We start from the raw sequence: 115,343 nt of genomic DNA, 5'->3' as shown, positions 1-115,343 counted from the left end.
AGCAGCTGTATGATCTCCGATAGCAGCTTCTAACGCTGGGAGATCATGCAAGGGTACGGTCTTGAAACCTGCTGGAAGCGGCAGGAAGCCTTCTTTTACCTTTTGCTGGCCTGTAGCTGTTAGTGTTGCCAGTGTACGTCCATGGAAGGATTGTTCGAATGTGATAACCTCATAACGGTCGACACCTTTAATCTTCTGATGGTAACGGCGGGCCAGCTTAATAGCAGCCTCATTCGCTTCTGCCCCGCTATTGCAGAAAAATACTTGATCAGCGCAGCTATTCTCTGTCAGAAGGTTGGCAACTTTATCTTGTCCCGGAATATGGAACAGATTCGAGACATGCCAGAGCGTATCAATCTGATCCTTCAGCTTAGCGCCGACTTTTTCAGGAGCATGACCTAGACTGGTCACAGCCAATCCACTGGTGAAATCCAGATACTTATTGCCTTTATCATCCCATACCCAGGTACCCTTGCCTTTAACTAAGCTGATATCATATCTGGCGTAAGAAGGGAACACTGCACTCAGCTTGCCTGCTGCAACATCCGGTGTACCTGATCCTACTGTATCGGTCTGCTGTGCCCCTGCTTGCGAATCCAACTCCGCTTGTGTAAGCTTGCTCATTCTAAGTCACTCTCCCATCGGCTGCTCCTGTGAACAGGCTGCGCCTCTAATTTGTATTCATCTATGATTCTACGAACGAATAATACGTGTACCTATCGCTTCACCTTGCAGTACTCGACTAAGCACCCGCGGTTCTTTTCCATCCACAATGATAACCTCTGATACGCTGCCCTGAATGCAATCTATAGCTGCCCGCACTTTAGGGATCATGCCACCGTAGATTTCTCCACTTTCGATCAAGGCTTCAATTTCCTGTACAGTAACGAAGGGAAGCACAATCTTTTCACCTTCCACTGTACTCATGATGCCTGGCACATCTGTGACGACGATCATTTTGGGAGACTCCACATAGGAAGCAACTGCCCCTGCTGCCGTATCTGCGTTAATATTGTAGCGCTGACCTGCTGCATCTACTCCGATAGGTGCAATGACAGGAATATAACCCATCCCAACAATACCAGTTACGATCTCAGCCTTAACTTCCGTTACTTCTCCTACCAAACCTACTTCGGCGCTGTTCGCCACTGGTTTAGCAAGGATCATATTCCCATCGATGCCCGAAAGCCCCAGAGCTAGACCGCCGCTCCCTTGAATTCGCCGGACAATCGCCTTGTTTATACTCCCTGCCAGGGTCATCTCTACAACATCTAGTACTTCCTCGGTGGTTACTCGCAGGCCATTCACAAAGCTGCTTTCAATGCCCAGTTTCGCTAGATTCTCAGAAATGGCTGGCCCTCCACCATGAACAATTACTGGCTGAATGCCCTCCTCCTGCAAATCTCGCAAATCCTCAAAAAAAGAATCAGGTAGAGCCGCAAGTGTACTGCCGCCGCATTTCATTACAAACAATCCACTACCATCTAAAACATCTATAAGTTCAAGCTCGCTATTTAGCGTCATATAATCGGTATCCTTCCCTTATGGGCTTAACACGCCATAAATTAAGTGCGATATGCAGCGTTAATACGCACATAATCGTAAGTTAGGTCACAGCCCCAAGCCGTTGCTTTTCCGCTTCCATCATGCAGATCTACAGTGATCAGCACAGTTTCACTTTTTTGCAAATAGGCCAAAGCCTTTTCCTCGTCAAAAGCAACTGGCTTCGAGTGCAAAAGCACCTCAATATCCCCTAACGAAATGTTCACATGCTCCGGCGATACCGGAACACCCGCGCGTCCAACCGCAGCAATAATCCGCCCCCAGTTCGCATCCGCTCCAAAAATAGCAGATTTCACTAGACTAGAACCAACCACTGTCTTGGCAATCGCTGCCGCCGCCTCATCATGAACAGCACCATTCACTTGAACCTCAATCAGGTGAGTTGCACCTTCGCCATCTCGAGCAATCGCTTTGGCAAGCGTCTGGCACACATAAGTGAATCCAGCAGCAAAAGCGTCCCAATCCGGATGCAGCCGTGTCAGCTTCTCATTACCGGCAAGCCCACTCGCCATCGACACTAACATATCATTGGTGCTAGTATCTCCATCGACTGTAATCATATTAAAAGTAACATTCGTAGCTGAACGTAAAAGACTAAGTAAATCCTCCGCTGCAATATCAGCATCCGTGGTCATAAAGCCAAGCATGGTAGCCATGTTAGGATGGATCATCCCTGAGCCCTTTGCAGCTCCGGCAATTGTAACTTCTACACCGCCAATGAGCACCTTCACGGCGATCTCTTTTTTAACTAAATCAGTGGTAAGTATAGCTTGGCAGAATTCTTCCGCGCCAATAGCTCCTCCGTCCAGCTTCTCTGGTATTGCAGTAATTCCGCTACGTACGCAATCCATCTTCAACAGTTCACCGATAACTCCAGTCGAAGCAACTGCCACATCATTAACGGCCACACCTAAATGCTTAGCCGCAGCAGCGCGCATCTCATAAGCATCTGCTTCACCTTGTTCGCCTGTGCAGGCATTGGCATTCCCGCTGTTCACGATAACCGCCTGCAATACTCCGTTCGAAAGGCTTTCCCGAGTCACTTTCAGCGGAGCCGCCTGAAAAACATTCGTCGTATACACAGCCGCAGCCGTTGCCGGAACTTCACACAGAATCACTCCGAGATCGTTGCGATCTGTTTTTTTCAATCCACAATGCAATCCTCCGGACTTAAAACCCTTAGGTGAAGTGATGCTTCCACCCTCCAAGGTGGTAAATAACTCAATCTCGCTCATATTATTTGTACCGCTGATCCTTATGGATACACAGGTGTGTAGCCGAGGCCAAGGGTTTCCTCCCATCCCATCATCAAATTAAGGTTCTGTATTGCCTGCCCTGCCGCACCTTTTACAACATTATCAATGACGGAGACTATGGTCACCCGCCCTGTACGAGTATCTGTTGCAAATCCGATATCACAATAATTAGAGCCGCTAACTTCTTTTGTCGCCGGAATCACACCTACATCACGCACCCGCACATATGGCCGGCCCGCATAATATTCACGGTATAAATTCACAAAATCCTGCTCCGTATAATTGTCCTTCATCCCTGCATACATCGTACTCATAATTCCCCGGCTCATCGGCACGAGATGTGTGGTGAACGTTACCGTTACCTTTTCTCCAGCAACCTCTGTTAGTGTCTGCTCAATTTCTGGTATATGTTGATGCTTATTGATTTTATAAGCTTTAAAGTTCTCATTAATCTCTGCATAATGCACCATCAGGCTTGTTCCGCGTCCTGCTCCAGTAACTCCTGATTTCGCATCAATAATAATACTGTCGTGTTTAATCCAACCTGCCTGAATTGCAGGAATTAGTCCAAGAAGTGTAGCTGTAGGATAACAGCCTGGATTAGATATAAAATCTACCCCAGCCGCACGCTCTCCAAACACCTCGCAAAGTCCGTATACAGCCTGCTCTAGATATTCATCAGCCGGAGCGGGATGTTTATACCAGTGCTCATACTCTGCACCATCCTTCAATCGGAAATCACCGGACAGATCCACGACCTTAAGTCCAGCTTCCAGCAGCTGCGGTACCAGCTTTGCGCTCACACCCGACGGCGTCGCCGTAAATACCACATCCGCCCGCTCAGCCATCTGAGCCGGGTCAACGCCATCCAGCCTTCGATCAATGATCCCCGTCAAATGCGGAAAACCTTCCTCTATAGCATCCCCTGCACTTGATGAGGAAATTACCGAAGTAATCTCTACCTTAGGATGACTTTGTAGCAGCCGAATCAGCTCTACGCCCCCATAACCCGTTGATCCAACAATCGCCGCTCTCAGCTTGCCTTCCACTGTCATCCCCACTTCCTGCTTATCATGAATTATAATAAATAATATAATGCATACCGTCTTAGAAATATGTATTATTATACGACTCAATTAATATAAATACAACACATAGTGTTAACTTTCTTTATTCCTAAATATAATTGTATTTACAAAAAAAGAGAAGCATAGCTTCTCCTTGAGGAGAAATTACACTTCTCTTTTAAACCCTTCACCCAGTACCTCATGCGCCTCAGTTATAATCACAAAAGCACTAGTATCTACCGATTGAACAATCGCTTTTAATCTGGAAACCTCATTCTGGCCTACTACAACCATCAACACCGTACGCTCATCACCAGTATAACCGCCATGTGCATCCAGCTTCGTCAGACCCCGATCCAGATCATTCAAAATCGCCTCAGATATTTCTTCCGTCTTGTCCGAGATTATGTAAGCCACCTTTGTATAACGGAAGCCTACCTCTATCGCATTAATGGCCTTACCTGTAACAAACAGACCGATCAGTGCATATAGTGCTTGTTCCATACCGAGTATAAAAGCAGCCAGCACAATGACCGTCCCGTCCAGCAGCACTACGGAAATCGAGAAGCTGAGACCGGATATCTTTTGAATAATCTGCGCCAAAATAGTAAGTCCACCTGTCGAGCCCCGTCCGCGGAACACAAGACCTAACCCCACCCCCACACAGATACCGCCATAAATGGAAGCTAAGAGTGGATTGGTGGTAGGTGCAGGCAAATCTTTTGTCAACAAGATAAAGAGCGGCAACACAAAGCTCCCAAGCAGCGAGCGAACTCCGTATTGTTTACCCAAGAAGATTACCCCGAGTACAAACAACGGAATATTAAGCGCCCACTGCGTAAATGCCGGTTCAGCCCCAAACCAAGCTTCAGCCAATACAGACAGACCAGATACACCACCAGAAGCAATATGATTAGGCAGAAAAAAAAGATTAAACCCCAGCGCTGTAACTAGCGATCCGAGCAAAATTAACATCGTATCCACCACATGTCGGAGTGGCCCATTCAGAGGAATCAGTGGGGGTTTATTACGTGAATTGACTTTTTGCATTTCAAAGGCTCTCCTTAAAGTGTCATCTTGCTCTACGAAAGAAGAAACGGCCATCCCATCCTAATCCATGAATGGTATCCGTTTCCCCGAAACTCTCTTTTATTCTGCCTCAATCTTGATCTGGCTACGCAAGTAACCATCAATGAATGCATCAATATCTCCGTCCATCACAGCGCCAACATTCCCCGTTTCCACGGAAGTACGGTGATCCTTAACCATGTTATACGGATGGAATACATAGGAACGGATCTGACTGCCCCAAGCAATATCGGATTGCTCACCGCGAATCTCATCCAAATGCTGCTGTTGCTCTTGCAGTTTGCGCTCATATAGCTTGGAACGCAGCATTTTCATCGCTTGTTCGCGGTTTTTGATCTGTGAACGTTCGTTCTGACAGGTTACCACCACACCCGTAGGTAAGTGAGTAATCCGTACCGCGGAGTCTGTGGTATTAATATGCTGTCCACCGGCGCCACTTGCACGATACGTATCGATCTTAAGATCCTCCGTACGAATCTCAACCTCTACATCATCGGCAATTTCCGGAACGACATCACAGGATACAAAAGAAGTATGTCTTCTGCCCGAAGAGTCAAACGGAGAAATCCGTACTAGCCGATGTACACCTTTTTCAGCTTTCAGATATCCGTAGGCGTTGAAGCCTTTAATAAGTAGTGTGACACTCTTAATTCCCGCTTCATCACCCGGTAAGTAGTCCAGCACCTCAACCTTGAATCCACGTTTTTCAGCCCAACGAGTATACATCCGCAGCAGCATCTGGCCCCAGTCTTGGGATTCCGTACCGCCCGCACCCGGATGGAGCTCAAGAATAGCATTCAGCTTGTCATACGGCTGGTTAAGTAGCAATTGCAGCTCGAATTCATCCACTTTGCTGCCTAAACTGCTGATCGTCTCTCCAATCTCTGCCGCAAGATCTTCATCGCCCTCTTCATCCGCAAGCTCCGCCATCATCGCAGCATCGTCGTATTCTTGTTGTAGCTTCTCGTATTGATCCACGGACGATTTCACGGCATTCATCTCGCCAATCACGCTCTGTGCCTGCTCTGAATTATCCCAGAAGCCGGGAGCAGCCATCTTTTCTTCAAAGTTCGAGATCATCTCTTGCTTAAGATCTAAGTCAAAGAGACCCCCTAAGGTCAGTTAGTTTCTTGCCTATTTCACGCAGATCCTGCTTTACATTTGGTTCTATCATAGGTCACTTCACCTTTCAAAATTGGTTGTTACGGTCTTCGCTATTGGAAAGTAAGTAATGAGTGAATGTTCAGCCATTCCGAGAAGGATTGGACTTCCGATCGCTGTTGTTTCCAGATTCCTTGAATTGATAACCGCATAGCGGTTGGAATCCCGAAACAAAGGCGAACACTCCGTTTCTCCAGTTCCAAACCTTCTCTCCATTCCACATTCACTCAAAGTGCTAAATATCCAAAAAAAGCGACTGGGCCGTAAACGGGGGATACCCCCGGGCCCAGCCGCTCTTTATGGTTAGTATACCCATAGAGATCAGGGTTAAAGACTTACATCTTCAACACCTGAATATGAGCGTTACTAAACGTTTGTCTTATGCGTTTTGACCGTGGCAGTTCTTGTACTTCTTGCCGCTTCCGCAAGGGCAAAGATCATTACGACCAGCCGCAGCCTCAACATGTACCGGACGTTTCTCAGCAGGTTCGCTGTTAGTGGAAATTTTATTTTCCTCTACAACGGATTGACGCTCCTGATTTGTCTCGATGTGAGCCTTCATAATATAAGTAGCTACTTCTTCTTGAATCGTAGCCGTCATAGTATTAAACATTTCGAAACCTTCGAATTGATACTCGCGAAGTGGATCTGTACCACCGTAAGCACGCAGGTGAATCCCTTGACGCAATTGATCCATCGCATCGATATGATCCATCCACTTGCTGTCCACGGAGCGCAGCACAATTACCTTCTCGAATTCACGTACCAATTCTGAACCCAGGCGTTCTTCACGAGCAGCATATTTCTCAAGTACACGTTCGAAGATGTACTCAATGATCTCTTCTGCTTCCTTGCCCCACAGAATATCGCGAGTCAAAGCACCTTCTTCAAGCAGCTTGCTGTTTACGTAATCAGCAACTTCTTGCAGCTCCCAGTTCTCAGGAATATCGTCACTGCAGTGTGCGTGAACAATACGTTCAATAACCGGCTTGATCATTTCAAGCACGATATCTTTAATATTTTCAGACTCCAGAATCTCACGGCGTTGTTTATAAATAATTTCACGCTGTTGATTCATAACGTCATCATATTGCAATACGACTTTACGAATATCAAAGTTATTACCTTCAACACGTTTCTGAGCAGATTCCACAGCACGCGTAATCATGCGGCTCTCAATCGGCTGATCTTCCTCAAACCCAAGGCGATCCATCATACTCAAAACGTTGTCAGCGCCGAAACGCTTCATCAACTCATCACCAAGGGACAAGTAGAATTGTGTAGAACCTGGGTCCCCTTGACGACCCGCACGACCACGCAGCTGGTTATCAATCCGGCGTGATTCATGACGCTCTGTACCAATGATATGCAGACCTCCAAGATCTGTCACGCCTTCGCCCAGAACGATATCTGTACCCCGACCAGCCATGTTGGTAGCAATCGTAACTGTACCTGGCTGACCTGCATGTGTAATGATTTCAGCTTCCGCAGCATGATGTTTCGCGTTAAGCACTTGGTGTCTAACGCCTTTGCGCTTCAGCATTTCAGATACGAGCTCTGAATTCTCAATCGACACTGTACCAACAAGTACAGGTTGGTTCTTTTTATGACGCTCTACAATTTCTGCCACAACAGCGTTGAACTTACCGTTCTCACTCTTGTAGACGACATCTGGCATATCTACGCGCTGATTCGGTTTATTCGTAGGAACTTGAAGAACTTCAAGACCATAAATCTTCTTGAACTCTTCTTCCTCAGTTTTAGCTGTACCTGTCATACCACCCAATTTGCGATACATACGGAAATAGTTCTGGAAAGTAATCGTAGCAAGCGTCATGCTCTCATTCTGTACTTCGATTTCTTCCTTCGCTTCAATCGCTTGGTGCAAACCGTCACTATAACGACGGCCTGACATTAAACGTCCCGTAAATTCATCAACAATAACGACCTCACCCTCGTTAACAACGTAGTCTACGTCACGACGCATAATTACGTTTGCTTTCAGGGCTTGGACGATATGGTGATTCAAGGTTACATGACTGTGATCATACAAGTTCTCAATACCAAAAGCGCGTTCAGCAGTAGCTACACCTTTTTCAGTCAAGGCTACGGACTTCACTTTGATATCAACTGTGTAGTCTTCTTCAGCTTTAAGCTTTTTCACAAAACGGTCTGCTGCAAAGTACAATTCAGTAGACTTCTCAGCTTGTCCGGAAATAATAAGAGGTGTACGTGCTTCATCAATAAGAATGGAGTCCACTTCATCAATAATACAGAAATAAAGAGGGCGCTGAACCATTTGTTCTTTATAAAGCACCATGTTGTCACGCAAATAATCGAAACCAAATTCGTTGTTCGTGCCATACGTAATATCGCAGGCGTAAGCATCTTGTTTATCAGCATGGTCCATACCGCTTAGGTTAACCCCAACCGTCATGCCCAGGAAGTTATAGATTTGTGCCATTTGTGCGCTGTCGCGCTGAGCCAAATAGTCATTGACCGTTACAACGTGTACGCCTTTACCAAGCAAAGCATTCAAGTACACCGGCAATGTTCCTACTAGAGTCTTACCTTCACCAGTCTTCATCTCGGAGATTCGGCCTTCATGCAGAGCCATACCACCAATTAACTGTACATCAAAATGCCGCATGCCAAGCGTCCGTTTGGAAGCTTCACGTACGGTTGCAAACGCCTCAGGAAGAATTTCTTCCAAGGTTTCGCCTTTCTCAATACGGGCGCGGAACTCTTCCGTCTTAGCTTTTAAAGCTTCATCGGATAGTGCTACAAATTCCGGCTCCAATCCATTAATTACATCGACTGTCTTCATGAGACGTTTAACGTCACGATCGTTTGTGTCTCCGAATATTTTCTTTACAAGTCCTAGCATGGTTAACCCCTTTCATGCAACACAGATGGTGGAACCGAGCCCATCCTCACAAAATTGAAAGGGCCATTTATAAATTCGATTCCGCTGCTTCATAAATTGTAACAGTTTGTAAGAGATGCCGCAATACAAGGTGTAACAGCCACATTTTTCATATATACGCACAAGAGCCCTATTCGCTATAAGCGAATAGGGGCTCGGTTTAAATTTCCTAGGTTCTGACTAACTCTCGAGGCCCTTTATACTTAGAGCATAACTGGCATCATCGTATCTTAGCCCTGTTCAATCAGTCCATATTTACCATCATCACGTTTGTAAACTACGCTAACTTCCGAGGTGTCGATATTGGAAAACACAAAGAAATTATGTCCTACCATGTTCATTTGAAGAATCGCTTCTTCCACATCCATCGGCTTCATCGTAAAGCGTTTGTTCCTAACCACTTCTAAATCATCGTAATCTTGTTCTTCTACAGCAACAGCGGCACTAGCTCCATCCACAAACAGCGTCTTGAGTCCCTCTTGACGGAACTTCCGATTCAGCTTCGTTTTGTGTTTGCGAATTTGGCGTTCCAGCTTGTCCACAACGGCGTCTATGGAAGCATACATGTCATCGCTGCGATCTTCCGCACGAAGCGTCACGCCAGCAAGCGGAATGGTTACTTCCACCGTATGAAGGCCGCGAACTACGCCAAGCGTCACAGACCCTTCAGAGGTAGGGGGTGCTTCGAAATACTTCTCAAGTTTGCTGAGCTTCTTATCAACATACTCTCTCAAAGCGTCGGTCACGTCAATTTGTTGACCTCGAATGGTGAATTGCATGGCCACTCCTCCTTTAGTTACACCTTCATTATACCAAATTGTAAGCGCTAAGTAAAAAGCAATTCCTTACAGCCCTTACATTTAGATAACAAATGTTGTCATAGCGTTCACAAATAAAACAAGTCCGGTGAGAGCAACCAATCGCCCTACCGGACCAAAAGTAAACCTGTCGTTATTATAGTACGGATCCCACTCTTATATTCTCCGAATGAAATCACATAAGGTCAGGCTATTTGGTATGAATTTGAATGATTTCTACAGGAGACCATTGAGAACCCGATCCTGCAATAACATATACCTTATAGGCAGTATTTGCTGCTAAACCAGTTAGGGTCTGTGTACGTTTTACACCAGGAGCAAACGTAAGTGTGTCAGTCCATGGAGCAGCCAGTGCAGTACCGCTACCATTTTGGCCTAAAGCAATCTGTGCTGCAGTAGGTGCCTTCTCATTTGCTGGCAATACTACATATCTAACTGGTGTTGTAGTGCCACCTGTCGTACCATATTTAATATATACATCTGCTGTAACTGTACTAACTTGTCCTGGCTCAAAAAGCGAAATCGAGCTAGCAGTAGCTTGAGCAGTAGTCAACCGAACTGTCGTTACAGTAGACAAGTTACCAGCTGCATCCGCAAGCGTGATATATGTTGCATATTCTGTACCAGGATTCAATCCGTAAACAGAGAATGTAACCGTTGTGTTAGCTACAGTCGCAACACTACCATGGATACCACTTGCAGTCCCGTTACTAATTTGTCCTTTTTCCACCTGCAATGCAGTTGGAGCAATTACATCAGCATTATAAGGAGCTACAACATAGTATACTGCACCAGTTACGGAAGGTGTCAGGTATACATCCGCTGTGACTGAACCAACATTACCGTAGGTTGCCCCACTTACTGTTGGCGCTGTGCTACTTCCGCCGCCACCGTTACCACCGCCAGAACCTCCGCCAGTACTACCACCTGGAGCAGCAGTTGGGGTTGGTGTAGCTGTTGGTGTCGGAGTAGCCGTTGGAGTTGGTGTAGGTGTTACACCACCACCTGTGCCACTACCAGGATAATAGATAGCTGAAGTATTGATAATACCTACAGCCTCGGCACGTGTTAACGATCTCTTAGGACCGAAGGTTCCATCTGGATAACCGTTAACAATCTTCTTTTCCACTGCGGCTGCTACAGCACCTTTTGCCCATGCTGCAATTTGTGCATTGTCTTTAAATTTGTTCGAAGTTGTATTGGTGCTCAATTTAAGTAATTTTGCAGTAATTACAGCTGCTTCTTCTCTTGTAAGCGGATTATTAGGACGGAACGTATTATCCTCGTATCCTCCGATATATCCAGCTTCCACGGCTTTAGCCACTTCACTGTAATTCCAGTTTGTGCTCTTCATGTCTTTGAAAGTTACTGTTGCTTTAGTTGTAAACCCTAACAGGCGATTTACCATAGTCACATACTCACCACGCGTAATTGCTTTGTTTGGTTTTACCGTTCCATCTGGGTAGCCTCCAAGGTAACCTCTATCTAGCCATTCCTGCAGCTGACCTTGCGCCCAGTGGCCTTGAATATCCTTAGGTACAGCTGCAGCAGATACGCTGCCGAGAGACCCCAATAACATACTAGTACCTAATATTCCGGTCATAAGACCGCGCCACATCTTCTTCATCCTGCTAATCACCCTCCTAATTGTTTTGATAGCTTAGGCTATATTGAATTTCTTCGTGAATGTAGTAACCTAGGCTAACATAGTGTGTGTCGAGGTAAGATAAACAGCTCAACGTATATCTATTACCCACCTTTTGCAGAGTTCTAACATTTTCCATAAAATGAATTTACAAAATAGGCTATTTTCTTTACTAGGATTGGCTATACTAGACACATATGAACGCACAAAAAAAGGATCTTGGAAGATTCCAAGATCCCTGCTAGCGCTGTCTAAATTGCTAACCATCTACTTATATGTAGTTCGGCTTCGCCGGATGATTATAATTTGATTACGTTAGCTGCTTGTGGTCCACGTGCACCTTCAACGATATCGAATTCTACGGATTGACCTTCATCCAATGTCTTGAAACCATCAGTTTGAATCGCGGAAAAGTGTACGAATACGTCGCCACCGTCTGCAGTCTCGATAAAACCATAACCTTTTTCTGCGTTAAACCATTTTACTTTACCTTCCATTGATTAAACATTCCCTTCGTCATCAGATGAACGTGAGTCTTGCTCACAATTCGACTATACCACCGTAACTTCTTTATTGTCAATTGGAAAAGAAAATGTTTACATTCAATAATTTACCACGTAAAATAAACTATTAAATTTTCCATAAACAAGAAATAGATTCGGTACAATGATCAAAAAAAGGAGCAGACGGTATTTAATACCCGTCTACTCCTATAGTGAAACACTGATAAATTATTTTTTGCGATCCATAAGGAAACTGTCTGGGGTGTAGGCGGCCTCATAGGCGTTGCGTTGTGTTTTGGCCTGTTCTCTCTGTTGAAGCCACTTAGCTGCCTCGCTTTTAAGTTGTTGCATTCTTGCAATTATCATAGGATCGGTCTCCAACAACTCTCGTAACTGATACTGCTGGATTACACCGATCGACTGTTTTTTCACATGCTGTTCGAGTTGATCTATCAAATTTTGACGTTGTTCGACGAAATCAGTTAATTCTTCATATGAACAATTATCTAGTCTAATGATAATATCTTGAGTAATCTTATTTAACTCTAAGATACAATTATCCATGGGTTTTCTCATGTGTTGGTACCAGCTTTGACGCCTCTAACCAAGTTACTCGAAACTCAGTCAAATACTGTAGCGCCTCTTCTGCAGGTACCTTGTCTTTCTTCACATTAGCTTGAATCAACAAATGATTTATATATTCGTATAGATCATTCAAACTTTTAGATATATCATAGGTAGGATCCAGTGTCGACATCAATTCACTAACAATTGTTTGCGCTTTCCCCAGATTAATATTTGTCTTTTGATAGTCAACTGAATCGATTCCTTCCATACCCGCCCTTACAAATCTAATCGCTCCATCAAATAACATAATCAATAACTGTGAAGGGGTCGATGTTTTTACCGATGACTGACGGTATTTTTCATAAGGAGAATTTATCATTTGTGTCACCCTTTTCTCTTACTAGCTAGACATAAAGCTTGATAAGCTACTTGATTGGGAATTGTACTTACTCATTGCAGTTTCCATAGCAGTAAACTGCTTATAATATCTGGTTTCCATATCAGTCAATCTGTCAGCCCACGCATCAATTCGGGAATTATAATCCTTCAGAAGTCTTCCCATAACACTCTCAGTTTTGTATGTGCTATTTATATCCGCAGAGAATTTAGATGTGCCCGCCTTCAATACAATTTTATCCAAAGCTTTATCGGCTAAGGTTGAAAGACTTGTAAATATGCCCGACCCTCCCGAAGGAGTCTGAAACAAGGATGTAACTTTTTCCGGATTATCAGTCAATGCTTGTTTTAATTTTTCTTCATTTATATATAATTTACCGTTCTCAAAGTATTGTCCTGTAGTAATCCCAAATGAACTAAGATCTCCAAGCTTAGAAGTTATTACGGACCGAAAGTCAGAAACTGTAGACTTGAGTATTGCATCATTCTTAAGCAATCCGCTTTTCGCCTTTTCCTCCCATGTTGTGATTTCACTCTCTTTCATCGCTTCCTTTTGCTCTGATGTCAATGGCGCGAAATCACGATACTTGTTCTCATCTGTTTTTTTAGTGAATAAGCTAATAAGTTCATTATATGCTTCCACGAAAGATTTAATGGTTTCAATAGCTTTAGTAGGATCTGTCTGTGTAGCAATTGTTGTAGTACCTGCTGTTCCAGACAAGCCTTGCAAAGTTAATTGAATGCCATTAACCGTGAAATTGTTGGAAGATGGAGTATATTTAACAGGAGTTTCCGTACTTCCTTGCTTACCACTGGAAATATAAACTTCAGCGTTCTCCGCATTTTTCACGGCACCAACATTCATTAGGCTTAAAAAAGAACCGCTCAACTTATTCTTCTCTAATACGTTGTCAGCCCCATATTCTTTTGCCGAAATAGTAAATCGTCCACTCACCTCATCAAAACTTGCCGTCACACCTGCTGAACTACTATTAATTTTACTAATCGCTGAGGATATGGTGTCTTCATCAGTAAAAGTAAGAGTGACCCCTCCATCAACTTTAAATTCTAATGGAGTAGTCGCACCTAGCATATCGCTCAATTTTGTTCTAATCGTTGCTTTTTCGGATGAACTGGTAGTAAGCTGTGTTGTTGACTCTAAAGAAGATTTTGTAGCCAGTTTCGTTACCTGAACACTCATTTCTACTCCATTAGCATCAGCATTTGCCTCTGCCTTTACCGCAAGAGTATTTCCACTCACTACTGCCTTTTGTGCATTCATTTGAGATTGTTTGTTCCAACTACTTAACTTATTGGCTTTGAAATCTACAAGTTTACTGTTAAGCTCACGATAACTGTCCCTCTGCCACTCTAATAGAGTTTTCTGTTGATTAAGCTTATCCAGGGGCTGCCTTTTTGCCGACATCATTTGTTTAACAATGCTATCAATGTCCATTCCTGATGAAAAACCATTAACCCTAAGAACCATTTGTTCACTCCTCCCTATACACGTTGATCGATTAGAATTCCTGCAATTTCCATCATTTTCGCTACTAGATCTAATGTTTTTTCAGGCGGTATTTCACGAATCAATTCACCAGTGTCTTCGTTTAGTACCTTAACCATAATGTCATGTGTCTTCTCGTGTACACTGATTTCTAAAATAGTTTTCGGTCCTTGTAAAGTCTTCACTGCGCGCTCAATATTCCTGATCAACTGCTCCTCTGCAACTGAGACTGAAATGCCTTCACGCTCTTTGCTACTTAAATCCTTGATATCTTTAACTGAAGTCAATTCGTTCACTGACCCGACTTTTGCATTACCAGGTATTGACTCAGACCTGCTCTGTCCACCAGTTGATGGATTAGCAGATACGGAGAACTGTACATTCATGAGCCCGACCTCCAACGACACTTAGTTTATAATATATATATCGGTTGCAGGAAGGGATAATTTAGAAATAGTACAGATAAATACTATAAAAATCATTTCAATTAAAGCAGAGCATTCCACTAAACAGTCATTCAGAACTCCATGGCCATAAGTCTTCACCTGTAATACAAGGCTTACACTTTCATCCACTTAAGATTTGTTTTCCTGTCGATACAACCGCAGTATTGTTATTCAAAATTCGCGTCATTCTTCTATCCAGTTTGAATTAGCTAATCCTCATTCTTTTCTTTAAAAACTCCAGAAAGAAATAAATGAAATCTTCTTCATTAATTGAGATCTCGCACCAATTATTTCCACTATTCTCTTCCAAAAAAAGAAATACATAAATGAATGACTATGATACCTCAGCCGCTTGTATCACTTACTCTTTTTCAGCAAATACCAAATATATTTTATTCTCACCACCAACATCGAACGTATAGATATCATTAATTCCCACTACAGCTTTATATCTTTGCGCCACTTCTAATTGAGAATTAAACCATCTTACATGTCCCTCAGAATAAAAATTAGGGACTGAGAAAAGAACCTTCGTATTTTTTTTAAGCTTTTTTAGAATCTCTAGATCACCATCTAAATGCTCAAGTATTTCAAACAAAACAGCAATATTATAGTCTTCATCAAATATATTAGACGTATAAACATCATCCACACTAAATGAAGATCTATATCTATCATTTCTTATTTTCGCATGTTTTATAGCTTCTTGACTGAAGTCCATACCTCTATAATTCGTCAAATGATTATCTAAAAGTAAATTAGCAAATTGCCCAGGTCCACAGCCTATATCTATGATTTTAGGATTCTCCACATCTCGAATCATTTCAGTAGCTTTCATCCAAATATCAATATAATGTATTTCACTATAGTGTTTAAAATAAGATTGATTCCAGCCTCCAGATTCATAAAGATCATTATAAAAATTTTCATCTCTTTCGGATATGTCAAAACTAAATCTAATTTTTTCTTTTATAGTCTCTGTAAATATGTCACTTAATTTTCGGGTTAATTGCCTTCTCTCAAATCGTTTTATATCCCCATTAATACTCAGATCTGAATATGATCCAGCTTCCCATTCTTTGTACATTCTTATTATATAATCCTGCATACCTTGAACATCTTCAAACTCGTAATTTTCACCTCTAGAAGTTTTATTAATTAATGCTTCAACTAGACTTCCAGATGGGGAAAGCGCTAATATTCGTTTCCCCAATCTTAGGTATTCAAATACCTTCCCTGGATACACTGATTTATTTTTCTCTCCAGGTCCAACTATCAATAACAAAAGATCAGCATTAGACGCATACGATAAACTATCATTATGATTTAAGTATCCAAAAAAATTAACAAGATCATCTATTCCTAATTGTTCTGCTACTTCTCTCCAGTGATCATCATTTTCCGTTAAAGTAAAATAAATCTCTATTTTCTCTCTCGGGAGTATATTATTAACTACTAAATTATAGACTGCTTTTAGAAAGGTCTCCGGAGTTCTAATCATATATAAAATCCCATTATGCATAATCCGAAACTTTTCATTCTTTCCCTGAATATTATTAGGTAATAATTCAAAAAAATCTTCTTCATCATACCCATTAGTTATTGTCTCTATCTTGTTAGTATCAACCCCAAAATTATTAATATAATTTTGAGTTGCTAATGGAGTAGTCGTTAAAATTTTATCGCAACTTTTTAAAATATTTTCTTCCATTTTCATCAAAACCTTAAATAAAATGCTATCTTTATCGAATTCGGCATACGGGTTATTGGTCCATTCATCTCTGAAATCACATACCCATCTTTTCTCATATTTATTCTTCAAAAAATACCCTATTAGATGATCTGAATATGGACCTGAAGTAGAATAAATAAGATCTATTTCATTGAAGTTAACAAAATCATTTATTTGGTCCAGCACTTCTCTAGCAAAAACAATTGCATGATCCGGCAGAAAAGCCAATTCATTTAATTTATCCGAGTTATTTTTTAATAACTCGACATATTCCATCATTATTTCATTATTATTCACCACAACCTGATACATTTGTATTAACTTATTAATATAATGAATATCTAAGTCTTTCTTCTCTCTAATTCTAATAACTTCAATTTCTTGCGGGATCTCTTTTTCTAATGTACTATCCGTAAATGGAAAGTCACCTTCATCCACTGTGAGAACAACTGGTTCCCATCCAAAATCCCTTAGATATTTCACAAACTTCAATGTTCTCTGTACTCCGGATCCCCCGAGAGGTGGAAAAATATACGCTATAATAAGCACTTTTTTTCTCTCGATATAATCATTTACTTGAGTCAATTTCTCAAGTTCAGTAATCTTTAATGACACAATTTCTTTTAGATCACCCAATGCTAAAGTGAGCAACTTTTTATATTGTCTATAAGCACTAATATTTTCTTTTCTCATCTCGTATAAATAAGCCAGATTATATATCAAATCGCTATCATATGGTTTTTCAGTTAAGCCGTCTAAAAAATATTTTTCTGCCTTTTTTAGATCGCCCTCCAGTAAAGCTATAGTCCCTTTTATTGAATATAATTCAAAATCTTTTTCCACAATTTTCTCATATTCTAGTATCATTACTTTAACTTCTTCTAAAAAACCGTTCTCAATCAAATTCTGTATATTATCCTTAAAATCTCTTGAATAATTCTTCAAATTATCTAAACTCAAACTTTCCCCAACCCTTCTCATAATGTCTAATTACTAACCTGAAATAGAAAGCTTGAATTTATTTTTCATGGTTTTTTTTGTTTCACTCATTCCGGTTTTGTCATCCAACTTTTCGTATAAATTATAGATTCTTTCATAGGAACTAAACTCTGGACATATATCTAGTAATTTAGTATAAAACAACTGAGAATCTTCTAAATAATTCAAATCAAAACAAATATCTCCAAGTAAACGTACAACATTAACATTATTCGGACTTTTTCTGAATGATTCTATAAGAATATCTATAGCAAGTTCCTTGAAAGAATAACCTGATAACAATTCCCCTAATTTAAGGGAATTCTCCACTGATCCTTGTAAAAAATATTCCGATAATAATTGAAAATGATCAAACTCTTTCAGAACAATCAAATGTTCTAACATCCTATAAAGTAAACCTTCAATAGGTGTAGTAATTTTCATAGATACCAGTGGATCCTGATTTATAATTGCATTCAATACTTTTGATTCCTTAATACTCAAATTTAATTCATCTCTTACCAGTAATAAAAGCTTCATATCTTTAAAAATCAGTGCCAATAATAAAACATCTTCAACATTTTGCTTCGGTATTTCATCCATTACCATCCAATTAGCTCTTGCTTCTTCATACATCTTATTATATTGTTTTGCCACCGCAATAATATTATCCTGAAGGCTGACATTATAAAGGTCAACATATTTGTATAGTAGTGGATGTCGTAATTTATAAAGTACCTCAAGTATTAGCTTTAAATCATCCTCATCATTTATTGTATATATTTGCTTGAAATTTTCATAAACCTCATCATGAGGAGTGTTTGCTTTTGATACAATTTGAAAGTACTTTTCTAACCCAACACCTAATGTTTTCTTTTCTTTTAACACCTGCGTAATTTGATCGTAGCTTTCTAATAATTGATATGCTCCCTCATGAATTTCAGCCAACTTATATCGAGCCCAATAGCTTCCATTCCCTTCTGTAACAGTTATACCTTGATCTCCAAGCTCTATACATTTTTCGAACGCCTTCATTGCATCTTTTGTATATCCAGCTTCCATAAACAAGCATCCTTGCATATATTTCATATCAGTTTCATTTGGATAAATAGGAATAGCATCTTTTAGAATTATCAAACCCTCTTCATATCTGTGCAAATCTTTTAAACACGAACAAAGGGAAACTATTATCTCTGGTATAATTATCATTTCTTTGCTTAATGAGTATGCCTTTTGCAAATAAGGTATTGCTTTCTCATGTTCTCCTAACCACATATAGGTTTTACCCATATTAAAGAAATTATATCCTGTTGGACTTTCCTTAACTTCCTGTAGCATTAGAGATAAATTACGTCTTTGCTTATCCTTATCTTGTATAACTTCATTCGTGTAACCCGAGTGGTGAATAATTAATTCTCCCGCTGAACCTTTATAATCCCCTTGATTATCCATAACATTTAGATGTTCATGTAAACGATTATGATAGATGAGTTTTTTATAATTGGCAAACAACCGTATAGCCGTATGTTTGAGTATAGTCCCGTACGACATATCATTAATAATCTTTACATAGTAATAATCAAAGTTACTAGAGATATCCTTTTGGAGATCTGCTGCAGGATCCAAGTATTCATCAGCATCTAATATAAGAACATACTGAGAAGATGCATATTTTAACGATTCATTCCTTGCTGCTGCAAAATCATTAACCCAAGTGAAATGATATATTTTATTTGTATATTGCTTCGCAATTTCAAGAGTACTATCAGTCGATCCGGTGTCGATTATAATTATCTCATCAACTTTATTACGTACACTTTCTAAACATCTAGACAAATACTTTTCCTCATTTTTAACGATCATGCATAAAGAAACTGTCTTGATCATATGGTTATCCTCTCATAAATCACTTGTTATTTTACTATATATATCGGAGTTCCATACCCTACTGATTAGCATTAGTAATACAAAAAAAAGAAGCCCTGAGGCTTCCTTTTTTTGTATTACTATTAACGAAGCAATTGAAGCACAGCTTGTGGTTGTTGGTTCGCTTGTGCCAACATTGCTTGTGCAGCTTGAGCAAGAATGTTGTTCTTCGTTTGATTCATCATTTCCTTAGCCATGTCAACATCACGAATACGGGATTCAGCTGCAGACAAGTTTTCAGAAGTAGTTCCCAAGTTATTAATAGTGTGCTCCAAACGGTTTTGATTTGCGCCCAATTTTGCACGTTCAGCAGAAACTTTTGTAATAGCACTATCAAGAATAGCCAATGCTGAGTTAGCACCTGCTTGAGTTCCGATAGCAACGGACTGCAAGCCAAGTCCTGATTTTCCAGCACTCATGTCGCCGATTGACAATTTAATAGCTTGACCTGTATTAGCTCCAATTTGGAATACAGCATTACTTACGCCAGCCCCATTAAGCAATTTCTTAGTATTAAATTCAGTGTCAGTCGAGATACGGGTAATTTCAGTAGTCAACTCAGTTACTTCTTTTTGAAGCTCAGCACGATCTTCATTAGTATTAGTATCATTTGCTGATTGTACAGACAGTTCACGAATACGTTGCAGGATGCTGTGTGTTTCGTTCAAAGCACCTTCAGCTGTTTGAATCAAAGAAATACCATCTTGAGCATTCTTAGTAGCCATATCCAAACCACGGATTTGACCACGCATTTTTTCGGAAATTGCCAAACCTGCAGCATCGTCACCCGCACGGTTGATACGAAGACCAGAAGACAACTTTTCAATAGCTTTGTTAGTGTTCGTAGTGTTAGTACCCAATTGACGGTGTGTGTTCATTGCTGCAATATTGTGATTGATAATCATAATAATATTTCCTCCCTGAAATTAAATTAGTTCCACATCCATGTGGTAAACGCTGATCCATTAAGGTCGGCCGCCCTGCCGGCTCAGCGTCTAATACATATATCGACAGTGTGCACCCAACTGTTTAGAGCAAATCAAATTTTTTTTGAAATTTCTTGGTTAAATTCTCCAAAATAAAATAAAAAACCCGAGTCCGCGATTAAACAGTCCCAGGTTCTGGATTATGTGTATGCTACATGTCAATTATTCATTCTTATTTACACCACGAAGTCGATGGATTAATGCATTCAGATCAGACTGCTGAGGAACGACGGACTCACGGTTAGCCTCTTGGATCGAGAGATATACCTCTTTACGAAAAATATCGACATGCTTTGGTGCAGAAATACCAACCTTTACTGTGTCACCATCCACGCTTAAGATTGTCAGCTCGATCTGATCTTGAATGACAATGGACTCCCCTTTTTTACGGGAAAGTACGAGCATATCATCCACCATCCTTTCCATCGATAACTGGTTGCTCTTGCAGTAGGCTATGCTTCGTATGATAAGGCGCTTTATGTAACACGATTTGTTTACCAGAATGCCCTACAGGATTTAATACAATAGGTGCAAGAAGATTAATCGTAGACTGTTCAACATGCTCTTTTAAAGTAATAATACAGCGGATAACTACATCAGAACTGATCTCTAGCTCTTCCGCCTCATCATCCGGCAGTTCAAATTCATAAGCGGGATAAAAAACAAAAGGATCAACTAACAGAAAGGATAACTCCATATTGCTAATTGACTGTAAATACCAAAAGGGTGACTCCGCCATCGCTATCAAAGCAAAATTTGTTTCTTCGTCAAATCCAGGTAATCCTTTGGGGAAATGATATAACTGCTCTTCATCTACTTCAAGTTTCCCCCAAGACAGCGTTTCTATAATCAAGTTGTTCACTCCTCAAAAGTTTTGCTGTGCAAAACTAACTTCTTATAAAATTCACTAAAATTATATATAGCTAAAAATACAAAACACAAAAGCTATAGAAGCGCTTAATGGCACATCTATAGCTTAAGAAGCTACAATTGGACATTCAATTCAGGTGGAATAAACTGAATAGAAGCATATTGCTGCATATAAATATTTAACTTGCCACGAGTATATTCAATTTCGGGATCATGTCTTTCTACTTGAATATTCACTTTTGCGGCTCGAAAATCAATTTGTGGTGCTCTCGTTTCTATATGAATATCTACATTGTCAAATGATGCCGGTCCGCGAATCTCTGGAAAAGAATTTGGTTCGGTATCTGTTCCATATACTTCTGCAATAGTATTTCCAGGCTTGAAAAATTGAGCCATTCGATTACCTTGCTCGACCTTTTTTGCAATACCCTGAAGATACAAATGTTGAATACCTGAGTATATTCTTTTGTTCATATCGAGCATATTGCCACCATTATAGGCTGCCCAAGCTCGGGACTGATCTATGGTAAGCTCTGGCCTAAAAGATTGGACCGTAAGTTTCCCCGGAGTGGTTGTTATATCGACCTCAGCCTTAGGCTGAGTAATCGAGTATGTGCCTAGATCAGCATCAATACCAATTACTGCAGGAGACTGACGTATTTGCAATATCGGCTGAAGCACAAAAACCACCTCCGTTATCTGATAAAGTCTACGAGAGTTGTGGAAATAATTTTCGCGCCCACAGACAAGGAAGCATTATAAATATTCTCCTGAATCTTTGACTCCATAATCAAACCCTCGTAGTCGGCATCTTCTGTCTTTGCCTGTAAATCAGTCAGGTTTACATTTAAGTCACTCAGACGTTCCTGCATTAGTTCTACACGATTGGTTTTGGCTCCTATCTCAGAACGGGCAGTCAGAATGGATTCCATACGCGTATCAATTACATCAAGTTGACCCGAAATAGCCGTGAGATCGCCAGCCTTTAATCCTGCAGAAAGATTATTAATGATTGCAAACAAATTGTCCGCATCCCCGGTATTCCCGAACACATCATTGCCAGTTGTACTTATTGGCAAACGGACACCTTCACCTACAATGAACTGAATCTGCCCAGTATCCGTAGTAATTGCTTTAGATACATCGTAAGTTCCATCTGCACCCTTAGCAAAATCATATGGTTTGGTGGTGTACTGCTCACCATTAAAGATATATTTACCATTTAGTGTACTGTTAGCGATATCCACAAGCTGCTCTTTTAGTTGCATCACTTCTGCATTGATACTGTCCAGTGCGGATTGCGGATTAGTACCTGTCGAAGCTTGTACAGTCAGTTCACGAATCTTTTGAACGACATCTCCAGCCTGTCCTAGAACTGTATCATTGAAATCAAGCCATGAAAGTGCGCTATCAACATTCTTAGTATATTGTTCATTAGAGGAGAGCTCCGCACGGTAGCGCAGGGAATAGGTAATCCCTACCGGATCATCGGAAGGCTTGTTGATCTTGCGTCCGCTGGAAAGCTGTAATTGTGTATCGTTCATTGTACGTGCATTGCGGTTTAAGTTAAGCAGAAGCTGTGAATTCATCATGTTAGAGGTTACTCTCAACATACGCTATATCTCCTTTTATCTGCCGACTGTGCCGGTGGAATTAATCAATTTGTCGAGCAGTTCATCAAAAGTAGTCATAAAACGTGCTGCCGCACTATAAGCATGCTGGAACACTAGCATATTCGACATTTCTTCATCCAGTGAAACGCCACTGACTGATTGACGCCGGGAGTTAACCTGCTCTACCAGATAATCTGAGTTATCCGTCTGACGTGCAGCCTCTTGGGATTGAATACCAAGTTGGCCAACCATAGAGCCAAAAAGTCCGCCAACAGTGTTGCTCACACTACCATCCGGTGTAGTAAATTTACTATCCTTCAGGTTCGTCAATAGAAGCGCCAAGGTGTTATTTCCTTTAACGACTTGCGTATTTCCATTCGCATCAACAGTTGTACGAAGCGAAGTTGCAAATAGATTTACGTCAGCTGCAATTTCCGGATTCAGTTTGATCGTTCCAGCCTCACCTGATGTTACAAAGAAATCGCGTCCGACGCTTCCATCCATCGCGTAACCTAACTTGTGAAGTCCGTTTAACCCTTTGACAATGGTCTTGGCGTCCTCATACATTGTTGCGCCCTTAGGCATGGCCTGACCAGCGGTCAACGTAACTACGGTACCATCAGCTTGTGTAATCTTGGCGTCATTAGTCAACACTGTGCCCTCAGGAAGATTGGAGCCAGCTGGCACTGTAATTTCAACGTCACCTGTAGCAATAGTACTCGCCAAATCATTGAGCTGTTTCTTGTAATCGGCGACATAGGTATTATTGGAAAAAATCATTCCGTAAGCCTCGCCGCCCTTCAAAGTTCCGGAGGCATAAGCATTATTAAGAAATGCGCCATCTACGGTTGCAGTTACTTCTCCACCCTCTACGAGAGGTTGTCCACCCAAAGAAATGTTATAACCCGCTTCCGTCTCTACAACAGTAATATTAGCAATTTTGGAGAGCTTGTCCGCCATCAGGTCGCGTTGATCACGTAAATCGTTCGCATGATCCCCCATACCCTCAATCTTATAGATCGATTTATTTAGATCTGCGATCGCGGTCAGGTAACCCTGAGCTTCTTTTGCCTTAACATCTATATTAGTGGTTAGATCCCGCTCCAGATTATTCAGTTGCGTGCTCATATAGTTCATAGCATCCGTCAAAGATTGTGCAGTTTGCACTACAATCTTACGGGCTGTTGGATCTTCAGGGTTCTTACTTAGATCCGACCACGATTTCCAGAAGTTATCCAAAACTGTACGAATGCCTGTATCCGATGGCTCATTAACGATAGCTTCCAGCTTAGAGAGCGTATCTGCTTGAAGACTCCAGTTGCCGAAGGCAGCGTTCTCACCACGGTACTGATCATCCAGAAACATTTCTCGAATCCGATCGATAGATGAGAATTCCACCCCTGTACCCATTTGACCTGGAACGGTAGATTTTAACAATCCGTACGCTTCAATAGGTAAAGAGGCTTGCATATTAACACGTTGACGAGTATAACCTTCGGTATTCGCATTAGCGATATTGTGTCCAGTTGTATTAAGAGCTGCGGTCTGAGTAAAAAGGCTGCGTCTCGCCGTCTCTATCGAGTGAAATGTGGATGTCATGCTTCTTACTCCTCCTTATGTTCTGCTCTGGCAGAACACTTCATCAGTACAATTCTAACCTCGTGCATCAAAAATTCCCGACCGATTTACGTTGTTACCTTTGTCGGACGGACGATGATAAGTGATATCCTGATTTGGTCTTCCGACCAACAGATCCAAAGAATAATCTATAAATGTAAGCGACTGCTCTATCAGCTTCTGATTTAGGTCATTGGCTTCTTTCAGGCGATGCAAAGTGCCCGAAAGCTTCTGCTGAATATGCAGCAGTCGTGCCTTGTCTTCAGGGTCAAAGATAAGCCTGGACAGCTCTGTTAGGTTCAGGTTCAGGTTGGAACGAATACCCACACCTTGCAAAACGGTATATGCGGCTAAAATTCGCTCTTCCTCGAGCTGCCCAATTACCTTCATTAGCTTGGATTCACGGTTAAGGATGTCGATTAACGCATCCACCTTGTTATCCATAATTGTCTGTTTCTTCTCAGCGGCCAGATCCAGCATTTGAACATGCACTCCATCTAGCCGCTCCAATAGTTCTATTAATGTCGTCAATGCCATGGATGTTTTCACCTAATTCTCGGAGGATTGCTTAAAGTAAGGGGCGAGTTTCTCTGCTAGCTTAGATGCATCAACTTGATAGGTACCTGCGGAGACCTGCTGCTTTAGATTGTCGATCTTAAGTGCGCGTTCTGGATCATTCTTGCTAGTGTTTTGTGCTTGCAAGAGTTGAATCGCTTCATCAGAGATCGAAACCTCATCCTTGCGTGTGCTTTTCTTCATTTGTTCCTGCCTTTGCGCTTCCGCGCTGCGTTGATACGGATTAATCGCGTTAATTCGTCCGGTCTCGTTAATTTTCATAACTTCCACCTTCCTTCTAATATAAAAAAGCCGATAATCTTTACTAAGTTTATCGGCGTAGACTGAAACATTCTTTATAGCTGCAAACGTTTTTTTGCAGATTTTATAGGTCACGCAGCTTATCTATGGCACGATATGCACCATCAGATGTCTTTTTAGTAGTATCCTCAGCAGAATTTTCCTTGACAGCATTCGTGAGATCTTTCCTGAGCCGGCTACGACAGCTGTCACACATATGGCCATCCCGAATCAGTGTACCACACACTTCGCAAGGGTACATCATATTGGGTGCATTAGCTATAGAAATCCGGCCTTCTCGAATAAAGCGGGTAATCTCTTTAATAGAAATCTCCGTAGCATCGGAGAGCTCCTGAATGTTGGTTCCCTTGTTTTCCCGTAAATAATTCACGCAGATCTCATATTCATGCTCCAGCTCTTTGATACAGGCCGAGCACAACCCCATAAGATTCTTGACAAACAACCGGCCGCACCTTGGACAATTGTCTAGATTCATAACAAGCAGCCGCTCCTCTCCGTACATTCTGTGCAATGCATAATATTCTTATGCTCCTAGATTACATGATTGCAAGGAATTCGTCTATGGGACAGAAGAAACGCTACCAACCGCAACTAATCCTTAATGGAATGGATATAGCTGTTCACAATCATGCATTTTTCGCTTTAGGAACGCGCCCAGGTCAGGCTATAGATTTCTGCAGCATAATCATAGTTTGAGACCATTTGTTTTAGAATTTCGGCGCAAGCACGAATCGTGCTTCCCGTTGTATAGATATCATCAACAATAATAATTCGAATAGGACGGCTTATAGGTGAGTTATCTTTCAGCCAATCCTTAAAAGGTGTGGAGACTGCCGGATTCGCTCCAAAAGCATTCTTCATATCTGCCAGTCTCTCCGCACGTCCTTTAAAGCTCTGCTTACCCGTATGATGCGTACGAATTAGTAGCGGTAGCTGTGGAATCTTCCTATGACGAGATAGGACATCGGCCAATCTTTCCGCTTGATTGAAGCCCCGTTCTAGAAGCCTGGAATCACTGACAGGTACCGGAACTAATAAATCAGCTGACCAAAGGTTGTTTTTTATGTACCTCTTATGTTGAATAAGATGAAAAAACGATGCCTTCTGGGATGAAAGAGCCTCCTGCTGCTTTTCCTCCTTTAAGGTTAAATAAGCTCTATCCAGCATGAGTCCAAGCAAAGGGGCATATTGTTCATTCCCGCGATATTTATATTGACCGAGCCATTCTCTCATCTCGTTTGTGTAGGCTACCGCACTCCGGTTACATACAATGGGTGAGGGCTCAGCGCTGCGAGTGCAGTCTGGACAGCCTACATGGCGCCCACATATCAAGCAACGTGGAGCGCGTATCCAAGGAATGGATTCCGCACAATTCTTACAGATACCAGGCAGCTGTGAGGACTGTGGGCTGTGCTTCCCGCAGGTTAGACATTGAGGCACGGAGGGGGTAAGAAGGAAAGACAGAGATTTTCGTAACCCTGTAAGCTTGGTATTCATATAGCCCCACCTTTACGAATATATCCTTGGCGGCGAGCGATGATATTCATAGTACGAATCTGAGCAATCGCTCCACGCTGGGATCGGCTCCACTGAGGGGAGGCAAATACAACATGCCCATCAGGATCATCTTTAGAACGACCAGCACGGCCTGCCATCTGTACCAAAGAGGCTTCGTCAAAAAGACCACTGTCTGCATCCAAAATAAATACGTCACTGCGTGGCACGGTAACTCCCCGTTCCAGGATCGTAGTAGTTACTAACAATGAGATGATACGGTTGCGAAAAGCAGTCACCTTTTCTGCCCAAAATGAATCCTTGGACGAGGTGCCTTCGATAACCACGCCAGGAAAGCTCCGACGAAGTAGGATCAGCAAACCTTCGATATGAGCTATGCGAGACACAAACAGAAAAATTTGTGCTTTTCTGTCCAGTGACTTTCGAAGATTCTGTATAAGGGATCTTGGCATACTTCCACGCTTCAGACAGGTTAGAACAGAAGGCATACTCAAATGCTGCGGGATAGGCAAGGGATGACCATGGAAGCGGACAGGCACTCTGGCATGTGGAAGTTTGCCTAACCGGACCAAACGTTGCATTTCTTGTGGTGGCGTAGCTGATAAATAAATGAAAGAGCCATCCACTTTACAGGCTTGTTCAGCGGCATAGGCCAACATAGGATCATTGTGGTAAGGAAACGCATCCAACTCGTCAATAATTACGAGATCAAAACCTTGATGGAAGCGCAGGAGCTGATGGGTGGTTGCGAGCGTTAAGCGACCACTCACCCAGCGATCTGCGCTGCCGCCATAAAGTACGGCGATGACCTCCGCCGGAAAAGCCCGGGCGAGCCGCGGCGCGAGCTCAAGTACGACGTCGCGGCGCGGCGTCGCTACCAGCGCCCGCCCTCCGGCGGCGAGCACAGCCTCTAGGAGCGGGAAGATCATCTCCGTCTTCCCCGCTCCCGTTACCGCCCAGAGCAGAAACCGCTCTGGGCATGAAGTGGCGGAGCGCTTGCGCGGCTCCGCCAGAAAACCCAGCGCAGCGCCAGCGGCTCCCGCCTGCGCTGGGCTCAGCCCCCACCGGCCTGCGGCCGCGGCGGGGTCAAGGGCGGCCGTGCACCGCACGGCCGGAAGTGCTGCGCTGCGCAGCAGCAGCGCACAAGCCCGGCTGCGCCCAAGCGCGAGGCAGGCCTCGCAATAGGCGCAGCCCATAAGCCCGCACGCGGCGCATGCCGTGCGGCCGGTGGGGACGCTGCCGCAACGCAGGCAGCGCGAAACCGCGCGGCGAGCGACAGCGCCACGCCGCAATACGTGCGGCAGCTTAGCCGCCGCACGCATCATAACGCCAGCACCCGCAGGGAGCTGGCGGGCCCGCGCCCCATGCGCAGCGGGGGCTGCATTGCCTACGGCGGCTGTAAGCATCAGCCGCCCCTGTAGATGCGCCAGTTGTGCCGCCTGGCGCCAGCATCCCCCTAGCTCTGGCAATTCTTCTGCCAGCAGCGCTTCTACTTCCGGCCCCAATAAAGAGCGCCCAGCCACAGCCCGCAATAATTGTTCTGAATCCGATTCTAGTAATCCAGATTGAAAATCCTCTTTTTCACACCAATCGTATCTTTCATTCTTCTTATTGTCCTGTTCTATTCCGAAACTTGATTCATTAGGCTTCCATATGAATATTCCATCATTCAGCCACTGTGCCTCCCACAGTCCCCCTGTCTCTTTCTCCTCTCTCAACTCAGCCTCAAGCATACTATTAATATATTGCCCCCACTCCTTAATCCCCCAGGTGCCCATTACGCTTCTTTGTTTAAAGTTGTCCCGGAGCTTCACAGCCCAACCTAGCGGCAACACAGAAGAAAGCAGAACCAATCTATTCGCCGCTAAGGAACTCCCATCTTTCTTCTCCGATCTAGCTACAGACCACCACCATCTATCTACCCTAAGATCTAATGAAATTCTAACCCTCCAGCTCCCCTTGCATTCCACAGCATATACAGCGACTTGCATAATAATCCCTCCTACCTTTCGCTTGTACTTAGCAACTCCATATTTGATCCCAAATTCACGACTCCGTCTCCCCAAACGCAAAAAGCACACTCCCCCAGTTCTTGGAGAGTGTGCTTCACCCGTTACTTACATATTTACTTAAGATCTGTTGCGCTTTGATTCGCATCCCCTACTTCCTGCCATCCCCATAAAAGGCAGCGATACAGACTGCCCTGACAGCCGCAAGTCTACTACAATTCCTTCATGCTGTAATTCTTCACTCATCTGAAGAGAGTACAAAGATGTTGCAAGATCGATAGAGCAGCCACTAGCGGCCATTTTGGAAACTATCCCAAGTGTTCCATCACTCGAACCATCATCCATGAACGTTACTCGCAATCGTTTTCCGGTTAGAAGAGCTTGAAATGTCAGTGCCCGAATGTACCATTCCACAACAGATTCATGATTGCGGGTAATAAAAATATAATGAATCCATTTTCCGGACTGCGGTGTTTTACGCACCTTCTGCCGGTTATGCAACATATGAATCATCACTGCAGCGGATACATAAACAACCGCAATCCATATCAACTGGGCTACCATGGAGATGCACCTCCTCTGTATACCAACACTATATGCCGGCATTAAAAGGTCGGTGACTGCCTAGAACACCCATCAGGGAAGCAAGCTGTGTCTACTTAATTTCTTTCCTATATGTAACGTATTACTGTGAAGCTTTTACAAGGTTACCCAGCCATATTTAATCGAATTAATAACGGCTTGAGTCCGATCATCCACTTCCATTTTTTGCAAAATACTGCTAACATGGTTTTTAACTGTTTTTTCACTAATGAATAAATATTCACCGATCATTTTGTTGCTCTTACCTTCAGCCATTAGACGAAGCACTTCTGCTTCACGACGGGTTAGAGGATTGTTGTCGCCAGCAATAAATTTAACACCAGCTTCCTTCACCACTGTATCTGTAGTTACGCCAGTCTCGTTAAGGTAAGTCATACGCCGCAATTGATTGATAAGCTTTCCAGTAACCTTTGGATGGATAAAGGCATGTCCTTCACAGACCGAACGAATGGCATTAATAAGGGATTCGGCCTCCATATCCTTCAATAAATAACCATTGGCGCCCTTACGAAGGGTCTCAAATACATAACTCTCATCATCATGAATGGATAAAATAATTACCTTAACCTCCGGGAACATTTCCCGAAGTTTTTGAGTGGCTTCTACACCATTCTCAACAGGCATATTGATGTCCATTAATACGATGTCCGGTTTAGTACCGTTACAAAACTCTAATACCTGAATACCGTCGCCGCACTCCCCTATGACCTCGATATCCTCCTCCATATTCAAAATGCGTTTCAGCCCTTCACGAAAAAGCTGATGATCATCCGCCAAAAGAACCTTAATGGGCGTTTTACTAGAGTTTAAGTTCTCCATCACACTACTCCTTCCCCTTCTCCACATTCGTCGGAATATGGATCACGATTGTTGTCCCCTGATTCTCGGCTGATACAATTTCCATTCTTCCTTCAAGCAGTTCTACACGTTCCCGCATACCTACTAGCCCGAAGCTTTCCCGATTACCTTGCTGATTTTTTAACTTTTGTACATTAAAGCCTAATCCGTTATCTTTAATCACAATCTTAATTAACTGCGCTTGGTATGTAATCTCCACCAATACGAAGCTTGGGTAGGCATGTTTTGCTGCATTAGACAATGCTTCCTGAACCAGACGGTATACCGCCGCCTCCATCGCTGAAGATAGTCGGTGTTCCTGTCCCCGGGTTTCCAAAGTCGTCCGCAGTTTCGTTTTCTCTTCAAAATCATGCACATATTTCCGCAAAGTCGGAATTAAGCCCAAATCATCGAGAGCCATCGGTCGTAAATTAAAAATAACCTTACGCATTTCTTCCAGGCTGTTACGTACCTGCCCTTTTAAATCTACTACTTCGTCCTGCACCAGCCCAAATTCCTGCTTTACCAGCATTCTTTCTACAATTTCCGTCCTAAGGACTAGATTTGCCAGCATTTGAGCGGGACCATCATGAATTTCCCGGGCAATTCTCTTCCGTTCTTCTTCTTGAGCCAGGATAATTTTGAGTCCGATCATCTGTCTGTTCTTCGCAGATTCGACAATTCTCGTCACTTGGCCTAGTTCTCCCGACAAATATTCGAGCACTACGCTCATTTGCGAACCAATTGACTCTGCACGCTCTACAGAATTTTCGACACTGCGCACTCGCATTTGTAATTCATCACGTCTGCTTCGAAGATAGACCTCTCGCTCACGCGTCATCATGAGTTCGAGCTGAAGCTCCGTAGCCTTCTCATAAGCAATACGGATATCTTTCTCTGAGTAGCGGACAAAGTCCCGGCTGACCTCTGTCAGCCGGATTCTGGAGCGGTGATACTGTAGCTCCAGCTTGTCTACCTTTTTCAATGTTTCATCCGTTTCGTCCATGACCCGCTGCAGTTCCTTGTTGAGTGCAGCAAGTTCATCACGTGCAACCTGCAATATTTCAAAAATCTGATACTTGCTGCTCTCCATCACGTCGATGGTATTTTTAATAACGCGATCAATCGCATCGGCTTGAAATTCCACGGATGCTTGCCCCTTTTCTATCGGATCGTATTAAGGTTTTCCTTATATATTAACATATCACGATTCGATAGTTACGGTCTTCGTTTTCTGTTCCCATTTTACAGTTAATCCTAACTGTTCAGAAACCAGTCTCAGAGGTACTAAAGTCCTACCCTGTAAAATAATAGGTGCTACTTCAGCACTTTGTCGCTTACCATTTAACAGGTATTCCTTTTTATTTACCGTCAGATCCAGTGCCTTAGCTCCGCGCAACACCATGATCTTCTTATTCACCTGATCCCAGGTAGCATTCCCTCCAAAAGCATCCAGCACATAACGGATCGGCACATAAGTACTGCCGTCTTTCACAATTGGAGCTACATCAATAGCCTTCTTATTTCCGTTTACGGTCATTGCTTTGGAGCCGATGCTCATCGAAGCTGTACCCTTTGGTAACCCAGCATCACTGGAAAGTGAAGGCATTGTGAAGGTGATATTATCAAAAGCAACGGTACCTGTCTTCGCCCGTTCATCTTGGCCCTCCTCTACGTTGACTACATAAAGTCTTTTCAGCGTAGCCGGGAATTTAATCCCTGATCCTGACAAGTCGATGTTTATGTTCTTCCAACCGTTCCAATCGATAATCTTCGCAAGATCTACATAGGCTGTAGCTCCACTATTGTCGACAAACTCAGCACGCAGCCAGTTTAAGCTCATATCGCCCATCACATCAACTGACATCGAAGTTGCAAGCGCTGGAACGGCTTTTCCACTTGTGCCGTTAAGTTGAGCATAAGCGTACATTTTACCACTGCCAGCCGTCATATCATAACTGAGTGACAGCACCTTGGAGCCTACTCTTTCAGCCGATCCGTCTACTATTGTGGCAGTCCCCTGCACCGCTGGCACATTGGTAGTAAAGTTGACTGGATAACTTACCTTCTCGAAATCTTCCCATGTTGTAGCTGCTGCTGTCGATAATACAACCGCTGTGCTAAATCCATCATAACGAGCAATAGCGTAACCTGTAGTAACCCCTGCATCCACAGAGTTTACAGTAAGCTTGCCATTTTGCACGACTCCCTTAAAGCCTACAAATTCCCACTTCAGCGCTGAATCTGGAACGCTTATGGTTGCTCCACTCTTCGTAGAGGCCTTTACAGGGACAGATACAGTTGTCCCAGCTGTCAGTGGCGCTGTAGCAGTGCCTACACTCATGCTGGATAGATCATCTCCACCCAAGACTGTAAGGGTTGTAGAAGCGCTTGCTACGCCGCTTTTAGCCGTTAAGGTAACGGTGCCTGGCTTCACTGCCGTTACTTCTCCTGCACTTACAGTTGCACTTCCTCCACTTGATGTCCAAGTAGGATTGCCTGCTGCTACATCTATAGGGTTATAGTAAGTGTCATAACCTTTTAACGAATAAGTAGCCTTTTGTCCAACTAATAATGAAGTGCTTCCGCTAATTTTAATTCCTTTTACTTCACCTTGTGGTGCGTTAGTATAAACACCAAGCGCGTTAACAATGCTGCGCTGCTCTGTGCCATACTCTGTATTAAAGGTTAGTGTGGCTGAGGTTTCACCGAGAGGCCGGTCTACCATCGTTGTAGAGCCGCCTCCGTCTAAGTTAAGCCCCTTCCAGACTCCAATATTGGTCATAAAAGATTGCAGCTCGGTCAATGACATTCCTGAGCTGTTGCCATTTTTCTCAGTAGCTATGATATAAACATAACGTCCATCCTGAGAGTATCCTAAAGCCGTACGTGCACGATAACCGCCAATGCTGCTAGTCGAGCGAGAGAACGTTGCAGCTTTTCCATTATTTACAAGAATCGTATGTCCACCAATCATTGTTTGCAGATTAGCAGGATCTAGCGATTGCTGCGTAGTCTTCGATTTCAGGGAGTACACACTAGTTACCGGTTGTCCAACAGTCAGATGGGCAGTAACATACCGTGCGGCTAAGCCATGGGCCCGCAAAATATAAGCTCCCTTTGGAACCGCTGTAGGAAGCGCAGCATTTTCAGATATTTGAGTAACTACGCCGTTCTCAACGAGCACCTCTGTCGGTGTGGTTGAGCTGTTTTTGGGACGATCGAGTGCGGTCCATACATCCGTATAGATATACATTGCATTAGCATGGCTATAAGTCGAGCTCCCACCTTCAGGACTATAAGCACCTTTATTGATACCGGATATCTCAAACTGTGCGCCGTCAGGTGCGGTTATCATTCCTTCAAAGCTGAACTCATCAATAAGAGGCTTACGATCTTTAGTCACTGCAAAGGCATACATTCCATCCAATTGCGAAGGGGTGGAAACCAAGACTCCACTGGATACTTGTCCACCAATCGGAGCGCCTTCCCCACCTGTATTAAAATAATCTCCGTTTACTGCAGCCACGGCTCCAGTTTCCTTAGCCATCCCGCCAGTACTTTGACGTGTTGTCAGGTTTCCACCTTTACCTGTCATAACATCTAAAGAAACATATGGATTGTTGAGGTCAACGCGAATAACATCCGCCAAGCCAGAAGCGCTTGCTCCTGAACGTGTAGCCGTATATTTGTATTTCATCATAATGGCGCCCGAAGTAATTACTTCTTCTCCCAGCTTGCTTACTTTAAAATTAGATGTGGCTGCGGCAGCAATTGGTGTGGAACTATGACCAAACATAGCTAAGCCTTCACTGCCAATTACCGGCATAATCCACAACACACCTGCTAATGAAGCGGCAACCCATTTTTTAGTAGATGATAATTTTATTCCCCGAACAACTTCTCTACTCTTCTTCTCCATGAAAACTTCATTCATTTCGACGTAACTCTCCCATCTCTTTTTTACTCTTCAAGTCCGTTATCAAAGTCTGGAAACTGGTTCCTATTTTTCTAGTACTCTTTTAATAGACTGAAAATAAGCGAAAAAGTTGCGAAATTGAGAGATTTCAAGCTTTATAGAGTCTCGTAGCACAAACTATTAACATAAAAAAAAGCCCAGCATAATGCCAGGCTTTACCAATTTATTTATTCTACAAATAATCTGTTTGCTTCAGCATCCGATGCAACATCACAGCAGCTTGTGCACGAGTGGCATTACCCTGAGGTTGGAACTCACTTGTGGTCATTCCCAAAATAATCCCCGATTGCACAGCTTTAGCTACGAATTCTGCACTTTGATTCTGAATTTTGGACTTATCCTTGAAGCGAGCCAGCGTTGAAGCAGAAGTGCCGCTTAATGTAATAGGATGTTTGGTATATTCCATTGCCCGAATCATCATGATTGCCATCTGCTCACGAGTGATATTATCATTAGGCCGGAAGGAGCCATCCGTGTTGCCAGTAATAATACCAGCCTTAGCTGCTGCACCAATATAGTCTCCCGTTTGTGTGGAAGGCTGCACATCACGGAAGCGCTGTGCGGTCTCGCGATCGCCTAGCAAACCAAGTCCCCGGCTAAGCATTACTGCAAACTCTGCACGGGTAATCTTTTTTTCTGGACCAAATGTAGTCCCGTAACTGCTATCGATGATAGTCTTTGCACTAAGCTCAGCTACGATTGAATTACTCCAATGTCTACTCATATCTGAAAAGGCCCGGGTTGATATAAAGGTTCCTAACACCTGATTACCCTCCGTACGAGCACGAATAATCGTATAGCTACCTACCGTACTTACTTTTGTTGGCAGATAGGCTGCATCGTAATAGGAAAGATCCAGTCTAGCAGCAGATGTCTGCGCATTGTTCAATGAAGAAGTTGTACGCACAGTGTATTCTCCAGGTACAGATAATGCCTTAGCATTAGAATAATTGCTGCTTACTATCGCAGTCACCCGGACATCCATAAGACTAGTAACGCTTTGCATCCCCATAGTTTTTAGCTTTTGCTCAAATGGGGAGAACGTACCTGCCGGAACCTTTTCTAAGCGGAACACCAGTGAGATATTTTTACTGTCTGCAATCAAGCTAGTCGCTAATCCGTTCATATCGATATCGTCTAGTCCTACGCTATATAAGTGATCGCCATAACGTATCATAAATTTTGTGGTTTTACTGCGATTTACAGCATCAAGCAAAGGCTTTAAAGGAACAGTCACATAGGCCGATTGTTCTGTAGCAGGCACCTCAAAAGCTAATGTATCACTACTTGCCTTATACAGATATTCATAACTGGCCGTCAGGCGATCTGTGTTTAAGGTATATCTTTTTACAGATTGATTGTATAACGAACGGTCATCCACGATTTGTGAAGAGTCACTCTTCAGCAGCGCGTATTCTTTTCCAAACTCACTTGTTGCAAGCGTCCCTAGATAGGATGGACGATTTCCCGTTCCGGTGCTCACGCCGGTTAGGTTCTTAACAGAGAGAGAAGAGAATGAGGACAGTACATTACCGTTCAGATCCTTGATCGTACCTGAACCTGACATATAGGACAAATCGATAGTTTGCCCGGTCTTTACTACTGAGGATGTTGTTATTTTCAAAATATCCCCTGACAAAGTGTAGTTTTGTACACCCATACTGCTTCCATCTGCTCTAACTCCGAACTGATTAGCATAGAGGGAACCAGATGCCTGCATGTTTTTACTGAATGTAACCGTAAGCTCGTCGCCATTGATGGTGGCAGAACTAATCTCAGGTATGCTAGTGCCGCTATTTTCCGAGATGGACACAGGCTGCAGGTTAATATAAGCTGCACGGTTTCCATTTAAATCGCTTATTCCGGTAGTCCCCGGAACATAGGATAACGTAACATTCTGATTCACCGTCAAAGCACTCTGGAGCGTTAGCGTGACCTGTGAGCCACTGACGGATACATTCGTAACATAGTTAGGAGTGCTGCCAACAAGCACAGAGAACTGGCTGTTCATCGGGAGGTTTGTCGTTGACAAGCCTTCATTGTAATTCAGAAGGATTTTATTGCCACCTCCGGTTGCACTTTGGAACACGGGTGGAATTGTATCGTTGCTGTTGCGAATGTAGAAATCTGTGAAATCCGCAATATTTTGTCCAAAAGAATTCTGCAAAGGATAAGAGCCTGCATAATAGGAGACACGAACGGTCTGGCCATTAGAAGCATCGCTATTTAACCCTAAATATACAGTGTTCCCGCTGGAGCTTATGGAGTTGACCCCTAGAGATCCCCCATCTGAAGTCACTAGAAACTGACTATGTGCGTAAGTGGAAACTGCCTTTAAAGAGTCATTGAAATTCAACGCTACAGTTCTACCTGTGATCCGTCCATCTTTGGGTGTAGGCATGGAGGACTCGATAGTGTTAGTAACCTGCTTTGAGCTAAAGGTGCTGGCTGCATTTCCGCTTGGATCTTGAATGGTCCGCAGACCACCTGTATAGCTAACCTTCACGTTCTGTCCAACCGCTACCCCTGTACTGAGTACCACATAGGCGCTGTCTCCCTGGATATAGACACTTTCAATTGTACGATTCTCATCATTCACCGTAGCACCAAAGCTGGAGATCAACAGTGCAATGGAAGAGTTAAGACTCTCATTGTATTTTAAACGAATGGTCCGATTGTTCTCGAGTGATGCAGATGTGAGCTGTGGAGCTGTTTTGTCCTGAGACAAGGTCCGGAAGCTCCATGAATTTTTGCCGCTTAGTCCATCATAGATAACATTAGCATCAATAGCGTCTACAAAAGCCCCTTTAGCAATATCAATATAATAGGTTGAGTCGCTATCTAAAGCTGTTTTAGGCGTAATTACATATTCGTTTGCTGCAGTTGTACTCCGGTTAACAGTAACCGGAACCTGTGCGCCACCACTTTTATAAAGCGCTATACCATTTTCCACGGCACTGTTATAATTCACATTACGATTGAATGTGACAGAAAATGATCTGTTGTTAGCTATGGATTCACTCCGGTCAGCTGGGTTTAGCGCGCTGACATTAAGTCCTGTCAAAGAAGCCGTTGTAAATGTCCAGGTATACGCACCCGAAGCTGGAAATACATTTCCGTCTTGATCATAAAAAGCTCCCTGCGGTATCGTCACCGTATACTGCGTACTGTTTAGCAAGGGTGATGCTGCTGATGCTGGAAGTAATGTTATAGTTCTGCTGCTTCCTCCTGTAACGGCTGGGGAGTTTACATTAAGCCATCTCGTTCTAGCATCGTTAGCTGCACCTGGAGATACTGTTATGGTTCCAGCTGCAGGCATCATAGGACGATCAAATGTAAGCTGTAGGGCTCCAGTGGTAGATACCCCACCTGATCCGTTTACCGGTGCAGGAGTCACTGGAATCTCTGCCACACCTTTAGTAGAGAAGCTCCACACATCACCGCTTGAAATTCCGGAATACGTTCGATTATCAACATCCTTAAAAGCATAAGAATCTATAAGAACATAATAGTTACTTCCGGAGGCCAATGTTTTATCCAATGTTAGTTTAACTGTAGTAGAGTTAGCATCAGTCTGAACGTTGACTCTAGTATCATCATCCTTAATTTTGAACTCTTGTACGGTTGCATTATCTGCAGACGACAAAATTCGAATGGAACCTCCACCTTTTATCAGGTTTTTATTTAAGGTTAGGCTTAGCTCCTTAAGGGCTCCTGCATCCACTCTTGTATTATTAGCAGGTGAAAAGTTGCCTGCCGTAATGGCTGTATTACTCTCAGGCGCAGTGGTAAATGCCCATGAAGTAACACCTGACTCATTACCATCATTATCCTTGAACAACCCCTTAGGGATTGTCACTGTATAAGTCTTGTTTGAAGTAAACTGTTGATTTAGCTTAAGCTCGTAATCTTTTGAACTACCAATTAGACCATAACTACCAATAGGAATCGTTAAAAAAGGTGAGCTATCACCCTGACCCGTGATGGTAATTTCACCTGACTGCGGGTTTACTTGACGATCAAAGCTCAGTCTAAGAGATGATCCGATATTTACATAACTTGCTCCAGGCGCTGGCGAGACTGTTATACCAAACTCTGATGCAGCGTACACTGCTGAATTCCCTATTCCAATAGCAGGATAACCCGAACCAAGTACTAACTCTCCCGCTAGAATAAGTGCCGTCCATATTGAAATTTTTCTTTTCATTCCGTGATAGACTCCTCTCAAGCCATACTATCGTCTTTATGTATATTCTTATATTTCGGCTAAAAGGCTGGCAAAGTTTAGTAGTCTACTTCTCTATGGTTAGATTCACTAGCCTTGCTCGTTTTCGCACGCAAAATAACCCGCAGAGCTGACACCATGGCCAACTTGCGGGTTAACATATTATAAGACCGTATGATGAATTACAACCCTGCTAGATCTCTTAGCAATTCTGCTTTATCTACGCGTTCCCATGGAAGATCAACATCAGTACGTCCGAAATGACCGTAAGCTGCAGTTTGTCTGTAAATCGGTTTACGCAAATCAAGCATAGAAATGATGCCCGCAGGGCGAAGATCAAAGTTGTTGCTGATCAGTTGAACCATTTTCTCTTCACTGATTTTACCTGTTCCGTATGTATCCACATTTATCGAGACAGGAGTAGCTACACCGATGGCATAGGCAAGTTGGATCTCACATTTGTCGGCCAAACCAGCAGCTACAAGATTCTTAGCTACATATCGAGCCGCGTAAGCCGCAGAACGGTCCACTTTAGTTGGATCCTTACCTGAGAATGCTCCGCCGCCATGACGAGCATATCCGCCGTATGTATCGACGATAATCTTACGGCCAGTTAGACCAGCATCCCCTTGAGGACCCCCAATAACAAAACGTCCGGTTGGGTTAATAAAGTATTTGGTTTCTGCATCAAGCAGTTCCGCAGGAACAACAGGCAAAATAACATGTTCTTTAATATCCGCCTGAATTTGTTCAAGAGAAATTTCCTCTGCATGTTGTGTAGATACTACGATAGCGTCTACGCGTACAGGTTTTTCATCTTGATACTCAATCGTAACTTGTGTTTTGCCGTCTGGACGAAGATAGTCCAAGGTTCCATTTTTACGAACTTCAGATAAACGACGTGCAATACGATGTGATAAAGCAATCGGCAGTGGCATCAGTTCAGGTGTCTCGTTCGTAGCAAACCCAAACATGAGTCCTTGATCGCCTGCACCAATATTAGCTGTTTCTTCAGCTACTTGAGCAGGATCCCGGTGTTCTAAAGCAGAGTTAACACCTTGGGCAATATCAGCGGACTGCTCGTTAAGAGAACTCAACACAGCACATGTATTATAGTCGAAACCATACTTTGCACGTGTGTATCCAATTTCTTTGATGGTATTGCGTACGATGGCAGGAATATCAACATACTCTGATTTGGTGCTGATTTCCCCGATCACCAGTACAAGACCTGTTGCTACTGCTACTTCGCAGGCTACACGTGCATTAGGATCATTAACTAAAAATGCATCCAATACTGCGTCGGAAATCTGGTCACAGATTTTATCCGGATGCCCTTCCGTAACGGACTCAGAAGTAAACAAATGACGCCCTTTAATAGACAAGTATAACAACCTCCCATATGGTTAGTCTGACACTGTATAAGGGATTCCTTAATGATAACAGGCCAAATAATAAAACTAAATAATATAAATAATTCAGGTTTGCCTGATTTCTTTTTATGAAGGATTTTCGCAAAATTTAATGCCTGCATTCACTAAACTCTTCAAAAAATGAACCTTTTCCATATGGAAAAGGTCTAAGGCTTTCCTCAAAAGTCATATTATCTTATTTAGGGGGTGGTGTCAATTAAACACAGAGCCCCCCGTGAGAGTATGAATATTGATTTCACGCTATAAAAAAGCAATATCAGATAAGGAATAAGGGTATCCTAACCCCTGATATTATTGAAAAAGAGACTGTTCAGCTTGCTTAATGAGTCTCTTCGTAATTTCTCCTCCAACAGACCCATTATCCCTTGAACTCAGATGCCCAAGGTACTGACTACGGCCAGAACCACTACCTCCGACTGCTCCTAACTCAGAAGCAAACTCCGTGTCTGCCCCGCCTCCATAATGAGCCCCATATAAACCAAATTCAGCTGCAATTTCATATTGCATTTGTTTCAGCATTGTCCGACTTTCAGGTACGACTGTACGATTATTACGTGCCATGTTACAGCACCTCCTGTGAATTTGTAAGATTACAGGAATATTGTGCGTCCATCACTTAATCTTCAATCGCGCCAATGATTTGTAACTTTGGAAAACAGTTTGAAGGTATGATTACGTCTGTTTACGGGCATTATGAATATATATCATTACACATTATTTCAGGGTATATCCACCACGAACCATCACAACAAGACCAAGCGTTTGACCCTCTTGAACAGCTATTCCACGACCATCACGAGGGAAGGACAATAAGTGGTTAGATGGTGCAGCTAGTCCATTTGTAAGATCTTTACCATCTGTTAAATCTGCCACACCATTCGCATCTTGTGAAACGATTACTGCTTTACCCGCGCGAACGATAAATTCAGCGCCTGCAGAAGCAATTAAAGTTTGGCCAGGCTTCACATCAACAATCACAGATTCATTACTGCTATTTTGACCAGGTGTAGCTACTGGCGCTGTGGTTGCACTAGGCGCTGGTGTAGCAGTTGCTACCGGAGTCGTTACTGTACCACCCGAAAGTGCTTTCTGAATTTGCTGATCTACGTAGCTTTTCGTAACTACAGGATCATCGGTTGTGCCAGGCTGAGAACCAACACCTGCACCTTCAGCAGTAATGTTTAACAAAGATCCAGCCCATACACCACCAGCCAGCAATACAGCAGCGGTTGTTACTTTCCATACCGATTTCAAAGAAGTTCCTCCTCATTATTGGGGATAAAAACCTATAAAAAAAGAATAGCCTCCGAAGAGGCTATTCTGTGCTTCGGTAATCGGAGATTACTTAGCGGAGATTTCTGTTTCGCCTTTGATCTTGTTGCCATCAGCATCGAAGATTGCAGCGTCTTTCTTAACTTTAACAATGATTCTGTTAACACCGTTGGCGTTAAGATCAAGTTCTTCTTTAGCACCAGCAGCGGAATCAATGATTTTCTTGGAGAATTTAACAGACCATTTTCCTTTATCAGATCCGTATTTAATCGGAGTGATAGAAAGAATGTTTTCTGCTGTAATTTTGTTGCTAGAATTAACATCAGTGTTGATGTAGAATTCCAGGTTTGCTTTCAAGTCAGCTTCAGTTGTTTTTTCATTCAACTCTTTGGAGAATCCGAGAATCAGTTCAGTAGAACCTCCGCTGGATACTACAGCTGAATCAAATGCAGGGCTAATTCTGCTTGTCAGCTTACCTTTTTGTTGTGCAACCGTACCATCGATTACGTTACCAGCGGTATCAGTAACACCATTCACAGCAAAGACATAGTCTTTAGTTTCTGTGATGCTGGAGCTAGGGATATATACATATGCACGAGCACGGGTTGGGTTAGTAGCAGATGATACTTCTTCGCCTTTTTCGTTCAATGTTTTAATTGTAACGTAAGAAGTGCTTGGAAGACCAGCATTGTTCAATGTGTAGCTGTTTTTATCAAGAATTGTAGATGATTTCAAACCGCTAGCATCAAACAGGTCAACAGTGATCAAAGCATCACCATAAGTGTCATCACCAACAGATTTGCTATCATAGAACTTGATAGGAGCAGCGCCATTAACAACCAACAATTCTGGAGCTTTATCGTCAGTTGAAGTAGATCCGATTGTTACAGGCAATACTGCAGCAGTCAGTTCATTTGCACTGTAGGATTTATCTACGAACAATCCTGCAGGAATACGCAATGTGTAACTTCCAGCAGTTGGTACACTTACACCAGTGATAGTGAAAGTACTTCCGCTACCTTTAACAAGACTAGAATTGTGAAGTACAGTTGTAGCTTCACCAGTAGTATCATTAATCAGTTGCAGGGTGCCTTTACCTTTGTATACAACATTTTCAGAGAATTTCAGAACCAGACCTTTATTAACAGCTGTAGTTGTGTAAGTAACACCAGTTACAGTAGGAGCTACAGTGTCTTTAGTAAAGGTAATTGCTTGGCTAGCAGCTGTTCCCAAAATGTTACCCAGAGTATCTTTTACAGAAGCTCCGAATACTACAGAACCAGTGAAAGTTCCAGTTGAAGGGAAGCTAGTCAATGGGCTTTGAAGGGTGAACTTCTTGCCATTGTCAGTAGTCAACACTTGGAACGTACCTTGGCTTTCACCAACGGAGTTCAACAAGCGAACATTACCAACCAAAGAAGCACGATCAACTGTTTTGTCGAACTCAACTTCAACATACTTGTCACTTACTGGAGTTACGCTCTTGATTACTGGAGCAGCAACGTCAGAAACTACAGTTACAGTAGTTTTGATTGGGTTAGGATTAGCTACATTACCTGCAAAGTCAGTAACGTTAAGCAACGATACATCGTAAGTTTTGCCGCTATCCAATGTTCCTGCGGACAATTTGTACTCAGTGTAAGTATCATTTGTTACAGTTACAGTAGCAACTTGACCATTTACGTAAGCAACAATACCAGTAGTTTTAACTGGTTCGCTGAATTTCACGTATACATCTTTAGTAGTTGCTTTTGCAGTAGAGCTAGCAGAAGCAAGTGTTGGAGCAACTGTATCAGCAACAGTGATCAGTTGTGTGTAAGCTGGGATAGCTTCAGCAGATGTTGTTGTTACAGCATCGTTAAGAACTACAGTGTAGTTACCTTTAAGGAATTTAACTCCTGGCAGGGTAATAACAGCTTCAGTGTTGTCAGCGTTGAAGGTAACATTAGCATTAGCTACTTCGTTAACATCACTACCCACTTTAGTCACTTTTACTACGCCGTCGATAACTTTGCTGGATTCAGCCAGTGTATCAACATCGATTGAACGGTTGAACTTGATAACTACTTGTTTAGCATTTGGAGCTTCTGCGGAAACAACCTTAGGAGCTGCCAAAGTTACTTTAGTAGTGTAGTTATGATCATTGTGTTTGAACTCAATTGTTTTTTCAACGCCTGCTACAAGAGCAGTTGTCAATTCAACAGTTGTAGTAGTTTTGTCAGAGAAAGTAACAACTACTTTAGTTGGGCTCACTGCTTCAGCAGAAACGATTGTAGCTGCTTGACCCAATTGATCAACAGCATATGCTGTTTCAACTACCAAAGAACGGCTAGCGTTAGCTTTGAAGTTAGTGTCTTTAGCAACCAAACCTGCGTCGATTACTGCTTGAGCGTAACCTTTAGCCCATGCGGATGCAGAGTTATCAGTTGTAGTTGGTTGTTCCAATTTCAAAGCGCGGAACAATACAGCCGCAACTTCTTCAACTGTTACTTTACCGTTGTAATCGAAGATACCTTTAACAGTATCTTTACCTTGCATGTAGTTTACTGCAGTAACAGCTTCGATGTAAGGCACAGCCCAGTTCGATGCGTTGTAACCTTTGTCTTTGTAAGACAATTTGTTACTTACTTCAGTAAGGTCGAACAATTTAGTAACGATCTTCGCGAACTCAGCACGAGTAAGATCTTTTTCAAGGTGAGCTTGACCATCTGGGTATCCGTTGAGAATACCTTTCGCTGCCAAAGCATCAAATTTTTGTTGCGGAGTTGTTGCTGCGTCACCAAACGCTACAGAGGCAAACATCGAGAATGCCATTGCTGTAGATAATGCTACGGATAAAATTTTCTTCATAACCTTTTTTTCTCCTCCTTGGACGTTCATAAACTGAGATTTTTCTTTAGTTGAGTAGCTCATGTCACTCATTAGCCGATGCACCCCCTTTCCCGAGTTGAGCAAATTAAGTATAAATAATGTCTGTGACGGGTATCACAGAAACTGGTAAACGATTTTAGGACATGACAATACTAGATTCCTAATTATACCTAAGTATTATACAATGTGCCTCAAGTCACGTAAAGCTAATTTTTCCATTTTGTTAAATTGGCTTTACCAGCGGTTAATTTCAGCCTCTGTGTAAATGACTCTACACCTTAAACGCAGAAGATTTGAAAAAGTTGCGGTTTCTCAAAAAAAATCTTCTTTTTTATATTTTCCGGTGTGATCCCATTAGAAGATACATATGTATGTTCTACTAACTATTGTTAATCATGGGTGCCTACGGAAAACAGTATATCATAGTCGCTTTCTAAACGTCATTATGCAATATTTACTAAGAATCATTAACACTTGTACTATTAATTTAAACATTCCTACAAAAAACAAAAAAAGCGCCGTTGCCGACGCTTGCTTCTATTACATTGTTTCTAACGAATCTTCATAGATAATTGGATCAATTCCTGACGCTTCTCAGGACTCGAGTTCACATTGTCATACATTGCATCAATAGCTGCGCGGTTCTCGCGGTAGCTCTTCTCATGCTTGATTGTAGTATGAGACCATTCGATCAGAGCATTCTCAGTAACAACAAGCTCGTTGTATGAATCGTGGAATCCTGTTGCTTGCACCAGTTCTTCCATGACCTCTTGAGTGATCTCCTGTAGTGCCCGTTTAGCTGCAATTTCCTTCTCCAACACTTTTGCTCTATTCTCAAACATATTCTTGGCTTTCATGTAATCCAACTGTGCTTTTGATAAAATCGGTTTCATCGATGGCTTTCACCTTTCAGAAAATAATATTTTCTACATTATTGTATCGTAAATCGGTGCAGATTACAAAATTTATGTCGCTGGTAATTGTTATCTTTACATCAAAACTCCGACCTACGAATACTTTTCGCAAGCCGGAGCACTTTTTTTATTCTTTAGTTAAAGTTCTTAGGGAAGATGCTTGTACTCTTCTGTAAGAGTGCCACAGTAATCTTACCGGCCTCTGCTCTAGTCAACTTACCCTTCGGGTTAAAGTTATAGACGGGCTTCTTTTGGCCTGTAACGGTCACAGCGCTTCCTTCCATAATCTTAGCTTTAGATATAGCTTCAATTGCAGGACGTGAGTAGAAATCCATGTTACTTGTATCAACAAATGATTTGCTTAAGCTTGCCAGCAGTTTACTGTCATTCAAAGACATCTTGAGTTTCAACGCCCTAGCTATCATTACTGCGGCTTGTTCACGTGTTAAGGCTTGATCAGGCCCAAAGAAGCCATCACTGAGGCCTGTAACAATACCTGCCCTAGCAGCTGTCTCAATGTGTTTGAAATCCCATGTGGCCGCGACGGCTTCTGGCACAATATCAAAGAAGGTTTGTTTATTAGCATCATAGTTCAAAGGAATACTTAATGATTTCACCAACAATGTAGCGAATTCACCACGAGTGGTCAAATCATCGGCTCCGAATGCATCTGCTCGAAGATTAGTCATAAATCCTTTGGAATACAATCCATTCATTATATTTCTGCCCCATGGATGATTCGTAATATCAACAAAACCACGGCGCAGCTTCATAACAGTGTAATAACCAAATTCATCGAATGGAACGGTGATGGTATGTTTTTTCGTATCTACGACCCCGCCTAAGTTCTCCCACTTGCCTGAATCTGTATATCGGAATACTGTAATAGTCGATCCCACTTCATCCACAATGCTGGAGTTGAAAGTAAGCGTCAATTCACCACGTTGGGAAGGTACGATTTTTCTCGTTTGACTATACTGTGTAAAGTATCCAGTCTTTCCACTGGCATCCACGAAATGCGGGGTAACCCCGTTGGTCTCAAGATTAACGCCATCATTTCCTAGACCACCACTAAGCCAATAGATATCCGATACTCTCGAAAAGTTATTAGTAGAAACGGTTGATGTAAAGCGTAGAGCAAGATCCTGTGGAATCACAAGCTGCCCGCCCCCGCCTTCGGTTCTGTCGTCACTACCCGTTACGTTGATAATGTTCCCGTAATCATTCTTACGTTCAACAACGCCATCAGCGGGATCCGCGATACCAAACAACAGTTTTGTATTAGGATAATATTTTGCAGCACCAGAGCTAGTATATCCCTTCATAATCGTACCTTTAGGGAAGTTCAATTCCAAGGTTTTATTAAAGACACTATACTTCGTAGCTACCTTCTCCGCCATATATTGTGTATCAATCTGCACAGCACTGGCATAATACACATTTATGGTATCGCTTATTGTGGAGTTAGCACGAACCACTTGTATCTTAATAGGATTCGATTTGTCTGCTTTTAAACCCACATAATCATAGGTGAAGCGATCTTGATTTGGCAAATCCGTACGTTTAATTGCTTCTTCTTTGCCAATTATTACTTTAGTAGCACCTTCAGCCTCAATATCAAAACGAACAAAGTTTTTGTTAACAACAATTTGCTCACCTACTGTCGCTACAGGTGACAGAAGACGATATGGAGCAACTTCCCGCACTACTTCAAGACGTTGTGTAGTTCTTGCCCCTGTTTTGTTAATAAGCTCTAGGGTATAAACTTGACTTCCTGGGGCATCAAATTTAATGTCACGTAATCTTAAAATAAAGTTTTTAGCACTGCCAATGTAGTCATAATACAAACCATTTGCAGCCACTTCATCAGGATAACGTTTAGGACCAATAGGTCCAGCGGTTTCCGTACCGTCAATTAGCAGCTTATCCTGCCCCGTCGAAGTAAACACCAGAGTAGAGCCCTGATAAAGATTCAGCGTTGTAGCACCACTACCTTGTAGTACCAAGTCGAATTTATCTTTGCTTGTTGTATATTTTTCATCCTTATATACAATCTCAGCTGGCAATGCCAGCATGGCATTACGCTCGACTTCATTAGAAAGGGTTGTAGTTGTAAATGGTAAACGATTATCCCCTAAAGTAGGATGGAATTGTTTTACCCCAGAAATGTTGGTATCAATGATGTAAATTTTAAGTTCTTTTTTGATAATACGTTGGTTACCAGCATTATCTCTTGAGACTCCAGTAAACACGATTTTATTCTCACCGTATACCAGGGGTCCCGTCTGACTGATTGTCACAGTGAAATTAAAAGTTGTTTTATTTACTGTTGAGTTTTTTTCTACTTCAAGCTTAAAAGGGTTGCTAGTTAATGAGTTACTGTCTGTGCCGTTAATTTGCACTTGTGCATTTTCTATATTTTCGAACCCGATATATTCCCCAGAAACATTAAGTTTTCTTTCTACACTGGAATCGAATTCGTAGGTCTGACCATCTTGCAGATTACTTACATATATATAGTTTTTCGATACATATGAAATATCAGCATTATAGAAGGATTCTGATCCTTTATAACGGAATTGCACCTTTTGTTGACCATTAGAGAACCCTGATATTTTATAAATATATTCATTTGTTCCTGTGCCTGCAGTTACATAAACTATGGATAGTGGTTTGTTACTCAATGGCAAATAGTTTGCAGTTATATCTTCTGGGGTTGTTGATCTATTTGTCTTCGCCATTATATAGAAACTATCCGTCTCTAACTGTTGGCCATTCAAAGGCAATTTAGAGATATTGGTAAGATCACCTGAGCCTGTATATCCAGGAAGGTAGTACATTTCTGTTATAACAGTCTCATTTTTCAAAAATTTATATGAATAAAGATGAGAACTGCTGTGGCTGCCATAATCGACAGATAATTTAAAGTCATTTACACCCGCTAAGATTTCTAAATCAGCTGCAGTCTTAAATTTAACCAATTTATACGTTGGAGTAACGCCATCAGGACCAGGAATTGTTAATTCTTCTGTCACAGCACTAATCGTTACAACTTTTTCGGAACTATTACCTTTATTAAGAGTTAGCACAGCATTTGTTGCAAACGGAGCCACGTTATATGGAACTAAGATCTGTCCAGTAAAACCTGCAACATTCAAATCAGCAGTCAACGTAGGCACATTATCATTTAAGATATTATAGTCCGCATTGTCGTGGTTGATGTTCAAAGAAGCGTACGGTTGATCCTTATCAAAGAAATATACGGATCTGTCTATTGTTATTGAATCCGAAGCATTTTGAATAACAATCTTAAGCGTACTTAATCCCGGACTCAAGTTCAGCGCGGGTGTGAAAAATGTTCCGTCTTCCAATAGGGAAGTTTGTAGTGCAGTTCCTCCATTCACGGAGACACTGACTTTAGTGGCATTCGTTACTTTACCTTGAAGAGTAACTGTAGATACTGGTACGACAACTTGTGTTCCTTCATTTAAATTAAGCGCAGAAGGACCACCCAAGATTTTCAATTCTGTTACATAGGGAACTTTATCGTAAAGAACATAAAATGATTCTGAACGTTGGAGATTCCCTTGCATACCAGAAAAGGTCACCTTATTAAAACCTGTATACAAAACAAGACCAGATGCTACAAAACGGTTATCTGGGCTATTGGTATCTGTTGTTACCGCTCCCGTAGTCAGGTGAGTAGCATCTGTTACCCATTTATTAGATTGACTATCTTTTGTAAGCTGCTCCACAGTAACCTTCATCGTGGAAGATGTTACCTGAGAGTAGGTTCCTGTAATTGAAAAGGTAGGGCTACTTACTTTGTAAACACTAGAACGGTCAATAAGTCCCTCAGGATTAGGATTAGCTGTTGTTGCTACAACATCCTGTTTCAACAGAACAGTATTCCGTAATGTGAGATCATCCGGACTGAAGAAAGTCGTGGAGCTCGTGGTAGCCGCTGCCGCTATGGGCGTGTATTTACCTGGGAACATAGAAACGATCAAAGCCGCCAGCATCAGCCAAACGAACGGTCTCTTAAAGCGTTGCATGTGTTATATCTCTCCTTTGAGTATAAATTCTCGTAAACCTTCACTTTGTTCTTTATCGGTCATAGGAAGCGATATTTTTAGGGAAAACAACAAAAAACTCATCCGAAAAGGGATGAGTTTTGTTAGTTATAGAAAATATTAGAATAATACCATTAATAAATTAAGATTTGGAACCTCTTTCCGGATTAGCCTTCATACGAATTCTTAAAAAGAAATCAATCAGCGGACGTTTAGTCTTACCGATCAAACCTGTAACTTCCGCACCGATCTGCAAGAAGAAGAGCATGATGCAGATGACTACAAAGGTAACCCAGTTCGCCTCGTAAAGAGCGGCAGAGGATTGAATAACAGCTAAAACTCCGAAAAATGCAGCAATACCATAAATAATGAGCACAGTCTGACGATGACTAAAGCCTAGCTCGCGAAGGCAATGATGCAAGTGACCTTTATCTGGTGCAAAGATTGGTTTCTTCTGCAGCTTACGGCGCACGATCGCAAAGAACGTGTCCGACAACGGTACACCAATAATAAGCAAAGGTGTAATAAACGAAACCACGGCAATCTGTTTAAACCCTAGCAAAGCAAGTAAAGCTAAGCAGAAGCCTAAGAACAGCGATCCCGTATCCCCCATAAAAATCTTGGCGGGATGGAAGTTGAAGAACAAGAATCCGATTATGCTACCCAGAAGCAACAGGCATAACATTGCAACCATCGTGTTACCCATCAAGAAAGCCATTACCGCAATCGTAGCAATCGCAATCCCTGATACACCAGCAGCAAGCCCGTCCAACCCGTCAATCAGGTTAACAGCATTGGTGACACCAACAATCCAGAAAATCGTAAGCGGGATAGCAATCCAGCTTTCCAATGAAGAATACGTATTGTTAAATGGAATATTCACAAAATCTACAGTAATACCAAAACCGAAAACTACAATACATGCTGCGACAATTTGGCCCAGCAGCTTCAACTTTGCTGATAATTCAAATCGGTCATCCAACCCTCCGATAAGTACAATCAGTCCGCCGCCACACAGCAGCGCTTTGATGAAGTTGGCCTCCCGCGGAGTGAACTCATATGGAATAATCGGCAATACGGCAAGCAGACCTAACACAAACGCCAGAAAAATAGCTAATCCGCCAAGGCGGGGCATAATTTTCGTGTGCACTTTACGAGCATTCGGCACATCTGTCGCACCAATCTTAATGGCGAATTTTTTCACCAAAGGTGTGAGGCCAAGTGCGAGTCCCATGCATACGATAAATCCAGCGATGTATATGATTAACATTTGATCAGTCGACCCCCATTTCTCTACCGCATTGAATTATACGCTGTTACAAAAACAAATTCCAATCCCTTTTTTAGGCTATTCATCTGATTTTCTAGGTGAATATCGGCATTTGACTAGACTTTTGTTACTTTATCTTTCTCACGCACCACTTTTAATGCGAATTTCGGCAACGCAAGCATTCTTTTGTACCGCGTAGGCTCTTTTAATAAACGGTACAACCATTCAATTCTCATTTTTTGGAAAACTTTTGGCGCTCTCTTGCTCTTGCCAGAAATTACATCAAAGCTGCCGCCGACCCCCATCATGATCGGAACACCTAACTTGGATTTGTGTTTTGCAATCCATGGTTCCTGACTATCCGCGCCTCTGGCCACAAATAATAAGTCAGGATTGGTTTTAACAATTCCAGCAATAATTTCATCGTCCGATTCCGGACCAAAATAACCGTCATGATATCCTGCAATAATAACACGCGGATATTGCAATTGTAACCTTTCAGCGGTTTCCTGAATCACCTCAGGTGTAGAACCAAGGAGATATACCTTCCATCCATATCTTTCACCCTGTTGCATCAATTCATGTAACAGGTCAAACCCAGCTACCCGTTCGGTTACAGGCTCCTTACAATAATTAGCAGCCCATACCACACCGGTTCCATCTGGGACAACCAATTCAGCTGACTTCATTATCTCCATATAAGCTGGATCTTCCAAAGCAGCCATAACCATAATCGGATTAGCTGTAATCACTTGATGCGGGATACGGGTATGAACCGCCTCTGTCAAATAAGCAACAGTTGCTGCCATATCCACCTTGGAGACTCTAATCCCAAAAATAGGAACTGTAGGTACCGCGCTTTCTGCTTTCACTTTAGATCATCCTTTATGGTGGAAATATTCTACGATTTGCCGTGCTGGAGCCCCTGCTTCTTGAATCAACGAGGAGAGGATCGTCTCCCGCTCATTTCTCCATCCCTCTGTTGTTTCCAAAAGATGGCCTATCTCAGCAGCAACCTGTCCAGCATCTAATGATTGGGTCGTGCCCACAGGCTGACACCGAACTCTGTCTAGAAAATGATCAATTTTCGGATCATAAGAGATACCAATCAGCGGAACTCGCCGCCCTGCGGCATAAATCAGGCTATGAAGACGCATTCCGATCAGCACTTCACATTGCCCTACTTCCCGCAGCATGTGTTGCGGATGACTGGCATCTTCACAAATACTGACCTGACCCCCATGCTGGCTTATATTTTCTTCCAGCTTCTCCATCACATAACGTGAGGCTTCAATATCAGATGGAAGATGAAACGGAAGGAATCTTAAATGCAATGGTTTCTCAAGATTCGCCTTAATCAAGCCTTGAGCAAGAGCGTCCAGCTCCTTGCGATCTTGTTCCCAATAACGTACCGAAATACCTACTACCGGAAGTGAATCTGAAGACTCTGGTAATTCAGCAGCATCAGTATCATCAGGTAAAGATAAGCCCATCACCGGGTCAGGAACAACCTCTATGTTCTTCTGTTCTAATCCCATAGAAAGTAAAAGCTCGCGGGATTGTTCATCCCGCACAGAGATATAGGTACATTTGCGAAACACTGATTTGATTAATGGGTGGAAAAGCTTACGATTCACAGGTCCGATACCTTGAGCATAAATAAAGGTCGGTTTACCCATCCACTGCGCAAGCTTGATAATACCTAAATAGTAAGGAATACTCTTGCTTCCTGTTACATCTTGCAGCAAGCTACCTCCACCGCTGATCAGACCAGAACTCTCATAAATAGCTTGACGGACTTCAACCAGCTTCATCCGGTGCACAGATTTCACTCCATATGTGGCGCTAGTCCACTCAGGATCGATGGACAAGACAATGGGTTCGATCTCTATACCTGCAGCTTGAGAATGTTGTTGCAGTGCAATCAATATAGATTGCAGTACCGCCTCATCCCCGCTGTTATGGAAACCGTAATAACCGGAAATAACTATCTTTTTAGGAGTGGCGACCATCGTTTCCAACACCCTTCTGCAATTTGCCATACGATTACGGCAATCACACCAATGATCAGTCCTAATCCAAGACCGAGCAAGCCACGAATGAGCGAGATCAGAACTGGCGAGTGAATATGTGCAAAGGTATCCACCATGGAGAGCTGACCGATTACAGCAATAATCATGATAAACGCTGCATTCCGATATCTAAAGGCCAAGAATGCACCAAGAATTAATAACGGATGCGCTAGCAAAAACTCTTTATTACGCGGTCGAACGCCAACCGTATTTTCCAAGAAGGTACGTAAAACCATTTCCAGCGGACTCACACTGCCACCGTTACCTGTACGGGTCATGTAATAATAACCAACAACCGCCAAAACAAAGGCAATGATAATCATCGCAAATGTGATTGGTGTCCGCAGCAGCTTACCTGTCTTGTTAAAGACAAAATCCCCACGATACAAAAGCACGTAAAGTGCCACAAGACCGATAGGCGCCATATGAAGCAGACTGACACCACGGAACTGGTTGAGAACCAGGCTATAAGTAACATTATTAAGCAGTGCTATCATAAACGGCACAGCGCTCAAAGAGATCAGTGAAGTCTTAAAATAAAGCACTAAACTATGTGTAAACCGGCGTTGCGGGCTCATAGCCTTATAGGTAAGGGGATTGCTCCGTAGAGGTGGCCCCATTTCATTAACCTTACGAATGGCAAGCACAACGGCAAGCGTTGGTGCACTTATCGCAGCGGCAAGCGCGAGCGCTTGTTCAAACATTTCAGGCTTCACTAGCATCAGGCCTGCACTTCCAATCAGACCTAACACCCAGGCAGCAAGCGTGAGCTGTGGAATGAAGTAAGAGACCAGCAGAGCCACTAAAGACACTGCTCCAACCACCGCAACTAGCTTAAAGTAACGTTGATAAGAGGAATCTACAACCTCAAATGCCGTAGCTTGTCCCAGTTTAAATCCATTGTCTTTAATCTGCTCAACAGCTCCGCCTGGTTCGCTTAGGCTGGTAATAAGGTTATCTAATGTATCTGTAACCTGTGCCTTAGCAGTATTTCTTGCAGGAATCGTGTTTAAGTAGATCATGCGGATATTCCGATCCTTTGTTGCCAGAGCGAAACGGTCCGAAATCACTTTTGGATCTAAGGCAGAATCTCCCTCACTAAGGGAATATAAACGTGTCACATTATAATCCAGCAAATAAGCGAGCCTGTTAAAGCCCTTTTGCTGTTTCTTAATATTCTCAATTGCTGCAATCCCCATTCCACGTTCTTTAAGGAGATTAGCAAAGTCAGTGATACTGCCAGTATCGGCATCATCATTAAACCCTTTAACAGACTCACCTTCAAATAGAATCCGTTTAACACCCAATTCCTCATAACGATCCAACAGCTTCTTTACCGTGGCTTCATTATAAGTCAGAGAATCCACAAGACGAGGTACAATACTGAATCCCTTGTTGTGCAGCATCTCCAGTGTAAATGGATCGGGCTGGAGCGGCTTCAATGTAGCATCTTCTAGCGGGGTCTCAATGATAAGACCCTGCTGTCCGCGGAAACTCCAGTCTCTTGAGTTAATCCCAAGATTACTAAATGCTTCTTTAATTACAGGCGCTAAAGTATCGCTGTAATCAGCACTGGTAAAAAGAATATAGGTATAGTTTTCATTTTCAGGAATGATCGTGTCCGTAAGATTAGCTATATCAGCCGCACCCCATATCATTAGACGACGCGCCTTACGGTAATCTTCCAATGTGCTTTCGTAAATCGCCATGCTCTGTACACCAGCGTCTTTAAGGCGATCTAACTGTTCGGAAATATAATCTTGTGGATTTGCACGATAGCTGGCTACATCAACCAGATCACGATAATCAAATACAAATTCTACTGTCTTGGAAGACTTCTCCGTCTGCAGTCGATCATAAACCACAGGCAAGGCTGCTATAACGCCAACCACAACTATGATCCACAGCCACTTTCGGGAAGTAATATTCCAACGTTGCCATTTTTGCCGCACCAAAAGTACCTCCTCTTTCGCTTTAAAAACTCTTTTAACAAAAGTAGAAACGGATCGTCATCCTTTTAGAGACGGTACCCGTTTCTACATAAAATATAATTCACAATATAGAAGGCACTCTATATTTATTATTGTCCTCCGTCAACGCGAGACATAACCTGTTTCGACAGTGCAGCAACCTTATCCTTAGCATTCTGCAGGGAGTCACCCACTACTGCAAAATAAACTTTAATCTTAGGTTCTGTGCCGGAAGGGCGCAGGCAGAACCAAGATCCGTCAGCCAGCAAATACTTCAGTACATTTTCCTTCGGCAGTCCATTTAAGCCCAGGGAATAATCCTGAATTTCTGTTACGGCAGATCCAGCAATTTCTTGTGGTGCATTAGAACGCCAATCATTCATGATTCCTTGAATTTGCGCAACGCCATCCTTGCCTTTCAGCGTGCGGGACTCCAAACTTTCCAAGAAGTATCCGAACTGCTCGTACAATTCCTGAAGAACATCATATAATGTTTTGCCTTGAGCTTTATAATAAGCACCTGCTTCAGCGATAAGCATAGCAGCAAGAACAGCATCCTTATCACGAGCATAATTGCCTGCAAGATAACCATAGCTTTCTTCATATCCGAAAAGATATGTGTATTCTCCGGATTGTTCGAACTGCGTCATCTTTTCTCCAATATATTTGAAGCCAGTCAGCGTATTAAATACAGTTGCACCATAATGAGAAGCTACAGCAGCCCCCATTTCGCTAGTAACGATAGTCTTTACAACCGCACCATTGCGAGGCAGCTTTCCTTGTTCCTGCAAACGACTCAAATAGTAATGAATCATCAGTGCTCCGGATTGATTGCCGGACAGAACAACAAATTTACCTTCATTGTCGCGAACTACCGCACCCATACGGTCTGCATCAGGATCTGTACCAATCAAAAGGTCAGCATTCAACTCTTCGCCCAGCTTCATAGCCAGCGTAAAAGCTTCACGTTCCTCCGGGTTCGGAGATTTCACTGTAGAGAATTCAGAATCCGGCTGCTCTTGCTCAGGTACAACATGCACCTGGGTGAAGCCGATTTTCTCAAGTACACGGCGGACTGGCAAATTACCTGTACCATGCAGCGGAGTGTATACGATTTTAAAGTCTTTTCCAAGCGTAGAGGCAATCTCTTCACTTGCAAGGCTGACCGCAGCAACAGTATCAGTAAACGCTTCGTCATCCTTCTCTCCTAGCCAGTGCAACAGCCCTTGAGCTTCAGCTTCTTCTTGCGAAATCCGCTTTACACCATCAAAAGTGTCAACCTCTAGTATGTAAGAAATGACCTTTTCGGCTTCGTGTGGTACAAGCTGTCCGCCTTCCGAATTATAGACCTTATAACCATTGTATTCAGGAGGGTTATGGCTCGCGGTGATTACAATACCACCCGTTGCTTTCAAATAACGCACACTGAATGACAGCTGTGGTGTTGAACGAAGGGAAGTAAACAAATGCGCCTCGATACCATTAGCAGCCAGTACGAGAGCAGCCTCAAGTGTGAATTCAGGCGAGAAGCGGCGAGAGTCATGCGCGATAACAACCGAAGGTCTGCCTTCTCCAGTATGCTTTTCTAGAATATAATTAGCGAAGCCTTGTGTAGCTCTGCCAACAGTATAACGATTGATACGATTGCTGCCCGCACCAATAACCCCACGCAAGCCGCCTGTACCAAACTCTAAGTCTCTGTAAAAACGCTCTTCAAGCTCCTGTGGCTCATTCTCCAGAGCGCGAAGCTCTGCCTTTGTAGCCTCGTCAACAGAAGGGTCCTGCAACCAGCGGGATAATGTGTCTGCCGCTTTTGCACTTAATTGAGTCATATGAATCTCTCCTTTAGATATATTTATAAAAAAATAAAATATTTAGCTCAGAGCAAACATAATTTCTCCAGAGGCTACAACCTTACCTTCAACGGAAGCAGTAGCTTGTCCTTTTCCGATGCTGCCCTTAAGACGGGTGATCTCTACTTCAAGAGTAAGTGTATCGCCTGGTACCACTTGACCACGGAAACGGAATCCGTCCAGCCCAGCTAAAAAACCGATTCGGCCGCGATTAGCCTCTACTCCCAGGATAGCAACCGCACCCACTTGTGCAAGGGCTTCTGTAATCAGTACACCCGGCATTACCGGATAGCCCGGAAAGTGACCTACAAAGAACGGTTCATTGATCGTTACATTTTTGATTCCTACAGCTTTTTTGCCCATTTCAATCTCGATAATTTTGTCCACCAGCAGAAATGGAGGCCGATGGGGGATGATTTCTTGAATTTGGTTGATATCCAGCATTATGACAAAACTCCTTTCGGATGTTGCACATTTTCTTTTATTCTTTGCCGAAATGCATAAAATTAGGCAGGTTCGGTAAAAACTATATTTATCCTTCACCAACTGCAGAAGTGGAGGTTGAGATAAGGGGCTTTCTCCACCGGATGCGGCAGCATGGCGGAGAGGGCCCTTTTTGCTGCCCGAGGCCCCCCACCATTATACATTTTTCAGCATAAAAAAGAAAACTCCCTTGTATAACAAGGGAGTGGTTAAATCATCTTCATTTATGGAGCAAAAACCAAATCATATACATGTCTCCACGTGCTCCACTGCAGAGCATCGCTTAACTCTTTCTTACCCAGGACAACGTAACCGACGGCCAGGCCGCCTCCAAGTGCAGCTACGAGAAGCAAGGGAATAAGAACCCATTGTATCATGGTCCATTTGGAGATCCCTCGTGGAGAGGGTTCTTTCTTCTCTTCCGATTTAACTTTTTCCTGTCGATCCATTCCTTCACCTCTACGCGCGCATGTTATTGGCTAGACCAAACATCTGATCACTGGACGAAAGTGCCCGAGCTACGAGTTGATACGTGCGTTGAATCTGCATCATTTCTGTCATTTCTGAGGTCATATCGACATTCGACTGCTCCAGCCATCCTGAGCGCACTCCAATTCCAGATGCCTCGCCTGCCGCTCTTTGTACAAAAGCCTGCTGTGCTGTAACTCCATCTGCAAGCATATAGAAATTCCCGTCGACAGCCTTTAAGGCATTCTGTGTCTTAGGTTCTACTATCATTATAGTACCCGCTACCTGAACAGGTCCATTCTCCGTCTTTTTCGTTAACACACGACCGGATTCATCGATAGCAGCATTCACACCTACAGGAACCGTTAGAGGTTTGCCCTCTGTATTTAAAACGGAGTTTCCTGTGTTATCAACCAATACCATCATCTTGGCATCAGTCGTGTCAGGAATAAAGTGAAAATCACCCTGACGTGTGTACGCCGTAGTACCATTGACCTGAACACCAAAAAGCCCGTTGCCCTGAATGGCTAAGTCGGTCGGACTCCCTGTTTCTTTAAGGGGACCCTCTTCCCAATTCGTTGAGATCGAAGGCACATAAGTCCCAAAACCCATATTAAAGCCTAGGGGTGTAGAACGGCCCGGTTGGTCATAATCATCCGATTGCTGTTGTACACGAGTCAGCACGTCCTCAAAAGAGCCCTGCTTGCTCTTATAACCATTGGTATCCATGTTGGCTAGATTATCCGCTATAATATCAAGCCGCTGCTGAAGGCTCGACATGGAGACTGCTGCACTAATCGTTGAGTTGTTCATAGATCAAACCTCCTATAAGCTCTACCTGTAAAGCTCATTTCCTAAGCACTGCCTAAACCCTGCCAACTTCACTTACAGCCTTCTGCAAGCTGCCATCATAATATTGAACAATCTTCTGGTTCGCTTCATAAGCCCGATAGGCGGCATTCAAATCCACAGTAACCTGAGTAGGATCTACATTGGAGCTTTCCAAGTAACCTTGGCGTACTTGCATGTTATCTGTTCCGATAGAGAAACGGATATCTGCCGCCTCTACATCATCAGCGTGAAATACACCATTACCGTCACGTACAAGCTCCTGTGGCTTTGTTACTACACTCACACCAAGCTTGGTCCCTGTCGGAAGTCCTGTTACTGGATTAAGCAAATTACCCTGCCCGTCCACTTTAAGGGTGTCCTGATTTCCTGTCAAGACAAGGGGCTTGCCTGTGGAATCAAGAACCTTGAAGCCACCACTGCTCAGTACCTCTCCTGTAGCCGCGTTTATTGAGAAGCTCCCATTTCGCGTATACAGATTATTCCCTTCAGCATCCTGTACAGTAAAGAAGGCCTGTGGACGATAAACAACCTCACCCTCAGGGCTTACATATTTGCCCGAACCATCAAAGGAGATATTTTGACCTGTCACAGGATCAGCTACTTGCAAATCCGTAGATAAAGCAAAATCCATGGTCTTGCCGCTCTCCCTTAAATCACCCTGTAAATATTGGGATATCGACTGTTCTGCAAAAACCCCAGTGTTAAGACGCCCCACTGGCTTTGTATTGCCATTACTCATAGCAGAGATCAATACATCCGGAAAAGCATGATTGACACTGTCAACCTGCTTGTACCCCGTTGTATTCAAGTTAGCGATGTTCTGTGTTGCCGTATCATGTCTACGCTGCTGTGTAACCATACCTGCAGCGGCTGTATATAATCCTCTTATCATGAAGGTAGTCCCCTTCCGAATCTTTTGCTACCTTTTATATCGGCTGCTTAGAACTTTTTCTTAACGACCTTGTCCAAATTATCCAGCATTATTCCTGTTCCCTTAACTACACAATGCATCGGGTCTTCCGCTATCCACACCGGAACATGTAATTCTTCCGAGAGGAGCTCGTCCAATCCATTAAGTAAAGCGCCACCACCAGTTAGAACAACACCCCGGTCAATAATATCTGCGGATAGCTCAGGCGGTGTACGTTCCAGAACGGACTTAGCAGCTGCCACAATAGAAGAAACCGGATCCCATAGTGCTTCTTTTACCTCGCCTGAAGTAATAGTGAGCGTCTGAGGGAGTCCACTTACCATATCACGACCACGAATATCCATTTCAGCCTGCATCAGGCCTGGACGCACGGTGCCAATTGTAACCTTAATATCCTCTGCCGTACGTTCGCCGATTAACAGCTTATACTTTTGTTTAATATATCTTAAAATGGCCTCATCGAACTTGTCTCCTGCGACTTTAATCGAAGAAGCGGTAACGACGTCGCCCATAGAAAGTACGGCTACATCCGTCGTTCCGCCACCGATATCGACGACCATGTTCCCACTAGGCTGATAAATATCCATTCCCGCTCCGATTGCAGCGGCTTTTGGCTCTTCCTCCATAAAAACTTCCTTAGCCCCGCTCCGCTCCGCCGCTTCCCGTATGGACTTCTGTTCCACAGATGTAATATTTGTAGGGGCGCAAATCAGAATACGGGGCCGTGCGTACCAGGACCGGCCGCCAACGCGGTCGATAAAATACTTAAGCATCATTTCTGTGATTTCAAAATCTGCAATGACACCATCCCGGAGAGGACGGATTGTTATAATATTTCCAGGTGTACGTCCAACCATGCGACGTGCCTGTTCTCCCACCGCAAGGACTCTCTTCGTATCACTTTCAAGTGTGACCACGGAAGGTTCATCCAGAACGACTCCCCTTCCCTTAACATGTATGAGCACATTGGCCGTGCCGAGGTCGATTCCGATATCCTTGCTAAACATAATGAAAGAGCCCCCAAAGTGTTATTTTAATTGAAAAAACAGCAGTTAGTACTAAATTTAAAAATACCATACTTTAGGGGAAGTACACAATGTATTAAAGCTGAATATTTCCTTAAATTTCCGAAAATCTCATGGCTTTGATGCTACAGCAACCTCACGTTTTTTCCCCGTCGATTTTTTATATTTGATTTTTGTGGCTTCTCCCCCCCGAAGATGTCGGATGGACTTGTGATATTCGAGAATGTGCTTCACCTGATCGGCCAGATCAGGGTTGATCTCTGGCAGACGCTCAGTTAAATCTTTATGCACCGTGCTCTTTGAAACGCCAAATTCCTTGGCTATGGTCCGGACCGTATGCCTGGTTTCCACGATGCAGCGTCCGATTTTGATCGTACGTTCCTTGATGTAATCGTGCACGCTCCCGCCTCCCAACTGTGGATAGTTTGGTACATTATATGAGGGGCGGGCTTATATATTCGCGCTTTCAAGACATGACAAGCTATGGAGGGCTCATTTTATTTAATGGACAACCTAATAACCCGTGTTATTAGCATGATGAAAAGCCGTCGCTGTCCCTTTAGGTCAACAACCGTTTCCCGCGTAAACAAAAGGCTCATCACAAACATAACCTTAAAAATCCCTATATACACAAAAAAATAGGGGGCTTTCGCCCCCTGCTATAGAAATTTTTATCGCTGTGGCAGTAAATCCGATGGATTGACTACTTTGCCATCTTCGTACACTTCAAAGTGTACATGATTTCCAAGGTTCTTTTCGATCTCACTGCGACCAGCTGTGGCAAGAGTATCTCCCTGCTTCACTACATCGCCTTGTTTAACTTTTGTTTCACCAAGACTTTGGTATACAGTCTTCAAATTACCTTGATGGGTAATTTCAATCACTTTACCTAATACCGCAACATCTTCCACTCTGGTCACTTCACCGCTGAGCGCTGCTTTGACATCGAACGTATTGTTGTCTTCACGGGCAATATCGATTCCGACATTAGGAATAAATTTGTCGTTATATTGCACCATAGCGGCAACGTGATTGTCCTCTGTACCATTCTCATCATAATACGGCTTAACTACTTCTACTTCACCTGGATTAGCTACTGGCCAAGTCATACTTTCCGTTGAAGCAACAACTTCAAGTGCATCTGGACCTCCGGTTGTTGTACCAGCTTCATTAGCGGAAGTTCCTACTTGCTGCGAAGTGGCGGCAGTGTCCTGGTTGAGCGGCTTTTGGCCGGCATCCTGATAGACCCACACCAAGGTTAGTATAATTGCCGCTGCCGCCGTGTAGACTGCTGGGAATACCCAACGTTTAGATACCAGTCTGTTCCATGAAGAAGGTTTTGCACCAGGTAAATCTCCCTGAGTTTTTTTGAGAGATTCATCTTGGTTTGTTTTGTTTTTGTCTTGTTCATTCATATGGTTATCACCTCAGTAACCAGTGTTACCGGGCTTTTCTCTTTTATACGTATCTTTCAAGTTATTTTTTCAGAAGAGTTGAGATTTGTGTAAATGAGATACCACTATAATAGTGTTTGAGAATTTGGGTAGCTGTTCCACCCTCTTTGGCCATCCCATTTGCCCCCCACTGACTCATCCCTACCCCATGCCCATTTCCGAAGGTCGTGATCAAGATCTTATTCCCCTTACGGCTCCAACTGAATTGGCTGGATCGTAGGCCTAGCTTCTCCCTCACTTCACGTCCAGTAAATATAGAGCCTCCAATAGAGATCTCTTTAATCCGATGTCCAGTGGTAAGAGACAACACTTCCATAGGTAATCTCGAAGATGATGAAATCTTCGTTGTAGTTCCTGAATTGGTAGTTTCTTTGGAGGCTGGAATGACTTTATCGTTCAGACCCAATCTAGTAAGTATTTCAGAAACAGTAAAAGTGTTAGTCACCGCATAGTTTGGGGTAATCTCTTTCTCCCAAGGACTCGTCACACTGCGCAGATAGGGAATCGCTGCATTCCAATACTCTTCTGAGTTCTCAGTATATCCTCCACTGGAGGCGAAAAAGGAGGCCGTTATCGGCTGCCCTTTATAAGTCATAATCACTCCGCGCGTCTCAAGGACCGCGCGCTGCAGCTTTGCGAGGTCGGCGCTTCTTCCGCCGAGCTTCCATTGCCGTTCCAGCGTGTCCTTAGATATGTAAGCCTGATGGCTTACCGTATCGGTTACATCCGCCTCCGGAACGGGTACGCCGCTTCTGTCGCCAGCCACCAGGCGGCGCATGATAAAGGTGCGGGCCGCTACGGCCTGCGCTTTGAGCGCTTCAAGCTCAAAGTCGGCCGGCATCTCGGCCGCTAGCACGCCGCGGACGTAGTCCTCCAGCGGCAATGTCTCTATTTGTCCGCTGTGCGACAAATAGACAGAGACGTTCGGCTGCGGCGCTTCCTGCGCAGCCGTCTCCGGCGCCGCCGGAGGGGCCGTGACCGCCGGCACGGCCACAGGCGCCGGTTGTCCCCGGTGTAGCGGGACAACCGCCAGCGGAATCAGCAGCGCCGCCAGGAAAGGCGCTGCGAGCCAGGCGACGGGAATGAGTCGCCTGCGCCGGGGAGCAAGGGGACGCGAATGCCAGCGCGTTGTCTTGTTTCTTCGCAAGTAGCGGAAATCTTTCATCTCTATGGCTCCTTCCGTGAATCACTGGTGATTCTTATAGATATGAAATTACAGCAACTGCTAGAACACAATTTGAGAGAAAGAGAGTTCCTGTCCTCAATCTATTACTAGACCGCAGGCTATTAAATTGCGCACAAAAAAATCCCCATCAGATGAGGATTCCATAAAAAAAGACCAAGCTGCAATCTGCAGCCTGGTCTCTCTTAATGAGTGATATTATACCCAAGTTGGTTGAACCTGAAAGCGTGGTTTAACCTCTTCGGTTTTAGTCGATTCACTCTTGGATACTTCCGGTTTAAGAACTTCATCCTTCACGGTTTGCGCTGAAGTATCCTCCATGGAAATGCGCCAAATTTCCGCACCCAGTCCGGACAACTTCTCAGCCAAATGAACATACCCGCGGTCAATATGATGAGTTCCGCTTACTTCAGTAGTGCCTTCAGCAACCAGACCTGCCAAAATAAGCGCAGCTCCCGCACGCAGATCCGTAGCACAAACCTTAGCTCCGACCAATTGTGCATTACCTGTAACGATCGCCGAGCGACCTTCGATCTTAATCTCAGCGTTCATATTGTGGAATTCATCCACATGCATAAACCGGTTCTCAAATACGGTTTCTGTAACGACACTGGTACCTTCAGAACGCAGCAATAATGCCATCATTTGCGACTGCATATCCGTAGGAAAACCTGGATACGGCAAAGTCTTCAAATCAACAGCTTTGAGAGGCTTGTCACTGATTACACGAATACCGTTCTCGTCGGGAATAATGGTTACACCCATTTCTTCCATCTTAGCAATAACAGGACCTAAGTGATCTGCAATTGCGCCTTCCACATATACATCGCCACCGGTAATTGCTGCAGCCGCCATGTACGTACCTGCTTCGATACGGTCAGGGATTACATGATGTTTGACCCCATGCAGACGTTCTACCCCTTCAATACGAATAACGCCTGTTCCCGCACCACGCACGATAGCGCCCATACCATTCAAGTAATTAGCTAGGTCTACAATCTCAGGCTCCTTAGCCGCATTCTCGATAACGGTCACGCCTTCAGCTAGTGTAGCTGCCATCATTATATTTTCGGTCGCACCTACGCTTGCTACATCCAAATACACTTTGGCACCGCGCAGGCGTCCGTTGCTTTTCGCTTCAATGTAGCCCTGGCCGAGACTAATCTCCGCACCCAGTGCTTCAAACCCTTTCAAATGCTGATCAATCGGTCGTGTACCAATGGCACAGCCGCCTGGCAGGGAAATTCTTGTCTGACCAAGTCTAGATAACAGTGGGCCCATGACTAAAAAAGACGCCCGCATTTTTCGAACCCATTCATAAGGTGCTTCACAGGAAGTGATGTTTGTAGCATCCACCTGGATAATATCGTTCTGATATGTAACCCCTGCACCCAGAGATTCCAACATTTTTGATATCGTCATCACATCATCAAGCGGAGGTGCGTCTACAATGACGCTTACTCCTTCTTCTGCCAATAGAGAGGCGGCTATGATCGGTAATACGGAATTTTTTGCGCCGCTAACTTTCACGCTCCCGGTCAATCTGTTGCCACCGCGGACGATAAATTTGCTCATTTTCGGTTTCCCTCCGCGTCCATTATTTCTTAAATTATTTTTTTAGATTAAAGTAATTGCAAAAAAGTTCTCTACTCCATCAATACGCCCATTTACTCGGGCATGTTCCTTAAAGTTCAGTGTTGACATAATAAAACCTTATTATTCGACACCTTTTGACCACTGCGACCTAAGACACTTATAACCAAACTACATCCCCTTAAAACATATATCGGATCATCCCACTCCAGCTCAGGTAATCCAGGAAGAACCCCGCTACAAAACGACCAAGTACAATGGCCAACAGCAAGTGCAGCAGCCTTCCCTGAGGACTCTTGGGATATCTTATGACCAAATCGAGCTTAAGGTTCTGCAATGCCCACCAAGATAATACAACACTGAGCAAAGATACAATCATTGAGACCATACTGCTGGTTCCAACTGCACTAGACAACCCACCCGACAATATATCCTCCATGCTAACCCTCCGTGTTCGTATTACTCGGAAATCGACTCTTATATCATACTTGTGAAGGGCAAAAGAATCCAGTACTTTTACAAATTTTTAAACAATTCAGCGCCATTATCCAAAATAATGAAGAAATTTTAACCTTTTTCAATAGATTACTATAATAAAAAAGCAGTCAAACCCATAAGGCTTGACTGCTTTTTTCCTACTGTTGTCCTTTTCCAGTGGACACTTTAATCCGTGTAACAGCGCGTTGCAGCGCCAATTCCGCACGGCGGTGATCGATATCATCTTGTTTGCTCCGAGTCTGGAGACGGCGCTGAGCCCGTTCTCTAGCCGCTTCGGCGCGCTCAACATCGATATCTGTTGGCAGCTCGGCACTTTCAGCCAGCACAGTTACTTTGTCCTTATGCACTTCAACGAATCCGCCATGAACGGCGATGGAGATCGTAACACCGTCCGATTTGACGGATAACGGAGCAACCTGAAGTGGAGTCACAAGCGGAATGTGTCCCGGCAAAATACCCAACTCGCCTTCGACCCCTCTTACAATCAAGCTATTCACTTGCTTGGAGTAAACGAGATGCTCCGGCGTGACAATTTCCAACAAAAAGGTATTCACTTCCATTCCTCCTTAAAGCTTTACATAGTAAAGCTCGCTTCGAAAGCATGCACTAAGCTTTACGAAGTAAAGCTTGCATCGAAAGCATTAGCTAAGCTCAGGTTACATCGATTTCGCTTTTTCTACTGCTTCTTCAATCGTACCTACAAATAGGAAAGCTGCTTCTGGAAGATCATCATGCTTACCATCCAGGATTTCCTTAAAGCTGCGTACAGTTTCTTTGATTGGTACATATTTACCCTTAAAGCCAGTGAACTGTTCAGCCACGTGGAACGGCTGCGACAGGAAGCGTTCAACTTTACGAGCACGAGCTACGATAACCTTATCATCCTCACTCAATTCATCCATACCCAAGATGGCAATAATGTCTTGAAGCTCGGTATAACGTTGCAACAATTGTTTAACACCTTGTGCTACGTTGTAATGTTCTTCGCCAACAATTTCTGGAGCTAGCAAACGCGAGCTGGAAGCCAGTGGATCAACCGCTGGGAAAATCCCCTTCTCGGAAATTTTACGCTCAAGGTTAGTTGTTGCATCCAAGTGAGCAAACGCTGTAGCCGGAGCAGGGTCAGTGTAGTCATCCGCCGGTACGTAGATTGCTTGAATCGATGTAACGGAACCTTTTTTAGTCGATGTGATACGCTCTTGCAGCTGGCCCATTTCAGTAGCCAAAGTCGGCTGATAACCAACCGCGGATGGCATACGGCCGAGAAGAGCGGATACTTCGGAACCCGCTTGGGTAAAGCGGAATATATTATCGATAAAGAGCAGCGTATCGCGGCCTTCCACATCACGGAAATATTCCGCCATGGTCAAACCGGTCAAAGCTACACGAAGACGTGCACCTGGAGGCTCGTTCATTTGTCCGAAGACCATTGCTGTCTTCTTAATAACGCCGGAATCCGTCATTTCGTGATAAAGGTCATTACCTTCACGAGTACGTTCACCGACACCTGCGAATACGGAAATACCACCGTGCTCTTGGGCAATGTTATTAATCAATTCTTGGATTGTTACTGTTTTACCTACGCCGGCACCGCCGAAGAGGCCGACTTTACCACCCTTAGCATAAGGTGCGAGCAAGTCGATAACTTTAATACCTGTTTCCAGGATTTCCGCTTGTGTTGACAATTCGTCAAATGTTGGTGCGAGACGGTGAATCGGGTTCTTTTTCTCAGCAAGAACTTCACCAGCGTTATCAATTGGATTACCAAGTACGTTAAATACACGGCCTAATGTCGCTTCCCCTACAGGAACCGAAATTGGACCTCCTTGATCGATCGCATCCAGTCCACGAACCAGACCATCAGTAGAAGACATCGCGATACAACGTACCAGATTGTCTCCCAAGTGATTGGAAACCTCAAGTGTTAGGTTAAGCTGACGACCATTGTCCAAGACGGTTTCAATTTTGATAGCGTTGAAAATCTCGGGCAACTGGCCGCGTTCAAATTCAATATCGACAACCGGACCCATAATGCTTACAACGCGTCCTTTGTTCATCTTCTTTTCCCTCCTCGAAAGCTGTTACATCAAGAAGAAACGACGTTGTCGTCATATAAAGATGACAACCGTTTCTCGTAGAAATATAAGCATTTCGTATAGTGTAAAACCTATACTTTCTTATATTGTAAGAAGAACTTACAGTGCCGTTCTTAAGGAACTATGTACCCTAAGCAAGCGGCACTGTTTCTCGTAAAATACAAGACAAGTTAAGCACTCGGTTTAACTTTTCTTGTATTTTAAGACTGCGCGTTCGCTCCGGCCACGATCTCGGTAATTTCCTGCGTAATTGCCGCCTGACGGGCACGGTTGTACGTAAGGGTAAGTTCTCCGATCATTTTCGACGCGTTCTTCGTTGCACTGCCCATAGCTGTCATTTTCGCACCCAGCTCACTGGCCTTGCCATCCAGAATTGCGCTATAAATCAAAGTTTCAGCGTACTTTGGAAGCAATACTTCTAGCACGCCTTCCGGTGAAGGTTCATATTCGTAGTTTGCAGAAGCTTCATGATGCTCTTGATTCCCTACTCCATCCATAGGCAACAGTCGCTCAACGGTTGGGATCTGGGTGATAGCATTGACGAATTGATTGTAACAAACATACAACTCATCATACGTACCATCTACAAACTGCTGTACTGCCGAATTCGCGATAGACTTGATGTCAGCAAACTTCGGCGCATCCGAAAGCTCAGTAACTTCCTGTACAATCGGATATTCACGGCGACGTAGAAAGTCACGGCCCTTACGACCAATAACAAACAATGCGTACTCATCTTTGGACTTATGCTTCTCCGCGATGAGCATCGTCACCTTACGCAAAATATTAGCGTTGTAACCACCTGCAAGCCCTCTATCAGAGGTAACGATTAGATAACCAGTCTTCTTCACAGGGCGGCTAACCAGCATAGGGTGTTGAACACCTTCTGTGCCAGCAGCAATGCTCGATACAACCTCTTTTAGCTTCTCAGCATAAGGACGGGCGGCAATTGCCTTCTCCTGAGCTTTTCTCAGCTTGGATGCGGCTACCATTTCCATCGCTTTTGTGATCTGTCTTGTGTTTTGAACACTCTTAATTTGACGTTTAATATCACGCATGCTTCTTGCCATGATTTCACCACCTTAAAGCTTTGACGGAGTCAAAGCTAACTTCGTAAGCATCATCTTAGCTTTGACGGAGTCAAAGCTACTTCATAAGCACAGCCTGAGCTTCGGCAGAGCCAAAGCTCACTTAGTAAAATCCGTTAAAGTCTATCTATATTAGCTAGTAGCGAAACCTCTTTTAAAGGTATCAATCGCTGCTTTTAGAGCGGCTTCGTTATCAGCTGTCAAATCTTTTGTATCCCTGATGGATTGAGCTACATCAGCAGCACTGCTATCCATGTAAGCAAGGAATTCCTTTTCAAAACGTTTTACGTCTTTAACTGGAATATCATCCAAATATCCTTTTACAGCTGTGTACAAGCTAAGCACTTGATGCTCAACAGACAACGGCTGATTCACACCTTGTTTCAGAACTTCCATCATACGTGCCCCGCGATTCAGACGGGCAAGTGTAGATTTATCAAGATCTGAGCCGAACTGTGAGAAGGCTTGAAGTTCGCGATATTGGGCAAGATCCAAACGGAGCGAGCCGGCTACCTTCTTCATCGCTTTGATTTGAGCGGAGCCCCCTACACGGGAAACGGAGATACCGACGTTGATCGCCGGACGTTGACCAGAGTAGAACAGATCGGATTCAAGGAAGATTTGACCATCTGTAATCGAGATTACGTTCGTAGGAATGTAAGCTGATACGTCCGATGCTTGTGTTTCGATAAATGGAAGTGCGGTTAATGAACCACCACCAAGCTCATCACTAAGCTTAGCTGCACGCTCCAAAAGACGGGAGTGCAAGTAGAATACGTCACCTGGGAATGCTTCACGACCCGGTGGACGACGAAGCAGCAAGGACAATTCGCGATAAGCCGAAGCTTGTTTCGAAAGGTCATCGTAAATGATCAGTACGTGCTCGCCCTTGTACATGAAGTATTCGCCCATTGCGCAGCCTGCGTATGGAGCAATATACAACAATGGGGACGGCTCGGAAGCCGATGCAGTTACAACGATTGTATATTCCAAAGCGCCATGACGGCGAAGAGTTTCTACAACCTGTGCTACTGTGGATTGCTTTTGACCAATGGCAACATAAATACATTTCATGCCGTTGCCTTTTTGGTTGATAATCGCGTCAATTGCGATTGCAGTCTTACCTGTTTGACGGTCACCAATGATAAGTTCGCGTTGTCCACGACCGATTGGTACCATCGCATCAATGGCTTTAAGACCTGTTTGCATCGGTTCATGTACCGATTTACGATCGATAACACCTGGTGCATTATTTTCTACAGGACGGAATTCAGTTGTAGCAATTGGGCCTTTGCCGTCAAGCGGCATACCAAGTGCGTTAACTACACGGCCGAGCAGAGCTTCACCAACAGGAACTTGCATAATTTGTCCTGTACGTTTTACTTGATCGCCTTCACGAATTTCCTTGTACTCACCCAGAATAACAACACCGACGTTGCTTTCTTCCAGATTGAGCGCCATGCCCACTACTCCGTTGGAGAACTCTAGCAATTCGCCTGCCATTGCGTTTTCCAGACCGTAGACACGGGCGATACCGTCGCCGACTTGAATGACGGTGCCGACTTCGGCAACTTCGATATCGGCTTTATATTCCTCAATTTGACTTTTGATCAAAGTGCTGATCTCTTCAGGTCTGATGCCCAATATCCTCACCCCTATCTTCTATGCTTATCATTAAAGGATTTCTCGAGACGCTCCAATTTGTTAGACAGACTGCCGTCATACAGCTTATCGCCGATATAAACTTTCAGTCCTCCCAACAGGCTTGGGTCCACCACGTTCGTAATCCGGATTTTACGGTTTACGAGTTGGCCGAATTCTGCAGCTACAGCTGCTTTTTCTTCTTCACTTAAAGAATAAACAGAGTATACCTTAGCATCACCAATGCCAAGAGCGTCTCCTTCAATCTTGATATACGTATCCAGCAGATCGGCAAAAATATCGGTTCTGCCTCGCTCTACTAACAATTCTACAATGTTCATCACGATGGGAGAGAGCTTATCTTGAAGCGCTGTGCGCAGCACTTTCAGCTTGTCGGACTCCGAGATGCGCGGTGCAAGAATAAACCGCTTTATCTCTTGGTCGGAATGTAATAACCCAACCACTGCCTTGAGCTCTTCTTCTACTTCAAGGGTAATCCCTTTCTCTACCGCTGCACTGTACAATGCTCTAGCGTAGCGCTTGGCAACTACCGTATCGCGGCTCATGATTGGCCTCCTACCTCTTTGAGGTATTGGTTCACAAGTTGCTCCTGCTCGCCGCTAGCACTAACTTCTTTCTTAAGAAGTTTGGAAGCAATACGAACAGATGCCGTTCCAATTTCGCTGCGCAACTCTTCCACTGCTTTGTTCTTTTCGTTCTCGATATCGCGCACAGCCTCTTCTTTGACACGTGCTGCATCTGCTTTGGCTTGTGCCAAAGTTTGTTCTACCTGTAGATTGCTTGTGATTTGCGATTGTTGAATAATCTGTTGAGCTTCCTGGCGTGCACTGTTCAGCGCTTGCTTCTGCTCTTCCACATACGCGACCGCTTGTTCTCTAGTCTTCGCAGCTTCGTCCATTTGCTGCATTACCAGCTCACGGCGCTTCTCCATAACTGCAAAAAGTTTGCTGAACGCATACTTGCTAAGCAAGAAATATAAAATCCCAAAGGCGACAATTGAAAATACTATGTTTGTCCAAACAATATCCACTGAGGTCACTCCCTTCCGTTACCGCGTCATGCGGACGTATACAAAAGTAAGGCGCGGATGGCATCGGCCGTCCCCGCCAAACCGTAACTACGGTTTATTAAGTAAACATAATCAGGAATGCGATAACTGTTGCTGCCAACGGAATAACTTCGACGATACCTACACCAATAAACATTGTTGTTTGCAAAGCATTTTTCGCTTCTGGTTGACGAGCGATGGACTCAACTGTTCTACTAACGATCATACCGTTACCAAGACCTGCGCCAAGTGCACCCAATCCAACCGCTATTGCTGCTGCTAAAAATTCCATTTGTAAATATCCTCCTTTAATTTCGGTTCATATTTGTGTTTAATGATATAAGATATCTCCCACGAAGGAAAATCAGACGATAGCCGTTCTCTTCGCAGCAGTTCATTAATGTGCTTCTTCTTCGTGAATCGTCATCTGTGCGATATAAACCATCGTCAGAATCGTAAAGATAAACGCTTGTAGTGCCCCGACGAAAATACTGAAGCCCTGCCATACAGCCAGGAACGGAATACTGAGAATCCCCAGCTTCAAAATGACTGTAATTAGTACTTCTCCGGCGAAAATGTTAGCGAATAGACGAATAGCCAACGCTACAGGTTTTGCCAGGTTTTCGATAATGTTCAGTGGCAAAAAGATTGGAAACGGCTCGATGTAGTGTTTGAAATAATGTTTGCCGTTGAGCTTAATGCCCAGAAAGTTCATCAGTACAAATACTATGATTGCCAATCCTGCAGTGACATTAATGTCAGCAGTTGGCGACTTGTACCATAAAATTTCTGCATGCTCACCATTCGCCAAGTTCTTAGTTGCTTCAATCACGTGGCCAAACACTGTTACAGGTCCATGCGCCTCAGTTACAACGGAGAAAGGCAATCCAAGTAGATTGGAAACAAAGATAAACAGAATCAATGTCAACCCTAAAGATATGTAAGGTTTTCCTTTCTTCAGATCCATGGCACTGCTTATGACACCCTCTACAAATTCCACAACCCATTCCATGAAGTTCTGAAGCTTGGATGGATTTTCAACGGAAAGCTTACGAACCGAAAGCATAACCAGAACAAATACCACTGTACAACTGATCAGAAGCATCAACACGGCGGATAAATCTATCGGTATTCCCCCGACAAATATTTTCGGCATGTCATGCATAGTATCATCCCCCTTTCTCTTTAATCTGGTTAAAGCTTATTCTTCACACTCAGATATATCCCCGCAGGAATGGCGAGAAGCTGAGGAATGAATACGCCCGAAACAGTTGCTACCAGGGAGAAATGCTCAATCTTGACCGAGAACATGGTGACCAAAATTGCGAAGCTAATCCGTGTAACAAAACCGAGGCTGAAGGCATTCCCTTCGTTGCTCGCAATCGACTGCGTAACCCGTCGAACCTTGACGGCCAGATAACGAAAGTTTACCAATCCCGCCACCAGACCCAGAGTCATGCCCAGTGTAATTGCCCGGGTCTCATGATGAAGCACCCAGCCCATTAAGAGTCCTGCCATAAGGACGAGCGTAACTCTAGTGACGGTATTGATCATGGGAGTCATATTATCCATTCTGCTCCCCCAAAAATTTTTTAATTAACAAGGCGACATTCACAATTCCCAGAATCATTCCAGTTATAGTGCCAATGGCGAGCCAATATTTTGGCCCCTCCATCAGGTCTTTCAGCCATCTTGCCGCAAAAAAACCAATAAGAATGTAAGCGGCAAGCAAAGTGCCTGCACTTCCAATGACAAGCGCGGTCTGTAACAAGCTGTCCTTGCTATTTTGTTCTTTCATGGGCTACAATCCCAACTAATTTTACTGAATTTCCTGAGTCTTTGTCAATTCATTGAACATTGCCTAAAAACCCTTGAAAACATGAAAATAATCACAGCAAAACGTTCCAAAACCATATAAACCGTACAGTTTCACTGTATGTTGATTTTAATCAGATCAGATATTAGTTTAATTGAAATTATTTATTTTTTGTGAACATTCTGTGAAACTCTTCAGGACGTTCCTTATTAACACCAAAATGGTGCAAAATCGCATTGACAATCCGTTGGGAAGCCTTGCCATCTCCATACGGGTTGGCGGCCCGACTCATCGACTGATAGAGCTCATTATCAGTCAAAAGAGCATGTGTCCGTTGATACACCTTCTCCTCGTCCGTGCCCACAAGTTCCAGCGTTCCAGCCTCTATCCCTTCGGGACGCTCCGTTGTATCACGAAGCACAAGAACAGGCACTCCATAAGAAGGAGCTTCCTCTTGCAGACCGCCGGAATCGGTCAATATCAAGTGGGTATGCGGATAAAAATTATGCAGGTCCACGACATCCAGCGGATCAATCAGCTTAATTCTTGGATGTCCTCCCAGTATCTCATGTGCAGGTTCCTTAACGGCAGGACTCGGATGCACAGGGTAAACAATGGCGACATCTTCGAATTCATCAGCGATTCTTTTAATAGCTCGGAAGATATTACGATGCGGTTCACCTTGAGATTCTCTGCGGTGAGCAGTCATCAAAATAAGTCTTTTTCCTGAAGCAAAATCCAAAACAGGATGCCGGTAATCCGGCTGTACGGTATATTGAAACACATCAGTTACGGTGTTGCCTGTGATATAAATACTTGATTCTTTTTTGTTCTCGTGTCTCAGATTACTAGCTGACCAATCGGTTGGAGCGAAATGCAGATCGGCTAATACACCTGTTAATTGACGGTTCATTTCTTCAGGATAAGGAGACAATTTGTTCCATGTCCTAAGTCCTGCTTCTACGTGCCCAACCTGAATTTGCTGCAGGAAGGAAGCGTAACTAGCTAAAAACGTTGTTAAGGTGTCCCCATGCACCAGCACGAGGTCAGGCTTAACCTCCCTCAGTACAGGTTCCAAACCTTCAAGCACACGAATAGTAATCTCGTTCAAGGTCTGACGGTCCTTCATCACATCCAAATCGTAATCAGGGGTGATATTAAACACTTCCAACACTTGATCGAGCAGTTCTCTATGCTGCGCTGTTACACATACTATTGATTCGATATGCTCAGGATGCTTCTTCAGTTCAAGAACCAGAGGAGCCATCTTGATCGCCTCGGGGCGCACTCCGAAAATAGTCATTACTTTGATTTTGGACATAACCCCTACCCTCTCATCAAATATTCTCGCATTACTATACTTAATACTTAATTACTTATTACTTGGTTCCATAAAGACGGTCACCAGCATCACCAAGGCCTGGCACGATGTAACCATGTTCATTCAAATGATCATCAAGCGCTGCTACATAAATATCAACATCCGGATGAGCTTCCTGAACTGCAGCAACACCTTCTGGCGCTGCAATCAAGTTCATCATTTTGATCTGTGTACAACCACGGTTCTTCAGTGAGGTAATCGCAGCAATTGCAGATCCGCCTGTAGCAAGCATTGGGTCAATCACTATCAACTCACGTTCCTGTACATCAGTTGGAAGCTTGATATAATACTCCACTGGTTGAAGAGTGTCTGGATCACGGAAAAGCCCTACATGTCCTACTTTAGCCGCAGGTAGAAGCTTCAGTACACCTTCAAGCATACCTAAACCCGCACGAAGAATAGGAATAAGCCCCAGCATTCTTCCCGAAATCACTTTGCTCTCCGTCTCAGTGACCGGTGTCTGTACCGTAATTGTCTCTAGTGGAATATCACGTGTAATCTCATAAGCCATCAATGTGGCAACTTCGTCAACATGTTCTCTGAAATCCTTCGTGTTTGTTCTAACGTCGCGAATAAATGTTAGTTTGTGTTGAATTAAAGGATGATCGCAAATCACCAATTTTCCCATTTACTGTCCCTCCGGTAATTGTAAGTCTTGTCTATAGCCATAGAAAGCGCTTTGCTTCTCAGTGGCTAAATCCTGTCTATTATAGCACTCCCGCCGCTGCATTTCACCTCAGAATGGTACTTGAACTCACATTGAACATATTCCCTTGTATTTCCTTGTTTTTAAAGGTAATGATTGGCTTAATTAGGAAACCAATCACTTATAAAACCTAGATTATGTTGTGCAACTTTGGCTTTTTCATACTATTCACATTATTTTCACTAATTTTATTGAAAGTTCCATGAACTTTCAAGATTAATTTCATTCAATTTCATCTATTAACTGCAGTAATATTTGTGAACAATATGCAACAAAAAAGCCTCCATCAAACCCGGAAGAGGGTATGAATGGAGGCAGAATCATTTCTTATTGGAAGCAAAAATTTAGTATTTCAACTCTGGATAAAGAGGGTATTGGTCAGTCAACTCAGCCACTTGACGGGCAGATTCTGCCAAGTTTGCCTCATCCTTCGGATTCTTTAGAACATTAGCAATGATACGTCCAATAGTGACCATTGCCTGCTCGTCCATACCACGGGATGTGACTGCAGGTGTACCAATCCGAATACCGCTTGTTACAAAAGGACTTGTAGGATCAAATGGAATTGCGTTTTTATTCACAGTAATCCCGATGGAATCTAGTACTTTTTCCGCATCTTTTCCGGTAATGTTCAGATTACGGGTATCCAGCAGCATCAAGTGGTTATCTGTACCTCCGGATACAATGTTAACCCCTTCACTGATCAACGTTTCTGCAAGAACATTAGCGTTCTTCACTACATTTTGAGCATAAGTCTTAAAGGATGGCTGCAATGCTTCACCAAATGCGACTGCTTTTGAAGCAATTACATGCATCAAAGGTCCACCTTGGGAACCAGGGAATACCGCTTTATCAATAGCAGCTGCCCACGGCTGTCTGCACATAATCATACCTCCGCGGGGACCGCGCAAAGTCTTATGCGTAGTAGTTGTAACGAAATGAGCATGAGGAACCGGGCTCGGATGAAGACCAGCAGCAACCAATCCTGCGATATGGGCCATATCTACCATAAATAGCGCACCCACATCATTGGCGATAGCGCCAAGTTTTTCGAAATCAATAATACGCGGATAGGCACTGGCACCAGCTACAATCATTTTTGGACGGTGCTTGAAGGCTGCTTTACGTACTTCATCATAATCAATTAGGAAAGTATCTTCTTGTACTCCATAAGCAACGAAGTTATAAAGCAATCCTGAAGCATTAACTGGGCTACCGTGTGTCAAATGACCGCCGTGAGCCAAATTCATTCCAAGAACAGTGTCGCCAGGCTTAAGCGCAGCCAGATAAACTGCCATATTTGCTTGAGCGCCGGAATGTGGTTGTACGTTGACATGATCCGCGCCAAACAATTCTTTTGCACGATCACGAGCAAGGTTCTCAACGATATCTACATCTTCACAGCCACCATAATATCGTTTGCCTGGATAACCCTCTGCATATTTGTTCGTAAGCACGGAGCCCATAGCTTCCATTACGGCTTCGCTAACGATATTCTCTGAGGCAATAAGCTCAATGTTGGCACGCTGACGTTTCAGTTCCAGTTCCATCGCTTCCAGTACTGCCGGGTCACTCTTACGCAATTGTTCCATGTTCTTATTTCCTCCCTAGTGTGTGTAGATATGTTGTATTTAAGTAGAAACGATTTGCCCGCCATAAAGTGACTTAGGTCTACGTTTCTGCAAAAAATATAAAAACTAAAGTTCGTTAATCACAAAACTGTGAACCACTTTGTTCTGGAGCACGATATACCGCACGTTCCCCGCCAATTAGTGGGGGTCTGGTCCATGCCGCATTCACTCTGGCTGCTCCAATGTATCGTAGAGTCGGACGGAAAGGAACGGCTACCCGCCGTAAATGCATTCCTATCAGTGTCTCGCCAATATCCAAACCAGCATGAGCTTCTATCGTTTCCGCCAAAACAGGATCTTTCATAGCGTGATAAGCAGCCGTAGCCATCGAACCTCCAGCACCTCGTATAGGTACAGCTGATACTTCCTTCAGACCAAGTGACTCTAGTAGAGAGCGTTCCATTACAAGTGCACGATTTAAATGCTCGCAGCACTGATACACGGGATGAAATCCTTTTTCCGCTGCTACTAAACGAACACCTTCAAGCAGTTGTTCTGCAACTTCAAGTGCACCACCAGTTCCAATCCGGACACCAGCAACTTCACTTGTGCTCACTCCGATGACAACAATTTTGCCTGACCCAAGGTTACCAGCCTCCGCCAACTCCCTTAACACAGTGACGGTGGCATCAGTTAATGATAGCTCCACAACTTCGTCCATCACTCTACCTCCTCAAACTTCAAACAAGCTTATTTTAAACAAAAAAGAGCAGTCCGCAGGTAGCTGCGGATTTGCTCTTTTGCCCAGGCGACCGGCCGTTTATTCCGATGCTCCATCGTGGTTTGATCCACATTTGTCGCCAGTTACATCGGAACCGATTATTTGTAACTTCATCTTAAAGCAAAGTGAACTGAAAATCAACCATTTACAAATGGCGGAAGGTTTCCAGCTTATCCAGCAAACTGAATAGCGCAGTGCGAATCTCAGCAGCAGTTAGCTCATAGTCCTCACGCGTGCCACCAAATGGATCAGAAATATCGAAGCTCGGAATACGCTGGCGAATCTCAATCATCCGCTGCAGATCCGTTGCATTCGGTTCACCACCAAGGGCTAAGCTCAACTCCGCATCTGCGTAAAGGCTGTCCAATTCCTTGATATCTTCCGTCACCGCATCTTCATCATGCACGTATTCCTTCAATGTATAGGTTTTCGTTACAGCATCCGGAAAATACTGCAGCAAATGCTGCTTATGCCCACCCGTCAAGGTCAGCACAAGGTCGGCCCAAGCGACAGCTTGACCTGTCAATTGTGACGACTCCATTGAATCATGAATTCCTTCTTCCTGCAGTATAGCTGCAGCATGTCTTGATATAGAAGTACCGGAAATGGCGGATACACCTGCAGACCGCACTTCCAGGTCGATTCCACGTTCCTTCGCGAGCTTTCGTAAAAGCCCCTCAGCCATAGGACTTCGGCATGTATTTCCGGTGCAGACGAATAAAATATGCAGCATGTTTTGCACCCCCATGAAATTAAATATTCTAATGCCGTTATTGTATCAAAAGATGAATAGCAAGCCAAACCCCAGAAGTATTGCACCGCCTAGTGCTTCTCCATAATCCCCGAGACCACGACTGACATGCCGTCCAATTAGCAACCCTAGAATCGACATTAGTCCCCCGCAGGCACCGAAGGCTAAGATGGTCAAAAGCACTCCATTCACAAACATCCCCAGTGATACACCCACGGAGAAAGAGTCAATACTCACACTGAGCGAAAGAAGTATCATCCCCCACAAGGTTCGATGATCCATAGCTCGCGAGCTTCCCGTATCCGGACGAAAGGAGTTGTACACCATATGCCCGCCCAAAAGAACTAGAAGACCTCCAGCAGCATAAGTCGTTACTTGACCTAACAAGTGTCCGACATAACTTCCTGTCAACAAACCCAGGAGAGGCATCAGCATATGAAAAACAGCAATGAGCAGACTCATTTGCAGAACATGCAGCAGACGAATACCTTTCATCCCGATCCCTACACCGAGCGAAAAGGCATCCATCCCTAATGCAACCGCCATTATAGTAATGGTAACAATCTGCCCCCATTCGGTATATACATCTCCTAAGCCCATGCTTAACCCCCCAAGTCCGAAATATCTTGTACAACAACGATATGCGGACAAGGGGGTAATCATGACTTCATATGGGAGTCATATACGAAAAAGCAACGCCGTGGTTATCCGGCGTCGATGACGGATCCGCCGGCGGCTTTCATAAGCCGGTTCATGATGGCAGCGCCGAGGCCCGTATACGGGCAAGCCTCGGCTAAGATGTAAGTCGCTCCCGCTTCATCGAAACGCCGCAAAGCGGCATATAGGGAGCGGGCCCCTTCCTCCGGCGAGGATAACGAGCCGAGGGAAAGAACGCAGGCGGCAGGATCGGCGGGATAAAGGGCCTTATGTTCCTCGAAGAGGAGCAGGCCCGTGACCTCGCCGTTTAGCTGCGCCGCCTGAAGTTTACTTGCGGCTTCGTCCGCCACGCGCTGCGGGGAAGAGCCGCGCACTACAGCAAGCCAGCCGCGCGGTGCGTAGTGCGTGTACTTCATGCCCGGCGCGCGCGGTGCCGAAATGCCGCCAGCAGCATCCGCACCATGCTGCTCAATAGATGCGGATGCCCTTTCGAAAGGCTCACGATTGTTAACATTCAGGCAATCCGCTGAAGATTGTGCTGTAGTTGCTTTAGCTGTGATTGGCTCAGCAGTACTTAAATCAACAACAGAGATTGTCGTCCCCGAATCAGCCATGACAGTAGTAGTAGAGGCAGCAGTTGCCTCAGCATTACCGGGCTCTGAGCTTACAGCTTCTGCTCCCACCACTGCAGCCAATTGCTCCGAAGTAATCCCGCCGGGGCGCAGCACAGCAACTTTTCCGTCAGGCTGTACCTGCACGACTGTTGACTCTAGTCCCACTCCAGCAGCACCACCATCAAGGACGCCATCAATGTATCCAGCCAAATCTTCCATCACATGCGAAGCTAATGTCGGGCTCGGGCGACCCGAACGATTAGCACTGGGCGCCGCAACCGGACAACCTGCGGCACTTATCAGCGCCAGAGCTACCGGATGATCCGGCATCCGCACACCAACCGTATCCAAACCCGCCGTCACACAAGGCGACAGTACACCTTCACGAACAGGAAGCACAACTGTCAGCGGACCAGGCCAATAAGCTGCCATCAGCGCGGCCGCCTTAGGATGCACCTCTGCAACAAGCTCGTCCAAAGCTGCCGTATCCGAAATATGTACAATTAACGGATTGTCAGAGGGCCGTCCTTTTGCTGCAAAAACAGCCTCAACTGCCGACGTATTTCGGGCATCCGCCCCTAGCCCGTAGACGGTTTCGGTTGTAAAAGCCACTGTTCCGCCTTCGCGAAGCATTGTTGCTGCCTCCGCTATCGCCAGCTTGTCAGCTTCATTCGGCTGAAATATCTCAGAGTTCGTTCCCTCAACAGAATTCAACTTCCAGTATACAGTCTCAGCTCTATTTCCACTCCGCCGCTGAACGGCGAATAAAGGATTATTGTGTTCATTCATTCTCATCACAGGCTTTCTAGAAGATATAATTTATCTTAGCAAAAAACGGCCCCAGTAGGGAGCCGTGATAGATCTGCTTATAAAATAGTAACATATCTGGGGTCTTACGACCATAATCCACTGATCCAGTTCCAAAGGTTTTGCAGCAGCTCCCAGACGAAGAACCGTACCTCTGGCTCAGCAGCAGTTTCTCCTGATGAAGCACTTCCTGCCGAGGAATCAGCCTGCACTGTTTTTGCAGCTGCCGATTTCACCTTAGCACTGTTATCCGCACCAGCAGCAGACACTGTTTTTGTACCTTTGTCAGCAGCAGGTGCTGCCGCATCTCCAGAGCCCGCATCGATAAAGCAAAGCGGAGGAAACAGTACACACCACCAATTTTGTCCCTTGCCTGCACCAAGCGTGACCCGTACAGCTTCATACTCCCCAGCAGGATAGACGGTACCACCGTATAATTTGGTTGGAAAAGGGACTACGCCCAGCTCCACTTTATAGGAATATTCAATGCCCCGTTTCTCGAGCTCTGATCCAACCAAAGCGTTAAGCTCCGGCAGATGATTTCTAATCAGAGCACGTGCCTGCTCCAAGCTCTGCGGATCCTCAAGAGCAGATACCCACTGGTTCATTTGCTCCACAATTTTATCGCGAATTTGCCGTTTCACCAGCTGATCTTGCGCTCCGTCAGAATTAGCCAGAATACGTAACCGGATAGATTCTTGGGGAATAGATACTTCAGCTACTGCAGCATCGGTTTTTTGACCTTCCCAAGCCATCATGAGGACCATAAAAAAACAAATTAAAATGGCAGTATACTTAAAAGTTACACGTAAGGAATCTCTTTTATTCATATGATTATCGTTCATTTGTTGCAGCCCCTCTCCTCTTAACTCTCATGCTAGTAGTATGCCCGGAGATAAGAGACTGCAAACCTATGAATCTATGATTTTAAGAAACGAGCAGTTTCAGTGAGATCTTAACAGTCCTATAAAAGAAAATAAAGGGAATATTTTACTTTTTTGAATCATTATGATATAGTGGGCATATTCGGTATATTGCTTATATTTTTCTTTAATATCCAATTTATATAAATTTAAGGAGGTTCATTATGAAACTAGTAAAAACTGTATCTACTCTGACTTTGGCACTCATTGCTTCAACTTCCATTTATACTACAAGCTCATTTGCCGCAGAAACCTCTTCTAATCAAGTTGAACAAAGTGCTACGACCTCAGTCACCTCATCAGATACTACTTTTGTAAAAACAGTTACTGCTGATGAGATTGAATCGATTAAAGAAGAAGCAGCTCTAACTCAAAATATAAACCAGCCAAATTTTAATGAAAATAACAATAACTCATTAGGCATATTCTCCTATACGGAAGGTTTCACTTTTACAATGGATGGATGGGCTTCAGGCACACAAAAGAGAACGAATGGTGAAATAACTTTCACCTCAAATTCTGATGTCTATGCAACGATACATCAAAGAACTTCCTTTCCTACCGAAGCAGTTCCGATCATCTCTTATGAATTGATTAGCAAAAGTAGCGGTAAATCGGCAGGGGTTAGAAACGTGTCTTGGCCTTATGCAGAAAGCAGCCCGTATACTATCGGTTGGAGTAATGTTCTTCCAGGAACTTACTATTTACTAATCACTAATCTGGGACCCAATCAAATATTCGGCGGAGGATTCCTAAACGCTTACTGATAAGCGAAATTGAATACAATAAAATCGAGGCAGATTCCATGGGTGCTTCCATATTTTAATCCGACGGAAAGTAAGGCATAGAATTCCTGTAGCATTATTCATTAAAGCGAGATATATCCTATTGTAATATACCGAATTTAATAACTAACTAACAAAAGCGCATGCTGATTATCAGCATGCGCTTTTGTTAAGTTTCAAAAAATATTATCTCATTACTGATCTTTTTAGTATCAGGCTTCTTTCGGGTTCTCACCCTTGACTATTCTAAACACCTTTAACCGATACATGATTTATGACCGGGTCTGGAAGATCTTCTTCCTCTTGCTGACCATGCAGACGTACACTCATTACCAAACCAATGCTGGCCATGTTGATAAGCAGGGATGTACCTCCAAAGCTGATGAAAGGTAACGTGATACCTGTCAAAGGCATCAGACCAATAAACGCGCCAATATTCTCAAAAATCTGATATAGCATCATGGCGACAATTCCGACAATCAAGAACGGCCCGGCTCTATCCTTACACTCCAGCGCAATCAGAATCATTCGGTGAATGAGGATAAAGTACAGCAGCAGCAGCAGCGCCGCCCCCACAAAACCGAATTCCTCGGCAATTTGCACGAAAATGGAGTCCGAGTAGGTATATGGCACACGATTCGTTTGAACGGAATCTCCCTTCATATAGCCATCACCACTCATTCCTCCAGAAGCAATAGCAATTCTAGCATTGGTGGTATGATACTTAGCCTTTTCTGTTGCCTTTTCGGGAACAAGCCAAGGATCAAAACGTTCAATCCAGTGAGATCGCCCAATATCCGTAAGAAAGGTTTTAATTTCATCGTGATAATGGATATAACTCATAATTCCCGCAATCGCAGAACTAGCCACGATGACCAGCCCGATTAATGCATGCGTGTATTTAATATTGCCAATCCACAACAGACCCGCAAGAATCACAACGTAAGACAAGGCATTCCCAAGGTCATTTTGGGTAAGAACAATAAGAAATGGAAACAAGGTCAGAAGGCCGAGTGGCACAACATCCCGCCAGAACAGAAGCTTACTCTTATTCTTGCGGACAAGCATGGCCGCCAGAAAAAGAATTAATATCAACTTGAACAGCTCAGCAGGCTGCAGACTCAGTCCTCCAGGCAGGGTCAACCAGCCTTGTGCATTATTTTTAGTCTCGCCCAAAAAGCTGACGAGCACCAGCATCCCTATCCCAAACAAATAAATATATATCGCATATTTCACTAATATTCTGTAATCCAAAAAGGTCATTCCAATAAAAGCTACAAAACCAATAGCATAATACATCATCATACGAATATGATGTCCGTCCAGCTTCTCTCTTCCATGAGTAACACTATATATGGCGAAGATGCTGACCACCATGAGTAATAACAGAACGACTACAATAGCACCATCAATCTTTTTAATCTTCTGAAGCACGCTCTGCCTCCCTACTCTATATCCGGTCTTTCTTTATGATCCCCTGAGAAATCCTGCTAAATACTATTATAAAGGAAGTCGGATTGAAAATACAATTTCTCTACCCTGGACAAAGGAACCCTCTGCAAAGTAGGCAATATTATTTCGTTATGCCTAGCACATGACGCGGGATTCCAGCCAGATCATTAATGGTGATAATCTCCGTCCAATGGCCCGCTGCCGCAAGGAGTGCAGCGACTTGCTCAGCTTGACCGAAGCCAAGCTCAAAGCCGATCAGGCGCGGCGGTGCCGGGAGCAGCGTCAGCTGCTCCATCATGCGGCGGTACGGGTCCAGCCCGTCCGCTCCGCCATCCAGCGCAGTGCGCGGCTCATGGTCGCGCACCTCACGCTGCAGCCCGGCGATATCCTCGCCGGGGATGTACGGCGGGTTGGAGACGAGAATATCCGTCTCCATCCCCGCGAACGGCTCGAGCAGATCGCCGAGCCGAAAGTCCACAGCTGTGCCATTGCGCAAAGCGTTGCGCTCGGCCACAGCCAGAGCCGCCGGCGAAATATCGCCGGCGCAGACCCTCCACGCCGGCGCTTCCGCCGCCAACGTGACGGAGATCGCTCCGCTGCCGGCGCCGATGTCGACGGCGGTCAGCGGTCTTGCGGCGCGCACGTCCCCCGCGCCGCCTCCGCTGCGGGCCGTATCTCCGCCCGCGCTATCCAGCGCCGCTTCGCCCGGCGTTACAACGCCGTTCGGCCAAAGCTCCGCGCCGTAACGTAAAATCGCCTCGACAAGCAGCTCCGTCTCCGGCCGCGGAATAAGCACGTCAGGCGTCACCTCAAAAGGCCGCCCGTAAAATTCTTGCTCGCCGATGATATACTGCACCGGCTCACCAGCGCCCCGGCGGGTAACTCCCGCCTCAAATGCTTCCTTAACCGCTGCTGGAAAAGGATCTGCCAACGCCATGTAATAAGCTGCGCCAGACACTCCAAGCACATGCTCCAGCAGCAATTGTGCACTGCGCTGCGGTTCATTGCAGCCGCTCCGGCTCAAAAAAGAAGAAGCCTCCGCAAAGGCTTCCCGGATGCTTTTGACTTCCGACATGACATATACGCCATCGTTCAAAGCATTATTCTCCATTATCCATATTATCCATCAAGTCAGCTTGTTCAGCGATTGAAAGGGCTGAGATAATTTCAGTGATTTCTCCGTTCATAACCTGCTCCAAACGGTGCAGTGTCAGGCCAATACGATGGTCTGTAACCCGGCTCTGCGGGAAGTTATACGTCCGAATGCGCTCACTACGGTCACCCGTACCTACTTTACTCTTCCGTTCACCAGCATACTTCGCTTCTTCTTCCTGCCGTTTCATATCAGAGATACGGGCACGAAGCACTTGCAGCGCTTTTTCTTTATTGGAGTTCTGTGACTTACCGTCCTGACAGGTAGCAACGATGCCTGTAGGTACATGGGTTACACGTACTGCAGACTTGGTCGTATTTACAGACTGTCCGCCTGCACCACTTGAACAGAAGGTATCTACGCGAATATCTTTATCATGGATCTCGATCTCAAAAGCCTCAGCTTCCGGCATCACAGACACCGTAGAAGTAGAGGTATGAATACGACCTCCGGATTCGGTCGCTGGGATACGTTGTACGCGATGCGCACCACTTTCGTATTTCAGCTTACTGTATGCACCACGGCCGTTAATAAGGAAGATTACCTCTTTGAATCCACCAAGATCACTCGCGTTAACATCCATTAACTCAACGCGCCATCCTTGTGCATCAGCATAACGAGTGTACATCCGGTAAAGATCTGAAGCGAACAATGCTGCTTCATCTCCACCCGCTGCACCACGAATTTCAACGATTACGTTCTTATCATCATTCGGGTCTTTAGGCAGCAGCAACACGCGGATTCTCTCTTCCAGCTCCACTTGACGTTTGGAAAGGTCATCAATTTCCATCTTGACCATTTCTTTCATCTCATCATCAAGCTTTTCGCCTTGCATCTGCTTAGCAGCTTCAAGCTCTTCCATTACGCTCTTATATTCAGTATACGCCTCAAATGCAGGCTGTAGGTCTGATTGTTCTTTGGAATAGTCCCTCAGTTTCTTACTGTCGTTTGCAACATCCGGATCACAAAGCAGTTCACTGAGCTTCTCATAGCGGTCCGCCAGGGATTGCAATCGGTCCAACAAGGGAATTCACCTCTCCTGATTCAATTTCAAATTCGCAAATATAACATCAAATTTGTACTGTCATAAAAATAGATATACGACTTTATATTATACCAAAGATATTGTGAAATGGCTACAGTTCCGTACGCACAATACCTTAATAAAAAGCTTATATTTTTAAAAAGGATCATCCCAGCAATAGAAACTCCCACTGCTCGAGATGACCCCTATATCATTCGTACACTTAAACCTTCTTAAACGTTAAAACGGAAATGCATTACGTCGCCGTCTTGCACCAAATATTCTTTACCTTCAAGACGCAGTTGACCACGTTCCTTCGCACCGTTCATGGAACCAGCTGCCACAAGATCCGCGTAAGCCACTACTTCAGCACGGATAAATCCCCGTTCGAAATCTGTATGAATCACACCGGCAGCTCCAGGTGCTTTGGTGCCGCGGCGAATCGTCCACGCCCGAACTTCCTGAACGCCTGCTGTGAAATACGTATACAAGCCAAGCAGTTTATAAGCCGCTTTAATCAACCGGTTAAGCCCGGATTCTTCCAGTCCCAGCTCTTCCAGGAACATAGCTTTATCTTCACCTTCAAGCTCAGCAATTTCTGCTTCCACCTTAGCACTGATCGGAACAACTTCTGCACCTTCAGTAGCTGCAAAATCGCGAACTTGCTGTACATAAGGATTGTCCTCAGCACTTGCCACTTCATCTTCACTTACATTCGCCGCATACAGCACTGGCTTCAATGTTAACAAATGAAGATCACGGATAATAAGCTTCTCGTCATCAGACAATTCTATACTGCGTGCAGGTTTATCTTCGTAGAGCACTTCTTTGACGCGTTCTAGCAGCTCAACTTCTTGAGCGTATTTCTTGTCGCCGCCTTTGATATTCTTACGGGAACGCTCAATCCGCTTCTCAATGCTCTCAATATCAGCAAGAATCAACTCCAGATTAATGGTCTGGATGTCGCTGATCGGATTTACCTTTCCATCAACGTGGGTAACGTTCTCATCTTCAAAACAACGAACCACATGCACGATAGCATCTACTTCACGGATATGGGCCAGGAACTTGTTGCCTAGTCCCTCTCCTTTACTGGCACCACGCACGAGACCAGCAATATCAACAAATTCAAAAGCAGTAGGTACGGTCTTGTTCGGCTGTACCAGCTCAGTCAGTTTATCAAGACGTTCGTCTGGAACTTCAACAACACCAACGTTAGGGTCAATGGTACAAAAAGGGTAGTTAGCGGATTCTGCTCCCGCTTGCGTTATCGCATTAAACAATGTGGATTTTCCTACGTTAGGAAGACCGACGATTCCAGCTTTCAAAGCCATTTATATGACAACTCCTATTTTCAGCTAAATTGATCATCCGAATAAGCTATACGATCTAAACCATTATATATTAGAACATATTCGCCAGCAACACCGGATGTCAGGCAGATGTGTCCGAACGCGCAAGCTCTAATACCTTTTTTATCGCCGGCTGGTCCAGTAATGGCTTAGATTTATCCGGATCAACCTCCACATCAGGCACAGTCTTTACCTCTTCATTACAACTTCCATCAGAATTCAGACCCATTTCAAAGGAAAACCTGAAGAGATAACCGCTATTAGGCAATGCAACAACAAGCGGATCTATCCCTAGTCCATCCCCACCTGTCCTGCCGCCTACAACCGTTGCAAACCCGGTGCCTTTTACAAAGGCTGCAAGACCTTCCGATGATGAATACACAGAGCTATCTACCAGCAAATAGATTTTCCCTTTAAATCCAACAGATTTATTAGGGGTTACTACATCATTTGTTTTTCTATATGTCTTAAACATCTTTAAAGCTTCGGTTGGCAGCTTGGGCAGTTGCTCATCTTTGATGCCAGCAATAGGTTGTTGCCCCTTTGTAATCTGACGTGCTTGCATAAAGGTCTCCGCATATTTGCCTCTTGTATAAAGTAAGTATGTATTGTATTCGATAGGTTTATTGATCAACATAGGGACAAGATGAATTCTCCAATAATTACTGTTTCCTCCCCCATTTCCGCGGATATCTAATATTAATGTCTTATAGTCCTTTACCTCTATTAAAAAATCATGGATCTCGGAGCTGTCCATCTCCATGAGACTCCCGTCAAAGCTTTGCATGCCGAGATAAGCGATTCGATCGGGCTCTATAATGACTTTTTTTACATTCCCAGAAGTCTTTTTTGTTACATCTTCTACTCCATCTCCACCATTATGCATATCGTTATTGATATCATTAGAGCTTTGCTGCTCCGCTAAAGGTTTCTGGTTGTAACGGGCCAATACGTTAGGCTGCTGAAACACGTTGACCCAAGGCTCAAAACCAAAACCTAACTGAGCATACGTATGTAGATACCAGGGGTATTCTTCCTTGGATATAAAATTTGTATGCCCATTGTTTAATCTGCTAAGGACAAATCTCATACGTTTCAAAAACTCATCATCCGATTTCACGGCTGCTATTTTATTGCGGTATTCCTCTTTTTTTGCAAGCCAATCCTCTCCATTGAGACGTTTATTCACCTCTAAGAAAGGATAGTTCTCCTCAATAATCTTCCACATGTAATCAAAATCCTCTAGCCTTTGTTCTACCGTCAATGAAGGCAAAGCTATTTCTGATTGATCTTCAACTACAGCTGAAGAGGCTAGCGGTGCAACCGGACTTGCCTGGACTTGCTCAGACTCAGATTTCTTCTTTCCTGGTAAATCGCCACTGTTGCAGCTGACCAGTAATAGTAATACTACTGCAGAAACAACCACCCACGATACAGTCCTTGGCCTCACCTTAATCCCCCCTTTTCTCTCTTTATGACTTAATCCATTTTCAGGAATTTATTTTTTAATCATATTTTCCTAATCATCCTAAATCAAATATATTTATCACAATTATTTACATAATAATTCAGTAGAACAACAAAAAAGGACCTCTTTCGAGGTCCTCACACTTATGGACTATAGATCTTTAGACATTGTGATGTCAGTTACGATATATCCCATTTTTTTGTATAACTCAAATGCGCGATTGTTCTGGCCGAAGACGTGTAACCCGATTTTGGTAACATTCATCTCCCGGGCTTCTTCATCGAGTGCGATCATAGCCTGCTTGCCATAACCCTTACTCTGGAACGGTTCAAAAACATAAAAATCATAAATGAAAGCCTCGCGGCCGCCTCGGCCTTCACTTACGTTAAACCAGATATAACCAACCTGTTCATCACTGCTTATTTCTACTATAGAATATAGATAAGCACCATCTGTGTGCAGCCCTTTTGGCAAAGAGCGTGTTATGGCTTCCTCAGACAGCTTCATCGCGATCTCCGGATCCCAAGCACCGGCGCTGATCTTATCTTCCGCATAATCCCGGGTAGCTTGACCTAAGAAAAATTGAAAGGCCGACTCATCCATATGGACCAGTTTAATCATAATCTTACTCACTTCCTCGCTTCAATATTTACCATCCTATTTACGTATTAAACGGGAAGTACCACGTAAAGTTGCTAAATCTGGAGCGCCAATACCAAACATTGCTATTTTTAGCTCCAGCTCAACCTGTGCCAATGCAGCATCCAGCGCCTCTTCAGAATCGACAGCCGGCCCTAACAGATTGCGGCCAAAGCCTGCCAGATCAGCTCCAAGTGCCAGTGCTTTCGCTGCATCCACGCCATGTTTTAGTCCGCCGCTGCCAATCAAAGCGCCCTGCGGGGAAACTGTGCGCACCTCTGTGATACAATCAGCTGTTGGAGTACCCCAATCCGCGAAAGCCTCCGCCGCTGCCCGCCGTATAGGATCTACACTGCGGAACTTCTCCACCTGACTCCAGGATGTCCCGCCTGCACCCGCAACATCAATAAAAGCCGCACCTGCATTATAAAGACGTGCAGCTGCATCTCCATCAATGCCCCAGCCTACTTCTTTCACACCTACAGGGACTTCAAGTGCACGGCATACCTTCTCTATCTGGGATAGCAAAGAGGCAAAACCAGTGTTCCCTTCCGGTTGAAAGACCTCTTGCAGCCCATTCAGATGCAGTACAAGAAAATCAGCACCTGCGATATCCACAGCCCGGCGACATTCCTCAATCCCAAAACCATAGGACAGCTGTACAGCACCAATATTGGCGATAACCGGAATATCAGGTGCTTGATCCCGCACATAAAAGGTCGCCGTAAGCTCAGAGCGCTCCACTGCCGCCCGGACCGAGCCTACACCCAGCGCCCAACCACGACGCTGTGCAGCTGTGGCCAACCGGGCGTTAATCGCTCCTGTAGCTGCGCTGCCACCTGTCATCGAGCTGATGAGCAGCGGTGTACGCAGCTTGCGATCCAAAAACGTAGTCTGCAATGATATATCGTCAAAATTCAGCTCTGGAAGAGCATTATGCTGAAATCTGTAATGTTCAAACCCTGTAGTCACACCGACGCCACCTACTTCTTCATTTAGGCAAAGGCGTACATGTTCAATTTTGCGTTCGCCTGTCTTCGATGTAGGCAATAAAGATCTTTTGTGAGAAGCCTCTACAGCCGGCAGGTCCTTGCCATGATCTGCGCCAGACTGCCTAGTCGCATCATATGGCACGGCCTCTTCTGGCGTATGATTCATGCTGCGTTCCTCCTATTCCCAAACTCGATTTATTATAACATATCCCTACAGATGAATTTACAATATGAGGTTAGCGATTACAATTCTCCGGTTTAGTAATCATTAATTTCATAAACTTCGTACTAATCGTTCAAACTCATTATAGCTAGCTGAATGTTATTTATTAATGTTAAGGATATTTGGGCTGCTTCATTTCGCTCCACTAGGTGTTAATAGGTTGGTAATACACCGGAGCATCACAATCCTAAGGAAGTGCTCTGCAATAATTTCAGGAGGAACTTCCATGAATTCAGATCGTCAGCAACCCGTTCACCCCCATAAACCTAAAGATATAAACTACGCTCCCGGTTTAACTACGAAGAAACGTTCCACTTCACGCCGCCGTACACGGGTGTTATGGGCTTTCGTCATTCTACTCCTTTGGTTAACCGGCGTAATGATTTATCAGACGCACAAACCTCTACCCAGCGGTATTTCCTTTGAAAGCCCCATATACAAAACAAATCATGTATCCTTCTGGCACGACTTAACCTATTCGGACGGTACAGCCACGGGCACTCAAGAAAGTCAGATTCTTTCGAGGATTCTACAAATTATCGAGGAGTCCGATGAATTTTTGGTGATTGACCTCTTTCTTTTCAATGATTATACCCATAAAGATCAGTCATTTCCTCCAGTCAGTCGAATGTTGACGGACAAGCTTATTTTACAAAAAACTACTTATCCTGAGATGGAGATCGTCTTCATTACGGATGAGGTTAATACCAATTACAATTCTGCACCTAATCATCTCCTGGAAGAGATGAAGGCTGCAGGGATTAAAGTGATTATGACTGATGTAAATGCTCTACGCGATTCTACGCCTGCTTATTCTGCTGTCTGGCGTACCTTTATTCAATGGTTCGGACAGTCGGGCGAAGGCCGGATTCCGAATCTTATGGCCAGCGGCGGACCGGATATTACTGCTCGTTCTTATATGAAGCTACTCAATGTAAAAGCTAACCACCGTAAGGTGGTTGTTAGTGAGAATAGCGCTCTAATCTCCTCAGGAAATATCCATGATGCCAGCGCCTATCATTCCAATATCGCTCTGGAAGTACAAGGTCCAATTATTGCTGATATTCTCCAGACGGAACAGGCCGCGGTCAATCTTTCGGATGCAGGGCCATTGCTCACTTATGAGCCAGATTTCACCAAGGATAAGGACCAGCACTCTGAAGAATCTATGGAAGTCCGCTATTTAACGGAAGGAAAGGTATATAAATATGCAAGACAAGCCCTCCAATCTGCACAGGAGGGTGACACCATTTGGATGGGTATGTTCTACCTTGCCGATGATGCAATTCTCGATGAATTGGTAGAAGCTACCGAACGAGGGGCTACGGTAAGATTGATACTGGACCCCAATCAGAACGCCTTCGGCCGTGATAAAATCGGCATTCCTAACCGTCCAGTTGCCATGAACCTGAACAAGCGCACGAACGGAAAAATCTCTATTCGCTGGTACAACACGACCAAAGAACAATATCACTCGAAGCTGCTTTTCATTGCCAAACAGACTGGAAGTTCCATCATTCTTGGCGGTTCCACCAATTTCACGACACGCAATCTGGATGACTACAACCTGGAGAATAATCTGTGGGTATCTGTAAAACAAGATCAGCCTCTTTATGCCCAGATGGAAGCCTACTTCAATCGACTGTGGAATAACGAGGACCATGAGTATACCCTACCTTTTGAGGCTTATCAGGGCGAAGTGACCTGGTTCAAATATATCCTGTTCCGGTTGCAGACCACCTTGGGCTTAACTACTTTTTAAAGCAAAAACCACCGCAGATGAGGCACAACACCCTCTGCGGTGGTTTTTGGTTATAGTAACGGCGACATAAGTCGAGCAGCAGATTCCAGTATACGGATCACCATACGCTTATTCATAAATTCCTCATGCTCAATTAAGCTGGTAGATAATAAATCCCGCTCAAAATCAGCCACAATACGAGCAACACTCTCCGTCTGAATCAGTAATGCATTCACTTCAAAGTTAAGGTGGAAGCTGCGCATATCCATATTGGCCGTACCGATTGTTGCTATTTCACCATCGACGATAAGCAGCTTAGAGTGGATAAATCCCTTTTCATATTCATAAATCTTCACGCCAGCTTCCAGCAACGCCGGGAAATAAGAATGTGAAGCCAGAAAAGGAATCCATTTATCCGGCTTAGCCGGGAATAACAATCGCACATCTAAACCAGAAATAGCGGCTACACGCAGTGCAGTTAAGATGTCCTCATCAGGAATAAAATATGGACTGGCAATCCACACCGATTTCTCGGCAGAAGTGATCATGGAGAAGAAAATGTTTTTGAGCGCACGACGTTCGTTATCCGGTCCGCTAGCAATAATCTGTACGGCTCCATCACCTGTCATAAAGCGAAGTTGTGGAGTGAGGTAGTCTTGCTCCAGTATTTTTTCACCCGTAGTGTGCATCCAATCTTGCAGGAAAATAATTTGCATCGTCCGTACCGCTTCGCCTCTAACCAACATATGTGTGTCACGCCAAAATCCATAAGTCTTACTGCGGCTTAAATATTCATCGCCTACATTGAGACCACCCATGAATCCGACATCTCCGTCGATCACAACAATTTTACGGTGATTCCGGTAATTCACACGGCTGGAAAAAAAGGATGTTGAATTTCCGTAAGAAGCCACCTGAACTCCGGCGTCACTCATTTCCTTCAAAAAAGCTTTGGAAAGCTGAAAACTGCCAACGGCATCATACATAAATCTGACTGCAACACCGGCACGAGCTTTATCGATCAGAATTTGTTTAATGCGTGTTCCAATGTGGTCCGCCCGGAAGATGTAATACTCCATATGAATATGATGCTTAGCTTGACGGAGCTCCAACAATAACGTACCAAACGTCTCTTCACCATTAGTGAGGATACGAGTTTCTGATGCAAAGGATATAGGAGTACGTGCTAAAGTCTTGGATAACAGCAACAGTTTTTGGCGCGAGGGATCAAAGACTGACCAATCTTGGTGCGTACGTAAAGCGTCATTCTCAATTCTTTCGTAGGCCATAAGGTCTCTTTGTGCCTTTTTATCATATTTACGGCGTTTGAACACATTTTGCCCAAATAGAAAATAGAAGACCAGTCCCAGCACCGGGATCAACGCAAGCAATAAGATCCATGACATTGTTGTAGAAGGATTACGGTTCTCCATAAAAATAGCCAAGCTAATCGAAATAACTGTCAGAGTGGAGAAGATACTAATAATCGTTCCCGCAGTACTCCCAAAAATGCCGAAACCAAAATAATAAAATGCTATGAATGCCCCAATGATAATTATAGATTGAAGTCCTCTTCTCATACTCTACCTACCTTCTTATTCATACAAGCAACACGAAATTGACACATTTTATATATTACATGAAGAACCCTTTTCTTCCTAGCTAATTACTGTGCAAAAGTCTATTTACGACAAAACTGTAACCCTTCTGTTCCGATATTTGTATTGCCTGGTTGGATGGAATATAATAATTTTGACCAACTAGTCAATTATAGAACCCAGTAGTCAGAAAGGAGGTTAATCCTTTAATGAATGATAAAACTATTGACAAGCAGGAACAAATTATTAAGATCGCCATGCAGTTATTCGCTGTGAAAGGCTCCTCGTCCACATCCATGCAAGAGATCGCTGAATTATGTGGGATTTCGAAGGGCAGTTTGTATCTGGTATTTAAATCAAAAGAAGAACTGGAGCGCAGTATCTTCCTTTATTGTTATCGGATGATTCGTGATCCCTTGTTACGTGAAGAACAGGAAACCCGACGAACACCACGTGAGAAGCTTAGGAATCAGATAGAAATTCTGCTAAGTCACGTGTACGAATTGCGCGAGTTCTTGCAGCGTCAAATTCAGGAGGTTGCGGGCAAAGGGTTTGATACTGAAGTCCCGGACTGGCTGCGGAGAAACAACGCTTCCTTCTTAAGATGGTTCCAGGTGAAGATGGAGTTGCTCTATGGAAAAGACGTCGTTCCCTATACCGGAGATTTATGTATGATCGGACATGGTCTCATCAAGTCTTATATTGCGGTTATTTTTCGTAAGGATACGCAGGTACCTATTGCCGATATGGCAGATCATCTAATGAATCTAATGGATATGATTGTGTCTGGCTTACTCACTAGTAAACAGGTTCCACTAATCAACTCTGCTACTTTAGCGAACTGGATGGCGGAGAATGAGGAGAATAAACGAAAGAATCCATTACAGCTCATTAAAGAAATGAAGACTGTGGTCAGTAAATTAAATAGTATAGAATCCGAAGAAGCAGCCGATCTGCTGGAATCGCTCAATATTCTGGAAGGTGAAGTGCTTATACCTCACCCACGAAAAGCAATCATTCAGGGGATGCTGTCCAACCTCCAATCCTGCTCTGAGCTCACAGCAGAATTGGAAGAGCTGAGGAAGCTAATTGCCTCAATTCCGCACAATTCATGTGTATTTCGTTAATTGACTCTAAGAAGAGTTCGGTAGAGAGAAAGTCATGGATAGTGAGTATTATGAATTTTTATAATGGCGCCTTATTTCGTAAAGAAAAGGGCCGAGAGGAGCAGAAACGAAACTTATGAAAAGCTTAATTAATTTCTCGCTCAGGAACAAATTTGCCATTTGGCTTCTGACGATAATTATTGTGTTTGCCGGTTTATATAGCGGACTGACGATGAAGCAAGAAACCTTGCCTAATATTAGTATACCCTATCTTAGCGTAACAACCATTTATCCGGGGGCCGCACCAGAAGGCGTCGTTAATGATGTCAGCAAACCGTTGGAGCAAAAGCTCCGCAATGTGGATGGTGTAAAGACGATCACCTCCACTTCTCTGGAGAATGCCTCCAGTATCCAAATTGAATTCGATTACGGAACAAATCTGGATAATGCTACAGCAGCAGTGCGCGAATCGCTAAATGAGGTCTCATTGCCAGACAATGTGCAGAAGCCTTCCATTTCCCGTTTTAGCCTTAGCTCAATGCCTGTCGTTTCGCTCAGTCTTTCCAATGGAGATACCCAGGACCTTGAGGAATTGACACGTATTGCTGAGAACGATATTCGCCCAGCCCTAGAGGATGTTGAGGGTGTGGCTTCTATTCAAATCTCTGGTCAATACGTCAAAGAAGTATCACTTAAATTCAATCAAGATATGCTCAGCCAATATGGACTGACTGAAGATACCGTTAAAGGTATCATTCAAGGCTCTTCCCTCCGTGTTCCACTAGGACTATTCGAGATGGACAAGGCTCAAAAAGCAGTTGTCGTGGACGGCAACATCACTACCGTTGAAGATCTTAAAAATGTGACCATACCGGTAATGCCAACTGGCGCTAACGCTGCAGGTGCTGCAGGTGCTGGAGCTACCGGCGCTGGTGCTGGAGCTACCGGCGCTGGTGCTGCTAACGGAGCTGCTGGTGCAGGTGCTGGAAATGCTGCTCCTGGCGGAGCTGCAAGTATGGGACTTCCAACCGTGAAGCTCGGAGAGTTGGCCACGATTGAGGTTGTGGGGAATTCCGAATCCATCTCCCGTACAAATGGTAAAGAATCGATCGGTATTCAGATTGTCAAAGCCAATGATGCCAACACTGTTGATGTTGTAAATGGCGTTAAAGACAAAACTGAAGAATTAAAAGCACAATATAAAGGCATTGACCTTACTGTTCTGCTTGACCAAGGTAAGCCCATTGAGGACTCCGTAAATACGATGTTGTCCAAAGCTGTGTTTGGTGCCTTATTCGCAGTAATTATCATTTTGGTGTTCCTGCGGAATATTCGTTCGACGATTATTTCTATCATCTCTATTCCATTATCACTGCTGATTGCAGTGCTGTGTCTGCGGCAGATGGACATTACGCTTAATATGATGACACTTGGAGCGATGACGGTCGCGATCGGGCGGGTAGTCGATGACTCGATTGTAGTTATAGAGAACATATATCGACGGCTCTCCTTATCTGGTGAGAAACTGAAGGGCAGAGAATTAATCAGTGCAGCCACGCGTGAAATGTTCGTGCCTATCATGTCCTCTACAATTGTAACCATCGCGGTGTTCTTACCACTTGCTTTGGTTAGTGGTATGGTTGGTGAGCTGTTCTTGCCTTTCGCTCTAACCATGGTCTTCGCCCTGCTCGCTTCATTAGTAGTTGCGATTACCCTAGTTCCTGCAATGGCTCACTCGTTGTTCCGTAATGGATTGAAAGGTAAAAAAACTCACAGCGAGAAACCAGACAAACTTTCTGCTGGTTATCAAAAGATTCTGAACTGGTGTCTTTCTCATAAACTCGTTACGTTTGGAGTTGCCGTTCTTCTCCTTGCGGGCAGCTTATTCTTAATCAAGCCTATTGGTGTAAGCTTCATGCCATCCCAAGAGGATAAAACTGTAATGCTTACTTATTCACCAAAGGCTGGACAACGGATTGAGGAAGTTCAAGAACAAGGTCTGAAAGCTGAAAAATACATTTTAGCGCAGAAGCATATAGACAAAATGCAATATTCCATCGGCGGTGGAGGCCCGATGGGTATGGGTGGATCCAGCAATTCAGGACTATTTTTCATCGTTTATGATAGTGATACTCCTGATTTCGAAGCTGTTAAAGAGAAGCTTATTGAAGGTTTGACCGCAGAAGTGCCAGATGGTGTATGGGGTGACATGTCCGCTCTGATGAGTGGAGGCATGGGTGGAAGCACTCTGACCGTGAATGTATTCGGAGATGAACTGGATCAGCTGAAGCCAGTCGCGGATGAGATTGCCTCAATCGTACAGGCTGACACCACTAATTTCAAAGACGCAGAAACAAGTCTCAAGGAAGCTTACGATCAATATACGATTGTAGCGGATCAACAGAAGCTTAGCTCCCTTGGACTTACAGCCGGACAAATTGCGATGAAGCTGAGTCCAGCAGGCACACGTCCAGTGCTCACAGAAGTAGAATTGGACGGCAAGAACTACAAAGTCTATATCGAAACAGATAAAGAAACGTATAAGAGCATTAAAGAAATGGAAGAGGCTACTTTGACTTCGCCACTAGGCATTTCCGTGCCAATCGGGCAAGTCGCTAAAATTGAAAATGGCTCCTCCCCTGACTCGATTACTCGTATGGACGGTAAAATGAAGGTAGATGTTACTGCCGAAATTATTTCGAGTGACGTGAATAGCGCTTCGAACAGCGTGAAAGAAAAAGTAGATGCTATGGAATTGCCTGATGGTGTAACTGTTACCTTCGGCGGTGTAACCGAGCAGATCAATGATACGTTTGGTCAATTAGGAATTGCTATGGCGGCCGCTATTGCCATCGTATACTTCGTGCTTGTGGTTACATTTGGCGGTGGATTAGCACCATTCGCTATCCTGTTCTCACTTCCTTTCACAGTGATTGGGGTACTCGTTGCCCTGCTGATCGCTGGGGAAACCTTAAACGTGTCCTCGCTCATGGGTGCGCTGATGTTGATTGGTATCGTAGTAACGAATGCGATTGTCCTCATCGACCGCGTTATTCATAAGGAAAAAGAAGGACTCACTACGCGTCAGGCCTTGCTTGAAGCAGGTGGCACACGTTTACGTCCAATCCTGATGACTGCCCTTGCAACGATTGGTGCATTGCTGCCATTGGTTACTGGACTTGAAAACAGTGCAGGAATTATCTCTAAGGGGCTCGGCGTGACCGTAATCGGTGGTTTGGTCAGTTCCACGCTGCTGACACTTGTAGTAGTGCCAGTCGTGTATGAATTCCTGATGAAATTCCGCAGCAAAAAGGTAATTGATTAGAACTATGATGTGAACAAGTAAATTAGATTTAAACAAGAGGCTGTCTCCAAAGTAGTGAATTCTACTTATGAGGCAGCTTCTTTTTTTAGAAAATAGGCTGTACATTGGATTCTTACTTTAGCAAATAGACTGTGCGCCACGCCTAGTGGTGTTCTATGCCATTAGGTTGAACGGTGTGTGGAGAGCGGTGGATGATGTGCGTTTGTGCGTAGCGGAGGGCGATGTACCGTGAGCGCTGGATGATATACGAAGAGCGGTGAACGATGTGCAATTTATGGTGGGTGTTTGCGATGTGTGATATACGGCGGTGATCTGCGTTGGTCGTTTGGACGGCATACATTTGTGTTTACTGCGTTCTGTGTTTGTACGATGTGCGGAGTGGATCTTAAACTAATTAGGGAAAAACTCCCTGAAAAAAGCTGATATTCGCTCTAAATGCACGAAATTAGGGAATTCCTCCCTGATAATAAGGGGAATTTCTTTAATTACCATCGAAACAGCTAAACTTAAGGGAGCTTTTCCCTAATTATTAGTCTGATGACTGAAAACCCCAGAATTTCAGGGAGAAATTGCCCAATTAGTCTATCGGTGCTTCAGTTAATCATCATTTAGTGCTTCACAACGATTCTTTTCCCCATGCTCAGCACGCAAAAGCCCGGCCTAATGGATAGGTCGGGCTTTCTAATATTAAATGCTTGTAGCTGCACTGCTCTCCAATGAAGCTCTCCAGGAACGAAGCATTTGCAGATCAAGTGGCAGAAACTCCTCAAGCATATGAGAGAGGCCTAGATATAGCGGACTATCTGTTGCTGCATTTAGTTTCTGACAGAACTGCGGTGTCCATTGAAGTAGATGCTTTTCCAAAAAGGACTCCTGAATATCAAGCAGCTCCATAGCACTTCTTATTGAAAAACTATTGTAAAGCATACGCTCATGCATGACTGCCATAAATTCGAGCTCAATAGCAATATGATCATCGGCTTCACCATTACACTTATTGAATACAATTCCAGCGGAGGTGTACACATCTGCAAGCACGTTGCAGAAATCCTCCGAACGACCTAAAATCGCTGCTTCGCGCAATTTAAAAGAACTAACGGACTGTTCTTGCATAAGCCGTTTATATTCTTTGCTCTCTTTCTCGCATATCATTGGCAGCTTGTTCGGTTCCTGACTCAAATAGCGCTTCAGCTCCCGACCGCCTTCTGTCATCTCTGCCGCTACACTCATCTGGCGATGGCGGCTCCATTGAGCCACTAGAGAGAGTGATGGTTTTCTACCCAAAAAATCCACTAAAAGCTGATATATTAATCCCCGACTTTCCAACCAACGGCTAAAAGCCTCCGGAACGGTGAGCGATGGAACAGTATGTGTACTCATTTTGCAAATCCTCCTCAATGGTTTCCCGGTCACTCTCCGTCACACACATTACCGACGTGCGGTTTCCGGTATCCTATCTGTTTTCGCAAAAGTGAACGTTAAAACTAATCCGCACCTAGATTATATCGGAAATTAAAAGCGCTTTCCGTGAGCATTCTATGTCTAAAAACTTTATTTGTCGTACTTTTGTCACACTTTTCGTTGTTCAATATGCGTTATCTTCTTATCTAGTTTGTCCAGTTTTATGTAATGAAACCCTGTCGTCCAGAACTTTGCTCATTGACGTGAATCCAAGCAATCTTTAAAATTCTAAACAAGTATAAACATCTTCGCGTTCTATCCTGTTAGTGACGTTAGGCGTTTATACGAGAAAATTTAAGAGCAATTTATCAGCCAGATTTAAAGGAAGGGAGCAACGCCATGGAGCCGCTGACGGACCCTTTTGGACGTTTACACGATTACATCCGCATTTCGGTTACCGACCGCTGCAACCTGCGTTGCATCTATTGTATGCCAGCGGAAGGGATGCAATTCCAACCGCAGGACGAGATTCTAAGTTACGAGGAAATTACCGCAGTCGTTAAGTCGCTAGCCCCTCTTGGATTACGTAAAGTACGACTAACTGGCGGAGAACCTCTTGTCCGCAAAGATCTGGAAAAGCTTGTTGCGATGATATCCGCGATTCCAGGTATAGAAGATATTTCGCTGACTACAAATGGTTTAATGCTACCAGCCAAAGCCGCGCTGTTAAAAGAGGCTGGTCTGTCACGGGTAAACATCAGCCTAGACTCTTTACGGCAGGATCGATTTTCTATGATTACTCGTGGCGGTGAAGTCGCCAAGGTATTAAAGGGGATCGAGGCCGCACAAGCCGCCGGACTTCAACCGATAAAGCTTAACGTTGTATTGATGAAAGGAATTAATGACGACGAAATCAAAGACTTCATCTCCCTTACGCTGGAGAGTCCTCTAAATGTACGCTTTATAGAATACATGCCGATTGGCAGTGCTACTGATGCTTGGCGCCAAACTTATCTGCCTCTGGAAAGGGTTGTAGAAGCTTGTACTGAGGCTGGTTGGGAAACGGAAGCAGCAGAAATGCCCTCCGGGAATGGCCCTTCCCAGAATCGGCGGGTTGTTGGAGCCCCTGGTACATTCGGCCTGATTCATCCGGTGAGCGATCACTTCTGCGATAATTGCAACCGCCTGAGACTTACCGCAGATGGGCACATCAAAGCTTGCCTGTATTGGGCAGATGAATACAATGTCCGTCCTTTAATAAGCGATCCTGCTGCTGTGCAGGCCTTATTCCGGAAAGCGCTGGGCAACAAACCTCATAACCATGAAATGGCCTTAGCTCTGGAGAAAAAAGCACAAAGCCACACGCCGACAGCTCGGCGCATGTCTCAAATTGGTGGATAAACGTCCATCCCGGTATTATAGTTCCTCTTTTAATTTCATAAATACAAAAAACGCCGCTTTCCCACTGAACAATCTGGGAAAGCGGCGTTTGGTTTAAAGCTTAGCGATGAACTATTCAATCACTATTAGAGAGACAGAGCTTCGAGCAGCTTATAAATAGTCGCTCCTGCCTCGGCTCTTGTGGCATTATTCTCAGGACGGAAGGTGTTATCCTCGAATCCACCCAGAATACCAGCTTCAGCTGTTTTTCACATACAGCAAGTTTATTTCTTTCGTACTCGCAAGCTCACCTTAAAGGCGGTTCCTTCCCCCGGACGACTATGTACAGTTACCTTACCTTCATGCAGCTCAACGATTTTTTTAACCAGTGACAGACCCAGTCCACTACCGCCACCACTTGCGGTTCTAGCTTTATCTGCCTTATAGAAACGCTCGAAGATCCGAGGCAGATCTTCCTCCGAGATGCCAATCCCGCTATCTTGAATCTCCACCTCTACCTGCTCATCCACCATGCGAAGGCTAATATGGATGTAACCGTTCTGCGGAGTAAACTTGATGCTGTTATGCAGTAGATTGGTCCAGACCTGGCTCATTAAATCTTTTACAGCAGATACATTCACTTCTTCCAGTTCAGCCTCTACCTCTATATTTTTCTCCAACCACTGTGGTTCAGAAGCCAGAATCGTATCTCTAAGCTGCTTATCCAGGCGGTAAATCTGATTTTCAAACGGAAAATTGCCCGATTCAAGCGCGGACAGCTTCAATAAATTATCACTGAGCCCAGATACACGGGTACTCTCAGCCACGATAATATTAAGGTAGTGCCTCCTGCTCTTCACACTCAAAGTTTCATCTTGCAGCGCAAGAGCAAAGCCGCGGATAGAGGTTAGCGGAGATTGAATTTCATGCGATACATTAGAGATAAAGTCTTGACGCATGGTCTCCATCTGACTCAGTTCGCTGGCCATTACGTTGATGCTCTCTACAATCTCACCAAAATCACCATAGTCCTTAGTATTATCGAGTACCACATTGAAATCACCCTTAGCAATACGCCCTAAACCTTCGATAATTGATTTATAAAAAACACGTTCCCAGCCCCGGAATAACTTGGAGGTTACCAATGCCATCATGAACAAAATCACAATTCCGACCATCACGCCGATTAACTGGGTCAAATACTCCGAAGAGGGGCGTCCAACCCTGCCATATATCCAGTTCATCAAGAAATAAGCTGCACTCCAGCTAATCCCAACGCCACCGAAGTAAATAAAAGTCATCCCAATCCGCTTAAGAAGCTCCTTAAACCGGTTCATGCCTCTGCCTCCAGCCGATAGCCTAATCCGCGGATGGTACGAATAACAAACCCGTATTTATCTGGAGCGAACCGTTCGCGTAAACGGTTGATATGCACATCGAGCGTCCGCTCATTCCCTTCAAAATCATAACCCCATATCTCTTCGATCAGCCTGTCTCTAGTCAATGTCTGCCCCGGATAGCTGCCCAGCTTAAACAACAGCTCAAATTCCTTAAGCGGCAAGGTGACTTCTCCATACTCTGAGGATACCTCGTAGGTTTTACGATTCATTCGCAGCCGGCCGATCCCCACACTTTGTGCAGCAGAGATTTGGTAACGTTTGAGCAGCGCCTTTACTCGCGCAATAAGCACCACTGGCTCAAAGGGTTTGACGAGATAGTCATCACTTCCCAGTTCAAAGCCCTTCACAATTTGGGAGGTCTCACCCTTAGCCGTCAGCATCAATATCGGAAAATCATAAGTTTGGCGCATCTTCCGGCACAGCTCCCAGCCATCCAAATTGGGCATCATCACATCAATAATGGCTAAGTCTATGTTATGGCTCTCCAGAATCTGAAGAGCCTCCAGTCCATCAGAAGCTCCATAGATGTCATCCATCCCCTCAGCTCTCAGAAATACTTCTACCAATTCGCGGATGTGCGGATCGTCGTCCGCTACTAGTATTTTTGTCATGTATCACTGGAGCCTCCTCTTTATTGTCTTGAATCTCAAGGTTATTCATCTGCAGCTGCTGGGTGGCAAATTCACGATACAGCTCATGGTTTTCCAGCAGTTCTTCATGTCTTCCCATCCCGGTAATCTGGCCCTTTTCCATAAAAATAATCTGCTCAGCATTTACAACAGTAGCCAAACGGTGCGCAATTACAATCGTAGTCCGGCCCTTCATCAAATTGGACAGTGCTTTCTGTACTACGGCCTCTGATTGGCTATCCAGACTGGAGGTAGCCTCATCAAGCATAAGAATCTTTGGATTCCGCAGCAGCGCTCTAGCAATAGCAATCCGTTGCCGCTGTCCACCTGAGAGCTTCACACCTCTCTCACCAACATCCGTATTATATCCTTCAGGAAGCTCATCGATAAAGCCATCTGCATAAGCCATTGCTGCTGCTGCACGCATCTCCTCCATGCTAACGTCGCGATCCAATCCATAGGTTAAATTCTCAGCAATCGTACCTGCCAATAATGGGCTTTCCTGTGAGACATACCCGATCAGTTTCCGCCATGAGCGTAAAGAGAAGGTTGACACTGGTTTATCACCTAACTTAACCATACCTTTCTGAGGCTCATAGAATCGTTCGAGCAGTGAAAATAAAGTAGTCTTGCCGCCCCCGCTCGGTCCAACAATAGCCGTCACCTGACCCGGAAGCATCCGAAAGCTTACATCGGTTAGCACATTCTCACCATTTTTATATCCAAAGCTTAGATCTTCTACCGAGATAGGACCTTCTGCACCGTTCGCCTCTTCCTGGCCCTCATATACCTCCTCTTCTGCTGCCAGGGTTTCAATAATGCGCTCTGATGCCCCTTTAGCCTTCTGAATCTGTGTAAAGAACGTGGTCAATTGAGTAAGCGGCATAATAATCTGAATAAGATACAGGATAAAGGCTACCAGCTCTCCAGCTGTCAAAGCCCCGGAAGATACCTGCATTCCGCCATAACCGATAATGACCACAAGTAACATCATAAAAACAAAAGAGACAAGTGGACTGATCATAGCGCTGATTTTGCCTTCACGAATACCAAAGGAGAGCAGGTTCATAATTCCGGTTTTGCCTGCTTCGTACTCTTTTTTCTCTGCACCCGAGGATTTGACCAGACGGATTTCTGACAATACACCACTAAGTGTCGCGGTAAAAGAGGCTGTTTCGTCCTGCATGCCTTTGGAGATTTTGTACATCTGCCGTCCAAGCGGCACCAGAATCAACGCAGATAGTGGAAGAACGGTGAATAGAACAAGCGTCATCTTCCAATTTAAAAATAACAGCACAGCAATGGAGCCCACAATGGAAATCACTCCGGTAAATAAGCTGGCCAGATGTTCAGAAATCAGCGTTTTGATGATCCCTGTATCATTCGTCATCCGGCTGACGCTTTCTCCTGTTCGATTATCATTGTAATAAGCTACTGGCAATACTAAAAATTTACGCCATAACCGGTCACGTAGACCTGCAACCATCTTCTGGCCCACGTAATTCAGCAGATAGATGGAAATTCCCCCGGCGATCGTCTGCGCGATAAAAGCACCCGCTATACCCGCAATTTGCAGCTTGCTGACGGAGGCCAAAGAAAAGCCATCCACCAGATTTTTGGTGAACATTGGGATCACCAGACTAACCAATGTCGAGATCATGCTTAGTGCAATGGCTATTGCCAATAAGCCGTATGAAGGCTTGGTCTCTTTTAATAATGTGAGGAATGGCTTCAGCGCCGTTTTCCCCTTAGCTTCGGATTTTCTCATGCAAAAACTCCCCTTTTCTTGGTGACTCTGCGAGAAGAGTGTATCATCTCTGTTTCGCTTAACCCCATCCTAGCCCTGAATTGTAAACTGAAGTTAAACCCGTTGATCCGCTTTTGTACGACGTAGATAGGGTAATCCTCAGGCATATTCCTAGTAAGGAGGAGCGATCTCTTAACATTTCTGCCACCTGCAAACTTGTTATATGCGTTTTTTGTCACTTAGCGGATCAAATTTAAATAAACGTTAAAAAAATGTAAAAAAGTAAAAAAGGAAGTTTGTATCCCTTTTCAACACGTGTTACAGTGATAGAAGGGCCTAATATTGGTCAGTATATCCATGCAAGACATCTAGTGGGAAAGGAGTGACGCATTTGCGGAAAGGCGTTAACTATCCATCTTCTTTCACGTCTTTAAAATGGTTCAATTTTTTTGTATACGGAACCATGGTCCTCTTCTCCAGCTTCTTTCAACTATACCTGCTGGATGTAGGGATGAACAAATTAGAGATCGGTGCCGTATTCTCTATGGGTGCGCTAGTATCCATCTTTGCAAATCCATTCTGGGCGATCTGGACTGACCGATACCAGAATATCCGGCGAATCGTTTTGCTTATGTTAATCGGAACGTTAGTGTTATCCCAGCTTATGTTTCGGGCAAATACATATGAGATGATCTACATCTCCATTCTTTTGTTCTATTTCTTCCAAGGACCGTTATTTGCTCAGAGCAATACGATGATTCTCAGCTATATTGACGGAACTAACTATCGCTTCCGTTCTTTTCGGCTTTGGGGTTCATTGGGGTGGGCACTAATTGCAATTGCCGCCGGATTGGTCCTTGACTGGGCTGGTGTATCTATCTTGTCCTATCTATTTGCAGGCTTACTATGTGCATCAATGTTATCCATTCTTGCATTACCGAAACTTAACCATACCATTGGCATGGCTCCCATGCCTTATAGAGGCTTCAGCAAGCTAATTTATAATCCCTTTTTCTTGTGTTTCATATTGTTTGGTATCCTAGTTTCCATACCGAACACCATGAACACTACATTCATGTCTTTGTATATTACGGATCTAGGCGGCTCCAAGGGAATGATTGGTCTCGCAGTATTCCTCTCCTCTATTTTGGAAGTGGGTGTATTTGTTCTCTGCGACCGATTCCTTAAACGTAAAATATCCGTTCTGCTCGGCTGGCTTGCGCTGGTTAGCGCTTTATTCGTACTACGATGGTGGTTCATGGCGGACGCGACTACAGCCCTCCAAGTAGTGCTCATTCAAATTTTACACTGCATAACATTTGGTGGTTTCTTCTATGTAGGCACTCAACTGACCATGCTTCTTATTCCAAGACCTTACCGTGCTTCAGGACAAGCACTCTACACACTGACTTGGAGCGGTATAGCCGGTATTGTTGGAGGAGTTCTCGGTGGGTGGATGTATCAGAATCTAGGTGCACAGAGCATGTATCAAGCGGGTGTCTTCTTGACACTGTTTGGAACGCTAGGCTTTACTTTCATGTGGCTCTTTGTAAACCGTGGAGGCTACCGGCCCCCTACAGAGGATGAGGAAGAACTCTCTCACATCGAAATATTATAAGCGAAAATATAAAAAACAGGCTCAAACGTACCTAAACGGGACGTTTGAGCCTGTTTTATTATAAAGAACCTGAACGAATCAAGTGTTAGCCTTGTTTTGGAGGCTGAAATGAACTCTTCAGTGAAACGATAAGATTGAATACGAGATGCCCAGGCGCCGAATATTTGCTATCTACATTAAAATAGCCATGACGGAAAAACTGGAATTTATCCTGAGCCACACTGTCCTTAAGCGCGGGTTCCACAAAACCTTGTAAGATCTCAATGGATTTAGGATTAAGCTGATCCAAGAAGCTAGGCTCCGCTTTCTCTACCGTGGAATCCAGACCTTCAACTTCTGCAGCTTCATCTACTTCTTCAGCAGAAATCAGTGGCTCGTATAAACGGAATTCTGCAGGCACAGCTTGACTAGCTTCTACCCAGTGCAGAGTACCTTTTACCTTGCGGCCTGTAAATCCACTGCCACTCTTTGTTTCCGGATCATACGTACAATGCAGTTCAACAACCTCGCCATTCTCATCTTTAATGACTTCATTACATTTGATGAAATAAGCATGCTTCAGGCGTACTTCATTGCCGGGGAACAAGCGGAAATATTTATTGGGCGGATTCTCCATAAAGTCGTCGCGCTCAACATAAATCTCACGAGAGAACGGAATTTGGCGTACGCCCATTTCTTCATTCTCTGTATTATTTTCCGCTTCAAGCCATTCTGTTTGGCCTTCCGGATAATTGGTGATAACAACCTTAAGCGGACGAAGTATAGCCATAGTGCGAGGCACAGTTAACTTAAGGTCTTCCCGGATAAAGTGCTCCAGCATTTGCAGGTCCACTAGACCCTGACTCTTGGAAATCCCTGCCTCGAACACGAACTTACGAATCGCTTCCGGCGTATATCCTCTGCGGCGCAGGCCGGAGATCGTTGGCATCCGCGGATCGTCCCAGCCATCCACATGTTTTTCGTCTACCAGTAGCTTTAGCTTACGTTTACTAGTCATGGTTTGAGCGAGATTCAGACGGCCGAATTCATATTGATGCGGAACAGAAGGCATCTCACATTCCGCTACGACCCAATCATAAAATGGGCGTTGATCTTCAAACTCAAGCGAACAAAGGGAGTGAGTCACTCCTTCAATAGCGTCCTCAAGTGGATGAGCGAATGTATACATCGGATAGATGCACCATTTATCCCCTGTATTATGGTGATGCGCATGAGTAATCCGATAGATGACAGGATCACGCAGATTAATATTTGGTGAAGCCATATCGATCTTGGCACGAAGAACCTTCTCACCATCTTTGAATTCCCCTGCCCGCATACGGCGGAACAGATCCAAATTCTCTTCGATGCCGCGCTCACGATGTGGGCTGTTCTGTCCTGGCTCCGTCAGCGTTCCCCGCAATTGGCGAATTTCATCCGCGCTGAGGTCATCTACATAAGCTTTACCTTTAGTAATTAATAATTCGGCACGTTTGTACATTTCCTCAAAATAATCCGATGCAAAACGCAGCTCTTCCCATTCATAACCCAGCCACTTTACATCTTCCTGAATGGAGTTCACATATTCCGTATCTTCTTTGGCAGGATTCGTGTCGTCAAATCTTAGGTTAGTCTTGCCACCGAACTCGTCCGCCAGTGTAAAGTTAATCCAAATCGCCTTGGCATGTCCGATATGTAAGTAACCGTTCGGCTCCGGCGGAAAGCGTGTGACAACTTCTTTTACTTTACCCGTACGGAGGTCTTCGGTAATAACATTTTTAATAAAATTGGAGGGGGTAGTACGGTTCTCCACAGCTATCAACCTTTCGTTCTGTAGTGTTACACTACTTCTTGTATAAACATGTTTCCTACTAATATACCCGTTAACTGTAGATTGTTCAATAAAAGGGGGCACATGGCCTGGATCAATTTTTAGCATCTTTAGACCTTTTGACTTCTCTGCGGGCGATAGAGTAGCATGATAATCATAAGAAAAAATCCATAATCATACATAAGGCCTTGTGCCGAAAAGGAGGCAACCGCTTGTTTAATTATGTCATCGACGAAGAGCTTATCTTAAAGCCACTCATGCCTGAGCATGCTAGGCACATATTCGCGTTAGTGGAGCGCTCGCGGGAACGACTTAGGCAATGGCTTCCTTGGGTTGATGCCGTTACGGAACAGGATCACACCCTTAATTTCATTAAAAATGCTATAAAACAAGGCACCGACAATGGCGCCTTCACTGCTGGACTTTGGGTCCGCGGCGAGCTCGCCGGTGTCATTGGGTATCACCAGATTGACTGGCATAACCGTTCCGTAGGGATTGGTTATTGGCTTGGTGATGGCTATGAAGGCAAAGGTTATATGACCAGTGCCTGCCGAGTTCTAGTAGACTACGCACTGCTGGAAATGGAGCTGCAGCGGGTAGAAATTCGCTGCGCGACCGCCAACGTAACTAGCCGGGCAATTCCTGAACGGCTTGGGTTTGTGCTCGAAGGTGTGATCAGACAGGCAGAAAAGCTGCCCGATGGCTACGTGAATCACGCCGTATATGGTTTATTACGTAGTGAGTGGCAGCTGCTCGGCTAAGTTACTTAAGCAAAGCAAAGTTAAACAAACACGCAAGCAGAAATAAACCTGGCTGGCATACGCCCCCAGGTTTATTTTATTGAGCAGACCAAGATTAGATCTCTGGCATACCCAGCTGTTTTCGAAACTTGTTCCGTACTACGGCTGAGAGGGCTTCCAGCTTCACAAGCTCTGCCAGAGCAGCTTCCTCTTGCAGCCCAACCTGCATTAAATGCAGTACATGCGCCACAGACGCATTGCTGTCTCCGTTTTCTTTTTTGACAATTGCATCGCCGGTTGAAATCATTCCTTCACGAAGTACACGCAAGTAAAATCCGCTATACCCTGTATCCAGAACTTGAGCCGGGAGATCTGCGGGTCCATGCTTTTGTGAGATTTTGAAGCAAGGGTATCGTGGCTGGCTAACCTGAAGCAGAGTGGTGCCTATTTCATATACATCGCCAATACACACCTCTGTCTCCAGCAGACCCGTTGTGGTGATATTTTCTCCGAAAGCCGAGTACTCCAGTTTCTTTCCCAGCTGCTGTTCCCAATAAGGATAGTGCTCAATGGGATAGGCGCACACCGCCTTGTCAGGACCTCCATGATGTTTAAGATCTGCCTGACCATCTCCAACAAATCCATTGGTATGAAGCTGAACTGATCCTTCTACAGGTGTTTTATAAATTCCGGTCTCCAAAGGTTTTCCCCGATAATCCACCGTCACCGGCCGACCGACATTAAGCGAGACGATCTCCATATCCAGTTCCTCCTGTCAGCATACAGCTCATAAATATCTCATCCACATAACGGCCGCCAAGATAAAACTCCTCCCGCAGACGTCCCTCTTCCACAAAACCGCATTTCCGGTAAAAAGAAATCGCTGATTCATTACAGGATAATACACGCAGGCGAAGCTTACGAATAGCATGCACCGCAGCATGTTCCTTAATGGCTTCCATGAGCTGCCGGCCGATGCCTAAACGTTGATAGTTCGGATGAACAGCAATATTAACCTCGCACACATGCCGGTTGCTCTCCATTCTACTAGGGCAGCCAAACCCGACATATCCGCATAGCTTGTCATCTTGTAGCGCTACGAGCTGAGAGCCCGGAGGAGCATTCAGCAAGAAATCCTCTTGTGAGCGCCACAACATAGGTCCCGGGCTAGTGTCCTCTGTCCAAATCAGATGGTCCAGATCAATCAGTTCTCGCACGTCTTTAATCTCTGAGGGTCTAATAGTTAACCTTGCCTTGTTGATTTGTTTCATAAGATGTACACCCCTTGCCTTGCACCTCTATAGAATTCACAGCAGATGTTGGAATCCACTGTGTATAGTTATCTTACGGACCGCTCTAACGAATGACCTTTACGATTGACTAAAGAATGGATGACGAAAAATCCTACAGACAGCAGCGCCATCGCACAGGCCAGCCAGGCTGTCGGTGCCAAACCACCGCTATCATACAGTCTGCCCATGAAGTAAGGGCCAATGACTCTCCCGACTGCACCTATCCCTCCGCTTAGTCCCAAATAAAATGGTGCGCTGCGCCCCGCATGATCCGAGATAAAGGATGGCATCGCTGGAGAAATCAGCATTTCTCCCAGTGTAGCAAGCACCATTCCGAGCACTAAGCCAGGATAATTAGGCATCCACAAAAGAAACGCATAGCCACCCAAATAAAACAGGGCACTTGCAGTCATTTGCGCCGTTGAGGTAGACGCGAACCAGCGCTTAATCATTGTTACCAATGGCTGAGCTGCAAAAATCAAAATACCGTTCAGTGTCCAGAGAAAACCATAAGTTTTCTTAGGCCAGCCCTCTGAAATAATGAACGGAGATACCCCTGTATTCCAGATAGAGTTACCGAGAAGCAGGAACAAAGAACCGATCCCCATATAAAGATAAATACGAGTATGCCCCATTAGCTTCCACGTGGATTGTTTCTCTGGTTCATTCTTCTGATGCCCCATTACCTCATGCGCAGGTTCTCCACCGATTTTCTTCAGATATATAAAAAAGAAACCCGCAAATACCGCCGAAGTTACACCATTCATTACAAAGCTTAGCATATAGGAAATATCGGCCAAAAAACCACTTAATGCCGTCCCCAGTGCTACACCAATATTATTGGCGACATAAATAACATTAAACAGCTCACCACGCTGCTTCGTGAAACGAAAGCCGATAAATGCCTGAATGGCAGGTAATGATAAGGAATTAAATAATCCTACCAGTCCCATTGCTACCATAAATAACGTCCAGTTGTTACTAGCTGCCGGCAAGGTGAACAGTGCCAAAGCATTCATGGCGAGCGCTCCGACAATCAGCCGGTTAACGCCTACCTTATGATAGAGTGAGCCCCCGAGTAGTTGACCCACGATCCCACCAACCGATTGAATAAGAATCACCAGTCCAGCATCTGACATGCTGCGTCCAAGCTCATCAAATACATACATCGTAACGAGCGGCCACATCAGCGCACTACCTGTTGCGTTAATTAGGCTGGCAATTAGAAATATTTTCACTTCTTTTGGATATGCCTGTAAAAACTTCATAAGTAGTGTACATCCCCTGTTATATATGTGTCATTAATTCATCCAGTATCATCCCAAAACAGGGCTATGAGCAAGCATACACATTGACGTTTTATCGTGATAAAGTACGCATGAAATCTAGAGGATAAGACGCGCATATCGCATGAAATATCCCGTCTCCCTTGGGGTTCACGTCCGCAGTCCTCCCTAGTTCTAATATCTATTCTTATTTTAAAGCCGTGGCTGTCGTCCGTAAAGCAAACTAAACAAGAAGAAACTGATTCGCTTTTAGAAAGACGGGGTAATAGAGCCTAGAAACACTCCCCCTTCAAAATTCGCCGTGATCCGATTTCGTTCCCCCGAGCGCGGATATATCACGGCGGATTTTTTTGTGTCTACATAACAAAAAGCACCCCTAAAACATTAACGCCACCAATAAGGCAGACCTTGAATGTTCTATGGAGTGCTCTATAAGACGAGCTTAAGCGTGTTTTTTGACACTGCTGCCGGACATGTTATCTACGGATTGAATAGCCGTAGGTGCTTTACGCAAGTATGCCATCCAATAGGCAGCTGCGACAAATATTGCTCCACCCGTTAGATTGCCGAGCCAGACGGGAACAAAGTTAGTGAAGTATTGCCCCCATGAATAATAACCTTCAAAAATAGCTGCTGGAATTAGGAACATGTTAGCTACAACGTGCTGGAATCCGATCGCAACAAAGGCCATCGTTGGAAACCAAATACCAAGGATTTTGCCGCTGAAGTTATCTGCTCCATAGGAGAGCCATACGGCCAGCGCAACGAGCCAGTTACAGCCGATACCCGAAACAAATGCCGGAAAGAATTCTGCATCGATTTTATGACCAGCCATATCCACCAATTTTTCTAAATACACACCCTCTGAAGTTAAACCCACCACATGACCGAAGAAATAAGCTACAAATAATGCCCCTACCAGATTACTAATCGTAATGAGCAAAAGATTCTTCACAACTTCCCAGAAAGAAATCTTCTTAGCCATAAAAGCGAGCGGCACGGCCATCATATTCCCTGTCAGCAGTTCTCCACCTGCAAGGAGTACCATGATCAGCCCAACGGGGAAGACTGCGGCTCCGATAAAGTTAGCAATGGAACCCCATTCCTGTGGTGCGCCAGCAATGACGCGAATATCTAATAAAAACCCGAGCGCAATAAACGCTCCTCCCAAAAAGCCCAGAATAAGTACGGTACTTAGCGGATTATGAGCTTTTTTTATGCCGTTCTCTACAGTTACTTCGGCAATTTGCTGCGGTTTGCTATAAGCCATGGTTCCTATCCCCTTCATCTATTTACTTCAAATTTGTTCCTTTATGACCATTGTAGCGTGTCGTAAAACACATTAACGTGATAATTATCACTTTGAGAAAACTAAGTGAAAGTTTTCACTGACATGTCAAATTTACTGCGACCTGAGCACAAATAGAAGTTTGTGTATGACCGGCTAAGCCAGCATATCTTGTTTCGTTGGATTACATTTGAGCGTACGCAGCAGCTATCGGACACAGTTGTCCTTATATGCAGCAAGATCTCACTGTAGCTATACCTCACTGTAGTCATACCTCACTATCGGCATTCTATCGGACTCAGATGACTCTAATCGTAGCTTTTGAGCATATTCGGCCCACACCCGGACATCGGACTCAGTTGACCCTATTCGTAGCTTTCGAGCACATTTGGCTTGCTATCGGACTCCATAGTCGCTATTAGCACCAAAAACACACTAGTTGTTCCTCGTTCTATGTAATAGCTGCACTGGAGTCCGAAATCACTCTCAAAAGGTGATTAATTACCAAATAGCGGCTTCTGAGTCCGAAAAATTCTGAGGAGGGCGTTGATTCAGCACGATCGGACTCAGTTGACCCTATTCGTAGCTTTTGAGCACATTTGGCTCGCTATCGGACCCCATAGTCGCTATTGGGACGATCGGACTCAGTTGACCCTAATCGTAGCTTTTGAGCACATTTGACTCACTATCGGACCCCATAGTCGCTATTGCCACCAAAAACACACTAGTTGTACATCATTCTATGTAATAGCTGCACTGGAGTCCGAAATCACGCTCAAAAGGCGATTGTTTGCTAAATAGCTGCTTCTGAGTCCGAAAGCTTCTGCGGAGGGCGATGACTCAGCACGATCGGACTCAGTTGACCCTATTCGTAGCTTTTGAGCACATTTGACTCACTATCGGACCCCATAGTCGCTATTGGCACGAAAAACACACTAGTTGTTCCTCGTTCTATGTAATAGCTGCATTGGAGTCCGAAATCACACTCAAAAGGTGATTAATTACCAAATAGCGGCTTCTGAGTCCGAAAAATTCTGAGGTGGGTGATGACTCCGCACGATCGGACTCAGTTGACCTTATACGTAGCTTTTGAGCACATTTGACTCACTATCGGACCCCATAGTCGCTATTGCCACCAAAAACACACTAGTTGTACATCATTCTATGTAATAGCTGCACTGGAGTCCGAAATCACGCTCAAAAGGCGATTGTTTGCTAAATAGCTGCTTCTGAGTCCGAAAGCTTCTGCGGAGGGCGATGACTCAGCACGATCGGACTCAGTTGACCTTATACGTAGCTTTTCAGCACATTTGGCTCGCTATCGGACCTCATAGTCGCTATTAGCACGAAAAACACACTAGATGCACCTCATTCTATGTAATAGGTGCATTGGAGTCCGAAATCACACTCAAAAGGTGATTAATTGCTATATAGCGGCTTCTGAGTCCCAAAAATTCTGCGGAGGGTGATGACTCAGTACTATCGGACTCAGTTGACCTTATACGTAGCTTTTCAGCACATTTGGCTCGCTATCGGACATCGGACTCAAATCACCTTAACTGTAACTTTTGAGCACATTTGGCTTGCTACCATCACCGAAGCCATTGGATTGCATCTACCCAAGCAGCTAATCATTCTGCACCTAACAAAAAAAAGCAGCAATCCTCCTGTTACAGGAGAATCGCTGCTTTTCTAGCTTTATAAGGTTGTCTTTTTCGTCGATGAATCACTCAGAAACTATCGTTTCTTTTTAAACCGTTACAGCCTCTTTGCTTGGTACTGTTGTCGGCAGCGCTTGAAGACCTACTGTATTCAGGAAGTTCCAAGGTTTGTTGTAATGCGGTTGGAAGAAGAAATCGATAAAGGCTAGTTGGTCGATTGTCATTTGATTTTGAATACATACAGACACTGTGTTGATCGATTGCGTCAGATCCATCTTGGACATAATCTGAGCCCCGAGAATACGGCGTGTGGCGCGATCAAACACTACTTTTAACTGAACCTGCTCAAAGGTGGGCATAAATTCTGGACGGTAGTTATCAATAATCATGGCGGTTTCTACGTCCATTCCTTCAGCCTTAGCTCCTTCTTCAGTAAGCCCTGTTGCAGCGATATTGTCTTCATAAATCTTAATGCCCGAAGTCCCTTGTGTACCCATATAAGGAATGGTCTCTGTTACCAAGTTGCGTGCAACTAAGGTTCCCATCCGCACGGCATTGGTTGCCAGTGGGATATAGGCGTGTTTGCCTGTAGGGTTGTAATGAATCGCACAGCTGTCGCCAGCGGCATATACATCCGGGCAGCTAGTCTGCATATAGTTATTGACTACAATGGCACCATTAGGCAGCATATCGACTTGACCTTTTAAGAGTTCAGTATTAGGACGGAAACCAATGCAGAGAATGACCAGATCTGTCTCATGCTCACCTTTGCTTGTAATAACCTTTGTTACCTTACCGTCTTTGCCTGCAAAAGAGCTGACCTTCTCATTCAGTGCCAATTTAATCCCATGATCCTGAAAAGATTGTTCGATCGGTGCAGTAAATTCTTGGTCCAGATATTTACTCAGAATGCGATCTTCACCATCAATTAGCGTAACTTGCTTGCCATTCATTTGAAAAGCTTCCACCAGTTCAACGCCGATATATCCAGCGCCGACGACGGTGATTTTATTCGCTTGTTTAGCTTTTTCTATAATAGTGTTGGAATGATCATAGTTCTTGGAAAGTAAAATCCCCTCGAGTTCAAATCCTTCAAGCTTCGGCACAATCGGCCATGAACCTGTAGTCATAATCAGCTTATCGTAGGTGTCAGCGAACTCGCGGCCTGTCTCCAGATTGCGTACACGCAATGTTTTGGACTTCGTATCCACTGCAGTTACTTCATGACGCATATTGGTCTTTACGCCAAGCTCTGCAAGCTTTTCTGGTGAAGAATAGAATAGCCCCTCTGGGTCTTTAACCACTCCACCTACATACAAGGCAATTCCACAGGATAAGAAGGAAATATTATCATTTCGCTCATATACAGTAATCTCGGCATCCGGGTAAAGCTGAGCAGTATTCACA

Annotated in this window: 96 protein-coding genes and 1 riboswitch (2 of these 97 only partly in view); of the genes, 7 read left to right on the top strand and 89 right to left on the bottom strand. The window is 44.2% G+C overall.

Annotated elements, in window-relative coordinates:
• The 71 genes from MKY63_RS12675 to spoIIR form a co-directional block, all read right to left on the bottom strand.
• Positions 1-624 carry the start of an acetylornithine transaminase gene (locus MKY63_RS12675; RefSeq protein ID WP_339813122.1) on the bottom strand. The gene continues 663 nt to the left of window position 1, outside the view, so only the first 624 of its 1,287 coding nucleotides appear in the window; it begins with the start codon at positions 622-624; its stop codon lies off the left edge, out of view.
• A 69-nt stretch (positions 625-693) separates the two neighbouring features.
• A complete protein-coding gene (argB, locus tag MKY63_RS12670; protein WP_339813120.1) occupies positions 694-1,524 on the bottom strand; it encodes an acetylglutamate kinase in 831 nt (276 codons plus the stop codon).
• Between the two features lie 41 nt (positions 1,525-1,565).
• Complete coding sequence (gene argJ / locus MKY63_RS12665) at positions 1,566-2,798, bottom strand: bifunctional ornithine acetyltransferase/N-acetylglutamate synthase (protein ID WP_339813117.1); 1,233 nt, start codon at positions 2,796-2,798, stop codon at positions 1,566-1,568.
• A gap of 20 nt (positions 2,799-2,818) precedes the next feature.
• Positions 2,819-3,868, bottom strand: coding sequence for an N-acetyl-gamma-glutamyl-phosphate reductase (gene argC / locus MKY63_RS12660; protein WP_339813517.1), 1,050 nt, complete (start codon positions 3,866-3,868; stop codon positions 2,819-2,821).
• A 183-nt stretch (positions 3,869-4,051) separates the two neighbouring features.
• The gene (locus MKY63_RS12655) at positions 4,052-4,936 is read right to left on the bottom strand and encodes a YitT family protein (protein ID WP_036678511.1); all 885 of its coding nucleotides are present in this window, start codon (positions 4,934-4,936) and stop codon (positions 4,052-4,054) included.
• 99 nt (positions 4,937-5,035) lie between these two features.
• A protein-coding gene (gene prfB, locus MKY63_RS12650) for a peptide chain release factor 2 (RefSeq protein ID WP_339813115.1) occupies positions 5,036-6,149 on the bottom strand; the annotation gives its coding sequence in 2 pieces (ribosomal slippage) (positions 5,036-6,076 and positions 6,078-6,149; 1,113 coding nt in all).
• 366 nt (positions 6,150-6,515) lie between these two features.
• Complete coding sequence (gene secA / locus MKY63_RS12645) at positions 6,516-9,023, bottom strand: preprotein translocase subunit SecA (RefSeq protein WP_076107034.1); 2,508 nt, start codon at positions 9,021-9,023, stop codon at positions 6,516-6,518.
• 269 nt (positions 9,024-9,292) lie between these two features.
• Positions 9,293-9,841 carry a ribosome-associated translation inhibitor RaiA gene (gene raiA / locus MKY63_RS12640; RefSeq protein WP_036678506.1) on the bottom strand — a complete coding sequence of 183 codons (549 nt, stop codon included), beginning with the start codon at positions 9,839-9,841 and terminating at the stop codon, positions 9,293-9,295.
• A gap of 229 nt (positions 9,842-10,070) precedes the next feature.
• Positions 10,071-11,507, bottom strand: coding sequence for an S-layer homology domain-containing protein (locus MKY63_RS12635; protein WP_339813111.1), 1,437 nt, complete (start codon positions 11,505-11,507; stop codon positions 10,071-10,073).
• A 317-nt stretch (positions 11,508-11,824) separates the two neighbouring features.
• Positions 11,825-12,022 carry a cold shock domain-containing protein gene (locus MKY63_RS12630; RefSeq protein WP_019915069.1) on the bottom strand — a complete coding sequence of 66 codons (198 nt, stop codon included), beginning with the start codon at positions 12,020-12,022 and terminating at the stop codon, positions 11,825-11,827.
• A gap of 234 nt (positions 12,023-12,256) precedes the next feature.
• Positions 12,257-12,604 carry a hypothetical protein gene (locus tag MKY63_RS12625; protein WP_235219409.1) on the bottom strand — a complete coding sequence of 116 codons (348 nt, stop codon included), beginning with the start codon at positions 12,602-12,604 and terminating at the stop codon, positions 12,257-12,259.
• Positions 12,585-12,974 (bottom strand): flagellar export chaperone FliS, encoded by a 390-nt coding sequence (gene fliS, locus MKY63_RS12620; protein ID WP_036678499.1) that lies wholly within the window; start codon positions 12,972-12,974, stop codon positions 12,585-12,587. Before fliS ends, MKY63_RS12625 begins: the two co-directional genes overlap by 20 nt.
• A 21-nt stretch (positions 12,975-12,995) precedes the next feature.
• Positions 12,996-14,480, bottom strand: a complete 1,485-nt coding sequence (gene fliD, locus MKY63_RS12615; protein ID WP_038573589.1) for a flagellar filament capping protein FliD — start codon at positions 14,478-14,480, stop codon at positions 12,996-12,998.
• A 14-nt stretch (positions 14,481-14,494) separates the two neighbouring features.
• Complete coding sequence (locus MKY63_RS12610) at positions 14,495-14,884, bottom strand: flagellar protein FlaG (protein ID WP_339813109.1); 390 nt, start codon at positions 14,882-14,884, stop codon at positions 14,495-14,497.
• 421 nt (positions 14,885-15,305) lie between these two features.
• The gene (locus MKY63_RS12605; protein ID WP_339813105.1) at positions 15,306-17,636 is read right to left on the bottom strand and encodes a methyltransferase; all 2,331 of its coding nucleotides are present in this window, start codon (positions 17,634-17,636) and stop codon (positions 15,306-15,308) included.
• A 33-nt stretch (positions 17,637-17,669) separates the two neighbouring features.
• Complete coding sequence (locus MKY63_RS12600; protein WP_339813101.1) at positions 17,670-19,541, bottom strand: glycosyltransferase; 1,872 nt, start codon at positions 19,539-19,541, stop codon at positions 17,670-17,672.
• A 122-nt stretch (positions 19,542-19,663) separates the two neighbouring features.
• Positions 19,664-20,485, bottom strand: a complete 822-nt coding sequence (locus tag MKY63_RS12595) for a flagellin (RefSeq protein WP_339813098.1) — start codon at positions 20,483-20,485, stop codon at positions 19,664-19,666.
• A 243-nt stretch (positions 20,486-20,728) separates the two neighbouring features.
• Complete coding sequence (gene csrA / locus MKY63_RS12590; RefSeq protein ID WP_076307524.1) at positions 20,729-20,971, bottom strand: carbon storage regulator CsrA; 243 nt, start codon at positions 20,969-20,971, stop codon at positions 20,729-20,731.
• Between the two features lies 1 nt (position 20,972).
• Positions 20,973-21,428: a flagellar assembly protein FliW gene (locus tag MKY63_RS12585; protein ID WP_339813095.1), complete on the bottom strand. Its 456-nt coding sequence runs from the start codon at positions 21,426-21,428 to the stop codon at positions 20,973-20,975.
• Positions 21,429-21,550: 122 nt separating this feature from the next.
• Positions 21,551-22,117: a DUF6470 family protein gene (locus tag MKY63_RS12580; protein ID WP_051491021.1), complete on the bottom strand. Its 567-nt coding sequence runs from the start codon at positions 22,115-22,117 to the stop codon at positions 21,551-21,553.
• Between the two features lie 14 nt (positions 22,118-22,131).
• Positions 22,132-23,049, bottom strand: a complete 918-nt coding sequence (gene flgL, locus MKY63_RS12575; RefSeq protein ID WP_036678463.1) for a flagellar hook-associated protein FlgL — start codon at positions 23,047-23,049, stop codon at positions 22,132-22,134.
• 15 nt (positions 23,050-23,064) lie between these two features.
• A complete protein-coding gene (gene flgK, locus MKY63_RS12570; RefSeq protein WP_339813091.1) occupies positions 23,065-24,648 on the bottom strand; it encodes a flagellar hook-associated protein FlgK in 1,584 nt (527 codons plus the stop codon).
• 54 nt (positions 24,649-24,702) lie between these two features.
• A complete protein-coding gene (locus MKY63_RS12565) occupies positions 24,703-25,203 on the bottom strand; it encodes a flagellar protein FlgN (RefSeq protein ID WP_036678457.1) in 501 nt (166 codons plus the stop codon).
• A 12-nt stretch (positions 25,204-25,215) separates the two neighbouring features.
• Complete coding sequence (flgM, locus tag MKY63_RS12560) at positions 25,216-25,503, bottom strand: flagellar biosynthesis anti-sigma factor FlgM (RefSeq protein WP_339813088.1); 288 nt, start codon at positions 25,501-25,503, stop codon at positions 25,216-25,218.
• A 103-nt stretch (positions 25,504-25,606) separates the two neighbouring features.
• Positions 25,607-26,017: a TIGR03826 family flagellar region protein gene (locus tag MKY63_RS12555; protein WP_339813085.1), complete on the bottom strand. Its 411-nt coding sequence runs from the start codon at positions 26,015-26,017 to the stop codon at positions 25,607-25,609.
• 167 nt (positions 26,018-26,184) lie between these two features.
• A complete protein-coding gene (locus tag MKY63_RS12550; RefSeq protein WP_232061472.1) occupies positions 26,185-27,039 on the bottom strand; it encodes a ComF family protein in 855 nt (284 codons plus the stop codon).
• Positions 27,036-29,048 carry a helicase-related protein gene (locus tag MKY63_RS12545; RefSeq protein WP_339813080.1) on the bottom strand — a complete coding sequence of 671 codons (2,013 nt, stop codon included), beginning with the start codon at positions 29,046-29,048 and terminating at the stop codon, positions 27,036-27,038. The genes MKY63_RS12550 and MKY63_RS12545 overlap by 4 nt, the downstream gene beginning before the upstream one ends.
• A gap of 138 nt (positions 29,049-29,186) precedes the next feature.
• The gene (locus MKY63_RS12540; protein WP_051491194.1) at positions 29,187-29,630 is read right to left on the bottom strand and encodes a glycosyltransferase family A protein; all 444 of its coding nucleotides are present in this window, start codon (positions 29,628-29,630) and stop codon (positions 29,187-29,189) included.
• A 135-nt stretch (positions 29,631-29,765) separates the two neighbouring features.
• Positions 29,766-30,488, bottom strand: a complete 723-nt coding sequence (locus tag MKY63_RS12535; protein WP_036681509.1) for a response regulator transcription factor — start codon at positions 30,486-30,488, stop codon at positions 29,766-29,768.
• A gap of 4 nt (positions 30,489-30,492) precedes the next feature.
• Positions 30,493-31,653 (bottom strand): sensor histidine kinase, encoded by a 1,161-nt coding sequence (locus tag MKY63_RS12530; protein ID WP_036681511.1) that lies wholly within the window; start codon positions 31,651-31,653, stop codon positions 30,493-30,495.
• A gap of 57 nt (positions 31,654-31,710) precedes the next feature.
• Positions 31,711-34,443, bottom strand: a complete 2,733-nt coding sequence (locus tag MKY63_RS12525; protein WP_081389129.1) for a stalk domain-containing protein — start codon at positions 34,441-34,443, stop codon at positions 31,711-31,713.
• Positions 34,444-34,657: 214 nt separating this feature from the next.
• Positions 34,658-38,692: an Ig-like domain-containing protein gene (locus MKY63_RS12520; RefSeq protein WP_076144631.1), complete on the bottom strand. Its 4,035-nt coding sequence runs from the start codon at positions 38,690-38,692 to the stop codon at positions 34,658-34,660.
• A gap of 200 nt (positions 38,693-38,892) precedes the next feature.
• The gene (metK, locus tag MKY63_RS12515; protein WP_076099677.1) at positions 38,893-40,095 is read right to left on the bottom strand and encodes a methionine adenosyltransferase; all 1,203 of its coding nucleotides are present in this window, start codon (positions 40,093-40,095) and stop codon (positions 38,893-38,895) included.
• 339 nt (positions 40,096-40,434) lie between these two features.
• Positions 40,435-40,704: an alpha/beta-type small acid-soluble spore protein gene (locus tag MKY63_RS12510; RefSeq protein WP_036681516.1), complete on the bottom strand. Its 270-nt coding sequence runs from the start codon at positions 40,702-40,704 to the stop codon at positions 40,435-40,437.
• 153 nt (positions 40,705-40,857) lie between these two features.
• Positions 40,858-41,397, bottom strand: coding sequence for a hypothetical protein (locus MKY63_RS12505; RefSeq protein WP_076144629.1), 540 nt, complete (start codon positions 41,395-41,397; stop codon positions 40,858-40,860).
• A gap of 87 nt (positions 41,398-41,484) precedes the next feature.
• Positions 41,485-44,337, bottom strand: coding sequence for an Ig-like domain-containing protein (locus MKY63_RS12500; RefSeq protein ID WP_076144627.1), 2,853 nt, complete (start codon positions 44,335-44,337; stop codon positions 41,485-41,487).
• Between the two features lie 500 nt (positions 44,338-44,837).
• Positions 44,838-45,179 (bottom strand): hypothetical protein, encoded by a 342-nt coding sequence (locus MKY63_RS12495; RefSeq protein WP_036681520.1) that lies wholly within the window; start codon positions 45,177-45,179, stop codon positions 44,838-44,840.
• A gap of 155 nt (positions 45,180-45,334) precedes the next feature.
• Complete coding sequence (locus MKY63_RS12490) at positions 45,335-49,255, bottom strand: S-layer homology domain-containing protein (protein WP_076144626.1); 3,921 nt, start codon at positions 49,253-49,255, stop codon at positions 45,335-45,337.
• 160 nt (positions 49,256-49,415) lie between these two features.
• Entirely contained in the window at positions 49,416-50,543 is a 1,128-nt protein-coding gene (locus MKY63_RS12485) for an MraY family glycosyltransferase (RefSeq protein WP_036681523.1), read from the bottom strand.
• Between the two features lie 116 nt (positions 50,544-50,659).
• Positions 50,660-51,415: a WecB/TagA/CpsF family glycosyltransferase gene (locus MKY63_RS12480; protein WP_036681526.1), complete on the bottom strand. Its 756-nt coding sequence runs from the start codon at positions 51,413-51,415 to the stop codon at positions 50,660-50,662.
• A 6-nt stretch (positions 51,416-51,421) separates the two neighbouring features.
• The gene (csaB, locus tag MKY63_RS12475; protein WP_036681529.1) at positions 51,422-52,555 is read right to left on the bottom strand and encodes a polysaccharide pyruvyl transferase CsaB; all 1,134 of its coding nucleotides are present in this window, start codon (positions 52,553-52,555) and stop codon (positions 51,422-51,424) included.
• Complete coding sequence (locus MKY63_RS12470; RefSeq protein ID WP_076106989.1) at positions 52,531-54,567, bottom strand: DUF5693 family protein; 2,037 nt, start codon at positions 54,565-54,567, stop codon at positions 52,531-52,533. Before MKY63_RS12470 ends, csaB begins: the two co-directional genes overlap by 25 nt.
• 128 nt (positions 54,568-54,695) lie before the next feature.
• Positions 54,696-56,417 (bottom strand): phospho-sugar mutase, encoded by a 1,722-nt coding sequence (locus tag MKY63_RS12465; RefSeq protein ID WP_076144624.1) that lies wholly within the window; start codon positions 56,415-56,417, stop codon positions 54,696-54,698.
• Positions 56,418-56,459: 42 nt separating this feature from the next.
• Entirely contained in the window at positions 56,460-56,882 is a 423-nt protein-coding gene (gene fabZ, locus MKY63_RS12460; protein ID WP_036681536.1) for a 3-hydroxyacyl-ACP dehydratase FabZ, read from the bottom strand.
• Between the two features lie 263 nt (positions 56,883-57,145).
• Positions 57,146-57,370 (bottom strand): DNA-directed RNA polymerase subunit beta, encoded by a 225-nt coding sequence (locus MKY63_RS12455; protein ID WP_036681538.1) that lies wholly within the window; start codon positions 57,368-57,370, stop codon positions 57,146-57,148.
• 10 nt (positions 57,371-57,380) lie between these two features.
• Complete coding sequence (locus tag MKY63_RS12450) at positions 57,381-58,202, bottom strand: flagellar hook-basal body protein (RefSeq protein WP_038573632.1); 822 nt, start codon at positions 58,200-58,202, stop codon at positions 57,381-57,383.
• Between the two features lie 52 nt (positions 58,203-58,254).
• Positions 58,255-59,133, bottom strand: coding sequence for a flagellar hook-basal body protein (locus MKY63_RS12445; RefSeq protein ID WP_036681543.1), 879 nt, complete (start codon positions 59,131-59,133; stop codon positions 58,255-58,257).
• A gap of 47 nt (positions 59,134-59,180) precedes the next feature.
• Complete coding sequence (locus MKY63_RS12440; protein WP_036681546.1) at positions 59,181-60,179, bottom strand: rod shape-determining protein; 999 nt, start codon at positions 60,177-60,179, stop codon at positions 59,181-59,183.
• A 129-nt stretch (positions 60,180-60,308) separates the two neighbouring features.
• On the bottom strand, positions 60,309-60,596 hold the full coding sequence (gene spoIIID / locus MKY63_RS12435) for a sporulation transcriptional regulator SpoIIID (protein WP_036681548.1): 288 nt from the start codon (positions 60,594-60,596) through the stop codon (positions 60,309-60,311).
• A 272-nt stretch (positions 60,597-60,868) separates the two neighbouring features.
• Positions 60,869-61,612 carry a M23 family metallopeptidase gene (locus tag MKY63_RS12430; RefSeq protein WP_036681550.1) on the bottom strand — a complete coding sequence of 248 codons (744 nt, stop codon included), beginning with the start codon at positions 61,610-61,612 and terminating at the stop codon, positions 60,869-60,871.
• Positions 61,613-61,673: 61 nt separating this feature from the next.
• Positions 61,674-62,816 carry a stage II sporulation protein D gene (gene spoIID / locus MKY63_RS12425; RefSeq protein ID WP_038573638.1) on the bottom strand — a complete coding sequence of 381 codons (1,143 nt, stop codon included), beginning with the start codon at positions 62,814-62,816 and terminating at the stop codon, positions 61,674-61,676.
• A gap of 216 nt (positions 62,817-63,032) precedes the next feature.
• Positions 63,033-64,409, bottom strand: coding sequence for a UDP-N-acetylglucosamine 1-carboxyvinyltransferase (murA, locus tag MKY63_RS12420; protein WP_036681554.1), 1,377 nt, complete (start codon positions 64,407-64,409; stop codon positions 63,033-63,035).
• Between the two features lie 199 nt (positions 64,410-64,608).
• A complete protein-coding gene (locus tag MKY63_RS12415) occupies positions 64,609-64,866 on the bottom strand; it encodes a DUF1146 family protein (protein WP_036681556.1) in 258 nt (85 codons plus the stop codon).
• 196 nt (positions 64,867-65,062) lie between these two features.
• Positions 65,063-65,479 (bottom strand): F0F1 ATP synthase subunit epsilon, encoded by a 417-nt coding sequence (locus MKY63_RS12410; protein WP_036681559.1) that lies wholly within the window; start codon positions 65,477-65,479, stop codon positions 65,063-65,065.
• Positions 65,480-65,581: 102 nt separating this feature from the next.
• Entirely contained in the window at positions 65,582-66,982 is a 1,401-nt protein-coding gene (atpD, locus tag MKY63_RS12405) for a F0F1 ATP synthase subunit beta (protein WP_036681562.1), read from the bottom strand.
• Positions 66,983-67,221: 239 nt separating this feature from the next.
• The gene (atpG, locus tag MKY63_RS12400; protein ID WP_036681564.1) at positions 67,222-68,091 is read right to left on the bottom strand and encodes an ATP synthase F1 subunit gamma; all 870 of its coding nucleotides are present in this window, start codon (positions 68,089-68,091) and stop codon (positions 67,222-67,224) included.
• 150 nt (positions 68,092-68,241) lie between these two features.
• Entirely contained in the window at positions 68,242-69,753 is a 1,512-nt protein-coding gene (gene atpA / locus MKY63_RS12395) for a F0F1 ATP synthase subunit alpha (RefSeq protein WP_036681566.1), read from the bottom strand.
• An 11-nt stretch (positions 69,754-69,764) separates the two neighbouring features.
• Positions 69,765-70,316: a F0F1 ATP synthase subunit delta gene (locus MKY63_RS12390; RefSeq protein WP_036681568.1), complete on the bottom strand. Its 552-nt coding sequence runs from the start codon at positions 70,314-70,316 to the stop codon at positions 69,765-69,767.
• A complete protein-coding gene (gene atpF, locus MKY63_RS12385) occupies positions 70,313-70,801 on the bottom strand; it encodes a F0F1 ATP synthase subunit B (RefSeq protein WP_036681571.1) in 489 nt (162 codons plus the stop codon). The genes MKY63_RS12390 and atpF overlap by 4 nt, the downstream gene beginning before the upstream one ends.
• 97 nt (positions 70,802-70,898) lie before the next feature.
• On the bottom strand, positions 70,899-71,111 hold the full coding sequence (gene atpE / locus MKY63_RS12380) for a F0F1 ATP synthase subunit C (RefSeq protein WP_036681574.1): 213 nt from the start codon (positions 71,109-71,111) through the stop codon (positions 70,899-70,901).
• Between the two features lie 105 nt (positions 71,112-71,216).
• Complete coding sequence (atpB, locus tag MKY63_RS12375) at positions 71,217-71,984, bottom strand: F0F1 ATP synthase subunit A (RefSeq protein ID WP_036681575.1); 768 nt, start codon at positions 71,982-71,984, stop codon at positions 71,217-71,219.
• Between the two features lie 29 nt (positions 71,985-72,013).
• Positions 72,014-72,391 (bottom strand): ATP synthase subunit I, encoded by a 378-nt coding sequence (locus tag MKY63_RS12370; RefSeq protein ID WP_036681578.1) that lies wholly within the window; start codon positions 72,389-72,391, stop codon positions 72,014-72,016.
• The gene (locus tag MKY63_RS12365; RefSeq protein ID WP_036681579.1) at positions 72,384-72,617 is read right to left on the bottom strand and encodes an AtpZ/AtpI family protein; all 234 of its coding nucleotides are present in this window, start codon (positions 72,615-72,617) and stop codon (positions 72,384-72,386) included. Before MKY63_RS12365 ends, MKY63_RS12370 begins: the two co-directional genes overlap by 8 nt.
• Positions 72,618-72,795: 178 nt before the next feature.
• Positions 72,796-73,956, bottom strand: coding sequence for a UDP-N-acetylglucosamine 2-epimerase (non-hydrolyzing) (gene wecB, locus MKY63_RS12360; RefSeq protein ID WP_036681581.1), 1,161 nt, complete (start codon positions 73,954-73,956; stop codon positions 72,796-72,798).
• A 58-nt stretch (positions 73,957-74,014) separates the two neighbouring features.
• A complete protein-coding gene (gene upp, locus MKY63_RS12355) occupies positions 74,015-74,644 on the bottom strand; it encodes a uracil phosphoribosyltransferase (protein ID WP_036681583.1) in 630 nt (209 codons plus the stop codon).
• 422 nt (positions 74,645-75,066) lie between these two features.
• Entirely contained in the window at positions 75,067-76,314 is a 1,248-nt protein-coding gene (gene glyA / locus MKY63_RS12350) for a serine hydroxymethyltransferase (protein WP_038573642.1), read from the bottom strand.
• A 115-nt stretch (positions 76,315-76,429) separates the two neighbouring features.
• Entirely contained in the window at positions 76,430-77,014 is a 585-nt protein-coding gene (locus tag MKY63_RS12345; protein WP_038573643.1) for a TIGR01440 family protein, read from the bottom strand.
• Between the two features lie 74 nt (positions 77,015-77,088).
• A riboswitch (ZMP/ZTP riboswitch) is annotated at positions 77,089-77,171 on the bottom strand.
• Positions 77,172-77,219: 48 nt separating this feature from the next.
• Positions 77,220-77,807 carry a low molecular weight protein arginine phosphatase gene (locus MKY63_RS12340; protein ID WP_036681588.1) on the bottom strand — a complete coding sequence of 196 codons (588 nt, stop codon included), beginning with the start codon at positions 77,805-77,807 and terminating at the stop codon, positions 77,220-77,222.
• A gap of 45 nt (positions 77,808-77,852) precedes the next feature.
• The gene (locus tag MKY63_RS12335; protein WP_038573646.1) at positions 77,853-78,425 is read right to left on the bottom strand and encodes a manganese efflux pump MntP family protein; all 573 of its coding nucleotides are present in this window, start codon (positions 78,423-78,425) and stop codon (positions 77,853-77,855) included.
• 104 nt (positions 78,426-78,529) lie between these two features.
• Positions 78,530-79,729, bottom strand: a complete 1,200-nt coding sequence (locus tag MKY63_RS12330; RefSeq protein WP_339813510.1) for an L-threonylcarbamoyladenylate synthase — start codon at positions 79,727-79,729, stop codon at positions 78,530-78,532.
• Between the two features lie 260 nt (positions 79,730-79,989).
• On the bottom strand, positions 79,990-80,748 hold the full coding sequence (gene spoIIR / locus MKY63_RS12325; protein ID WP_339813051.1) for a stage II sporulation protein R: 759 nt from the start codon (positions 80,746-80,748) through the stop codon (positions 79,990-79,992).
• Positions 80,749-80,990: 242 nt separating this feature from the next.
• Between spoIIR and MKY63_RS12320 the strand changes: the two genes are divergently transcribed.
• Complete coding sequence (locus MKY63_RS12320; RefSeq protein ID WP_036681592.1) at positions 80,991-81,593, top strand: hypothetical protein; 603 nt, start codon at positions 80,991-80,993, stop codon at positions 81,591-81,593.
• Between the two features lie 264 nt (positions 81,594-81,857).
• On the opposite strand, the gene MKY63_RS12315 is transcribed toward MKY63_RS12320, so the two are convergent.
• From MKY63_RS12315 to fni, 7 genes are all read right to left on the bottom strand, one after another.
• Complete coding sequence (locus MKY63_RS12315; RefSeq protein WP_036681594.1) at positions 81,858-83,045, bottom strand: FtsW/RodA/SpoVE family cell cycle protein; 1,188 nt, start codon at positions 83,043-83,045, stop codon at positions 81,858-81,860.
• Positions 83,046-83,184: 139 nt separating this feature from the next.
• Complete coding sequence (gene prmC / locus MKY63_RS12310) at positions 83,185-84,174, bottom strand: peptide chain release factor N(5)-glutamine methyltransferase (RefSeq protein ID WP_076099683.1); 990 nt, start codon at positions 84,172-84,174, stop codon at positions 83,185-83,187.
• Positions 84,164-85,240 (bottom strand): peptide chain release factor 1, encoded by a 1,077-nt coding sequence (gene prfA / locus MKY63_RS12305; RefSeq protein ID WP_036681601.1) that lies wholly within the window; start codon positions 85,238-85,240, stop codon positions 84,164-84,166. Before prfA ends, prmC begins: the two co-directional genes overlap by 11 nt.
• 233 nt (positions 85,241-85,473) lie before the next feature.
• Positions 85,474-86,574, bottom strand: coding sequence for a redox-regulated ATPase YchF (gene ychF, locus MKY63_RS12300; RefSeq protein ID WP_036681604.1), 1,101 nt, complete (start codon positions 86,572-86,574; stop codon positions 85,474-85,476).
• Between the two features lie 100 nt (positions 86,575-86,674).
• Positions 86,675-88,042 (bottom strand): S41 family peptidase, encoded by a 1,368-nt coding sequence (locus MKY63_RS12295; RefSeq protein ID WP_143758636.1) that lies wholly within the window; start codon positions 88,040-88,042, stop codon positions 86,675-86,677.
• Between the two features lie 168 nt (positions 88,043-88,210).
• Entirely contained in the window at positions 88,211-88,681 is a 471-nt protein-coding gene (locus tag MKY63_RS12290) for a GNAT family N-acetyltransferase (protein ID WP_235219460.1), read from the bottom strand.
• A gap of 36 nt (positions 88,682-88,717) precedes the next feature.
• Positions 88,718-89,857: a type 2 isopentenyl-diphosphate Delta-isomerase gene (gene fni, locus MKY63_RS12285; protein WP_339813041.1), complete on the bottom strand. Its 1,140-nt coding sequence runs from the start codon at positions 89,855-89,857 to the stop codon at positions 88,718-88,720.
• Positions 89,858-90,140: 283 nt separating this feature from the next.
• Here fni and MKY63_RS12280 point away from each other — a divergent pair, with 283 nt between their 5' ends.
• A complete protein-coding gene (locus MKY63_RS12280; protein WP_339813038.1) occupies positions 90,141-91,676 on the top strand; it encodes a phospholipase D family protein in 1,536 nt (511 codons plus the stop codon).
• A 50-nt stretch (positions 91,677-91,726) separates the two neighbouring features.
• Here the strand turns inward: MKY63_RS12280 and cls are convergent, their stop codons facing one another.
• Positions 91,727-93,235, bottom strand: coding sequence for a cardiolipin synthase (gene cls, locus MKY63_RS12275; protein ID WP_036681607.1), 1,509 nt, complete (start codon positions 93,233-93,235; stop codon positions 91,727-91,729).
• 227 nt (positions 93,236-93,462) lie between these two features.
• On the opposite strand from cls, the gene MKY63_RS12270 reads away from it, so the two are divergent.
• Both MKY63_RS12270 and MKY63_RS12265 read left to right on the top strand, forming a co-directional pair.
• Positions 93,463-94,380 (top strand): TetR/AcrR family transcriptional regulator, encoded by a 918-nt coding sequence (locus MKY63_RS12270; protein ID WP_036681609.1) that lies wholly within the window; start codon positions 93,463-93,465, stop codon positions 94,378-94,380.
• Positions 94,381-94,495: 115 nt separating this feature from the next.
• Positions 94,496-97,684: an efflux RND transporter permease subunit gene (locus tag MKY63_RS12265; RefSeq protein WP_076099684.1), complete on the top strand. Its 3,189-nt coding sequence runs from the start codon at positions 94,496-94,498 to the stop codon at positions 97,682-97,684.
• A 687-nt stretch (positions 97,685-98,371) separates the two neighbouring features.
• Here the strand turns inward: MKY63_RS12265 and MKY63_RS12260 are convergent.
• The gene (locus MKY63_RS12260) at positions 98,372-99,064 is read right to left on the bottom strand and encodes a molecular chaperone TorD family protein (protein ID WP_036681926.1); all 693 of its coding nucleotides are present in this window, start codon (positions 99,062-99,064) and stop codon (positions 98,372-98,374) included.
• A 420-nt stretch (positions 99,065-99,484) separates the two neighbouring features.
• Here MKY63_RS12260 and moaA point away from each other — a divergent pair, with 420 nt between their 5' ends.
• Positions 99,485-100,486 carry a GTP 3',8-cyclase MoaA gene (gene moaA / locus MKY63_RS12255; protein WP_036681928.1) on the top strand — a complete coding sequence of 334 codons (1,002 nt, stop codon included), beginning with the start codon at positions 99,485-99,487 and terminating at the stop codon, positions 100,484-100,486.
• Between the two features lie 263 nt (positions 100,487-100,749).
• On the opposite strand, the gene MKY63_RS12250 is transcribed toward moaA, so the two are convergent.
• From MKY63_RS12250 to MKY63_RS12240, 3 genes are read right to left on the bottom strand one after another with little or no spacing between them, the layout of a single operon-like run.
• Complete coding sequence (locus MKY63_RS12250) at positions 100,750-101,802, bottom strand: HAMP domain-containing sensor histidine kinase (protein ID WP_036681931.1); 1,053 nt, start codon at positions 101,800-101,802, stop codon at positions 100,750-100,752.
• A complete protein-coding gene (locus MKY63_RS12245) occupies positions 101,799-102,476 on the bottom strand; it encodes a response regulator transcription factor (RefSeq protein WP_036681932.1) in 678 nt (225 codons plus the stop codon). The genes MKY63_RS12250 and MKY63_RS12245 overlap by 4 nt, the downstream gene beginning before the upstream one ends.
• Positions 102,406-104,262 carry an ABC transporter ATP-binding protein gene (locus MKY63_RS12240; RefSeq protein ID WP_036681935.1) on the bottom strand — a complete coding sequence of 619 codons (1,857 nt, stop codon included), beginning with the start codon at positions 104,260-104,262 and terminating at the stop codon, positions 102,406-102,408. Before MKY63_RS12240 ends, MKY63_RS12245 begins: the two co-directional genes overlap by 71 nt.
• A 361-nt stretch (positions 104,263-104,623) precedes the next feature.
• Here MKY63_RS12240 and MKY63_RS12235 point away from each other — a divergent pair, with 361 nt between their 5' ends.
• Positions 104,624-105,859 (top strand): MFS transporter, encoded by a 1,236-nt coding sequence (locus MKY63_RS12235; RefSeq protein ID WP_305953522.1) that lies wholly within the window; start codon positions 104,624-104,626, stop codon positions 105,857-105,859.
• 85 nt (positions 105,860-105,944) lie between these two features.
• Here MKY63_RS12235 and MKY63_RS12230 read toward each other — a convergent pair whose 3' ends face one another.
• Complete coding sequence (locus MKY63_RS12230) at positions 105,945-107,651, bottom strand: glutamine--tRNA ligase/YqeY domain fusion protein (RefSeq protein ID WP_036682422.1); 1,707 nt, start codon at positions 107,649-107,651, stop codon at positions 105,945-105,947.
• A 230-nt stretch (positions 107,652-107,881) separates the two neighbouring features.
• Here MKY63_RS12230 and MKY63_RS12225 point away from each other — a divergent pair, with 230 nt between their 5' ends.
• Positions 107,882-108,430, top strand: coding sequence for a GNAT family protein (locus tag MKY63_RS12225; protein WP_036681941.1), 549 nt, complete (start codon positions 107,882-107,884; stop codon positions 108,428-108,430).
• Positions 108,431-108,524: 94 nt separating this feature from the next.
• Here the strand turns inward: MKY63_RS12225 and MKY63_RS12220 are convergent, their stop codons facing one another.
• From MKY63_RS12220 to MKY63_RS12200, 5 genes are all read right to left on the bottom strand, one after another.
• Positions 108,525-109,169 (bottom strand): MOSC domain-containing protein, encoded by a 645-nt coding sequence (locus MKY63_RS12220; RefSeq protein ID WP_339813029.1) that lies wholly within the window; start codon positions 109,167-109,169, stop codon positions 108,525-108,527.
• Entirely contained in the window at positions 109,150-109,680 is a 531-nt protein-coding gene (locus MKY63_RS12215) for a GNAT family N-acetyltransferase (protein ID WP_339813027.1), read from the bottom strand. The genes MKY63_RS12220 and MKY63_RS12215 overlap by 20 nt, the downstream gene beginning before the upstream one ends.
• A 68-nt stretch (positions 109,681-109,748) precedes the next feature.
• Positions 109,749-110,969 (bottom strand): MFS transporter, encoded by a 1,221-nt coding sequence (locus tag MKY63_RS12210; protein WP_036681946.1) that lies wholly within the window; start codon positions 110,967-110,969, stop codon positions 109,749-109,751.
• A gap of 460 nt (positions 110,970-111,429) precedes the next feature.
• Entirely contained in the window at positions 111,430-112,257 is an 828-nt protein-coding gene (locus tag MKY63_RS12205) for a formate/nitrite transporter family protein (RefSeq protein WP_339813024.1), read from the bottom strand.
• Between the two features lie 1,768 nt (positions 112,258-114,025).
• Positions 114,026-115,343 carry the 3' portion of an FAD-dependent oxidoreductase gene (locus tag MKY63_RS12200; RefSeq protein WP_339813022.1) on the bottom strand. Its footprint extends 47 nt past the window's final position, so the window shows 1,318 of its 1,365 coding nt (coding positions 48-1,365); its start codon lies off the right edge, out of view — the gene reads right to left on this strand; it ends in the stop codon at positions 114,026-114,028.

Origin of the sequence: Paenibacillus sp. FSL R7-0189 (genome assembly GCF_037969925.1) — a bacterium.
Lineage (GTDB): Bacteria > Bacillota > Bacilli > Paenibacillales > Paenibacillaceae > Paenibacillus_AQ > Paenibacillus_AQ odorifer.
The sequence above is the reverse complement of the archived record's forward strand: the minus strand, read 5'-3'. Positions and strand labels throughout refer to the sequence as shown.

What these genes read in the sequence shown, in the direction of transcription:
- MKY63_RS12260 (WP_036681926.1), bottom strand. Translation starts at nt 99,064, where the DNA reads ATGAGTACACATACTGTTCCATCGCTCACCGTTCCGGAGGCTTTTAGC.
- secA (WP_076107034.1), bottom strand. Translation starts at nt 9,023, where the DNA reads ATGCTAGGACTTGTAAAGAAAATATTCGGAGACACAAACGATCGTGAC.
- fni (WP_339813041.1), bottom strand. Translation starts at nt 89,857, where the DNA reads ATGAATCATACGCCAGAAGAGGCCGTGCCATATGATGCGACTAGGCAG.
- MKY63_RS12390 (WP_036681568.1), bottom strand. Translation starts at nt 70,316, where the DNA reads ATGAGCCGCGATACGGTAGTTGCCAAGCGCTACGCTAGAGCATTGTAC.
- spoIIR (WP_339813051.1), bottom strand. Translation starts at nt 80,748, where the DNA reads ATGAACGATAATCATATGAATAAAAGAGATTCCTTACGTGTAACTTTT.
- MKY63_RS12465 (WP_076144624.1), bottom strand. Translation starts at nt 56,417, where the DNA reads ATGACTCAATTAAGTGCAAAAGCGGCAGACACATTATCCCGCTGGTTG.
- argJ (WP_339813117.1), bottom strand. Translation starts at nt 2,798, where the DNA reads ATGAGCGAGATTGAGTTATTTACCACCTTGGAGGGTGGAAGCATCACT.
- MKY63_RS12370 (WP_036681578.1), bottom strand. Translation starts at nt 72,391, where the DNA reads ATGGATAATATGACTCCCATGATCAATACCGTCACTAGAGTTACGCTC.
- wecB (WP_036681581.1), bottom strand. Translation starts at nt 73,956, where the DNA reads ATGTCCAAAATCAAAGTAATGACTATTTTCGGAGTGCGCCCCGAGGCG.
- MKY63_RS12245 (WP_036681932.1), bottom strand. Translation starts at nt 102,476, where the DNA reads ATGACAAAAATACTAGTAGCGGACGACGATCCGCACATCCGCGAATTG.
- argB (WP_339813120.1), bottom strand. Translation starts at nt 1,524, where the DNA reads ATGACGCTAAATAGCGAGCTTGAACTTATAGATGTTTTAGATGGTAGT.
- MKY63_RS12330 (WP_339813510.1), bottom strand. Translation starts at nt 79,729, where the DNA reads ATGCTTCGCGAAGGCGGAACAGTGGCTTTTACAACCGAAACCGTCTAC.
- MKY63_RS12490 (WP_076144626.1), bottom strand. Translation starts at nt 49,255, where the DNA reads ATGCAACGCTTTAAGAGACCGTTCGTTTGGCTGATGCTGGCGGCTTTG.
- MKY63_RS12345 (WP_038573643.1), bottom strand. Translation starts at nt 77,014, where the DNA reads ATGGACGAAGTTGTGGAGCTATCATTAACTGATGCCACCGTCACTGTG.
- flgM (WP_339813088.1), bottom strand. Translation starts at nt 25,503, where the DNA reads ATGAAAATTAACGAGACCGGACGAATTAACGCGATTAATCCGTATCAA.
- fliS (WP_036678499.1), bottom strand. Translation starts at nt 12,974, where the DNA reads ATGATAAATTCTCCTTATGAAAAATACCGTCAGTCATCGGTAAAAACA.
- MKY63_RS12240 (WP_036681935.1), bottom strand. Translation starts at nt 104,262, where the DNA reads ATGAGAAAATCCGAAGCTAAGGGGAAAACGGCGCTGAAGCCATTCCTC.
- MKY63_RS12500 (WP_076144627.1), bottom strand. Translation starts at nt 44,337, where the DNA reads ATGAGTGACATGAGCTACTCAACTAAAGAAAAATCTCAGTTTATGAAC.
- MKY63_RS12555 (WP_339813085.1), bottom strand. Translation starts at nt 26,017, where the DNA reads ATGAATCTAGACAATTGTCCAAGGTGCGGCCGGTTGTTTGTCAAGAAT.
- atpG (WP_036681564.1), bottom strand. Translation starts at nt 68,091, where the DNA reads ATGGCAAGAAGCATGCGTGATATTAAACGTCAAATTAAGAGTGTTCAA.
- MKY63_RS12215 (WP_339813027.1), bottom strand. Translation starts at nt 109,680, where the DNA reads ATGAAACAAATCAACAAGGCAAGGTTAACTATTAGACCCTCAGAGATT.
- csrA (WP_076307524.1), bottom strand. Translation starts at nt 20,971, where the DNA reads ATGCTCGTACTTTCCCGTAAAAAAGGGGAGTCCATTGTCATTCAAGAT.
- MKY63_RS12535 (WP_036681509.1), bottom strand. Translation starts at nt 30,488, where the DNA reads ATGGAGAACTTAAACTCTAGTAAAACGCCCATTAAGGTTCTTTTGGCG.
- MKY63_RS12545 (WP_339813080.1), bottom strand. Translation starts at nt 29,048, where the DNA reads ATGCAAGTCGCTGTATATGCTGTGGAATGCAAGGGGAGCTGGAGGGTT.
- MKY63_RS12625 (WP_235219409.1), bottom strand. Translation starts at nt 12,604, where the DNA reads ATGAGAAAACCCATGGATAATTGTATCTTAGAGTTAAATAAGATTACT.
- MKY63_RS12290 (WP_235219460.1), bottom strand. Translation starts at nt 88,681, where the DNA reads ATGATTAAACTGGTCCATATGGATGAGTCGGCCTTTCAATTTTTCTTA.
- MKY63_RS12565 (WP_036678457.1), bottom strand. Translation starts at nt 25,203, where the DNA reads ATGGCATTGACGACATTAATAGAACTATTGGAGCGGCTAGATGGAGTG.
- MKY63_RS12600 (WP_339813101.1), bottom strand. Translation starts at nt 19,541, where the DNA reads ATGATCAAGACAGTTTCTTTATGCATGATCGTTAAAAATGAGGAAAAG.
- flgK (WP_339813091.1), bottom strand. Translation starts at nt 24,648, where the DNA reads ATGACATCCACATTTCACTCGATAGAGACGGCGAGACGCAGCCTTTTT.
- MKY63_RS12270 (WP_036681609.1), top strand. Translation starts at nt 93,463, where the DNA reads ATGAATGATAAAACTATTGACAAGCAGGAACAAATTATTAAGATCGCC.
- cls (WP_036681607.1), bottom strand. Translation starts at nt 93,235, where the DNA reads ATGAGAAGAGGACTTCAATCTATAATTATCATTGGGGCATTCATAGCA.
- MKY63_RS12220 (WP_339813029.1), bottom strand. Translation starts at nt 109,169, where the DNA reads ATGGAGATCGTCTCGCTTAATGTCGGTCGGCCGGTGACGGTGGATTAT.
- MKY63_RS12280 (WP_339813038.1), top strand. Translation starts at nt 90,141, where the DNA reads ATGAATTCAGATCGTCAGCAACCCGTTCACCCCCATAAACCTAAAGAT.
- MKY63_RS12485 (WP_036681523.1), bottom strand. Translation starts at nt 50,543, where the DNA reads ATGTTAATCATATACATCGCTGGATTTATCGTATGCATGGGACTCGCA.
- upp (WP_036681583.1), bottom strand. Translation starts at nt 74,644, where the DNA reads ATGGGAAAATTGGTGATTTGCGATCATCCTTTAATTCAACACAAACTA.
- murA (WP_036681554.1), bottom strand. Translation starts at nt 64,409, where the DNA reads ATGAGCAAATTTATCGTCCGCGGTGGCAACAGATTGACCGGGAGCGTG.
- MKY63_RS12610 (WP_339813109.1), bottom strand. Translation starts at nt 14,884, where the DNA reads ATGAATGTACAGTTCTCCGTATCTGCTAATCCATCAACTGGTGGACAG.
- fliD (WP_038573589.1), bottom strand. Translation starts at nt 14,480, where the DNA reads ATGGTTCTTAGGGTTAATGGTTTTTCATCAGGAATGGACATTGATAGC.
- MKY63_RS12335 (WP_038573646.1), bottom strand. Translation starts at nt 78,425, where the DNA reads ATGGGCTTAGGAGATGTATATACCGAATGGGGGCAGATTGTTACCATT.
- MKY63_RS12635 (WP_339813111.1), bottom strand. Translation starts at nt 11,507, where the DNA reads ATGAAGAAGATGTGGCGCGGTCTTATGACCGGAATATTAGGTACTAGT.
- MKY63_RS12445 (WP_036681543.1), bottom strand. Translation starts at nt 59,133, where the DNA reads ATGATAAGAGGATTATATACAGCCGCTGCAGGTATGGTTACACAGCAG.
- glyA (WP_038573642.1), bottom strand. Translation starts at nt 76,314, where the DNA reads ATGGAACAATTGCGTAAGAGTGACCCGGCAGTACTGGAAGCGATGGAA.
- atpE (WP_036681574.1), bottom strand. Translation starts at nt 71,111, where the DNA reads ATGGAATTTTTAGCAGCAGCAATAGCGGTTGGATTGGGTGCACTTGGC.
- prmC (WP_076099683.1), bottom strand. Translation starts at nt 84,174, where the DNA reads ATGGAGAATAATGCTTTGAACGATGGCGTATATGTCATGTCGGAAGTC.
- MKY63_RS12520 (WP_076144631.1), bottom strand. Translation starts at nt 38,692, where the DNA reads ATGAAAAGAAAAATTTCAATATGGACGGCACTTATTCTAGCGGGAGAG.
- MKY63_RS12430 (WP_036681550.1), bottom strand. Translation starts at nt 61,612, where the DNA reads ATGAATGAACAAGACAAAAACAAAACAAACCAAGATGAATCTCTCAAA.
- MKY63_RS12340 (WP_036681588.1), bottom strand. Translation starts at nt 77,807, where the DNA reads ATGCTGCATATTTTATTCGTCTGCACCGGAAATACATGCCGAAGTCCT.
- MKY63_RS12210 (WP_036681946.1), bottom strand. Translation starts at nt 110,969, where the DNA reads ATGAAGTTTTTACAGGCATATCCAAAAGAAGTGAAAATATTTCTAATT.
- MKY63_RS12595 (WP_339813098.1), bottom strand. Translation starts at nt 20,485, where the DNA reads ATGATTATCAATCACAATATTGCAGCAATGAACACACACCGTCAATTG.
- MKY63_RS12250 (WP_036681931.1), bottom strand. Translation starts at nt 101,802, where the DNA reads ATGAACCGGTTTAAGGAGCTTCTTAAGCGGATTGGGATGACTTTTATT.
- MKY63_RS12630 (WP_019915069.1), bottom strand. Translation starts at nt 12,022, where the DNA reads ATGGAAGGTAAAGTAAAATGGTTTAACGCAGAAAAAGGTTATGGTTTT.
- MKY63_RS12655 (WP_036678511.1), bottom strand. Translation starts at nt 4,936, where the DNA reads ATGCAAAAAGTCAATTCACGTAATAAACCCCCACTGATTCCTCTGAAT.
- spoIID (WP_038573638.1), bottom strand. Translation starts at nt 62,816, where the DNA reads ATGAAAGATTTCCGCTACTTGCGAAGAAACAAGACAACGCGCTGGCAT.
- fabZ (WP_036681536.1), bottom strand. Translation starts at nt 56,882, where the DNA reads ATGCTGGATATCAACCAAATTCAAGAAATCATCCCCCATCGGCCTCCA.
- MKY63_RS12550 (WP_232061472.1), bottom strand. Translation starts at nt 27,039, where the DNA reads ATGAATACCAAGCTTACAGGGTTACGAAAATCTCTGTCTTTCCTTCTT.
- MKY63_RS12415 (WP_036681556.1), bottom strand. Translation starts at nt 64,866, where the DNA reads ATGGAGGATATATTGTCGGGTGGGTTGTCTAGTGCAGTTGGAACCAGC.
- MKY63_RS12540 (WP_051491194.1), bottom strand. Translation starts at nt 29,630, where the DNA reads ATGGTAGCCCAGTTGATATGGATTGCGGTTGTTTATGTATCCGCTGCA.
- MKY63_RS12440 (WP_036681546.1), bottom strand. Translation starts at nt 60,179, where the DNA reads ATGTTTAGCAAGGATATCGGAATCGACCTCGGCACGGCCAATGTGCTC.
- MKY63_RS12320 (WP_036681592.1), top strand. Translation starts at nt 80,991, where the DNA reads ATGAAACTAGTAAAAACTGTATCTACTCTGACTTTGGCACTCATTGCT.
- atpD (WP_036681562.1), bottom strand. Translation starts at nt 66,982, where the DNA reads ATGAACAAAGGACGCGTTGTAAGCATTATGGGTCCGGTTGTCGATATT.
- MKY63_RS12510 (WP_036681516.1), bottom strand. Translation starts at nt 40,704, where the DNA reads ATGGCACGTAATAATCGTACAGTCGTACCTGAAAGTCGGACAATGCTG.
- MKY63_RS12455 (WP_036681538.1), bottom strand. Translation starts at nt 57,370, where the DNA reads ATGGATCGACAGGAAAAAGTTAAATCGGAAGAGAAGAAAGAACCCTCT.
- raiA (WP_036678506.1), bottom strand. Translation starts at nt 9,841, where the DNA reads ATGCAATTCACCATTCGAGGTCAACAAATTGACGTGACCGACGCTTTG.
- flgL (WP_036678463.1), bottom strand. Translation starts at nt 23,049, where the DNA reads ATGTTGAGAGTAACCTCTAACATGATGAATTCACAGCTTCTGCTTAAC.
- MKY63_RS12205 (WP_339813024.1), bottom strand. Translation starts at nt 112,257, where the DNA reads ATGGCTTATAGCAAACCGCAGCAAATTGCCGAAGTAACTGTAGAGAAC.
- csaB (WP_036681529.1), bottom strand. Translation starts at nt 52,555, where the DNA reads ATGGTCGCCACTCCTAAAAAGATAGTTATTTCCGGTTATTACGGTTTC.
- MKY63_RS12450 (WP_038573632.1), bottom strand. Translation starts at nt 58,202, where the DNA reads ATGAACAACTCAACGATTAGTGCAGCAGTCTCCATGTCGAGCCTTCAG.
- MKY63_RS12265 (WP_076099684.1), top strand. Translation starts at nt 94,496, where the DNA reads ATGAAAAGCTTAATTAATTTCTCGCTCAGGAACAAATTTGCCATTTGG.
- MKY63_RS12525 (WP_081389129.1), bottom strand. Translation starts at nt 34,443, where the DNA reads ATGAATGAAGTTTTCATGGAGAAGAAGAGTAGAGAAGTTGTTCGGGGA.
- ychF (WP_036681604.1), bottom strand. Translation starts at nt 86,574, where the DNA reads ATGGCTTTGAAAGCTGGAATCGTCGGTCTTCCTAACGTAGGAAAATCC.
- moaA (WP_036681928.1), top strand. Translation starts at nt 99,485, where the DNA reads ATGGAGCCGCTGACGGACCCTTTTGGACGTTTACACGATTACATCCGC.
- MKY63_RS12495 (WP_036681520.1), bottom strand. Translation starts at nt 45,179, where the DNA reads ATGAAACCGATTTTATCAAAAGCACAGTTGGATTACATGAAAGCCAAG.
- MKY63_RS12365 (WP_036681579.1), bottom strand. Translation starts at nt 72,617, where the DNA reads ATGAAAGAACAAAATAGCAAGGACAGCTTGTTACAGACCGCGCTTGTC.
- atpB (WP_036681575.1), bottom strand. Translation starts at nt 71,984, where the DNA reads ATGCATGACATGCCGAAAATATTTGTCGGGGGAATACCGATAGATTTA.